Origin of the sequence: Pseudomonas sp. Root71 (genome assembly GCF_001429045.1) — a bacterium.
Taxonomy (GTDB): Bacteria; Pseudomonadota; Gammaproteobacteria; order Pseudomonadales; family Pseudomonadaceae; genus Aquipseudomonas; species Aquipseudomonas monachiensis.
Genome location: NZ_LMHY01000001.1, coordinates 619,291 through 705,000 on the forward strand (window position 1 = coordinate 619,291; position 85,710 = coordinate 705,000).

Below are 85,710 nucleotides of genomic sequence, written 5' to 3' on the forward strand. Positions count from 1 at the left end.
CCAGCGCATCCTGCCGCGTACCCGCACTCACGTCGTAACCATGCTGTCGGGCGCCAACAACCTGATGGACATGAAAGAAGAGAACTTCGACCTGGGCTACTAAGCCTTAACGAAGTACTTGAAAAAGCCGCTGCTCCTTCGGGAGCAGCGGCTTTTTTTGCTTTAAAGGTTGCCGGTGAAATGAATGGTTGGAACGGCCTTTGAAAAATACCTCAGTAATTCACTCAGCAACTCGGGCTTCCTGCCGTTACAGTGGTGGGCACATTGCCATCTATTGATTTGACGGGTCGGAGCTTTACCCTTGCCGCGCTCATCTGCTGTACGTTTCAGTCATTTCCTGCCGTCATTAGTGCTGTTACTGGCGGGGCTTGCGGCTGCTTACATCAAGGATCTGAACGTCTTCTTCACGTCGCTGTTCAACGTGTTGCCCACCCTGGTGTTGTTGCTCGGGGGCGCCTATTGCGCGGTGTACCGACGCCAGCGTGAACTGTTTCTGATGGTCACGGTGTACATCGCCTACTTCCTGCTCGACACCCAGACCGACTATTACCGCGACAACGGCAAGGTGCGTGACGATGCCGCCGTGGTCTTTCATTTGTGTTGCCTGCTGCTGCCGCTGTTGTTTGGCGTGTTCGCGGCGTGGCAGGAACGCACCCATCTGTTCCAGGACATGGTGGCGCGCTTCGCGGTCTTGCTCGCGGTCGGCAGCGTAGCGCTGGGGCTTGAGCAAAGTTATCCACACGCGCTACTGATCTGGCTCTCGGAGATACGCTGGCCTGCCTTGCATGGCGCCTGGATGAGCCTGATCCAGTTGTCCTATCCGGTGTTCATCGCTGCGTTCCTGCTGCTGGCCTGGCAATACTGGCGCAACCCGCGACCGCTGCATGCCGCGCAATGGGTGGGGCTGCTCGGGTTGTTCTGGATGTTGCCGAAAACCTTCATCCTGCCGTTCACGCTGAACATCATGTGTAGCCAGGTGATGCTGATGATCGCCGCCGCCGTTGCCCACGAAGCCTATCAAATGGCCTTCCGCGACGAACTGACCGGACTGCCGGGCCGTCGTGCGCTGAATGAACGCCTGCAACGGTTGGGGCGCAACTACGTGTTGGCCATGAGCGACGTCGACCACTTCAAGAAATTCAACGACACCCACGGCCACGACGTCGGTGACCAGGTGCTGCGGCTGGTGGCCAGCAAGCTGTCGAAAATCGGCGGTGGCGGTAAGGCGTATCGCTATGGCGGCGAGGAATTTGCCCTGGTGTTTGCAGGCAAGACCCTCGAAGAGTGCCTGCCGCACCTGGAGGTCATCCGCGAGTCCATCGCCACTTACAACATTCAGCTGCGCAATCAGGAAAATCGCCCGCAGGACGATAGTCAGGGGCGTCAGCGGCGTGCCGGTTCCGGTGCGTCGAGTGTGTCGGTGACGGTCAGTATCGGTGTTGCGGAGCGGATCGACCAACGCACCCCCGAAGAGGTACTCAAGTCCGCTGACCAGGCGCTCTACAGCGCCAAGGGCGCCGGGCGCAACTGCGTGATGGCGTTCGGGCAGAACCGCCGTGGCGCCGTGCGCATGGACACCGCTACGGTTGAGTGATGATGGCGCATTCAGCGAGCGCAAAATGATTGTGAGGCGTGGTCGGCAGCAGTAGGTTGGAGAAATCTGCCGACGGAGAATGACCATGCCCGAGTACAAAGCTCCCTTGCGCGACATGCGCTTTCTGATCGACCACGTCTTCGACTTTCACCGCAATTACGCCGCGCTGGGGGCCACCGATGCCAGCCCGGACATGGTCAATGCGATCCTCGAAGAAGGGGCGAAGTTCTGCGAAAACGTGCTGTCGCCGCTCAACCGCAGTGGTGATGAAGAAGGCTGCCATTTCGACAATGGCGTGGTCACCACCCCCGCGGGCTTCAAGCAGGCATTCGCCCAATATGTCGAGGGCGGCTGGCATGGCCTGGCGGCGGATCCGGTTTACGGCGGTCAAGGGTTGCCGATCTCCCTGGGCCTGGTGATCAGCGAGATGGTGGGTTCCAGCAACACCTCATGGGGCATGTACCCCGGCCTGACCCACGGTGCGATGTCGGCGATCCACGCCCATGGCACCGAGGCGCAGAAGCAGACCTATTTGAAGAAGCTTACCGCTGGCCAATGGACCGGCACCATGTGTCTGACCGAAGCCCATTGCGGCACTGACCTGGGCATCATCAAGACCCGCGCCGTACCTGCGGCCGATGGCAGCTACGCGATCTCCGGCAGCAAGATCTTTATCTCCGCCGGCGAGCACGACATGAGCGCCAACATCATTCACCTGGTGCTGGCCAAATTGCCGGACGCACCGGCCGGGACCAAGGGCATTTCGCTGTTCATCGTGCCCAAGTTCCTGCCCGATGCGACGGGCGAAGCGGGCGAGCGCAACGGCGTGTCCTGCGGCTCGATCGAACACAAAATGGGCATCAAGGCCTCGGCCACCTGCGTGCTGAACTTCGACGAGGCCAAGGGCTTCCTGATCGGCGAGCCGAACAAGGGACTCAACTGCATGTTTACCATGATGAACCACGCGCGGCTGGGCACTGGCATGCAAGGGCTTTGTCTGGGGGAGGCGAGCTTCCAGGGCGCGATAAAGTACGCCAACGAGCGTTTGCAGATGCGCTCGCTGACCGGCCCGAAAGCGCCGGAAAAAGCCGCCGACCCGATCATCGTGCACCCTGATGTGCGGCGGATGTTGCTGACCATGAAAGCCTTCAACGAAGGCAACCGCGCGCTGACCTATTTCACCGCGCAGTTGCTCGACGTTGCACACCTGTGCCCGGATGAAACGGCGCGCCAGGACGCCGAAGACCTGTTGGCGTTCCTCACGCCGATCTGCAAAGCCTTCATGACCGACACCGGGCTGGAAGTGACCAACCATGGCATGCAGGTGTTTGGCGGCCACGGGTTCATTCGCGAATGGGGCATGGAGCAACTGGTCCGTGACTGCCGGATCGCACCGATCTATGAAGGCACCAACGGCATTCAGGCGCTGGACTTGCTCGGGCGCAAGGTACTCGGCAGCCAGGGCAAGCTGCTGCGCGGCTTCACCAAAATCGTCCATAAGTTCTGCGCGGCGAACGCCGAGCATCCACAACTGGCCGGGTATGTGGCGCAGCTCAATCAACTGAACCAGCAGTGGGGTGAGTTGACCACCAGGGTCGGAATGGCGGCGATGAAAAACCCGGACGAAGTCGGTGCCGCGTCGGTGGATTACCTGATGTACAGCGGTTACATCATCCTTGGCTACCTGTGGTTGCGCATGGCGCTGGTGGCTCAGGCGCAACTCGATGCCGGCAGCGGCGATGGCGACTTCTGCCGGGGCAAACTGGCGACCAACGAGTTTTACTTCAAGCGTCTGCTGCCACGCACTGCCGCTCATCGGGCAGCCATAGAGGCGGGTAGCGATTGCCTGATGCAGTTGCCGGCGGAGTTGTTTGCGCTTTAGTCATAAAAGTCCGTTACAAAGAAGCTCGCCTTGCGCGGGCTTTTTTGTTGATGACTAAAAATAACAAAACAGTCATGAGTTGACCCTATGTGTCGCAAAAGTTGTTGGGTTACACTCGACCCAACGAAAACACTCTTCCTGTGAATCATCTGTATAGATCTTGCGAGGTTTGCCATGGCTGACTACAAAGCGCCCCTGCGCGATATGCGCTTCGTCCTCAATGAAGTTTTCGAGGTTGCCAAACTCTGGGCCGAACTGCCTGCACTGGCTGAAACCGTGGATGCAGAAACGGTCGAAGCCATTCTGGAAGAAGCCGGCAAAGTCACCAGCAAAAGCATCGCACCGCTGAGCCGTGCCGCTGACGAAGAAGGTTGCCATTGGGCCGACGGTGCCGTCACCACTCCGGCAGGCTTCCCACAGGCTTATCAGACCTACGCTGAAGGCGGTTGGGTCGGTGTCGGTGGCGATCCGACCTACGGTGGCATGGGCATGCCCAAGGCGGTTTCGGCGCAGGTCGAAGAAATGGTCAACTCCGCGAGCCTGTCGTTCGGCCTGTACCCGATGCTGACCGCCGGTGCTTGCCTGTCGATCAACGCCCACGCCAGCGAAGAGCTGAAAGCGGCGTACCTGCCAAACATGTACGCCGGTGTATGGGCCGGTTCCATGTGCCTGACCGAGCCGCACGCCGGTACTGACCTGGGGATCATCCGTACCAAGGCCGAGCCTCAGGCTGACGGTTCCTATAAAGTCAGCGGCACCAAAATCTTCATCACCGGCGGCGAACACGACCTGACCGAGAACATCATTCACCTGGTACTGGCCAAACTGCCGGACGCACCGGCGGGGCCGAAAGGTATTTCGCTGTTCCTGGTGCCGAAGTTCATGGTCAATGCCGATGGCAGCCTGGGCGCGCGCAACCCGGCGAATTGTGGTTCGATCGAACACAAGATGGGCATCCAGGCGTCCGCGACCTGCGTGATGAACTTCGACGAAGCCGTGGGTTACCTGGTCGGCGAGCCGAACAAGGGCTTGGCGGCGATGTTCACCATGATGAACTACGAGCGTCTGGGCGTCGGTATCCAGGGCCTGGCCACTGGCGAGCGCTCGTACCAGAACGCCGTGGAATACGCCCGCGACCGTCTGCAAAGCCGTTCGCCAACGGGCGCGCAGAACAAGGACAAAGTGGCTGACCCGATCATCGTCCACCCGGACGTGCGTCGCATGCTGCTGACCATGAAAGCCTCGAACGAAGGTGGCCGTGCGTTCTCCACCTACGTGGCGATGCAACTGGACACCGCCAAGTTCAGCGAAGACGCAACCACCCGCAAGCGTGCGGAAGACCTGGTGGCATTGCTGACCCCGGTGGCCAAGGCGTTCCTGACCGACCTCGGCCTGGAAACCACCGTACACGGCCAGCAGATCTTCGGCGGCCACGGTTACATCCGTGAGTGGGGCCAGGAGCAGCTGGTGCGTGACGTGCGCATCACCCAGATCTACGAAGGCACCAATGGCATTCAGGCGCTGGACCTGGTCGGACGCAAGATCGTGGGCAGCGGCGGGGCGTTCTACAATCTGTTCGCCGACGAGATTCGCCACTTCACGGCAACCGCCAGCGCGGACCTCGCCGAGTTCACCAAGCCACTGAACGACGCCGTAACCACCCTCGATGAACTGACCGCGTGGTTGCTTGACCGTGCGAAGAGCAATCCGAACGAAATCGGCGCGGCGTCGGTCGAGTATCTGCAGGTGTTCGGTTACGTGGCATACGCCTACATGTGGGCCCTGATGGCCAAGGCGGCTTTCGGCAAGGAAGCGCAAGACGATTTCTACGCCAGCAAATTGGGTACGGCTCGCTTCTATTTCGCCCGCCTGCTGCCGCGCATTCACTCGTTGAGCGCGTCGGTGAAGGCCGGTAGCGAATCGTTGTTTCTGCTGGATGCAGGACAATTCTGATGAAGTAACGTTATGTAAGCATTCTCTTACATAACGTGCTGCTGTTCTCCCATAGATGCAAATTGGATCCACAGCTAATCTACTTCTCATGGACGTAGCGCAGGAAGCGCAAAGCAACAACAGGGACACGTAGGATTCTGCCAGGACGGCGGAGTGAAATGGATGTCAGGGAAACAGTCTGCAAAGCCCCGCTTCGGCGGGGTTTTCTTTTGCCTGAAGAAAAGTTTTCAGCTTGTCCCATCCAGAGCCTGCGCGCTGTTCAAGCGCCCGTCCGGGCCGTTTATCACCTCTTCCAGCAATGTCCGCAGCAATGCCAGCGAGGCCTGCTGCCGTTGCACATCCCGACACACCAGACCGACCTTCAGCGGCACCCGGGGTTCGCTCAGGGGCTTCCACAACAGTTCGTGGTTGCCATGGGTCTTTTGCGAGCGACCGGGCAATACCGTCGCCAGGCGCGTGTGGGGCAGGCTGTCGAGGATGCCGGCCATGTTGTTCAGCTCGGCTTGCACCTGTGGGCGACGACCAAGGCTTGTCAGCTGTGCCTGCCAGATCTGCCTGATCTGAAATTCTTCGCCCAGCAGCAACATCGGCAGTTCGGCCGCCTGACTCATGGACACTTTCTTGAATTCACGCAGCGGATGCTCTGCCGGGATGACCAGGGTCAGTTCATCTTCGTACAGCATCACGCCATGCAAGCCAGGCTGGCGGGGCGGCAGGTAGCCGATGCCGATATCCAGAGAACCGTTGAGCAGTCGCCGCTCGATTTCCAGGCCGGTCAGTTCATAGATCTGCACCACCAGATGCGGCTGCGCCTTGCGCACCCGTTCGAGCATCTGCGGAACGAGGCTGGTGTGCACGGTCTGCAACACACCGATGGCCAGGGTGCGCAGGGCCTGCCCCTTAAAGTTGCCGAGCGCTTCCCGTGCCCGTTGCAGACCATCGAGCAAAGGCAGTGCGTGGTTGTACAGCGTGTGCGCCGCGAGGGTCGGCAACAGGCGTTTGCTGCTGCGCTCGAACAGGCTCACCTCGAGGTTTTGCTCGAGGTGGCGGATTTGCTGGGACAGCGCCGGCTGGGAGATGGACAGACGCTCGGCGGCCCGGCCCACGTGGCCTTCTTCGTAAACCGCGACGAAATAACGCAGTTGCTTGAAATCCATAAGTAATGCTTATCGAAAATGCTGGGAAATCGAAATGGCTGAACGCCTCGCCTGAGCCTAGTCTAACCGCATTCACAGGGCTTACAGGGCCACAGAGTGCGATGAATACCCTTTGCTTCGATGGTATTTACATAGGTAAGGCAAAAAACCTCATCAGAGGTTTTGTCAGATGAATCTGTTCAGTCTGCGCCGCAGTCCACCCAGTCTTGATGATCTGGTCATGGACGCCTTCCTGCCATCCCAAGGCGATAACCTTTCCAGCGAGTACTTGATGCCCAGTGTCGAGCGGCCGAAACAGATATTTGTGCGTGGCCAGGGTTCATGGTTGTGGGACAGCGATGACCGTGCGTACCTGGATTTTTCCCAGGGCGGCGGGGCCAACAGCCTTGGTCACAGCCCTTCGGTACTGGTCAATGCAATCACATCCCAGGCTCAGTTGCTGATCAATCCGGGTTTCGGCCTGCACAATCGCGGCATGCTCAGCCTCGCCGAACATCTGTGTGCCAGCACCGGCAGTGATCAGGCCTACCTGCTCAATACCGGCAGCGAAGCCTGTGAGGCGGCGATCAAACTGGCGCGCAAATGGGGTCAACAGCATCGCGGTGGTGCGTCGCGCATCATCGTGGCCAACAACGGTTGCCATGGCCGCAGCCTGGGGACGATTTCGGCGTCGGACAGTTCGACATTGGCCAACCGTTTCGAGCCGCAATTGCCAGGCTTCAGTCGTGTCCCGTTCAATGATCTGCCAGCGTTGCATGCGGCCGTGGATGAACGGACCGTAGCGATCATGCTCGAGCCGATCCAGAGCGAAGCCGGCGTGATCCCGGCCACCGCGCACTACCTCAAGGGCGTCGAACGCTTGTGCCGTGAACTCGGCATTTTGCTGATCCTTGACGAAGTGCAAACCGGCATCGGCCGTTGTGGCACCTTGCTCGCGGAACAGTCCTGTGGCGTCACGGCGGATATCGTCGTGCTTGGCAAAGGCTTGGGCGGCGGGGTGCCATTGGCCGCATTGCTGGCGAGGGGCAAGGCTTGCTGCTTCGACATTGGCGAGGTGACAGGCACTCATCACGGTAATGCGTTGATGACGGCGGCGGGACTTGCGGTGCTCGATACCGTGCAGGACAAGGTTTTCCTCAAACACATTGCAGAAGCCGGTCAACACCTGCGTGAAGGGTTGGAGCGTCTGGCCCATCGTTACGGTCACGGCGAGTTGCGCGGACAAGGGCTGCTTTGGGGGCTGACGCTGTCGGACGATTCCGCCGACGCGGTGGTCAAGGCCGCGCTGTATGAAGGCTTGTTGCTCAATGCACCACAACCCGACTGCCTGCGCTTTACCCCTGCGCTCAATGTCAGCAACGCCAACATCGATGAAATGCTCCTGCGCCTGGCGCGTGCCTTCTCCCGAGTACGCACCGCGCAATTGCAGTGCCGCAAAGGGATTGCCGTCTGATCCGGCGCGCCCTGCACACATTCCAGAACCGTCTCGCGGTAATACGCACGCCCTACGCCCGACACTTTTGGCGTGGGGCGTTTTTTTGTGGCCGGCCTTTTCCAAAGGCAATTTCGGCTTGAGCGGTTAGCACATCAATGGCTTTCTAGCGTGCATCGGCAGGGAGTGCCGGTGCCAGCGAAACTGTATTACCTTCGCGTTGGTTTTGATTTCTATACCACTGGGTGGTATGTTTTATGGAAGGGATGCCGATGTCACCAAGGTTGTTCAAGACAAAGCGCTTCGCAATGCAGGCCGCCAAGGCCTGGATCGGTGATGACGAACTCCGGGAGGCATTCACCGAAATGCTCAATGGTCAGGCTGACAATTTGGGTGGCGGGGTCTGGAAGAAGCGTTTGAATGCCAACCGCCATCGCTCGATTATCCTGGCCAAGGGCGGTGCTCATTGGGTCTATCAGTTCCTGTACGCAAAAAAAGATCAGAGCAATATCAGTCCCAGGCATCTGCTCGACTTGCGAGAGTTGGCCAAGACATATGGTGGACTGACCGAAATGCAAATTCAGCGTTTGCTGGATGCAAAGGAGTTTGTGGAGATACCAAATGAGTAAAAAATTCAAAAGTGAGCTATCGGAATCGATCCACGAATCGGCCAGTGCCTTGTATGCCATAGGTGCAATCAGCAAAGCGACCATGCGTGAATTCGATGAATCCTGCCTTGCAAGGGTGCCGGATGCGATTCCCGCGCAGGAGATCAAGGCATTGCGCGAGCGCAACAATGTCAGTCAACCTGTGTTTGCGCGCTACCTGAACACCAGTGCTTCCACGGTCAAGCAATGGGAAGCAGGGGATAAGCACCCCAGTGGCATGGCGCTGAAGTTGCTGAGTATCGTGCGCAAACACGGTCTGGAGATACTCGCCTGAGAAATCGGGCTGAACCCTGACAAACGGTACAGGTCGATTAGCTGTAGGGCTCGAACGAGTCCACCCCAATCAGGAGCTGCCCCATGGACTTCATTCGCATCATCATCGCCATCCTGTTGCCGCCACTGGGTGTGTTTCTGCAAGTAGGATTCGGCGGGGCGTTCTGGCTGAATATTCTGCTGACGTTGTGCGGTTACATTCCGGGGATCGTGCATGCGGTGTACATCATCGCCAAGCGCTGAGTAGAACGTCGGCAGGTAGACCGCCTTCGCGAGCAGGGCTCGCGATTGAGGCGCCACCGTTTCGGCAATGAGCGCAGGCTTCAGTTCACTGAGTCCATCACCCGCCGATAAAACAACCACTCCTGCTCCAGCGCATGGGCCTGGTTACCGGCCTTGCGAAAGCCATGGCGTTCATCGGCGTAGTAATGCGCTTCGACCAGGATACCGTTGTCTTGCAGCGCCGTGACCATGTCGCGGGTTTGTTGCGGGACGACCACGGCATCCAGTTCTCCTTGAAAGAAGATCATCGGCACGCGGATGTTGCCGGCATGCAGCAGCGGCGTGCGGGCGGCGTAGCGTTCGGCATCCAGTTGCGGATCGCCGATCAGCCAGTCCAGATAGTCGCTTTCGAATTTGTGGGTCGCGCGCCCCAGCGCCACCGGGTCGCTGACCCCATACAGGCTGGCGCCAGCGCGGAACACGTTGTGAAAAGCCAGGGCGCACAGGCTGGTATAGCCGCCAGCGCTGCCGCCGCGAATGAATGCCTTCTCGCCGTCGATCAAGCCACGGTCGTTGAGGTAACTCACCACGGCGCAAGCGTCTTGCACATCCACGTCGCCCCAACTCAGGTGCAGTGCCTGGCGATAGGCCCGGCCATAGCCGCTGCTGCCGCGGTAGTTGAGGTCGGCGACGGCGAAGCCCCGCTGTGCCCAGTACTGGATACGCGGATCGAGCATCGGGTAGCACGCCGAGGTCGGGCCGCCATGGACGAACACCACCAATGGCGGTTTCGCCGCGCCGGTCATCGCCGGGTAGAAGAAGCCGTGGGCTTCGCCTGAGCCACTTGGGTAGCGCAAGGTTTGCGGGCGGCTGATCTGTTCGGGAGCAAGCGGTGCGATGCCGCCGGCCAGTACTTGCACTTGCCGGCTCTGGCGGTCAATGGCGATGACGGCAGTTGAGCTGACGGGCGACGCCGCGATGCAATAGATGAACTGCTCATCCACGGCGAGATGGCGAAAGCGGCTGTAGTCGCCGGTGAAATCGGCGCTGGAATCGCCGCCTATGCCCAGTCGGCCAAAGCCACCCTCGGTCCAACTGGCCAGATAACTGTCGTCGCCCAGCGGCAACCAGGTGCTGCCGCCGAGTTGCCAAGGCGCGGGGCCGTGGTCGGCGGCCGCACTTGGCAATGGGCTCAAGCCTTTTTCAGTTTCTTTCCATGGCTGCCAGTAACCTGCGCGATCCGTCAGGCAATACAAGCGACCGTCGGCATCGAACCGCGGTTGTTGCACAGACTCTTGAACGCCGTCGCCGGCCACACAACGAGCCTCGGCAAAGCCACCGTTGGCGAGGCCTTCAGCAACCATCAAACGTGTCGCTGTCCATGGCTGATCCGGACGACTCCACTCGATCCAGGCCAGGCGCCGGGCATCAGGGCTCAGCGTCGGCGCCGAGTAGAAATCAGCACCTTCGGCCAGCAGGTGACGTGCGCCATCCAACAGATCGATTGCCACCAGCCGGTGTTGATCGCGATGCTCCTCGACCGCCAGCACTTGTCCGTTGGCGAACTGCAGATCGCCATATCGGCACGCACCGGAGGTCAGCCTTTCGGGCGCTTCGTCTTGCAGTGATTGCCGATACAACTGCTGGTCGGCCTCGTTGACGAAAACGATACCGTCGTCCGTCAGACAAAACGCGCCGCCGCCATATTCGTACACCCGACTGCGCGCGCTGAACCCCGGTGGCGTCAGGCATTTCGCTGCACCATCGCGCCAGTGCCAGATCCGGCACGCCGCGTCTTCGGGGCGGTACTCGTTCCAGAACAGGCCCTGCCGCCCGACCTGCAGTTCGGCAAAGTCGATACCGGCGGCCACGGCTTTGGCAGCGCTGAAAGGTTCAGCTTTTGGCGATGAGGCGTGAGTTTCGTTCATTGCGAAAGGCCAGTTGGTCGATGGTCTGAGTGGCGCTCTCGGCTTCTTCGCGGGCCTTGAGGATCACGCCGTGTTGTGGCGACTTGCTGCACACCGGGTCGGCGTTGCTGGCGTCCCCCGTGAGCATGAACGCCTGGCAGCGGCAGCCGCCGAAGTCTTTTTCTTTCTCGTCACAAGAGCGGCACGGCTCGGGCATCCAGTCGTAACCGCGAAAGCGGTTGAAGCCGAACGAGTCATACCAGATGTGCTGCATGCTGTGGTCGCGCACGTTGGGAAATTGCACCGGCATCTGTCGGGCACCGTGACAGGGCAGGGCGGTTCCGTCTGGCGTGACCGTCAGAAAAATACTGCCCCAGCCATTCATGCAGGCTTTCGGGCGTTCTTCGTAATAGTCCGGCGTGACGAAAATCAGCTTGCACGGATGCCCTTCGGCTTCCAGTTTGGCGCGGTATTCGTTGGTAATGCGTTCGGCGCGCACCAGTTGTTCTTTGGTCGGCAAAAGCCCAACGCGATTGAGTTGCGCCCAGCCGTAGAACTGGCATGTGGCGAGCTCGACGAAGTCCGCCTCCAGGGCGATGCACAGCTCGATGATGCGGTCGATCTGGTCGATGTTGTGCCGATGGGTGACGAAGTTCAGCACCATCGGATAGCCGTGGGCTTTCACCGCCCGGGCCATTTCCAGTTTCTGCGCGAAGGCCTTTTTCGAACCGGCCAGCAGATTGTTCACCTGCTCGTCGCTGGCCTGGAAACTGATCTGGATGTGATCGAGCCCGGCCTTCTTGAAGTCGCTGATTTTCTGCTCGGTGAGGCCGATGCCGGAGGTGATCAGGTTGGTGTAGAAACCCAGCTTTCGGGCCTCGGCAATCAACTCGGCGAGGTCCTGACGCACCAGCGGCTCGCCACCGGAAAAGCCCAGTTGCGCCGCGCCCATTTCCCGCGCTTCGCGAAACACCTTGAGCCACTGCTCGGTGCTCAGCTCTTTGCCTTGCTCGGCGAAATCCAGCGGGTTGGAGCAATACGGGCATTGCAGCGGGCAGCGATAGGTCAGCTCGGCCAGCAGCCACAGCGGCAGGCCGATTTCAGGTTTGGGCGGTACTTGCACCGATGAATCAGGCAAGTTCGATCCAGTGCTGCGCACGGGCAACCTCCATGAATTGCTCGATGTCGTCACCGAGCTCGGGCACGCCAGGGAACTGCTGATCGAGCTCATTGATGATGGCCGCGACATCCCGTTCACCGTCAATCAAACCGCCGATCAGCGCGGCACTTTCGTTGAGCTTGATCATGCCTTCCGGGTACAGCAGCACATGGCCTTTTTGCGCCGGTTCGTACTGGAAGCGATAGCCAGGGCGCCAGGTCGGGGTCTTGCTGCGATCGAAACTCATAAGGTGATTCCTTTGTGCCAGACCCGTTCCCCGGTCACGCTGTGGTACGGCGGGCGTTTCAGTTCGTAGGCCATGCTCATGGCATCGAGCATGCTCCAAAGAATGTCCAGTTTGAACTGGAGAATTTCCAGCATGCGCTCCTGGCCTTCACGGGTGGTGTAGTGCTGCAGCGTGATCGCCAGACCATGCTCGACATCACGCCGTGCCTGGCCCAGGCGCGTGCGGAAATACTCGTAGCCGGCCGGGTCGATCCACGGGTAATGCTGGGGCCAGCTGTCCAGGCGCGACTGGTGGATCTGCGGGGCGAACAGTTCGGTCAGCGAGCTGCTTGCGGCTTCCTGCCAACTGGCGCGGCGGGCGAAATTGACATAGGCGTCCACGGCGAAGCGCACGCCGGGCAACACCAGTTCCTGGGAGCGCAGTTGGTCCGGGTCGAGGCCCACGGCCTGGCCCAGGCGCAGCCAGGCTTCGATGCCGCCGTCTTCACCGGGCGCACCGTCGTGGTCGAGCAGGCGCTGAATCCATTCGCGGCGGATCTCGCGGTCAGGGCAGTTGGCGAGGATCGCCGCGTCCTTCAGGGGGATGTTCACCTGATAGTAGAAACGGTTGGCGACCCAGCCCTGGATCTGTTCGCGGGTGGCCCGGCCTTCATACATCGCCACGTGATAGGGGTGATGGATGTGGTAATAGGCGCCCTTGGCGCGCAGGGCCGCTTCGAATTCGGCGGGGGACATTGGGGTGTCGGTCATTGCGGTTCTCCGGTGTACAACCGTTGAAATCTTGGGTGTCTGGTCGGACGCTTTCGCGGCGGTGCGGCGATCCGAGAAGCCCGCTCCCACAGGGGTTGTGTACGCCACAGATCCAATGTGGGAGCGGGCTTGCCCGCGAAGGGGCCCTCCGCTACAACACAATACTCATGCCGTCATACGCCACTTCAACCTGGCGCCGATCCAGCTCCGCCCGTTCCGACGAATCCTCATCAAGAATCGGGTTGGTATTGTTGATGTGGATAAGTACTTTGCGCTGGTTGGGCAGTTGCTCAAGCACTTCAAGCATGCCACCGGGGCCGTTCTGCGCCAGATGGCCCATCTCGCGACCGGTGCGGGTGCCGACGCCGCGACGCTGCATTTCATCGTCATCCCACAGCGTGCCGTCGACCAGCAGGCAATCGCTGCCAGCCATGATTTCCAGAAGCTCTGCATCCACCTTGCCCAGGCCCGGTGCGTAGAACAGTTTGCCGCCGGTGTTGAGGTCTTCGATGATCAGGCCGATGTTGTCGCCCGGATGCGGGTCGAAGCGATGTGGCGAGTAGGGCGGCGCGGCACTGCGCAAAGGCAGCGGGGTGAAGCGCAAATTCGGGCAGGCCGGTACGCTGAAGCTTTGATCGAGTTCGATCCGGTTCCAGGTCAGCCCGCCATTCCAGTGGTTGAGCATGGTGAACAGCGGGAAACCGGTGCTCAGGTCTTCGTGGACCATGTCGGTGCACCAGACCTGATGCGGGCAGCCTTCGCGCAGCATGAGCAGGCCGGTGGTGTGGTCGATCTGGCTGTCCATCAGGATGATCGCGCCGATCCCGGTATCGCGCAGGGCGCGGCCCGGCTGCATCGGGGCGAAGCTCTGGAGTTGGGCGCGGATATCCGGGGAAGTGTTGCAAAGCACCCAGTTCACGCCGTCGTCGGAAATCGCGATGGACGATTGCGTCCGCGCCTTGGCCCGCAGGCTGCCGTTGCGAAATCCCGCGCAGTTCACGCAGTTGCAGTTCCACTGGGGGAAGCCGCCGCCAGCAGCGGAACCTAGAATCTGGACAAACATGGACGCTCCATCATTTCAACGCTGAAAATAAAACGCCTCGGATAACCGAGGCGTTGTGCTGCATCTCTGTCAAAGCTGAGATTAGCGGCTTGCGAAGTACATGGTGACTTCAAAGCCAATACGCAGGTCGGTGTAGGCAGGTTTGGTCCAGGCCATAAATTGAACTCCTCAGGTAGGGTGGGACAGCGCTATCTATAGGTATAGTCCACCTCAAGTCAGAGATGTTCCAGATAGTTAGGTTGCTATGTTACTCAAAATTTCAAAGAAATTGCCCGTGAAACTTTGAGAAAGCTCCTTGCAGCCCCGGTAATGATCATTTTGCCGCTTGCCATGGCGCGCCTGGCGAAGCGCTGTTGGCAAGGCACAGCCAGCCGCCTTCGGCCTGATTCAGGCGTTGGGCCGCAGCCAGTAGAGCGGTCCGGTCAATGCGCACTATGGCCTCGGGCAATTGCGTCAGATAATCCGACGAACGGCCGGCCAGCTTGCCCTGCCAAAGCAATTCGGCCGCTTGCGCCGTAGTGAGCGCAGCGCTGGAAAACTGATCCGCCAGGGCCTGGCGTTGAGCGTTGAAGCTAGTGTCGTCGAGTGCGTGGATCAGTTCCGGCAATCGATTCAGGAATTGCTCGGTGTGTTGCAGCAGCTCCACCGGCGCAACGCTTGGCGATTGCACGCCGAACAGCAACCCGGTTTGTCCGTGAATCTGCCGCAGGGCGCTGAACACCGCATAGCCGAGTTGCAGTTCCACCCGCAGGCGTTGGTAGAACGGCGTCTGACAGACATGCGCGAGCAAACGCCATGCAATTTCGTCGGCCAATTCCTGGGTGGCTGTCGGACAGAACAGCAGCAACGCGTGCTCGCTGGAGGCGGTATCGACATTGCTCCACAGGTGCTGTGCAAGGATAGAAGAGCGCGGCGTCAGTTGATTGTCCGGCGTGCCGGGTATGCGGCTCAAGGCCAGTCCCATGGCTGCCTGAGCCTGAGCCGATAACCCGATGGCCAGCCCATCCCAGCGCGCACTCGACCAGAGTGGCTGCACGTCGTCCGAGTTCGCGGTGTGCCCGAGGCAGTGATCGGGCAATGCCTTGAGCAGTTGTCGAATCGGAATCAACGCAACGCTGGTCGATTCGGCTTGTGAGACAGCGGCATCGGGTTTTGTCAGTTCTTTGAGCACATGCTCCAGGACGCTGGGCATCGGCTCCTGTAGCCCGTTCAGTTTGAGCAGCCATTCGTTGCCCGACGCACTGAAGGAAATATCCACACCAGCCTGGCGCGCGTCTTCGCGCAACGGTTGCAGGTGGTTTTCCAGCCGTGATTGAAGCTGGCTGCCGGGGGCCGGGTCCAGACGCCAGCGCAGATAAATCGCACCTTCAGCATCGTTGTCCGGCCATGCCTGACTGAACTGCATCGGCGAGCGTTCACGACGGCTGCGCGAGCGATCCTGGGCAAACGTGCGCAGGCCACGGTGGGCGCTGGTCTGGCCGCGAATCAATCCGGCGTTAGGTGTTGGTGCTTCGGCGCACAGGAACGGATTAGGTTCTGGCAATTGCCATGGGCCGTTGAAGTTATCCACAGCGCCGATTTGTTGAAGGATTTGCTTGAGGGCTGTTACACCCGGTTCGGATAACCCGACTTCGCGTTGTTCGCTGTCCAGGCGGGCCAGTTGCAAGGCACTGCTGATTTGCTGCTGGCGCTGGAGCAGGGTGGCGTACTCTTCGCGCAATCGGTTCCAGTCTTGCTCGGCAAAGAAACCGAGCCAGTCCAGCAGGCGTCCGCGGATGCCTGTTGCCGAGACTGTGGCAGGCAGGGTGAATTCGATATGAAGCAAGGCTTGCCCGGCGAACTGGTACAGCGGCTGGGCTTTCAGGTGATCGGCCAGCCCGCGCTCGCGCAGGTCCGCCAACAAGCCGCCGGGTTTTACCTGGTTCAGCCAATGGCACAGGAACGCCAACGCTTCGGCAGAGTTGTCAGGCAGTGTTTCGAGGGCAAACAGCAGGTCCAGACGTCGTTCGTCAGCCTGTTGATAACTTTTATCTGGCGCATCCATCAGCGGTATCGGCGCTTGCTGCGTGACTGTTTCGCCTTTGGCAATGACGCTGCCAAAGGCTTCTGCCATCGCTTTCAATTCATCGAGGCCCTGCGGTCCGGCCAGGCTCAGGGTCATTTGCCCGGTCTGGTAATAGCGCTGATAAAAACCCTGCAGCGCCTGCTGAAACTCCGGTTGTTGCAGTGGCAGACTGTCGCGATTGCCAGCATGAAAACCCCTTAGCGGATGAGCCTCGGCCAGTCCATTGAACAGCGCAAACTGCTGCTGCGCCTCGGCATCCTGCGACCAGGCGACAAACTCCGCCTGCAACACTTCCCGTTCCCGCTGCTGGTCGTCCGGATTCATACGCGGATGGGCGAGCATGTCTGACAAACGCTCAAGCCCACCGGCAAACGCCTGGGGCGGCAGTTCGAAAAAGTAGTCTGTGGTGCGTTCGCTGGTCCGCGCGTTTACCTGGCCGCCATGACTCTGGACGTAGGCCATCAACCCTTGCCCGGCAGGAAAACGCTCAGTCCCCAGAAACAGCAAATGCTCAAGAAAATGCGCCAGGCCAGGCCACGCCAGCGGCACATCATGGCTACCCGCGGCGACCCGTAACGCTGCTGCGCAACGCTTCAAATTCGGGGCATGACGCAGCGTCACCCGCAGGCCGTTGGCCAGGGTTTCAGTGTGGGGGCGAAGGGGATTCAACGCGGGCATGGGCACTTCCAGAACAGTGAAGTGCCAATGCTAGCGGATTAGGACTTGTTCAGCTCGCCGTAAAGCTCGGGACGACGATCGATCAGGTAGCGATTGGCGGCGCGGGAGTCGACCATCAACTGTCGATCCAGCTCGCCGACGATCAATGCTTCATCAAGGCCTGCCTGAGCGATGCGGCTGCCATCCGGCGCAGCGATGCTGCTTTGACCGCAATAGTGGATATCGCCTTCATGGCCGCAGTAGTTGGCGTAAGCCACATAACATTGGTTTTCGAAGGCGCGGGAACGCACGGTGACATCGGCGACGAAATCGAACGGAATCATGTTCGCGGTCGGCACCAGGATCAGTTCGGCACCGGCCAGGGCCAGGCGTCGGGCGTTTTCCGGAAACTCCAGGTCGTAGCAGATCAGGAAGCCGAGTTTCCAGCCGTTGAGTTCAACGACGGGAAACTCATCGGAACCTGCACTGAACATCGAGTGATCCAGATCGCCGAACAGATGGGTCTTGCGGTAATTGCAGATGCGCTCGCCGTTAGCGTCGATCAACTGCACGGCGTTGTAGATCTGCCCGTCCTCGGTGCGCTCGGGATAGCCATACAAAATGGCGATCCCGGCAGTCTTGGCAATGCGCGCAATCTGCTGTGCCGACTCACCGTTATGCACCTCCGCCAGCACGCTGACGGCATCGACGCCGATGTTGTAGCCGGTCAGGAACATCTCCGGCAGCACCAGCAGGTCGGCGCCTTTGGCTTCCAGCGCCAACTGATGCAGGCGTTGCAGGTTGCCAGCGACGTCCAGAGGCAGCGGCGGACATTGGTAAAGGGCTACGCGCATTTCGGATTCCTCTTACTCGGGCAGGGCGATCGGTCCGATCTCGTTGAATACATCTCCTGGACCCGGATTCTCGGCGTGAGTTGCACCGCCGAAGTGCTTCATGATGCCCCATACCGCGTTGAGCGAGGTCTGTACCGCGCCCTCAACCCAGGCAGGCGTCCACGAAACGTCGTCGCCGGCGATGAAAATCCCGCGCTGCTCGGCTGGCATGTCGTCCTGCATGAAGTGCGCGTACATGCGCTGGTTGTAGCGGTAGTGGCCGGGCAGGGCGCCTTTGAACGCGCCGAGGAAATGCGGGTCGGCTTCCCACGAAACGGTGATCGGATCGCCGATGATCCGTGCGGCGATATCGACCTTCGGGTAGATCTTCTTCAACGCATCCAAGGCCAGCTTCACGCGTTTTTCCACCGGCTGCGGGAGCATTTTCAGCGCATCGCTCATCCACGAGTACGACAGGCAGATCACCCCCGGCTTGTCGTCGCCGTTGTCGAACAGGTAGGTGCCACGGGTCAGGCGGTCGGTGAGGGTCATGCTCATCAGGTCGCGGCCGGTTTCCGGATCCTTGTCCTTCCAGAACGGGCGGTCGACCATCACGAAAGTTTTAGACGACTGCATGTAGCGGGTACGGTCCAAAGCCATCCACATTTTTTGCGAGAACAGGGTTTCGTCGCATTCGATCTGGGTGGTCAGCAGCCAGCTCTGGCAGGTGGTCAGCACGGCCGCGTATTCGCGGGTGTCGCCCCAGTTGTCGGTGACGGCGAAACGGCCGCCCGGCGCGTGGGCAATTTTCTTCACGCCGGTGCGCGGTGCGCCGTTGTGCAGCGAGCTGAGGCTGGTGCCCGCTGGCCAATGCGCGCAACGCTCCGGTACATGACGCCAGATGCCCTGGGGTACCTGTTCCACACCGCCAACCACCAGGTGCTGGTGATCGTCGCAGTTGGTCATCACCACGCGGAAGATTTCCAGCATCGAGTTGGGGAAGTCCGAATCCCAGCCACCGGTACCGAAACCGACCTGGCCGAACACTTCGCGGTGATGGAACGAGAGCTTGGCGAACGCCTTGGAGGTGGCGACGAAATCGTAGAAGGTGCGGTCGTCCCACAACGGAACCAGGGTGTTCCACAACTCTTTCAGACGTGGCACATCACGGTCGCGGATGGCTTGCTGGATATCGGAGAACTGCGAGCCGGCTTCCAGGGCATCGGCCCAGGCGTCAGCCACTTCCTGGAACAGTGCAGGAAGGTCCGACAGCTTCTGTGCGTAATGGGTCTGGCCTTCGAGGTCGATCACCGTGCTGCCCGACGCGGGTGTCAGCGGGTTAGGGAAAGGTTTGGTTTCCAGACCCAGTTTGTCGACGTAGTGATAGAACGCGGTGGACGACACCGGGAAGCGCATCCCGCCCAGCTCGGCAATGATGCCTTCGGCGCCATTGAACGCCTGGGAACGCAGACGGCCGCCCATTTTCGAAGCTTCGTAGACGACCGGTTTCAGGCCCAGCTTCATCAGCTCATACGCCGCCACCAGGCCGGCAATCCCGCCGCCGACAATCGCCACTTCGGCACCGTGATTATGCTCGGGAATACTGCCCAGCCCGGCCGGATGCTCAATCCAGTCGTCGAAGGCGAAAGGAAAATCCGGGCCGAAAATGGTGACTGGTTTCTTACCGTCTGCAGGATGGCGATTGTTCTTGTTCATGGCTGACCTTGCTGGCGACCCGACGCGGGATGCGCATCTGAGTATAGGAAAAGATGTCAGCCATTCTAGAGAGCGCAGAACACGTTATTAAGACGCAAAGTGTCGTCATTTTGATGTTTGTTTGATCAGTATGACGAACTATCAATGCGCACTGACCACTGTGGGAGCGAGCTTGCTCGCGATAGCGCCAGTTCAGTCACGGATGAACCCAGGCCTGAAAACTCAAACCGGCTGCCCCCGATCAATCTTGCTACTCAAGATGATCGACGTCGTGGTCTTCTCCACCCCATCCACACTGCCAATCTGATCCAGCAACTGATCGAGTTGCTCCGGCGAATCGGTGCGCAACCACGCCACATAATCAAATTCGCCACTCACCGCGCACAGCTGTTGCACCTGCGCCATTGCGCTCAGGCGTCGCAACACTTCCTTGCCGGAACGCGGTTGCACAGTGATCCCCACATACGCCTGCAACCCGCCATCCACCACGCGCTGGCCGAGGCGCACGCCGTAACCGGTGATCACCTTGGCCTTTTCCAGCCGCGCCAGGCGCGAAGTGACGGTGGTACGGGCGATGCCCAGTTGTCGGGCGAGCATGGCCACGCTCTCGCGGGCGTTGATCTGCAGGGCGGCAATCAATTGGCGGTCGATTTCATCGAGAACGGGCGTGCGAGTGTCAGGCAAGGGGTTATCTCCAGGGGCATGGATCAGTGCGCAAGCATGTTACAGGCAGTTCCTGCAGGACGCTCGCGACGGCGATTTGATCTAGCCTCAATACCGTTCATGACATTTTTGCCTGCGACAAATTGCCATAAGTAACTAGGTAGTACATTATTCCGTCCTTGTCACAAATGGGGAAAATTTCCGACATGAACAATTCTGGGGCTGCCGCCGGCAGCAAATGGTTGCTGGCGGGGCTGGGTGTGCTGATTGCACTGATCGGGCTCGGCCTGGCCGGTGGCGGTGGCTATCTGATCGCGCTGGGTGGCAGCTGGTATTTCCTGCTGATGGGGCTGGCAATGCTGGCGTCCGGGTTGATGATTGCCCGGCGCAAGCCGCTCGGCGCCTGGCTGTATGCTGTGGCATTGCTCCTCACTGCGATCTGGGCCGTTTGGGATGCGGGCCTCGAGTACTGGCCGCTGGTCTCGCGGGTACTGACCTTCGCCGTGATCGGTCTGGTGGTGGCGTTGATCTATCCGACCCTGGTCCGTGCTTCGGGCGCGACCGCTGGGCGTGGCGCCTACGGTCTGGCTGGCATTCTGGGCGTGGGCGTCGTTGCGACGATGGCCTACATGTTCGTGCCGACCCATGTGGTCAAAAACACCACCGTACCTGCGGTAACGCCGGTCACTCCGGGCACCGAGCAGAAAGACTGGGCCCACTGGGGCAACACCACCGCCGGCAACCGCTTTGCCGCGCTGGACCAGATCACCAAAGGCAACATCGACAAATTGCAGGTCGCCTGGACCTTCCGCACCGGTGACATCCCGCAAAGCACCGGTGCCGGCGCCGAAGACCAGAACACTCCGCTGCAAATCGGTGACACGGTCTACACCTGCACCGCCTACGGCAAAGTCTTCGCCCTGGATGCCGACACCGGCGCCCAGCGCTGGAAGTTCGACCCCCAAGGCACCGCGCCCAACTGGCAGCGTTGCCGTGGCCTGGGCTATTCCGAAACTCCGGCGTCTTCGGACAATCAGCCAACCGCCTGTACGAAACGTCTGTTTCTGCCGACCGGCGATGCGCGCCTGATCGCTATCAATGCCGACACCGGCAAGCCCTGCGAAGAGTTCGGTAACCACGGCACTGTCGATCTGACCACTGACATGGGCGAAGTGAAGCCCGGTTACTACCAGCAAACCTCGACCCCATTGGTCGCAGGAGACGTGGTGATCGTCGGCGGCCGCGTGGCCGATAACTATTCCACTGGCGAACCGCCGGGCGTGGTGCGTGCCTACGACGTGCGCAGCGGTGAGCTGATGTGGGCGTGGGATCCGGGCAACCCGAACACCACCAAACGCCCACCGACCGGTGAGACCTATACCCGTGGTACGCCGAATGTGTGGTCGGCCATGTCCTACGACGCCAAGCTCGGTCTGGTTTACTTGCCAACCGGCAACGCCACCCCGGACTTCTTCGGCGGTCAACGCACCGAGCTCGACGACAAGTGGAGTTCGTCCATCGTCGCCATCGATGTGAAAACCGGGCAGGTACGCTGGCACTACCAGACCACCCACCACGACTTGTGGGACTTCGACCTGCCGGCGCAGCCGCTGCTGTACGACGTGCCGGACGATAAGGGCGGCACCCAGCCAGCCCTGGCGCAAGTCACCAAGCAGGGCGAGATCTTCCTGCTCAACCGCGAAACCGGCGTGCCGATTGCCCGCGTCGAAGAGCGCCCGGTGCCGCAAGGCAAGGTGCCCGGTGAACGCTACTCGCCAACCCAGCCGTTCTCGGTGGACATGCCGTCAATCGGCAACAAGACCCTGACCGAATCCGACATGTGGGGCGCCACGCCGTTTGATCAGTTGATGTGCCGCATCCAGTTCAAAGGCATGCGCCACGAAGGCGTCTACACCCCACCGGGCATGGACCGCGCCCTGCAATTCCCGGGCTCGCTGGGCGGCATGAACTGGGGCAGCGTCTCGGTTGATCCGAACACCAATTACATGTTCGTCAACGACATGCGCCTGGGCCTGGCCAACTACATGATCCCGCGCGACAAGATCAAAGCCGGGGCCAGCGGTATCGAAATGGGCGTGGTACCCCAGGAAGGCACGCCGTTCGGCGCCATGCGCGAACGTTTCCTCTCGGCGGTCGGTATTCCGTGCCAGAAACCACCGTTCGGCACCATGTCCGCCATCGACCTCAAGACCCACAAACTGATGTGGCAAGTTCCGGTCGGCACCGTGCAGGACACCGGCCCGCTGGGCATCCGCATGCACTTGCCGATCCCGATCGGCATGCCGACCCTCGGCGCATCGCTGGCCACCCAGTCGGGCCTGCTGTTCTTCGCCGGCACCCAGGACTTCTACCTGCGCGCCTTCGACACCGGCAACGGCAACGAAATCTGGAAATCGCGCTTGCCGGTGGGCAGTCAGTCCGGGCCGATGACCTACGTTTCACCGAAAACCGGCAGGCAGTACATCCTGCTCACGGTGGGCGGTGCGCGTCAGTCGACGGATCGTGGGGATTATGTGATTGCCTACGCCTTGCCCAAATAAGGGCTGAAGCTTCAGTCAGGATAGCCGCGCCATTGCGCGGCTTTTTCTTGGGCGAAAGAGCCTGTGTGGAAATCGGCTAGGATTGAGGCAGTCGAGGGTGCGAGGCGAAGAACATGACAATGAAGCTACCTGCTGCTGTACGGGAACGTGCCTTGCAGATCGCCCATCACGAAATGGGGCACTACGTGGTGGCCCGCGCCCTGGGGTTTGAAACGGGCGGCGTGACCCTGACAGTGAGCAAGGATTTGCGGCACCAGGGAGGGGCCTCCATTACCTTGGTGCGCCCGATTTCGTCGATGGAAGCCATGAAGGAACATCTGGAAGCCCGGATGATGGTGCTCCTGGCTGGCTCACTGGCGCAGACCCTGCCTTCAAAACCTTCAGCCGCCAAACGCGTCGATAAGCCCAAGGCCACCGCCATCCTCAAAGGCAAGCAGGGGGCGGAACAGGATTACGCAAAAATCAGGGAGCTTCAGCATCTGCTGCGAAATATCGTCTACCCGAATACTGATCCTGCGTCGGGTGTGCGGATAGCGGCGGAGCTTAAAGAGATGACAGATCGGCTGTGGCTGCGGACGCAAAAAATCATAGAAGATCAGGCCGAGACGATTGCCGAATTGGCTGTGGCGCTGGTGGACGGCATGGTCATCGTGGAGCAGTGGGGACGGCCGGCGGATACGTATGAGGGCATGCTGACGGGGCAGGAGCTGGAGCGGCGGCTGGCCGTGCAGGCCATGCCTTCATGATGTGTTTGAACTGAATAGCCGAAGCATTTGGCTCTAATCAGTCCCAAAAAGGGAACGCTCGGTCCCTATTTGGGAACTTTGAGGCTCTGTGTGTTTTATTGATCTGCTTGTGCTCTCGTTTGAGCAGGTTTGCGCGTCAGTACCTTCACCACATCATCAATCACCGCTTTGCTCATCGTCGTCAGGTAATGCGCGGCCCAGGCGTGACGGTCGGAATCTTGGGCGTAGGCGGCGTCCACGGTGAGGGACTTGGCGAGGAACAGCAGGTCGGAGGCTTGGGCCAGAGCGTCGGCGATGGGGACGTCACGGCAGACGTGGAACAGTGGTTGATCCGAGAGATATAGGAAGGGGGTGAAGCCGATGGTTTTCAGTTCTGAAGGATCGTGCGAGATGGTTTTGCTCATGATGTAACTCCTTAATCCAAGAAGCCGCCACGTTCGTTTCCAAGCGAATGGGTGGCAGCTGTACGCAGGTTGGAAAACCGGGGATCAAGGAAACCGGCACGCCCGAAAGCGTCCCACGCACAGCTGCCATAACACAGTTTCGCAGTCGTAAAAAACGACTGGAGTAGTGGTAGATTCTGCTGCGATTTGATCCGACGGGTTTCCAAGCCCGATCGCTGAATGGTCAGCGACGACCGGAGACTATCCCGTCAAAGAAAAGCGCAACAAGGCGGCAAAGTGCCCAAAAGCAAGGTTCGGAGTTTGCCTACAAGGTTTACGGACGTCATCCGATATTGCGACACCCTCTGTAAACGAAGACTGGCGCGACGAGCGATTTTCCAGGCCGGTGCATCCTCTGAGTAGTTGAGCCAAGCGCTGGGTTCCCACGTTGTCATGAGGGCGCTGAAGCAATTGGCGAAACGGCAAACCTACTGCGAGTAACCATCGTTAACAATTGACAGAGGAGTCAGAGTGGTTGGGCACCTCTGAAGCTCATACATTTATTCCTTTGAGGTTATATTCCTTTGGTGGCATATTTGTATGAAATGGGACGTCGAATACACGGATGAATTTGAGGCCTGGTGGGATCACCTGAACGAGTTCGAACAGGACTCGGTTCAGGCCACAGTGATGTTGCTGGGCGAGGATGGCCCACACTTGGGTTTTCCACATACCAGCGATATCAAGGGTTCACGGCATGGCAACCTTCGTGAGTTAAGAGTGCAGCACGCTGGCAGGCCGTACCGTGTGCTGTACGCGTTTGATCCACGGCGCAGTGCGATTCTGCTGATTGGCGGTGATAAAACCGGCCAGGAGCGTTGGTATACGGAACACGTGCCACTGGCCGAACGTCTCTACGACGAGCACTTGGAAACATTGAAGAAAGAGGGCTATGAGAATGGCTAAAAAATTTGCTGATTTGGTGTCACGTCGCTCTCCAGAGTCTCAAGCGCGTGTTGAGGCCTTGCATCAGAAGCTACGAGCACAAATGCCGCTGCACGAGTTGCGCCAGGCGCAAGCGTTGAGTCAGGACACACTGGCCAGGACACTGCATGTCAACCAGGCGGCGATCTCCAAGATGGAGCGGCGAACGGACATGTACATCAGTACTTTGCGCAACTACATCCGCGCCATGGGTGGCGAGTTGGAAATCATCGCCACCTTCCCCGAGGGCCAGGTAAAGATCGAAAACTTTGCCAACTGAACGATTAAAAAATGGCTCTACTGTTTCGGGCTATTCAGATACGCAAAAGCCGCGCAATGCGCGGCTTTCTTGTTTGGTGGGCCCACACGGACTTGAACCGTGGACCAAAGGATTATGAGTCCTCTGCTCTAACCAACTGAGCTATAGGCCCTCAGTAGGTCGCGGATTATAGCGACGGTTTTGCGACTGTGCTATCCGAAAAAGCCTTTACTGTTGTACGAAGAAACGTCGCGGCGAATTCGTCGGGGGGCAGGGGCAGGCTGACGATGTAGCCCTGGATTTGTTCACAGCCCTCGGCGGCGAGGAATTGCTGTTGCGCCCGGGTCTCGACCCCTTCGGCAATCACGGTGAATTGCATGCTGCGGCCGAGGGCGATGATGGCGCGTACGATGGCGGCATCGTGGGGATCGTCCGGCAGGCCGCGGACGAAGGACTGGTCGATCTTGAGGATGTCCAGCGGCAGGCGCTTGAGGTAGCTCAAGGACGAGTAGCCGGTGCCGAAGTCGTCGATGGCCAGTTGCACGCCCAGTTGTTTGAGTTGATGCAGCACCGCCAGCGCTTCCTCGGCCTGGCTCATGATGAAGTTTTCGGTGATTTCCAGTTGCAGGAAACCGGGGTTGAGGCCGTTGTCCTTGAGCAACTGTTCGATGCGGCCCACCAGGTTGGGTTGGCGCAGTTGGGCGCCGGCCAGGTTGACCGACAGCGGACCGGGGCTTTCGTACAGCCTGTGCCATTCGGCCATCTGCCGGCAGGCGGTTTCCAGCACCCAGTCGCCGATTTGCAGGATCATGCCGTTTTCTTCGGCCAGCGGGATGAAGTGTTCCCGCGGTACGTCGCCAAAGGTCGGATGGTGCCAGCGGATCAGGGCTTCGGCGCCGACCAGGCTGTAGTCTTCGAGGCTGATTTTCGGTTGGTAGCACAGGTGCAATTCGTTGCGCTCGATGGCGCGGCGCAGTTCGTGTTCCAGCGCCACGCGTTCGCTGGCCTGGGCGGTGAGGTCGCGGGTGTAGCTTTCGACGCGGTTGCGGCCCTTGGCCTTGGAGCGGTACATCGCGGCGTCGGCGTTCTTGATCAGTGTGGCAACGTCGCAGCCATCTTTCGGATAGAGGCTGGTGCCGATGCTGGCGCTGATGAAAAACTCGTGTTCGCCGGCCTGGAATGGCGCGGCGAAACAGTTGAGCAGTTTATTGGCGATGTGGTCGGCGTCGCTGGATTGTTGCAGGCCCGGCAGCAGGATAATGAACTCGTCACCTCCCAGGCGCGCCACAGTGTCGATATCACGCAGTTGCTCCTTGAGGCGCACGGCGATGCCCTTGAGCAGCAGGTCGCCGACCGGGTGGCCGAGGCTGTCGTTGATGTGCTTGAAGCGGTCGAGGTCGAGGAACAGTACCGCGCCCTGGCCACCGTTTTCCTGCTGGCTGTTGAGCGCGGTCAGCAGGCGGCTTTCGAACAGTGTGCGGTTCGGCAAGCCGGTCAGCGGGTCGTGGTGCGCCTGGTAGTCGAGTTTGGCCTGGGCATGCTTGAGGCTGGAAATGTCGGCGAACACCGCGACAAAGTGGGTGATGAACTTCTCCCGGTTGCGCACGGCACTGATGGTCAGCCAGCTGGGGTACAGCTCGCCATTCTTGCGTCGGTTGGAAATTTCACCTTGCCAATGGCCTTCGGCGGTCAGTTGGTGCCACATGGCCGCGTAGAACGCGCTGTCATGCAGGCCCGAGGCGAGCAGGCGTGGCGTGTGGCCCAGGGCTTCGCTTTCGCTGTAACCGGTGATTTCGGTGAACGCACGGTTGACCGCGCTGATGTGCTGTTGGGTGTCGGTGATCAATACGCCTTCGGCGGTGCTTTCGAACACGGTGGCGGCCTGTTGCAGTTTTTCCTGCATCAGGTGCCGCTCGGTGATGTCCCGGGCGATGGTCAGCATGCAGTTTTCATCGCCAATCGGCAGCGGACGGCTGGACACTTCGCAGAGGCGGATCTGCCCGTCGCTGCGGCGGATATGGCAGCTGAAATCACGGACAAAACCGTCGCGGTGCAGCAGGTCGAGCATTTGCTTGCGCTCATTGAGATTGACCCAGATTCCCAGGTCCAGCGCCGAACGATCCACCGACATGGCGCTGTTGAAGCCGGTGATGCGGCTGAAACCGTCGTTGACCTCCAACAGCAAGCCATCGCTTTGCCGCGACAGCAGCAAGCCGTCGGGGGAGGCGTGGAAGGCCTTGGCGAACTTTTCTTCGGACGTTTGCAGCTGTTGCTGGGTTTCCTTGAGCTGGGTGATGTCCCGCACCACGACCACCAGCGCCGGTGTCATGTCGAGGTCGAACGGTTCGGCGGAGATCAGGCCGGTAAACACCTGGCCGTTGCTGCGACGGAAGGGCATTTCCAGGTTGCGGATGCTGCCGGCCTGCAAGCGTTGCAGAAGGCCCGGCCCGACACCGGGAATCCCCCAGATGTTCAGGTTGGTGGCGGTCTGGCCAATGACGTCCTCGGCCTTGAGGCCAATTTGCTCCTCGAACGCTTCGTTGACCTCCAGCAGACAACCGTCGCTCAGGCGCGCGATCACCAGAATGTCCGGGCATTGCTGGAACACAGAGGCGAATTTCTGTTCCGACAGGCGCAGTGCTTCTTCGGTGCGCTTGGCGTCGGTGATGTCGATCATCAGCCCACGCATCACCGGTTCATGCCCGTGCTCGATCAGGCTGACGATGTCGCGCACCCACAGGCAGCGGCCGTCGGCGGTGATTACCCGGTAATCGAGGCGATGGTCGCGCCCGGCCAGCACTTCGTGGTCGCAGAAGGTCTGGGCGCGGGTCAGGTCGGCGGGGTGAATGATGTTGCGCCAGAAGCCCGGGATCAGCCAATGGGACAGGGGATATCCGAGAAGGTCTTCGGCGTGGGGCGATACATAGCTGTAGGTGAAGTCGGTGACTTTTGCTTCCCAAGCGATGGCCGACAGGCTCTCCACCAAGCCGCGGTAGTGGTATTCGCTGCTGCGCAGTTCCTGTTCAAGGTCGACCCGGCGGGCGATTTCCGAGCTCAAACGGCGGTTGATGCGGATGACCACCGCCAGCACGACAGTCAGCAGCAGCAGTCCGGGCAGGCCATACACCAGCAGGTCGCTCCAGAACGTTCGATGATCGAGGACGTTGCCGACCCAATGCTCCTGAATGGCGCTGATTTCAGCGGGGCTCATGTCCGCCAGGACTTTGTCGAGAATGCCAACCAGCATCTTGTTGTTGCGGGGTACACCCATGGCCAGTTGATAGCGATAGGGCGTTTCACCGCTGACATACAACCCGTCGAGCTTGAGTTGGCGTAGGCTCCAGACGCTGGAAGCCAGATCGCCTACCACGGCGTCCACTTCGTCGGTGGCCAGTGCCTGTAGCGCCGAACTGACGTTGGGCATCGCTACCAGATTCAAGTCGGGATGGTGGGTGCGCAGCAGTTCGTGAGGGGCGTAGTTTTCCACTACGGCGATTTTCAGGCCGTACAGGTCTTTCAGGTTGTGTGGTTGGGGGCCCCCGACATGGGCCAGGATGACAATCGGAAAATCCAGGTAGGGGCGGGTGAACGACAGGTATTGCTGGCGTTCCGGGGTCGACATGATGCCCGGCAGCAGGTCTAGCTTGCCCTTCTTGGCCTGCTCCAGGACGGCGGTCCAGCTCACCGGCTCGATGGGCGTGAGTCGGGTTGCCAGCCTTTTGCGGATGACCTCGATGTAATCGGCGGCAAGGCCCTGGTAGCGGCCCTCATCGTCACGAAACTCGAAAGGCGGCCACGACGCATCGACACCCAGGCGCAATTCCGGGTGAGCCGCCAGCCAGCTACGTTCTTCGTCAGTGAGAGTCAGCGCGCCAGCCGTTGCGGTCCAGGTCATCAGCGACAGCAAAAAAAGCACGGTCGGCAGTCTGGGCATAACGGTCTCGTTATGGCTCGGGGGAATGTTTCGAGTGTAGACGGCTACAGGGCGGAGGGGGGAGGCGGGGGGATTTAATCTGTACAAAGCAAAACCCCCGGCCTGGGCCGGGGGTTTTGTGATCACTCGTCGAGGAAGGAGCGCAGATGCTCGCTTCTCGTCGGGTGGCGCAGCTTGCGCAGCGCCTTGGCTTCGATCTGACGAATCCGCTCACGGGTCACGTCGAACTGCTTACCAACCTCTTCGAGGGTGTGGTCGGTATTCATGTCGATACCGAAGCGCATGCGCAGTACCTTGGCTTCACGGGCAGTGAGGCCGGACAGCACTTCGCGAGTCGCTTCTTTAAGGCTCTCAACGGTTGCAACATCGATTGGCGACTGCATGGTCGAGTCTTCGATGAAGTCACCCAGATGGGAGTCTTCGTCATCACCGATCGGGGTTTCCATGGAGATCGGCTCTTTAGCGATCTTCAATACCTTGCGGATCTTGTCCTCAGGCATTTCCATGCGTTCGCCCAGCTCTTCCGGGGTCGGTTCGCGACCCATTTCCTGCAGCATCTGGCGGGAAATGCGGTTGAGCTTGTTGATCGTCTCGATCATGTGCACCGGAATACGGATGGTGCGGGCCTGGTCGGCGATCGAGCGAGTGATCGCCTGACGGATCCACCAGGTGGCATAAGTCGAGAACTTGTAGCCGCGACGGTATTCGAACTTGTCCACCGCTTTCATCAAGCCGATGTTGCCTTCCTGGATCAGATCGAGGAATTGCAGACCACGGTTGGTGTACTTCTTGGCGATCGAGATCACCAGACGCAAGTTGGCTTCAACCATCTCTTTCTTCGCGCGGCGGGCCTTGGCCTCACCGATCGACATGCGACGGTTGATGTCCTTGATTTCAGCGATGGTCAAGCCGGTTTCGGTTTCCAGCGCGGTCAGCTTCTGCTGGCAACGGATGATGTCCGGCTGCAGACGACCAATGGCTTCAGCGTATTTGCCTTTGCCTTTGGCCAGGGCGTCACTCCAGCTTTCGTCGACTTCGTTGCCCGGGAACTGGCGCAGGAAGTCGGCACGCGGCATGCGTGCATCACGAACGCAGAGCTGCATGATTGCGCGCTCTTGCTGACGCAGGCGATCCAGGGCACTGCGAACACGCTCGACCAGGCCTTCGAATTGCTTCGGAACCAGTTTGATCGGCATGAACAGCTCGGCCAGGGCCAACAGCTCGGCAATCGTTGCCTTGTTGTTGCGGCCGTGCTTTTTCAGCGCCTTGCGGGTGATTTCCATCTGATCGGCCACAGCACCGAAGCGCTGTGCAGCGATGATCGGATCCGGACCGCTTTCGGCTTCTTCCTCGTCATCGGAGGCTTCGGCGTCATCGTCCTCGGCGTCGTCATCCGCTTTAGCGGCTTTCGCGTCGATCGGCGGCGGCACTTCTGCCGCAGGCGGCGCGATGCCGTCGTCCGGGTCGATATAACCGCTCAGGACGTCGGACAGGCGGCCACCTTCGGTGGTGACGCGGGTGTACTCGGAGAGAATATGATCAACCGTGCCGGGGAAGTGCGCGATTGCGCTCATCACCTCACGGATGCCCTCTTCAATACGCTTGGCGATTTCGATTTCGCCTTCACGCGTGAGGAGCTCCACCGTACCCATTTCGCGCATGTACATGCGCACCGGGTCGGTAGTGCGACCAATGTCGGTCTCGACCGCAGCCAACGCTGCAGCGGCCTCTTCGGCTGCGGCTTCGTCGGTATCGGCGTCGGCCAGCATAAGGGAATCCTTATCTGGCGCAACCTCGAATACGTTGATCCCCATGTCATTGATCATGCGGATGATGTCTTCCACCTGTTCCGGATCTGAAATATCCTCCGGCAGGTGGTCGTTGACCTCCGCGTAAGTCAGGTAGCCCTGCTCACGACCAAGTGTGATCAACTCTTTGATACGAGACTGCTGTTGCGCTTTTCCGGACATAACACCCTATCCACTGAAGGTCTTGGCGGGCAAAAAACAAGCCGAGGATTATACCTGAGCTATGACCTCACGCGCCAGTTGAGGTCGGGTTTGATGCGGAAACATTGCGACTCAAGAGGTCGCGCAGTTGATTTTTCTCTTCGCTGGTCAATTCGCTTTGACGCGCTTTTCGCAGAAGTTGTTCCAGGTTTCGCTCGCGTTGGCGGGCTGACAAGCTAGTAATGGTGTCGAAAAACTGTTGTTCAAGGTTATCTCCATCAATCAGCCATTCCTTTTCCGCCAGGGCTTTGAGCAAGCGGCCTTGTTCTGTGCCGTGCCAACGCGCAATCAATTGAATTGAGTTTAGCTTGGGATTCTTCTGCACAGCTTCGAGCAGCGCCACCAGCAATTGCGTGTTGGTGTGATCCTCGGCGGCGAAGTGCCCGGCATCCTCGACTTTTTCGGCCAGTTGCGGGTGATGCAGCAACGTGCGCAAGGCGGCGAGGGTCGGCGGTTCTACGGCGGCGGGCACCCGTGGCGCGCGGGGTTGATCACGATCACCGCCCCGTTTGCCATTCTTGTCCCACGGTTTCTTGTCCCATTTCTTGCCTCCTGCACCGGGTTTCTTCGGCGTCCATTCCTGCTGCGGCACATACATTTCCTGTGCCTGCGGCTGATGATAGTCGCTGTAATCGGGCATCGCGTCGTAATCGATGCTCGGGTCGTAGGCGGGCGGTGCTTCTTGCGGGGCGCTTTGTGCCAACTGGCTCACCGCTTCACCGCTCAGGCCGGTGATTTCGCTCAGGCGTTGACGCATCAATATGCGCAGGTTGGCGCCCGGGACTTTGTCGATCAACGGCGCGGCGAGGGTGGCCATGTGAGCCTTGCCCTCAAGCGAACGCGGGTCGGCTTCTTCCGTCAGTTGCTGGAAGAAGTAATCGGCCAGTGGCTGCGCGTGCTGGTTGATGCGTGCGCGGAAGGCATCGGTGCCTTCGGAACGGACCAGGGTGTCCGGGTCCTCGCCTTCGGGCAGGAACAGAAAGCGTGCGCGACGACCGTCCTGCAGGCTAGAAAGTGTCGCCTCCAGCGCCCGCCATGCTGCATTGCGGCCGGCCTGGTCGCCGTCGAAGCAGAACAGCACGTTGGGCACGACGCGAAACAGCCGCTTGAGGTGTTCCTCGCTGGTGGCTGTGCCCAGGGTTGCGACGGCATTGCGCAGGCCTTGCTGGGCCAGGGCAATGACGTCCATGTAGCCCTCGACGACGATGATCTCGTCGAGGTTGCGGTTGGTCTTGCGCGCTTCGTACAGGCCGTAGAGTTCCTGGCCTTTATGGAAAACCGGGGTTTCCGGGGAGTTCAGGTACTTCGGCTTGTCGTCGCCCAATACCCGGCCGCCGAAGGCGATGACGCGCCCACGACTGTCGCGGATCGGAAACATCACGCGGTCGCGGAAGCGGTCGTAGCGTTTGCCGCTTTCGGCGTTTTCGATCAACAGGCCGGCATCGATCATGGCTTTTTGTTGCAGGGTATCGCTGCTCAAGTGCTTGAACAGGTTGTCCCAGCCGGGCGGAGCAAAGCCCAGGCCGAAGTCCCGGGCGATTTCGCCGGTCAGCCCGCGACCTTTCAGGTATTCCACGGCGGCTTTACGTGATGGGTGGCTTTTCAGGGCCTGGCGATAAAAATCGGCAGCGGCACTCAGTAGCGGATACAGCGGCGAATCGGTCGGCTGTCGCGGTTTGTGCGGTCGGCCGCTTTCTTCGCGGGGGATTTCCATGCCGGCGGCTTTGGCCAGTTCTTCGACGGCCTGGACGAAATCCAGGTTGTCGTGGTCCATGATGAAGCCGAGGGCGTTGCCGCCAGCGCCGCAGCCGAAGCAGTAATAGAACTGCTTGTCGGGGCTGACGCTGAACGACGGAGTCTTTTCCTTGTGGAACGGGCAGCAGGCGGTGTGGTTCTTGCCGGCCTTTTTCAATTGCAGGCGCGAGCTGACCACATCGACGATGTCGGTGCGGTTCAGAAGGTCGTCAATGAAGCTCTGGGGAATTAGCCCGGCCATGGCGTTCTCGTCATCTGCGCTGAAAGGATCCCGTAACGTACGGCGACCGAACGGCGGTCATTGTTTGAGGCGCGCAAAGTGTGCGGCTCGACCAGTGTCGTCTGCGTATTCGTTGTCGGGAAGTGTATCTGCCGAAAATCCACTGACGTTAATGCCAATCAGTATCCGACTGTTTGAATGTGTTGCGCTGAATCCGCTACGGCCAATCATAGGCCCCGGATAGCTCATCATCTGGCACGCAAGCAGGTGCCTTGGGCTGATCGTCGTGAGAGGAATCAGTGGGTGTGCTCGTCAGTAGCCTTGAAAGGCTCGTCAGAAAAGACGTGCACCGCTGGCAAAAGAGCCAGGTCTGACGCGGTGAAGCAGATTTGTCTCGGTCGCGTCTGCGGCTTTGACAGTGAGGCATCAAGCGTTTTACGCAAATGCCATAAGCCCGGCTGAGGGCCGGGCTTGGCAGAAGCTTGCTACGATCGTCTGTGTATTAGTACAGACGAACGGCGCGGCGCTGTTCGCGCTGAACTTTCTTGGCGTGACGCTTAACAGCGGCTGCTGCTTTGCGCTTACGCTCAGAAGTTGGCTTCTCGTAAAATTCGCGGCTACGAACTTCAGCCAGTACACCGGCTTTTTCGCAGGAGCGCTTGAAACGACGCAGAGCTACGTCGAAGGGTTCGTTCTCTTTTACTTTGACGGCTGGCATCCAGAGCTACCTTCATTCATTACCGGGGTCAACATCCTCGCGGCAAAAGAGCACTTGAAGACGTCGGTTTTTAAGGGTTGCGGATGTTAACCCCTCATCGCTCGGAATGCAAAGCCTCTGATCGAAAACCGCTGGTCGGGGCATCACGCGACGACTATTATGCGCGCCTTCGAATTCAGCCTAAACAAGGCGCAAACCCATGCTAGTACTGGGATTAGAAACCTCCTGCGACGAAACCGGTGTCGCATTATATGACAGTGAGCGCGGCCTGCTGGCCGACGCGCTGTTCAGTCAGATCGACCTGCATCGCGCCTATGGCGGCGTTGTGCCCGAGCTGGCTTCGCGCGATCACGTCAAACGCATGCTGCCCTTGATTCGTCAGGTGTTGGCCGAGGCCGGCTGCGTGCCGACCGAGATCGATGCGATCGCCTACACCGCGGGTCCTGGCCTGGTCGGTGCCCTGCTGGTAGGGGCTTCCTGCGCCCAGGCGCTGGCCTTTGCCTGGGGCATCCCGGCCCTCGGCGTGCATCACATGGAAGGCCATTTGCTGGCGCCGATGCTGGAGTCGCAACCGCCGGAATTTCCGTTCGTCGCTTTGTTGGTGTCGGGTGGTCATACGCAACTGGTTCAGGTCGACGGAATCGGTCAGTACACGCTCCTGGGCGAGACCCTGGATGATGCCGCCGGCGAAGCTTTCGACAAGACAGCCAAGATGATGGGCCTCAATTATCCGGGCGGGCCGGAGATCGCTCGCCTTGCAGGGCAGGGCGTTGCAGGACGTTTCGTGTTCCCGCGGCCTATGTGCGACCGCCCGGGCCTGGATTTCAGTTTCAGCGGCTTGAAAACCTTCGCCTTGAATACCTGGCAGCAGTGCGTCAGCGCCGGGGACGACAGCGAGCAAGCCCGTTGCGACATCTCGCTGGCGTTCCAGCAGGCCGTGGTGGAGACTTTGACCATCAAGTGCAAGCGTGCCCTCAAGCAGGCAGGAATGAAGCGCCTGGTGATAGCAGGGGGCGTCAGTGCCAACAAGGCGTTGCGCACTTCCCTGGAAAAAATGCTCGGCGACATGAAAGGCGATGTGTTTTATGCACGCCCTGAGTTCTGCACCGATAATGGCGCAATGATTGCGTTCGCCGGTTGCCAGCGCTTGCAGGCCGGTCAGCAGGAAAGCCTGGCTATCAGCGTGCAGGCACGCTGGCCGATGGAGCAGTTGACCGCATTGTGATGAACGGTGCTTATGTCCGGCCGCTAGAAGTGCCGTTCGCGCCCGGCAAACAGGTCGCGTAGATTGCCGCGATGGCGCCAGACGATCAGGCCTGTGAGTACGCTCATGGGCAACAGGGCGGCCGGTTCCTGCCAGGCCAGCAGCGGCAGGGTCAGTGGTGTGGCGATGAGGGCGGCCAGGGAGCTGGTGCGGGTCAGGTAGAACGTCAAGAGCCAGGCGCAGACCGCCAGAAAGGCTGCGGGCGGGTATAGTCCCAGCAACATGCCGGCTGCGGTGGCGACACCCTTGCCGCCACGAAAGCGGAAGTACAACGGAAACAGATGGCCGATCACGGCATAGACGCCGATCCAGGCCTGATCCTGTAGTGAAAGGCCCGCGATACCGGCGATCAGCACGGGCAGCAGGCCTTTGCAAAGGTCGCCGAGCAGGGTCAGGATGGCGAGTTTCTTGCCGGCCAGGCGCAACATGTTGGTGGCGCCGGCATTACCCGAGCCACTCATTCGCGGATCGGGGTTACCGGTCAGGCGGCTGAGCAAAATGGCAAAGGACAGAGAGCCGAGCAGGTAGGCGAGGATCGCCAATAACCAAAACATGCTAACTATTCCGGGCGAGGAAGCCCTGATTCTAACGGCGCATTGCGCCCTTGTCGTGTAGCGGAGAGAAGTGCTTGGACAGAGTGTTTATCGAGGGCCTGGAAGTCGACACGGTGATTGGTGCCTACGACTGGGAACGAGGCATCCGACAGTGCTTGCGTCTTGATCTGAGCTTCGCCTGGGATAATCGCCCGGCCGCAGCCGGTGATGACCTGACCCTGGCGCTCGACTACGCCAGTGTTTCCTCGCGTATCCAGGCGTTTGCCGAGCAGGCGCAATTCCAGCTGGTGGAAACCTTTGCCGAGCGGCTGGTTGAAGTACTGATGAGCGAATTCAAGATCACCTGGATGCGCCTGAAGCTGACCAAGCCCGGCGCTGTCCCGGCTGCCATCGGCGGTGTGGGCGTGGAGATCGAGCGCGGATGTCGCTGACACAGGTGTACCTCGGGCTCGGTAGCAATCTCGAGCGTGAAGCCCATTTGCGGGCGGGGCTCGATGCTTTGGCGGCGTTTCTTGTCGATATCCGCTGTTCGGCGGTGTTCGAAAGTCAGCCGGTGGGCATCAAGAGTGGGCCATTCTTCAATTTCGTGGTGTCGGCGTATACCGATCTGCCGCTTATTGAACTTGATCGTCGATTGAAATTCATCGAGGCGGATAACGGTCGTTACGCACCGGATCGCCGAGGTTTGCCACTGGATATCGACGTGTTGTTGTTCGGTGACCTGGTGGGCAACTTCGACGGCCTGATCTTGCCGCGGGCAGAAATTCTGAAGAATGCGTTTGTTCTGTGGCCGTTGTCGTTGATAGCACCGGATCGCGTGCACCCGGGCGCAGGCAAGAGCTTTGCGACCTTGTGGGCTGAAGCGCAGATTGATCAGGTGTTGGCGCCAGTGGCTTTCGAATGGCGTGGTGGGCAGCTGACACCCTCTGATTTACTGTAAAGCAAAAAGATCGCAGCCTTCGGCAGCTCCTACAAGGATTGATGCGTCCTGTAGGAGCTGCCGAAGGCTGCGATCTTTTATCCTGTTCAGGCTTTTTCTTTGTAGGCCTTCAGCGCCTTGAGTCGCTCACGCTTGATCGCCTCCCCCAGTTCCGGCCCCTTGAAGCCTTTCTCCAGCAGCGGCTGAACCGCCACGCTACGAGCCGCGGTTGCCGCGCCGCGCAAATAATCCGCCTGTGGATAACTTCTTTCTTCCAGCCCTTCGCGCCCACGCGCATCCATCTCACATGCCGCGATGAACTCCTCGAACCGCTGTGGCCGGCGGTAAATGTCGAAGCTTTGCAGCACCTCCAGCAACGTTGATGGCTTCAGCTCAAGGGCGCGATGCCCATGGGTGTGATACTCGCCCACCAGCAGTGCCAGTTCCTGGCAGTCCCTCGGTACCTTGAAGCGTTCATTGATCGCTTTGATCAGCTTCAGGCCTTTGAACTCGTGGGCAATGTGTCGCGGCCATTCTTCCTCGGGCGTCAGGCCCTTGCCCAGGTCGTGCAGCAGGCAGGCCCAGCGCACGGTCAACGGCTGTTTGTGCAGCGCCGCTTGCTGCAACACGCTCAGGGTATGTATGCCTGTATCGATTTCCGGGTGGTGGGCGGGTGGTTGCGGTACGCCAAACAGCGCGTCGACCTCGGGCATCAGGACCTGGAGTGCGCCGCATGCGCGCAAAACCTCCACAAACACCTGTGGCTGATCTTCCATCAGGGCGCGGGAAATTTCCTTCCAGCTGCGTTCCGGGGTCAGTGCTTCAAGTTCGCCTGACTCGCTGAGTTGGCGCATCAGTGCCAGGGTTTCCGGGGCAACGGTAAAACCCAGCGTCGCGTAGCGTGCCGCGAAGCGGGCAACACGCAGGACCCGGAGCGGATCTTCGGCAAATGCCGGGGAAACATGGCGAAGCAGGCGCGCTTCGAGATCGCGCTGGCCGTGGTACGGGTCGGTCAGGTTCTGCTGGTCGTCTTCGGCCATGGCATTGATGGTCAGGTCGCGACGGATCAAGTCTTCTTCGAGGGTGACTTCAGGGCTTGCGTGAAAAGTGAACCCGCCGTAACCGCGCCCGCTTTTGCGCTCGGTGCGGGCCAAGGCGTATTCCTCACCGCTTTTTGGGTGAAGAAACACCGGGAAGTCCGCACCCACCGGGCGAAAGCCCTTGGCGAGCATTTCTTCGGTGGTGGCGCCGACCACGACCCAGTCGATATCGGTTACCGGTTTGCCCAGCAGGCGATCGCGTACCGCGCCGCCGACTTTATAAATACGCATAAAAAACCTCCGTTAGCTCGACAGGATAACCGTTGCATCGAGCTTTCGGAGGCGCAAACCGGATCAAAGATGGATGACGGCCAGGTCCAGGCGGCCGTAATCACCTTCGCTGTGCTCGCTTCTGGGCGGCACATGGTGGGTTTTCATGACCTGATCGCCTTGCAGGGTTTCCAGGTGAATATCGAAGCCCCAGAGGCGGTGCAGGTGTTTGAGCACTTCTTCAGTCGAGTCCCCGAGTGGTTTGCGGTCGTGCTGCTGGTGACGCAGGGTCAGGGATCGGTCGCCACGCCGGTCGATGCTGTAGATCTGCACGTTGGGCTCGCGATTACCCAGGTTGTACTGTGCCGCGAGGGTTTCACGGATGATGCGGTAGCCTCCTTCGTCGTGAATGGCGGGCACCAGCAGGTCGTCCTTCTGGTCGTCATCAAGAATGCTGAACAGCTTCAGGTCGCGGATCACCTTGGGCGACAGGTACTGCAGGATGAAGCTCTCGTCCTTGAAGCTGCTCATGGCGAATTTGATGGCTGCCAGCCAGTCGGTACCGGCGATGTCCGGGAACCAGCGGTAATCTTCTTCCGTAGGTTCTTCGCACATGCGACGGATGTCGCGGTACATGGCAAACCCCAGGGCGTAGGGGTTGATGCCACTGTAGTAAGGGCTGTCGAAACCAGGCTGGAACACCACGCTGGTGTGGGACGTCAGGAACTCCATCATGAAGCCGTCGGTGACCAGGCCCTCGTCGTAGAGGTCGTTCATCAGGGTGTAGTGCCAGAACGTGGCCCAGCCCTCGTTCATCACCTGGGTCTGACGCTGTGGATAAAAATACTGGGCGATCTTGCGCACGATGCGCACGATTTCCCGTTGCCATGGCTCCAGCAGCGGCGCGTGTTTTTCGATGAAGTACAGGATATTTTCCTGAGGTTCGGCGGGGAAGCGCGCGTTGTCCTTGTCGCTGTACTTGTCCGCGCCCTTGGGAATGGTGCGCCACAGATCGTTGATCTGTTTCTGTAGATGTTCTTCCCGGTCCTTTTGCCGGCGACGTTCTTCCTCCGCGGAGATCGGATAAGGGCGTTTGTAGCGGTCGACACCATAGTTCATCAGGGCATGGCAGGAGTCGAGCAGGTCCTCGACCGCGTCGATGCCGTGGCGTTCTTCGCACTGCATGATGTACTGCTTGGCAAACACCAGGTAATCGATGATCGAGCTGGCGTCGGTCCAGGTGCGGAACAGGTAATTGCCTTTGAAAAAGCTGTTGTGCCCGTAGCAGGCATGGGCCACCACCAGCGCCTGCATGCAGATTGTGTTTTCTTCCATCAGGTAGGCGATGCATGGATCGGAGTTGATCACGATTTCGTAGGCCAGCCCCATCTGGCCGCGGGTATAGGACTTTTCGGTGCTGAGGAAGTGCTTGCCGTAGGACCAGTGGTGATAACCCAGCGGCATACCGACCGAGGCGTAGGCGTCCATCATCTGTTCGGCGGTGATCACTTCGATCTGGTTGGGATACGTATCGAGTGCGTAACCGGCCGCAATACGACTGATTTCGCGGTCGTAGGCCTGAATCAGCTCGAACGTCCATTCGGAGCCGGTGGAAATGGGTTGGCGTTTCTGCTCTTTGGCGGTCATGTCACTAACCTGCGCTGGAAGAGTTCACGGAAGACCGGATAGATATCCCCGGCCGAGACCAGTTGTTGCTGGGCAAATGTGTCGGAAAAGGCTTCGGCGATGCGCTCGTACTCGAACCACAGGGCCTGGTGTTCGCGCGGGGTGATCTCAACGTAAGTGTAGTACTGCACGAAAGGCATGATCTGGTTGATCAGGATGTCGCGGCAGATAGGGGAGTCGTCGTTCCAGTTGTCACCGTCGGAGGCCTGGGCGGCGTAGATGTTCCACTCGTTGCTCGGATAACGCTCGGCCATGATCTCCTGCATCAGTTTCAAGGCGCTGGAGACGATGGTGCCGCCGGTTTCACGGGAGTAGAAAAACTCCTCTTCATCCACTTCGCGGGCGCTGGTGTGGTGGCGGATGAACACGACGTCAATCTTGTCGTAGTTACGCTTGAGAAACAGGTACAGCAGGATAAAGAAGCGCTTGGCGATATCCTTGGTCGCCTGGGTCATCGAGCCGGATACGTCCATCAGGCAGAACATCACGGCCTTGGAACTGGGGTTGGGTTGCTTGATGAGCAGGTTGTACTTGAGGTCGAACGTGTCGAGGAACGGGATGCGATGAATGCGCGCACTGAGTTTTTCGATTTCTTCTTCGATTTTCTGAATATCGCCGAAGTTGTCCGGTTCTTCCTGCTTGAGTCGCAGAAGTTCTTCCTTGGCTTCGCGCAGCTTTGCCCGGCTGCTGCCGGACAGGGCGATACGCCGGGCGTGAGCCGAACGCAAGGTGCGGATGATGTTGATCCGCGAGGGGTTACCCTCGTTGCTGATCCCGGCGCGCACGGTCTTGAAGGTGTCGGTGCCGGTCAGGTTGCGCTTGACCAGATTGGGTAGTTCGAGGTCCTCGAACATGAACTCGAGGAACTCTTCCTGGGTGATCTGGAAGACGAATTCGTCCATTCCTTCGCCGGAATTGCCGGCCTTGCCGGGGCCACGGCCACCACCACCTCCCGGTGGGCGGGCGATATGTTCGCCGCTGGTGAATTCCTTGTTGCCCGGGTGCACGACCGTCTGCTTGCCACCGCGACCGTGATGAAGCACCGGCTCGTCGATGTCGCGGCCGGGAATGCTGATTTGTTCGCCGTGTTCCATATCGGTAATGGAGCGCCGGCTGACCGCCTCTTCGACAGCCTTCTTGATGTGATCACGGTAACGCCGCAGAAACCGCTGGCGGTTCACCGTGCTCTTGTTCTTGCCATTGAGACGTCGGTCGATCACATAGCTCATGACTGCTCCTTAGAAGCTGTCCTGAAAGGGGCGAGCGGTGATACAGCATCGAACCGAGAGCCGAGGGATGTTGAACGCTCCCCCAAGCGCTTTGGATGCTGCCTGAACTCGCTACCGACTTTCGAACACCTTCCAGAGGCCTGTGTAACAGAAAAAGCGCACACAGGTCTCTGGCTGACGACAACCGGTCTGACCGGCAGCGGGTTATTGTGATTTTCTGACCCGCAGGTACCACTCGGAGAGCAGTCGTACCTGTTTGTCGGTGTAGCCCCGCTCGACCATCCGTGTGACGAAGTCGTTGTGTTTCTGCTGGTCCTCTTTGCTGGCCTTGGCATTGAAGCTGATGACTGGCAGCAGGTCCTCGGTGTTGGAGAACATTTTCTTCTCGATGACCACCCGCAGTTTTTCGTAGCTGAGCCAGGTCGGGTTCTTGCCGTTGTTGTTGGCCCGGGCGCGCAGTACGAAGTTGACGATTTCGTTGCGGAAATCCTTCGGATTGCTGATGCCGGCCGGTTTTTCGATTTTCTCCAGTTCTTCGTTCAACGCTACGCGGTTGAGGATCTCGCCGGTTTCCGGGTCGCGATACTCCTGGTCCTGGATCCAGAAGTCGGCGTACAGCACATAACGATCGAAGATGTTCTGACCGTACTCGCTGTAAGACTCGAGGTAGGCGGTCTGGATCTCCTTGCCGATGAACTCGATGTAGCGCGGTGCCAGGTACTCCTTGAGGAAGCGCAGATAGCGTTCGCGGGTCTCGGCCTGGAACTGTTCCTGCTCGATCTGTTGTTCAAGCACGTAGAGCAGGTGTACCGGGTTGGCGGCGATTTCGTGCGGATCGAAGTTGAACACCTTAGACAGGATCTTGAATGCGAAGCGGGTCGAAAGACCGTTCATGCCTTCGTCGACGCCCGCATTGTCGCGGTATTCCTGGATCGATTTGGCTTTCGGATCGGTATCCTTGAGGTTCTCGCCGTCGTACACGCGCATCTTCGAGTAGATGTTGGAGTTTTCCGGCTCCTTGAGGCGCGAGAGCACGGTGAACTGGGCCAGCATCTTCAGGGTATCCGGCGCGCAATGCGCCTTGGCCAGCGAACTGTTGAACAGCAGCTTGTCGTAGATCTTGACTTCGTCACTGACCCGCAGGCAGTACGGCACTTTGACGATGTAGATCCGGTCGATGAAGGCTTCGTTGTTCTTGTTATTGCGGAAGGTATGCCACTCCGATTCGTTGGAGTGGGCCAACAGGATCCCGGTGAACGGAATCGCGCCGAGGCCTTCGGTACTGTTGTAGTTGCCCTCCTGGGTGGCGGTCAGCAGTGGGTGCAGCACCTTGATGGGTGCCTTGAACATTTCGACGAATTCCATCAGGCCCTGGTTGGCCCGGCACAGGGCGCCCGAGTAGCTGTAGGCGTCGGCGTCATTCTGCGGGAACTCCTCCAGTTTGCGGATATCGACCTTGCCCACTAGCGCCGAGATGTCCTGGTTGTTTTCGTCGCCAGGTTCGGTCTTGGCCACGGCGATCTGGTTGAGGATCGACGGGTAGAGTTTCACCACGCGGAACTGGCTGATGTCGCCGCCGAATTCGGCCAGGCGCTTGGTCGCCCATGGCGACATGATGGTGTTGAGGTAGCGCCGTGGAATGCCGAAGTCTTCTTCCAGGATCGCTCCATCTTCAGTGGAGTTGAACAGACCCAGGGGCGACTCGAAAACCGGCGAGCCCTTGATGGCATAGAAGGGCACTTTTTCCATCAGTTGCTTGAGCTTCTCGGCCAGGGACGATTTACCGCCACCGACTGGGCCGAGCAGGTAAAGGATCTGTTTCTTCTCTTCCAGGCCCTGCGCGGCATGGCGGAAATACGACACGATCTGGTCGATGCATTCTTCCATCCCGTGGAAGTCTTCAAAGGCCGGATAGCGACGGATGACCTTGTTGGAGAAGATGCGCGACAGTCTCGAGTTGGTCGAGGTGTCGAGCAGTTCCGGTTCACCGATGGCCAGCAGTAGACGCTCGGCGGCGGAAACGTAGGCGCTACGGTCTTTTTTGCACAGTTCCAGATACTCTTGCAGAGAGAGTTCTTCCTGGCGTGTGGACTCGAAGCGTTGTTGGAAGTGGCTAAAGATACTCATGACGTCACCTCGCTCGATACGTGGAGCCGACGCCGGATCACTCAGTCGATGCTGGCAGCAACCGAACAGGCGATTGCTGTTTACCCCCCAGAACTCTCCCGGAGCTGACTACTCCGAAAGCTACTCCCGATGACCCGTGCGCCGGTGTACCGGCTCTCCCCTGTTTTGGATGGCCTGGGCTTAAGGATAGTTGGGAATTCGGGAGGTAAAGGCGAGATACGTAATTAGTTGTGGCAGACCGTTCGTCTGCCACCGCGCCAGCCCGCGGGAGCCGGGGCCTGCAACGTTACAAAAAAATTATTCAGTGGTGCCTTGCGCCGTTTCCGCAGGATACGTCGTACGCCACAACTCAAATCCGCCATCCATGCTGTAGACGTCGGAGAAGCCCTGGCTGATCAGGTAGGCGGCTGCGCCCTGGCTGGAATTGCCGTGATAGCAGACCACCACGGTCGGTGCATCGAGGTCGGCACCCTGGATGAAAGCGTGCAGGGAATGGTTATCCAGGTGCTTGGAGCCTGCGATGTGCAGGGCGGCAAAAGTGGCCGGGTCGCGGACGTCGACCACCACTGCGCCTTGTTCGCGCAGGGCCTGGGCCTGTTCCGGGGGGATACGTTTGAATTCGCTCATGGCGGGCTCCTGTGGCTCGGCTGAATGGGCAGTCTAGCGCGGGGCGCTGGCTGGCGATGTTTGGGGAATGGATGAGGCGACTGGCGGCACGGCATGACCGTGTTCGTCGCATTTGCAGGACAGGCGCTCAAAGCTGTCGACGTTCATCAGGGTCAGGGCGCCGCCCCAGACACAGCCTGTATCGAGTGCCGAAATACCCGGCTCTTCGACGTTGCCTTCCAGCGCTGCCCAGTGACCGAAGATGATCTTCAGGTCCTTGGTCTTGCGTTCCTTGTGCTGGAACCAGGGCTTGTAGCCAGGCGGTGCGGTATCGAGGCCTTCCTTGCTCTTGAGGTCGAGTTTGCCTTCGGCGGTGCAAAAGCGCATGCGCGTGAAATAGTTGGTGATCAACCGCAGGCGCGTCACGCCTTTGAGGTCGTTGTCCCATTTCGCCGGATCGTTGCCGTACATGCCATCGAGGTAGGGCGGCAACAGGTTGTCGTCGCGCAAGGCGGTCTCGACCTCGGCGGCACACTTCAAGGCTTTGCGCAGCGACCACTGCGGTGGAATGCCGGCATGGACCAGTGCAAGGTTGCGCTGTTCGTCGTAGTGCATGAGCTTTTGCTGGCGCAGCCATTCCAGCAGTTCGGCGCTATCGGGCGCTTCAATGATCTCGCGCAGGGTATCGGCCTTTTTCAGTCGCTCGATATTGCGTCCGGCCGCCAGCAGGTGCAGGTCATGGTTGCCGAGCACGCACACCAGCGATTCGCGAATGCTGTAGAGGAAGCGCAAGGTTTCCAGCGACTGCGGGCCGCGGTTGACCAGGTCGCCCACCAGCCACAGGCGATCCCGTTGTGGGTCGAACGCCACTTGTTTGAGCAGGCATTGCAGGGCTTGAAGACAGCCTTGCAGGTCACCGACAGCGTACGTTGCCATCAGTGCAAGGCTCCGGGCACCGCCAGGCGGAAGGGCGCGATGATGGCATCGAAGTGTTTGCCGTCGTCGGACAACATCTGATAGGTGCCTTGCATGGTGCCGACCTTGGTGGTCATGACCGTGCCGCTGCTGTAGGTGTGGCTCTTGCCGGGGTCGATCAGCGGTTGCTGGCCGACGACGCCTGCGCCGCGCACTTCTTCGACATGCCCGTCACCATCGGTGATGACCCAGTGCCGTGAAAGCAGTTTGGCGGGCATTTCACCATTGTTTTGCACGGTGATGGTGTAGGCGAAGGCAAAGCGGTCGTGCTCGGGTTGCGATTGTTCTGCCAGATAGCGAGTGACGACGCTGACGTCGACCTGATAGCGAGGATCGGACATGCAAGGGGCCTTAAAAACGAAGCGGGACGCGGGGCGTAGCTGTTGGGTTCAGTCTAGGCCAAGTATCGGGTAGTAGACCAGAGTGGCGTCCTACCCGATAGCGCTCATCGCTTGTCAGTCTGCGGCAGGCTTTTGTTCGCTGAGCTTGTCAGCCAGGCGCACGAACGCGGCCAGGTCGAGTTGCTCGGGACGCAGGCTGCCATCGACACCGGCGGCTTCGATTTCAGCATTGCTCAGCAACAGCTTGAGGGTGTTGCGCAGGGTTTTGCGGCGCTGGTTGAACGCTTCGCGCACGACGCGTTCCAGCAGGCGGTGATCCTTGGCCGGGTGTGGCAGTACCGCGTGGGGCACCAGGCGCACGATGGCCGAGTCGACTTTCGGTGGCGGGTTGAACGCGCCAGGGCCGACGTTGAACAGGTGCTCGACCCTGCAGTGGTACTGAACCATGATCGACAAGCGACCCCAGTCACCACCACCAGGGCCGGCAGCCAGGCGCTCGACCACTTCCTTTTGCAGCATGAAGTGCATGTCGCGAATCAGGTGCGAGTTGTGCAGCAGGTGAAAAATCAGCGGGGTGGAGATGTTGTACGGCAGGTTGCCGACCACTCGCAGGCTGCCAGGCGCGGCATTCAGGCTGTTGAAGTCGAACTTCAGCGCATCGCCCTGATGCAGGTTGAAGTTGCTCTTGCCGGCAAACTGCTGGTTGAGGATCGGGATCAGGTCCTTGTCCAGTTCCACCACATCAAGTTGCGCGCCGCTGCTGAGCAGGCCTTGGGTCAGTGCACCCTGGCCCGGGCCGATTTCCAGCAGGCGGTCTTCTGCCTTGGCATGAATGGAGCGCAGGATGCGGTCGATAACGCCGGCATCGTGCAGGAAGTTCTGGCCAAAGCGTTTGCGCGCCTTGTGTTGGTAGTGCTCGGTCATAAACGGGTCTCGGCCATCTGGTAGGCGGTTTCCAGGGCGACTTGCAGGCTGCCGGTGTCGATCCTGCCGCTGCCGGCCAGGTCCAGGGCTGTGCCGTGGTCGACCGAGGTGCGGATGATCGGCAAGCCGAGGGTCACGTTGACTGCCGCGCCGAAGCCTTTGTACTTCAGCACCGGCAGGCCCTGGTCGTGGTACATCGCCAGCACCGCATCGCAGTGCTCCAGATATTTGGGGGTAAACAGAGTGTCGGCGGGCAGGGGGCCGCGAAGGTCCATGCCCTCGCCGCGCAGGCGCTCTAATGTGGGTTCGATGATATCGATTTCTTCATGGCCCAGGTGTCCGCCTTCGCCGGCATGGGGGTTGAGCCCGCAGACCAGGATGCGTGGCCGGGCGATGCCGAACTTGCTTTTCAGGTCGGCGTGCAGGATTCGCGTGACGCGTTCCAGACGCTCTGGCGTGATTGCATCGGCAATCTCGCGAAGGGGCAGGTGAGTGGTCACCAGGGCCACGCGCAAGCCGCGTGTAGCCAGCATCATCACCACTTGCGCGGTGTGGGTCAGGTCGGCGAGGAATTCCGTGTGCCCGGAAAAGGCGATGCCGGATTCGTTGATGACGCCTTTGTGCACCGGCGCGGTAATCATGCCGGCGAAATGTCCGTCCAGGCAGCCCTGGCCGGCGCGGGTCAGGGTTTCCAGTACGAAGGCAGCGTTGGCCTTGTCCAGTTGCCCGGCGACGACCTTGGCATTGAGCGGTGTATCCCAGACATACAGGCTGTTGGCTGGCGCGGGTGCATCCGGCCAGTTGTCCGGTGTGACCGGTAGCAAATCGACAGCCACACCCAGCTGCGCGGCCCGCTCAATGAGCAGGTCGCGGCTGGTAATGGCAATCAGGGGATGAGGCTGGGCTTGCGAGGCGAGCAGCAGGCACAGGTCGGGACCTATGCCGGCTGGTTCGCCGGGTGTCAGCGCGAAACGTTGGGGTTTCACTGCGCTGCCTGGTCGGCGCCAGGGAGTTTGATTTCCACGTACGCTTCGTCACGGATCTGACGCAGCCAGGTTTGCAGCTCTTCATCGTATTTGCGGTTACGCAAAACGGTCATTGCTTGCTGCTCGCGGGCCTGTGAGGTGCTGTCGGTGGCGCGACGGCCAAGGACTTCCAGGACGTGCCAGCCGTACTGAGTCTGGAACGGCCTGGACAGCTGACCTTGCGGGGTCTTGGCCATCACTTCGCGGAATTCCGGCACCAGTGCGTTCGGGTCGATCCAGTTCAGGTCGCCGCCGTTAAGGGCTGAACCCGGGTCTTCCGAGTAGCTTTTCGCCAGCTCGCCGAAGTCTTCGCCAGACTCGATACGGCTGTAGAGCGACTCAACCAGGGCCTTGGTTTTTGCTTCGTCGCGGATCGGGCTCGGTTTGACCAGGATGTGGCGCACATGCACTTCGTCGCGCATCTGGGTCTGGCCGCCACGCTTTTCGAGGACCTTCAGGATGATGAAGCCGCCCGGGGTGCGCATTGGCTGGGTGACATCACCCACCGGCATGGTGCTCAGCAGGCGATCGAACGGCGGAGGCAATTGAGCGGCTTTACGCCAGCCCATGTCACCACCCTCCAGTGCGGTTTCGCTGGCGGACTTGGCGATTGCCAACTGACCGAAGTCAGCGCCTTGCTTGAGCTGCTGGTAAATCGCATCGGCCTGCTTGGCTGCACTCTGAATCGCATCGGAGTTGGCGCTTTCCGGCGTAGGAATCAGGATGTTGGCCAGGTGGAACTCTTCAGACAGCTGCATTTTGCCCAGGTCGGACGCCAGGAAATTCTTCACTTCCTGCTCGGAGATCTGGATGCGTTCGGCGACCCGACGCTGGCGTACACGGCTGATGACCATTTCGCGGCGAATCTGCTCGCGTGCGTCGTCGTAGGACAGACCGTCGCGAGTCAGGGCGGTGCGGAACTGCTCGACCGACATGTTGTTGCGCTGGGCAATGGTGCCGACAGCCTGGTTCAACTCTTCGTCGGTAATGCGGATGCCGGAGCGCTCGCCGATCTGCAATTGCAGGTTTTCGACGATCAGGCGCTCAAGTACCTGCTGTTCCAGCACGCTGGCCGGCGGCACGGCAGAACCGCGCTTGGCAATGGTTTTTTGAACTTCATGAACCCGTTGGTCCAGTTGGCTCTGCATGACCACGTCGTTGTCGACGATGGCCACCACTTTATCGATGGACTGCACGGCGGCGCTGGCCGCCGTACTCAGGAACAGCGCGCCCAGCATCAGCGGGCGCAGACAATCAGAAAGCTTGGTCTTCACGTTCACGATAACCTTGAATGCCTTTGTCGAGGAAGCTCTCGGCCTTGGAGCCGGTAAGGCCGCCGAGTCCCTTCAGAACAATTTGGAGGAAGACGCCATGGTCGCCTTTTTCGTTTTGCGGTGCTTCCTGGCTGAACTCGTCGTAATCAACGAAGTAACGGTTGATCAGGCGCAGTTTCCAGCAGCAGTTGTCGTACTCGAAACCACCGAATGCATCCAGGGTACGGTTGCGGTTGTAGTCATACTGCCAACGGCTGATAACGCTCCATTGCGGCACGATTGGCCAGATCACCGAGAAGTCGTGCTGTTCGATCTTGTAGTAATCCTTCACGTAGCCAGGCTGGCCAGGGGTGCCGTAGTCACCGCCGCCCACAGTCCATTTACCGGTGTTCTGGTCGTAACGGACCTGGTCATTGCGATAGCGGTAGCCGAAGTTGACGATCTTGTTCGGATTGTCTTCAGGCTGGTAGTGGAACATCGCGCTGCCCGAGCGAGGGCTGCGGCTGTCCGGGTCCCAGTTGTAGTCGGCGGTGGTACGCCAGTCGCGGTTCCAGCGATATTCGTATTCCAGTGCGTACGGCGAAACGCTGGCTTGGGCATCGGCACGGGTTTTTGCATCGATACCCGGCAACTGAACTTCGCGGTCCTTGAAGTACAAGGCCTGGCCGACACTGATGCGCTGACGCTCGAAACCGTCGTCTTCGATCCAGCGGCTGGTCACGCCCAGGGACAGTTTGTTCTCGTCGCCGACACGGTCGGAGCCGGAGAAGCGGTTGTCACGGAACAGCGACGCATAGTTGAAGGTGTATTCGCTGGTGTCGAATACCGGGATGTCTTCCTGGTCGACCTCAGGCACGTACAGGTAGAACAGGCGCGGCTCGAGGGTCTGGCGGTAGTTCTTGCCGAAATACTGGGTATTGCGATCGAAGTACAGGCCGCTGTCGATGCTGGCGATTGGTACGCCGCGGTTCTGGTTGCTGTCGAACGTTCCCAGGAGCTTGTCCTGTTCTGCGGTCTGATTCGCAATCTGACCTTTGCCAGTGCTGTCCAGGTCCAGTTGGTACTGTGTGTACTGGTACTTGAGCTTCGGTGTCAGGAAGCCGTACGTCGTATTCATCGGCAAGCTGATGGCGGGCGCCAGGTTCAGGCGGTCGCCATTGGCACGAGCCAGGCCTTGAACGTTGTTATCGAGGCGGGGAGAGCCGACACCGTCTTCGTCAAAGTATGTTCCGCTCTGCAGATCCCGGTCAAACCGCACGAGTTCGGTGTTGTACGTGAAGTCCAGGCCTTCCGGATGATAAGGCAGCATGCCGTCGAGGGTGAGCTGCGGCAGGCGGTCGTACGGCGTAATGTTCGACACGCTCGCCAGTTCGTAGGCCTGGGCGTTCACGCGAGCGGAATAGCTGTCGCCACGATAGGTGACGGAGCCTTGCTGGTTCACGTAGTCGTTGCTTTTGATGCCAATCTGGTCGGTCTGCAGATCCTGGAAGTAATACGGATCGCTGATCTTGGTGTAGTCGACTTGCGTGAGCACTCGCGAGTCGAGACCGCCCTTGTGCTGCCAGTTGTACATGTAGCGGGTTTTTTCGGCGTCGCTCTGCTTGTCGCGTTCGTTGCTTTCGTCGTTGAGGTACGCCGCACCGAACTGGCCTTCGCTGGACTTGGTCAGGTAGCGGAATTCGCCTTCCATCAACAAGCCGTGCTTTTCCATGTAGCGCGGGTACAACGTGGCATCGTAGTTCGGCGCCAGGTTGAAGTAATACGGGGTGACCAGCATGAAGCCGGTATCGCTGCCGGTGCCGATGGTCGGCGGCAGGAAGCCGGACTGGCGACGGTCGTCGATCGGGAAATAGATGTACGGCGTATACAGGATCGGAATGTCCTTGACCCGCAGCGTCACGTTGGTCGCGGTACCGAAGCCGGTGGCCGGGTTCAGGGTGATGTTGTTGCCCTTGAGCTGCCAGGCGTTGCTGTTCGGTTCGCACGTGGTGTACGTACCATCCTTGAGGCGGATGATCGCGTTCTCGGCACGTTTGGCGTACAGCGCATTACCGCGGATGCGGGATTTGTGCATCACGTATTCGGCGTTGTCGACCTTGGCTTCGCCGGTGTCGAGCTGTACGTCGGCGTGGTCGCCGACGATCAGGGCGCCGTTGTCGCGAATGCGCACGTTGCCGTTCAGGTCGCCACGGCTCTCGGCCTGGTAAAGGTTGGCTTCGTCTGCTTCGACCTGCATGCTGCCCTGGCGCATGACAACGTCGCCGGCCAGGGTCGCGACTTGCTCATCCTGCTTATAGCGGGAGGCTTTTGCGCCGATAAAGGTTGGAGCGTCACTTTTATTGGTCTTGTCATCCATGCCAGGACGAATCGGTTCGATATAGGAACCAGAGCAATAAGGACCGGTTTCGGCCAATTGTGCGGCGGTGAGCTGCTCGCGGGGAACCCAGTCGAGGTGACTGTAGTCTGCGCTACGCGACTTCAGGCCACGGCCTTTGGATTCGGTGACCAGCACCGGCTTGGCGCCGGCGTCTTCGCTGGAACCGTTCTCGGCCGGAGCTTCGCCGGTGGCCGAAACTGCGCTGCCGTCATGGACGGGACGCGGTGGCAATGCAGCCGCCGGCGTCTTTGGCGCACAGTCCCAGGAACCCGAAGCAGAGACTGAGCAGTCATACTGTTCCGCGGCGACCACGTAGGAAGTGGCAAGGGGTTGCAGCGCCAGCAAACTGCCGGTAACCAACAACGGAAATTTTTTACGAAACGCGGGGGATTTCAATGCCATCTTATTAGTCCGGGCTTCCTGCGTGCCATCTGCCCGCGGTGTGGGCCGCACGCCTCTCGATGGTCTGAAAAAGATGCTGGATAATAAAGCATGACCCGCTTGACGGCTAGCGCCGTCGGAGACCCTTGCAATGCCTGATCAAGATGTACGCTTGCAACACCTGAAAGTTTGGCTCGATGAACAATTGGCGACCCTTTTTGCCGAGCAGGGCTGGGGCGTCGTACCCCCGGCCACGTTGACTGCGGCCAGCAGTGACGCGAGTTTCCGGCGGTATTTCCGTTGGCAAGGCGATGGCAAAAGTTTCATTGTGATGGACGCGCCGCCGCCCCAGGAAAACTGCAAACCCTTCGTGGATATCGCTTTTTTGCTGGCGAAATCCGGAATAAATGTGCCGAAAATTTATGCCGAAGACCTCGAGCGCGGTTTTCTTTTGCTCAATGACCTGGGCAACAAGACCTATCTGGACGTCATCGACAGCGAAAACGCCGACAATTTGTTCAAGGATGCCCTGCAGGCGTTGCTGGCTTTCCAGCAGTTGCCAATGGTTGCGCCTTTGCCGAGCTATGACGTGGCCTTGCTGCGTCGCGAGCTGGAACTGTTCCCCGAGTGGTACGTGAAGCGCGAACTGGGCATCGAATTTGACGCGGCACAACAAGTGCTCTGGCAGCAGGTCAGCGAACTGTTGATCGACAGCGCCCTGGCTCAACCGAAAGTCCTGGTGCATCGCGACTACATGCCGCGCAACCTGATGCTCAGCGAACCCAATCCCGGCGTGCTGGATTTCCAGGATGCGGTGTATGGCCCGGTGACCTACGACGTGACCTGCCTGTTCAAGGATGCATTCCTCAGCTGGCCCGAGGAGCGCGTGCACGGCTGGCTCGAAAGCTACTGGCAGCAGGCGGGCGCCCTCGGGATTGCGGTTCAGCCCGACTTCGAGGACTTCCTGCGTGCCAGCGACTTGATGGGCGTGCAACGTCACCTGAAAGTCATCGGCATTTTCGCGCGCATCTGTCATCGCGACGGTAAACCGCGTTATCTGGGGGACGTGCCACGTTTCTTTGCGTACATAGAAGCAGTGATCGCTCGTCGCCCTGAGCTGGCCGAACTGGATGTGCTGCTGGCCAGTCTGCGTGCCGGAGTGAAAGCATGAAGGCAATGATTCTGGCCGCGGGTAAAGGCGAGCGCATGCGCCCGCTGACCCTGACCACGCCAAAACCGCTGGTGCGTGCAGGCGGCGTGCCGCTGATCGAGTATCACCTGCGAGCGCTGGCAGCCGCCGGGTTCACCGACATCGTGATCAATCACGCCTGGCTCGGTCAGCAGATCGAAGACTATCTGGGCGATGGTTCGCGTTATGGCGTGAGCATTCAGTACTCGGCCGAAGGTGAGCCCCTGGAAACCGGCGGCGGGATTTTCCGCGCGTTGCCGTTGCTGGGGGATGAAGCGTTTGTCGTGGTCAATGGCGACATCTGGACCGATTACGATTTCAGCGTGCTGCATCAACCCATCAACGGCCTGGCGCACCTGGTGCTGGCCAGTAACCCGGCCCATCATCCGGCCGGGGACTTCAGCCTGGTCGAAACGCAGGTCCGCGACGGTCAGCCAGAGATTGGCACCCTGACCTACAGCGGTATCGCCGTGTTGCATCCGCAGTTGTTCGACGGTTGCACCGCCGAGGCCTTCAAGCTCGCGCCGCTGTTACGCAAAGCCATGGCTGACGGTCAGGTGACTGGCGAGCAGTTGAAGGGGGACTGGGTCGATGTCGGTACTCACGAGCGTCTGGCCGAAGTTGAAACATTAATAGAAGCGAGGCGCTGACATGTTGTGGCCAGGGACTCTGATCGGAGCCGGAGCAGGCTATGCCATAGCCAGTATTCCGGGGGCCATTCTCGGGGCGTTGTTGGGGCAGGCGCTGGACCGGCGCTTGCACCTGCAGAGCTGGGGGCACTTGCGGGAAAAACTGGGCGGTCGCCCAGTGCTGCGTAACGATGAATTGCTGTTTGTCCTGTTAGGGCGACTGGCCAAGTGTGACGGCCAGGTGATGGCCGGGCACATCGAACAGGCCCGGGCGGAAATGCGCTCGCTGGAGATGTCCGAGTCGGCCCAGCGTCGTGCGATTGCCGCGTTCAATCGCGGCAAGTCGGGCAACGACCGCCTGCGCGGTTATTTGCGTCGCCTGAGTGCCCAGCCCCATGCGGCGGAAGGTGTGTTGCGCGCCTGTTGGCGAATGGTCTGGGCCGATGGTCGTGCCGGCAGCAGTGAACGTCAATTGATCGGCCAATGGGGCAAGTGGTTGGGCTGGACATCCCATCAGGTGCAGGCGTTGGCCCACGATTATGAACCGCAGAAACGGCCCTTGGGCAAAAGTGTGCCCAGTTATCAGGACGCGCTGAGGCTTTTGGGGGTGTCGGCCACCACTGAGCCGGCGCAGATCAAACGTGCTTATCGGCGCCTGCTCAGTCGCCATCATCCGGACAAGATTGCCGGCACTGGCGCGACGGCCACGCAGGTGCGTGAGGCCACCGAACGAACGCGTGAACTGCATAACGCCTACACGCTGATTCGGGAGCGGCGGGATTTTCGCTAGCCAGTGATACCGCTATCGCGAGCAAGCTCGCTCCCACAGGTTTTGTGTCGTTCGCAATTTTCTGATCGGCAAAAAACCTGTGGGAGCGTGGCTTGCCCGCGATGATCGCGCCTCGGTCTGTCAGCCCGCCGGGTTCTGCGGATTCAACCAACCTCGCACCCGACGAAACAGCTGCTCCTGTTCGGCCTTGTTATCCGGCAACGCCTTGAGTGCGACCTGGCTGAATGCCGATGATTTCTGGCGTTTGCTGGCCTGCAGGCGCTCCAATGCTGCATCGCGATCCAGCGCTTTGTCCTTGTAGAAAATATCTGCGGTCGGCAGTTTCAGGGTCGGGGTCAGCTCGGCCAGCCCGGGCGTGGCCGCCACAGGTGTCCGGGCGGCAACCATCAGCAGTTTTTCGACCTGCGATGGCTGCTTTTCGCTCAGGTAGCGCGCGGCCCAATAGGCGCCCGAACCATGCCCCAACACCACGATGCTGCGGGCGCTTTGCTGTTCGGCGAAGGCGATCGCGGCATCGATTCGGGCAAAGATCCGCTCGGCATCTGCCTTGGACTGTTCCTCGGTGGTTTCGGCGAAGGGCTTGTCGGCCACATCGGCCTCGCCACCGGCGACCTGTTCGATAGGGGCCGCGGTGGTCGAGTCTTTACTGCCGGTTTCGGCGGGTTTGGGTGTCGGCGCTGCTTCGACGATTCGTGGCGCAATGGCATCGCTTTGCAGGTCCGGCAAGGTGATACTCAGGCTGCTCCACTCGGCATCCGGCAATTTGCGCCGCAAAGGGCCTACTGCTTGCGGCCAGTCAACGGTTTCGCCGGCGCCGGGGATGATAATCACCGCGCCTTTGGGTTCGGCGGTATTGGCCGGTTTCCACAAGGCCAGAAACGTGTCGGTGCCTGCTTGCAGTTGTTGCTGTTCCTGAGCCGGGATCTTTCGCTCAAGTGCAGTCGCTTCTTCCTGACTACGCTCAGGCAGCGGCTGACGTTCGAGTGGTTTTTCTTCGGCGGTTTTTTCCTCCGCGGCGGGCGTCGGGTCGGCCGCCTTGACGGAAAAAGCGCAAGGCAGGATCAGCGACAGGCACAATGCTGGCAGTGCCAGGCGGTAGACAGGGGGCATCGGATATTCCAGGCCAGAAGATGTTCCGGCAGCCTAATGGGTTGGTCTGTATTTGTCAGGGTGTGAGAGTTCAATGATGCGTTTTCGCTGCCTGTGGGTTATCGGCTGTTTGTGGTTTCCCTTGATGGGCTGGGCGGCCGCCGCGCCTCCGGCGCCCGTTGCCCAACTGTCCCCGAAACAGCAGCACTGGCTGGCGCAGCAGGGCGAGTTGCGGGTCGGCGTGGTGTTGCAGGCGCCCTATGCGCAATACGACCGCCGCTTGCAGCGCTTGTCCGGGGTGAACATCGAGTTGATGAAGTGGTTGGCTAAAAACCTCAATGTCGAACTGAGCTGGCGCAATTTTCCCGACCTTGAACAATTGGAAGCCGCGGCCCGCGAGGGCGAAATCGACATCGCTCCGGGCCTGACCCAGACCCCTGGCGGGCTGCGTCTCTGGCAGTTTTCCGACCCCTACATGCGGGTGCCGCAATTGGTGGTCAGCGACCAGAAAAGCGCTGGCGCGGTCGAGTTGGAAAAACTCGACAGCCAGACCCGCGTCGCCGTGCGCATGCCCAGTGCCATCGCCGATTACCTGCGTGGCAACTACCCGCACCTGAATCTGCAAGGCGTACCGATGGAGCGCCAGGCATTGCAATTACTGGTTGGCCAGCAGGCAACTTATGCGGTGATCGATGAGGCGCAACTGGGACGCTTGTCGGTCGAGACGGAGTTCGCCGGGTTGGTGGTGGTGGGGGATGTCGGCCTGCCGCAACTGCTGCGGGTGGCCACGCGGCGCGACAAGCCGGAACTGGCGGGCATCGTCGAAAGTGCATTGCGGGCGATCCCGGCCAAGGATCTGGAGCAACTGCACAATCAATGGCTGCAACCCAAGTATCCGCGGCTCACCGAGTCGCCGGGATTTTGGCAAAACCTCTGCCTTCTGCTGGCCGTGCTGGCATCCAGTTGCATGGCCATTGTGGTCTGGCAGCGTCGCCAGCAGCACCACCTGGAGCAGCGTCTGCTGGCCGCGCAGGAAGACATTGCCTTGCGCGCCGCCAGCGAAGAGGCCCTGCGGCTCACCCAGTTTTCCATCGACCAGAGCACCGTCGGTATCCTCTGGGTCAACTGGGACAGCCATGTGCGCTACGCCAACCGCGCGGCGGAAAGCATGCTGGGCTATCCGGCCGGCGGGATCATCGATCGGCCCCTGATCGATTTCGAGCCTGGCCTGCACATGGACCGTTGGCTGAACCTGTGGAAGCGCGCCAGGGCCAGTGAAGACGGCCCGCAAAGCTTTGAATCCAATTGCGTGCGGGCCGATGGCAGCATCCTGCCGGCCGATGTCTCGTTGAGTTTTCTGCGCTTTCGCGATGGCGAATACCTGGTGGTTTACCTCAACGATGTCACCGAGCGGCGTCGCGCCCTGGCGGCCTTGCAGGAAAGCGAGGCGCGCCTGCAAGGCATCGCCGCCAACGTTCCGGGGCTGGTTTTCCGCCTGGAGCGGGCGCCGGTGACCGGTCAGATCGACTTTGCCTACATCAGCGAAGGCAGCGAAAGCCTGGTGGGTTACTCGCCGGCCACGCTGGCGCATCGCGATAAAGGCCTGCGCAGCCTGGTGCATCCGGATGACAAGGCCAGCTATCACCAGACCCAGGATCATGCGCTGGATACCGACAGCGACTGGTCGTGGCAGGGGCGAATCCTCACGCGTCAGGGCGAGCAGCGCTGGGCGGAAATCAAGGCCATCACCCGCCGGCTGGATGACGGTGCCTATGTCTGGGACGGAATCGTCTGGGACATCAGCGAAAGCAAGCGCATCGAGCTTGAGCTGGCCAGCTCCCGGGAGCAGTTGCGTGAGTTGTCCGCACACCTGGAAAGCGTGCGCGAAGAAGAAAAGGCGCGCATTGCCCGGGAAGTTCACGACGAGTTGGGTCAGATGCTCACCGTGTTGAAGCTGGAAACGTCCATGTGCGAACTGGCTTACGCGCAGCTTGATCCGGGTCTGAACGAGCGCTTGAACAGCATGAAGCGCTTGATCGCTCAGTTGTTTCAGCTGGTTCGTGATGTGGCCACGGCATTGCGACCGCCGATTCTCGACGCGGGCATCGCCTCGGCCATTGAGTGGCAGGCCCGTCGATTCGAGGCGCGCACGCAGATCCCGTGTCTGGTGCAGGTGCCGGACAACTTGCCGGTGCTCAGCGATGCGAAGGCAATCGGTTTGTTCAGGATCCTTCAGGAAGCGCTGACCAATGTCATGCGGCACGCCCAGGCGCATACTGTTGAATTGACACTGGCGCTGGAAGGCGACGAGTTGTGTCTGACGGTCAGCGATGATGGCGTAGGATTTGTCGCCGCAGCTGGCAGGCCGACATCCTTTGGGGTGGTCGGCATGCGCGAGCGGGTGTTGATCATGGGCGGTGAGTTGTCGCTTGAGAGTGAGCCGGGTGAAGGCACGACTCTGAGTGTGCGAGTGCCGCTGGATGCAGCCTGATGTTTATCTATTGTTTGCTCTGACGTCATCGTCGGAACGCTCGCGATAGATCTTGACCCTGGAGAAGAACGTGATCCGTGTACTGGTAGCCGAAGACCACACCATTGTCCGCGAAGGCATCAAGCAGTTGATCGGCCTGGCCAAGGACTTGCTGGTAGTGGGGGAGGCGAGCAATGGTGAGCAGTTGCTCGACACCTTGCGTCATGTGCCCTGCGAAGTGGTGTTGCTGGATATCTCCATGCCGGGCGTCAACGGCCTGGAAGCGATTCCGCGGATTCGCGCCCTGAACAATCCACCCGCGATCCTGGTGCTGTCGATGCATGACGAAGCGCAAATGGCCGCCCGGGCGTTGAAGGTGGGCGCTGCGGGTTATGCGACCAAGGACAGCGACCCGGCGCTCTTGCTGACGGCCATTCGCAAAGTGGCGTCAGGCGGGCGTTATATCGACCCGGAACTGGCCGATCGCATGGTTTTCGAAGTCGGTCTTACCGACTCGCGTCCATTGCACTCGTTGCTCTCCGAGCGCGAATTCTCCGTGTTCGAACGCCTGGCCCAGGGCGCCAACGTCAATGACATCGCCCAGCAACTGGCGCTGAGCAGCAAGACCATCAGCACCCACAAGGCGCGGCTGATGCAGAAGCTCAACATCACCTCGCTGGCGGAACTGGTGAAGTACGCGATGGAACACAAGCTCCTCTAAAACACACCGAAATTCAGTGTGGTCCAGTGGTGGCATATCCATTTACGACAGCTCCAGATATCGCATGGGCTTATTCTTGTGGCTTATAGCTGACCCCTTGCCACTACATTTGCCCAAACGCGCCATCCTTGTAGGGCAATCCCTACCCCCAACCTTCCATCCGGCTGAGGCCAATCTCTCTTGCCCCCCGATTTGCGCGGTCCCCAGCGTCCACTAGGCTTAGTCCCACAGCAGTCATCAATAACAAAGGTGTGGGTATGAGCCAGGTCGATTCAAGCGCAGGGGCCAATGATGTTCTGGTCAGCTTTCGTGGAGTGCAGAAGAGCTACGACGGCGAGAACCTGATCGTCAAGGACCTCAACCTGGACATTCGCAAAGGCGAATTCCTCACATTGCTCGGGCCGTCCGGTTCCGGCAAGACCACCAGCCTGATGATGCTCGCCGGCTTCGAAACGCCGACCGCGGGCGAAATCCTGTTGGGCGGGCGCGCCATCAACAACGTGCCGCCGCACAAGCGCGACATCGGCATGGTGTTCCAGAACTACGCATTGTTCCCGCACATGACGGTGGCGGAGAACCTGGCGTTCCCGCTGACCGTACGCGGCATGAACAAGAGCGACGTCAGTGCCCGGGTCAAGCGCGTGCTGAGCATGGTCCAGCTCGATGCCTTCGCCCAGCGCTACCCGGCGCAGCTTTCCGGTGGTCAGCAACAGCGTGTGGCATTGGCCCGCGCGCTGGTGTTCGAGCCGCAACTGGTGCTGATGGACGAACCCCTCGGCGCACTCGATAAACAACTGCGTGAACACATGCAGATGGAGATCAAGCACCTGCACCAGCGCCTGGGCGTCACCGTGGTCTACGTGACCCACGATCAGGGCGAAGCCTTGACCATGTCCGACCGTGTGGCGGTGTTCCACCAGGGCGAAATCCAGCAGATCGCGCCGCCGCGCACCCTCTATGAAGAGCCGAAAAACACCTTCGTCGCCAACTTCATCGGCGAGAACAACCGCCTCAATGGCCGCCTGCACAGCCAGACCGGCGACCGTTGCATTGTCGAGCTCGGGCGGGGTGAGAAGGTAGAGGCCTTGGCGGTCAACGTCGGCCAGACCGGCGAGCCGGTGACCCTGTCCATTCGTCCGGAGCGAGTGAGCCTCAATGGCTCCAGCGACCAATGCGTCAACCGCTTCTCCGGGCGAGTCGAGGAATTCATCTATCTGGGCGACCACGTCCGGGTTCGCATGGAAGTCTGCGGCAAGACCGACTTCTTCGTGAAACAGCCGATTGCCGAGCTAGATCCCTCGCTCGCCGTCGGCGACGTGGTACCGCTTGGCTGGCAGGTCGAACACGTTCGCGCGCTCGATCCACTTCTAGAGGCGCATTGATCGCCCCGGCAACACCAACACCAACCCTGCACGTGGAGAGAACAATAAATGTTGAGATCCCTGAAATTCACCGCTTTGGCACTGGGCATGATGGGCGCGGCACACGCAATGGCGGCCGGCCCGGACCTGACCGTGGTGTCCTTTGGCGGCGCGAACAAGGCGGCTCAGGTCAAAGCCTTCTACGCACCGTGGGAAGCGGCAGGCAACGGCAAGATCGTGGCCGGCGAGTACAACGGCGAAATGGCCAAGGTCAAGGCCATGGTCGACACCAAGAGCGTGTCCTGGGATCTGGTAGAGGTTGAATCGCCGGAGCTGTCCCGTGGTTGCGACGAAGACATGTTCGAGCAGCTTGATCCGAAGTTGTTCGGCAAGACAGAAGACTACGTCAAGGGCGCCATCCAGCCTTGCGGCGTAGGTTTCTTCGTGTGGTCGACCGTGCTGGCGTACAACGCCGACAAGCTGAAAACCGCACCGACCAGTTGGGTGGATTTCTGGGACACCAAGCAGTTCCCGGGCAAGCGTGGCCTGCGTAAAGGCGCCAAGTACACCCTGGAATTCGCACTGATGGCCGACGGCGTTGCGCCCAAAGACGTCTACAAAGTGCTGGCCGGCAAGGACGGTCAGGACCGCGCGTTCAAGAAGCTCGATGAGCTCAAGCCAAACATCCAGTGGTGGGAAGCCGGCGCACAACCGCCGCAATACCTCGCTTCGGGTGACGTGGTGATGAGCTCGGCCTACAACGGCCGTATCGCTGCCGTGCAGAAAGAAAGCAACCTGAAAGTCGTGTGGAACGGCGGCATCTACGACTTCGACGCATGGGCCATTCCAAAAGGTCTGGATGCCAAGCGCGCTGAAGCGGCGAAGAAGTTCATCGCCTTCTCGGTAATGCCGCAGCAGCAGAAGACCTACTCGGAAAACATCGCCTACGGCCCGGCCAACACCCAGGCCGTACCGCTGCTGGCCAAGGATGTCCTGAAGGACATGCCGACCACCCCGGAAAACATCGCCAACCAGGTGCAGATCGACGTCAGTTTCTGGGCTGACAACGGCGAGCAACTGGAACAGCGCTTCAACGCCTGGGCTGCCAAGTAGGAGCTGCCGAAGGCTGCGATCTTTTGATCTTGCTCTTCAGCGGCCTTGAATACGCCAAAAGATCGCAGGCTGCGCCAGCTCCTACAGGGACTGGCGTGTTTCATGAGTGTTGATGTAATGCGGCATCACCGTGGGTGGTGCCGCCCATTCAAAGATTCCCGGAGTACGTCATGGCTATCGCCGTTCCCCTGAACGAGGGCACCAGCCCCACCTTGAAGCAGCGGCTCAAGCACGCCGAGCGGGTCAATCGCTGGAAGGCCCAGGCGTTGATCGCGCCACTGGTGCTGTTTCTGTTGCTGGTGTTCCTGGTGCCGATCGTGGCGCTGCTCTACAAAAGCGTTGGCAACCCGGAAGTGGTCGGCGGCATGCCCCGCACAGTGACCGCCATCGCCAGTTGGGACGGCCGCGGCCTGCCCGCTGAACCGGTTTACAAAGCAGCGGCCGAAGACCTCGCCGAGGCTCGCAAGAATCAGACCCTGGGTGATCTGTCCAAACGCCTGAACATGGAACTGGCCGGCTACCGCAGCCTGCTGACCAAAACCGCCCGCGCCTTGCCGCTCACAACCGAGCCGGCTTCTTATAAAGAAGCGCTGGAAGGTCTCGATGAGCGTTGGGGCGACCCGGCCTACTGGCAAGCGGTACGTCGCAACACCAGCAGCATCACCCCGTATTATCTGCTGGCGGCCGTCGATCACCGCATCGACGACCTCGGCGAAATCGCCCCGGCCACCCCGGATCAGGCGATCTACCTCGACATCTTCGCCCGTACCTTCTGGATGGGCCTGGTCATCACCGTGATCTGCCTGGTGCTGGCGTATCCACTGGCTTATCTGCTGGCGAACCTGCCGTCGCGTCAGAGCAACCTGCTGATGATCCTGGTGCTGCTGCCGTTCTGGACTTCGATCCTGGTACGGGTCGCGGCGTGGATCGTGTTGCTGCAATCGGGTGGCCTGATCAACAGCGGCCTGATGGCCATGGGCATTATCGATAAGCCGATCGAGCTGGTGTTCAACCGCGTCGGTGTCTACATCTCCATGGTGCACATCCTGCTGCCGTTCATGATCCTGCCGATCTACAGCGTGATGAAAGGGATCTCGCCGACCTACATGCGCGCCGCGATTTCCCTCGGCTGCCATCCGTTCGCCAGCTTCTGGCGGGTGTATTTCCCGCAGACCTATGCCGGTGTCGGCGCCGGTTGCCTGTTGGTGTTCATCCTCGCCATCGGCTACTACATCACCCCGGCATTGTTGGGCAGCCCGAACGACCAGATGGTCAGCTACTTCGTCGCCTTCTACACCAACACCAGCATCAACTGGGGCATGGCGACCGCACTCGGTGGGCTGCTGTTGCTCGCGACGGTCGTGCTTTATCTGATTTACAGCTGGCTGGTAGGCGCAAGCCGCCTGCGCCTGAGCTAAGGGGAGAACGAAATGCTGAGTCCTTATATGTCGCCCATCGAACGGGTGTGGTTCTACAGCTTGCGGATTCTCTGCGGCTTGATTCTGTTGTTCCTGATCCTGCCGGTGCTGGTGATCATTCCACTGTCGTTCAACTCCGGCAGCTTCCTGGTGTACCCGCTGCAGGGCTTCTCATTGCAGTGGTATCACGATTTCTTCGCCTCGGCGGAATGGATGCGCGCCCTGAAGAACAGCATCATCGTCGCCCCGGCAGCCACGGTGCTGGCCATGGTCTTCGGTACGCTGGCGGCGATCGGCCTGACCCGGGGCGACTTCCCCGGCAAGGCGCTGGTAATGGCTCTGGTGATTTCACCGATGGTGGTGCCGGTGGTGATCATCGGTGTGGCCAGTTACCTGTTCTTTGCTCCGTTGGGATTGGGTAACAGCTTCTTCTCGCTGATCGTGGTGCATGCGGTGTTGGGTGTGCCGTTCGTGATCATTACCGTGTCGGCGACCTTGCAGGGGTTCAACCATAACCTGGTGCGGGCCGCCGCGAGCCTGGGTGCTTCGCCGCTGACCACGTTCCGCCGGGTGACCTTGCCGCTGATTGCGCCGGGCGTGATCTCCGGGGCGCTGTTTGCCTTTGCGACGTCGTTCGATGAGGTGGTGGTGACGCTGTTCCTCGCCGGCCCCGAACAAGCGACCCTGCCACGGCAGATGTTCAGCGGCATCCGCGAGAACCTCAGCCCGACCATCGCCGCCGCCGCGACGCTGCTGATTGCTTTCTCGGTGATCCTGCTGCTGACCCTGGAATGGCTGCGAGGGCGTAGCGAGAAACTGCGTACTGCGCAGGTCTGACGAATCACCTCATTCCCTGTGGGAGCGAGCTTGCTCGCGATGACGGACTATCAGTCGACATCTTTATCGACTGGAACTACCTCATCGCGAGCAAGCTCGCTCCCACAGGGATTTTTGGCGTTTTCGAGGTCCTCGGTCATTCACGACCTGAATAGAAGACAACCTCTAATCCCCAGCTACTATTGTGCCCAGCTCCCCTACCTATAAGAGGCTGCGCACATGAGTCTTTCCTCTTTCAAAATCGCTCACAAATTGATCACCGGCGCAGGTGCCATCGAGCAACTGTCTGCCGAACTGGCGCGTCTGGACATAGACAACCCACTGATCGTTACTGATGCCGCTTTGGTGAAATCCGGCACGGTAGAACTGGCACTGGAGCAGCTGGGCGAACGCAGTTACGAGATTTTCGACCGGGTGCTGCCGGACCCGGAAATAGCCATCGTCGAAGATTGCATGCAGGCCTATCGTGACGGTGGGCATGACGGCTTGATCGGCCTCGGTGGCGGTAGTGCCATCGACATTGCCAAGAGCGTGGCGGCCTACGCCGGGTACCACGGTGCGCTGGCGGATCTGTTCGGCATCGATCAGGTCCCGCGCAAAGGCCCGCCGCTGATCGCCATCCCGACCACCGCCGGCACCGGCTCGGAGGTGACCAACGTCGCCATCCTTTCCGACAAGGTCGCGCAACTGAAGAAGGGCATTGTCAGCGACTTTCTGTTGCCGGATGTGGCGCTGGTCAGTCCGCAAATGACCCTGACCTGTCCGCGCAGCGTCACGGCGGCCAGCGGCGTCGATGCGCTGGTGCATGCCATCGAGTCCTATCTGTCGGTCAACGCCTCGCCGATTACCGATGCCCTGGCCATCGGCGCCATCAAGTTGATCGCCAAGGCTTTGCCCAAGGCGTATGCCAATCCGTCGAACCTGCAAGCCCGGGAAGACATGGCCACTGCCAGCCTGATGGCCGGCATGGCGTTCGGCAATGCCGGGGTTGGCGCGGTGCACGCGCTGGCGTATCCGCTGGGCGGGCGCTTCAACATTGCCCATGGGGTCAGTAATGCCTTGCTACTGCCCCATGTCATGACCTGGAACAAGATGGCCTGTATCGAACGCATGCAGGATATCGCCGAGGCCATGGGCGTGAAGACCGCTCGCTTGAGCATCAACGAAGCGGCTGACAAAGCCGTGCAAGCCATGACCGAACTGTGTGCCGCGGTGGAAATTCCCCAGGGCCTGCGTAGTTTCGGTGTGCCCGAGGACGCCATTCCTTCCATGGCCGTGGAAGCAGCGGGGATCGAGCGCTTGATGCGCAACAATCCGCGTAAGTTGAGTGCCGTCGATATCGAAAAGATCTATCGCGCGGCGTACTAGGACCCCAGCCGTCGATGGATGATGGCAAGGTCCAATCATCGCGCTCACGGTGCGCGCTTCAAAGCATGAGGTATACAATGCGCGCCATCGTGATTCTGCTCAGAAAAGGTGCGTCATGCAGCCCTTCGTAATTGCTCCGTCGATTCTCTCCGCCGACTTCGCCCGCCTGGGTGAAGAAGTGGACAACGTCCTGGCCGCCGGCGCCGACTTCGTGCACTTCGATGTCATGGACAATCATTACGTACCGAACCTGACCATCGGCCCGATGGTCTGCGCGGCACTGCGCAAGTATGGCGTGACCGCGCCGATCGACGCGCACCTGATGGTCAGCCCGGTGGACCGCATCGTGGGCGACTTCATCGAAGCCGGCGCGACCTACATCACCTTCCACCCGGAAGCGAGCCAGCACGTCGACCGCTCTCTGCAACTGATCCGCGAAGGCGGCTGCAAGTCGGGCCTGGTGTTCAACCCGGCGACCCCGCTGGACGTGCTCAAGTACGTGATGGACAAGGTCGACATGATCCTGCTGATGAGCGTCAACCCGGGCTTCGGCGGGCAGAAGTTCATCCCCGGCACCCTCGACAAACTGCGCGAAGCGCGGGCACTGATCGATGCGTCGGGCCGTGACATCCGCCTGGAAATCGACGGCGGCGTGAACGTGAACAACATTCGCGAAATCGCCGCGGCTGGCGCTGACACCTTCGTCGCCGGCTCGGCCATCTTCAATGCGCCGAACTATCAGGAAGTCATCGAGAAGATGCGTTCCGAACTGGCGCTGGCTCGCCCATGAGTGGATTTGAGCAGTTGTTCCCGGGGCAACTGCCGCGGCTGGTGATGTTCGATCTGGACGGTACCTTGATCGACTCGGTCCCGGACCTGGCAGTGGCTGTGGACAAGATGCTGCTCAAACTCGGTCGCAAGCCCGCCGGTCTGGAAGCGGTACGCGAATGGGTCGGCAACGGCGCGCCGGTACTGGTGCGTCGTGCGCTGGCTGGCGCTATCGATCATTCGGCGGTCGATGACCACGAAGCCGAACGGGCGCTGGAGCATTTCATGCAGGCTTATGGCGAGAGCCATGAGTTGACCGTGGTTTACCCCGGCGTGCGCGACACCCTCAAATGGCTGCAAAAGCAGGGCGTCGAGATGGCGCTGATCACCAACAAGCCGGAGCGTTTCGTCGCGCCGCTGCTGGATCAGATGAAAATCGGCCGTTATTTCCGCTGGATCATCGGCGGCGACACCCTGCCACAAAAAAAGCCCGATCCGGCCGCACTGTTTTTCGTGATGAAAATGGCCAACATTCCGGCTTCGCAGTCTTTGTTCGTCGGCGATTCGCGCAGCGATGTGCTGGCGGCGAAAGCGGCGGGGGTCAAGTGCGTGGCCCTGAGCTACGGCTATAACCACGGTCGGCCGATCGCGGAAGAATCGCCGGCACTGGTGATCGACGACCTGCGCAAGCTAATTCCCGGTTGCCTGGATCCGGCCGCTGAGATAACGTTGGCCGACGCTGTCAAACCCCCTTCTGGAAACGCCATCGTGGTGGTCACTCGCAAACTCTGGATGAAAGTCATGAAGGCCCTGGCCCGCTGGCGTTGGCGCGCCTGACTTGATCCTGGCCGGTTTCCGGCGCGTTTGCATACCTGACTGTTCGACCCTCAAGCCACGAGGCACCTCATGATCCGCGAAGAATTCCTGCGCTTGGCCGCTGCCGGCTACAACCGCATTCCGCTTGCCTGCGAAACCCTGGCCGACTTCGACACGCCGCTGTCGATCTACCTGAAGCTGGCCGACGAGCCCAATTCCTACTTGCTGGAGTCCGTACAGGGCGGCGAGAAATGGGGGCGTTACTCGATCATCGGCCTGCCGTGCCGAACCGTGCTGCGGGTTCATGATCATCACGTCAGCGTGACCGTCGATGGCGTCGAGACCGAAAGCCACGACGTGGAAGATCCGCTGGCCTTCGTCGAAGCCTTCAAGGCGCGCTACAACGTGCCGACCATTGCTGGCCTGCCGCGTTTCAACGGCGGCCTGGTGGGCTACTTCGGTTATGACTGCGTGCGTTATGTGGAGAAGCGCTTGGGCAAATGCCCGAACCCGGACCCGCTGGGCGTACCGGACATTCTGCTGATGGTGTCCGACGCCGTGGTGGTGTTCGACAACCTGGCCGGCAAGATGCACGCCATCGTCCTGGCCGACCCGGCGCAGGAAGACGCCTTTGAACAAGGTCGCGCGCGCCTGGAAGAGCTGCTGGAAAAACTCCGACAGCCGATCACCCCGCGCCGTGGCCTGGACTTCAGCAAGCAACAATCGGCTGACCCGGTGTTTCGCTCCAGCTTCACCCAGAACGATTACGAAAAAGCCGTCGACACCATCAAGGAATACATCCTGGCCGGTGACTGCATGCAGGTCGTGCCATCCCAGCGCATGTCGATCGACTTCAAGGCGGCCCCCATCGATCTGTATCGCGCACTGCGCTGCTTCAACCCGACGCCTTACATGTACTTCTTCAACTTCGGCGACTTCCACGTCGTTGGCAGTTCGCCGGAAGTACTGGTGCGGGTCGAAGACAACCTGATCACCGTGCGCCCGATTGCCGGCACCCGTCCGCGGGGCGCCAACGAAGAGGCTGACCTGGCGCTGGAAAAAGACCTGCTGTCGGACGACAAGGAAATCGCCGAGCATTTGATGCTGATCGACCTGGGGCGTAACGACACCGGTCGCGTTTCGGAAATCGGCTCGGTGAAACTGACTGAGAAGATGGTCATCGAGCGTTACTCCAACGTGATGCATATCGTGTCCAACGTCACCGGGCAACTGAAAGCCGGGCTGACGGCCATGGATGCACTGCGGGCGATTCTGCCGGCGGGCACCTTGTCCGGCGCACCGAAGATTCGCGCGATGGAAATCATCGACGAACTGGAGCCGGTCAAACGTGGCGTCTACGGCGGTGCGGTCGGTTACTTCGCCTGGAACGGCAACATGGACACCGCCATTGCGATCCGCACGGCGGTGATCAAGAACGGCGAGCTGCATGTGCAGGCCGGTGGCGGCATCGTTGCCGACTCGGTGCCGGCGCTGGAATGGGAAGAAACCCTGAACAAGCGCCGCGCGATGTTCCGCGCCGTTGCCCTGGCGGAACAAACACCGAACGCCTGAGTTTGCGAAAAAACCTGTGGGAGCGAGCTTGCTCGCGATGGGGCCATCACTGCCACATTGATGTTGTCTGACCCACCGCTATCGCGAGCAAGCTCGCTCCCACAATGATCTCATCGCCAAAAAAACGCGGCGCCTGTGAGGGCGCCGCGTTTTTTATTGGTTGCACATCAGAAGTCCAGCGCAACACCTACATTGATGCCCTGTTGGGTGAAGTCGTCGTCCTTGCGGATGTTGTAGCTGGCGCGCAGTGCCAGGTCCTTGGTGAGGTTGTGGCTCACCCCCAGGTTCACATGTTGCAAGTGACTTTGCGGGGTGTAGCCTTCCAGCGTGAACTGGTTGTTTGGCAGGCTGTTGAGGTTGATGTCCACGTCCTGGGTATCGTCGTTGTACTCACGCTCGATTGCCGCTTCGCCGAACACCTGGGTTTGCGGGGTGATCTGGTATTTGCCCTGCAGGCCAGCGCCCAGGCGCCGGGAAATACGCTCCTGATCGGCGAAGGTCAGCGCCGTGGAATTGTTTCCGTCCTCCGAGTAACCATCGACTTGTACCTTGGCGAAGTCGGCGCTGACAAACGGCGACAGGTGCCAAGGACTGCTGGCTTGTTGCGCAATGTCGTAGCCCACGCGTGCGCTGAAGGCTTCGACGTAGCCGCTGGTATCGCCTTTTTCGCCGCGTTCGTTGACGCCCAGCTGGAATTTGCGCTTGAGGCTGTCGTAATCCAGATGCCCGGCCGTCAGCGCCGCGTCGGCCCACACACGGTTTTGCTGGTACTGGGCGAATGCCGTGCCCAGGTAAGTGTTGAGCTTGTAGTCGGAGTCGTTGTTGCCGGCTTCGAGTTCCTGGTTATAGAAACCGGCCACCAGACCAACACGCCAGGCATCGTTGAGACGATAGCTGCCACCGATGTTCAGGTTGGCTCCGTTGCCGTCGGCGCTTGCAACGCTGTCCTGGCCGTCAAAGTCCTGATGCTGTCCGCCGGCGGAAACGATGGCTCGCCATTGGCCGACGCCTTGCCAGTTTTCCCAATCGGCCAGCCACTGGTTGCGCAACTCATCCTGATGCGCACGCACGGTGCCCTGGGCCATTTCCGGCAGCAGGGTCAGCTCCCATGGTGCGGCCAGCAGGGAATAGGCGTAATCGGCGATCAGGCGTTGCCCGGCTTCGGTGGGGTGCACCGAGTCGTTGTAGATCAGCTTGGTCGGGTCCGGCGTGGCGCTGTTGATGCCGTAGCGGGCATTCTCGGTACAACCGTTGCCGCTGAAGCAGGTGGTGATGAGGTTCTGGTCGGTGGCCAGGCCAAACTGTGCCGGGTTGGCGAACGTCTCTTTGAGCAGTACCGGAATGTTGAGCGGGATGACTTCGGCATTGATGTTTTGCAGTCGGCTTACCAGTTCAGTGTTGAACTGGGCGCTGAGTTGAGATGTGAACGCTTGCAGCGGCGTGCCGTTGAACGCTGGGGTAAAGCCGATATCGGGCAGCAACCAGACCATGACGTATCTGGCACCGGCGGTTTGCAGGGTCTGCACGCTGTCGGCCAGGCGGTCGGCGGCGGCACTGGCTTGGGGCAGGCTGGTGACGCGTCCTTGCAGGAAGTCGTTACCGCCGCCCGACAGGTAATACAGTGCGTTCGGGTCGGCACGGAAGTTATTGGATGGAAGATAGCCGGACCGGGTGCGTTCGCCGGTGGCGGAGATGCTGGTAATCGAATCAAGAATCTGGTCGGTACGGTAGCCGCCTACAGCCCAGTTGTTACCATCAGGCAGGCCTTCGTTGGCGCGAACTGCTGAAGTAGAAGATGCCGTCTGGTCCGGTGAAAACCCCAGTTTCCCACCCAGGATCTGTGTGGAGTTGAGCGAGCGGACTTCGCCGCTGCCATCCAGGTACACCGGTCCCGTCCGGTTGGTGAAGCGCTGTGTCGCTCCGGCAGGCCCGCCCGTGTCGGCAAAGGTCCCTGCATCGTTGAGACTGTCCCCGAAGACAACGAAATTTGTATAAGGATTGGGTGCGGCGTTCGCCTGGGCGCATGCGATCGCGAGCAAGCATCCTGCGAGCGGTACAAACAACGACTGTTTGATCATGAGCAAGTCCGTTTATTTATTGTTTTAGTGAACGAAACGACAGTACCAAAAACTTTCGGCCTTTTGCCATCTGTCGCGAAGCCTTTGATAGATTCGCGGACAGTGCCTCCGGCGATATTGCGCGCTCTGCCCAGCTAAGTTACTGTGCCGGGACGTACGAACGAGACCTTCCCCGTGTTGATCATCAGTAAACTCCTGGATCAAGTCATCAAGGCACACGCCCGCTGGCGTTGGCGCGCCTGAATTCTTTTGCCGGCTTCGCCGGACCTGTACCGCTTTGCCTTCTTTACCTGTTTGAAATGCCGCTTTGCTGGCGCTACGTCGGCACCTGACAAAGCGCAGCGCCCTGCGGGTAAAACATTCGAAGGCCATCTTTAAAGTCAGTGAGTTCAAGAGGTTCTATACGCCATGTTGCTGATGATCGATAACTACGACTCCTTTACCTACAACGTTGTGCAGTACCTGGGCGAGCTCGGCTCCCAGGTCAAGGTCGTGCGCAACGATGAACTGACCATCGCTGAAATCGAAGCCCTCAACCCTGAGCGCATCGTTGTGTCCCCCGGTCCTTGCACCCCGACCGAGGCCGGAATTTCGATTGAAGCGATCAAGCATTTCGCCGGCAAACTGCCGATTCTTGGCGTCTGCCTCGGCCACCAATCCATCGGCCAGGCCTTTGGCGGTGATGTGGTGCGCGCCCGTCAAGTGATGCACGGTAAGACTAGCCCGGTATTTCACGAGGACAAGGGTGTATTCGAAGGCCTGAATCGTCCGCTGACGGTGACCCGCTATCATTCTTTGATCGTCAAGCGCGAAACCCTGCCAGATTGCCTGGAGCTGACCGCCTGGACTCAGCTCGAAGACGGCTCGGTCGACGAGATCATGGGCCTGCGTCACAAGACTCTGAACATCGAAGGCGTGCAGTTCCACCCTGAGTCGATCCTCACCGAACAGGGCCATGAACTGTTCGCCAACTTCCTCAAACAAACCGGCGGCACGCGCTAAGGACTTTTCATGAACATCAAGACAGCCCTGAGCCGTATCGTCGATCACCTTGACCTCAGCACCGATGAAATGCGCGATGTGATGCGCGAAATCATGACCGGGCAATGCTCGGACGCACAGATTGGCGCGTTCATGATGGCCATGCGCATGAAGAGCGAAAGCATCGACGAAATCGTCGGTGCCGTGTCGGTGATGCGTGAACTGGCGGACAAGGTCGAACTCAAGACCCTCGACGGTGTGGTCGATGTAGTGGGCACCGGCGGCGACGGCGCCAATATCTTCAACGTGTCGACCGCTGCTGCGTTCGTGGTTTCCGCTGCTGGCTGCACCGTGGCCAAGCACGGCAACCGTGCAGTCTCGGGCAAGAGCGGCAGTGCCGATCTGCTGGAGGCGGCCGGTATCTACCTGAACCTGACACCCGTGCAAGTGGCGCGCTGCATTGACAACGTTGGTATTGGTTTCATGTTTGCCCAGACCCATCACTCTGCGATGAAATACGCTGCAAGCCCGCGCCGCGAACTGGGTCTGCGGACCTTGTTCAACATGCTCGGCCCGCTTACGAATCCGGCCGGCGTGAAGCATCAGGTAGTAGGCGTATTCACCCAGGCCTTGTGCCGGCCGCTGGCGGAAGTGTTGCAGCGTCTGGGCAGCAAGCATGTGCTGGTGGTGCATTCGAAGGATGGCCTGGACGAGTTCAGCCTGGCAGCACCGACCTTCGTGGCAGAGCTGAAAAACGACCAGATCACCGAGTATTGGGTCGAGCCGGAAGACCTGGGCATGAAGAGCCAGAGTCTGCATGGCCTGGCGGTGGAAAGCCCGGCGGCTTCACTTGAGCTGATTCGCGATGCCCTGGGCAAGCGCAAGACCGAGAACGGTCAGAAAGCGGCCGAGATGATCATGCTCAATGCCGGTGCCGCGCTGTACGCCGCCGATCATGCCAGCAGTTTGAAAGAGGGAGTTGCACTTGCGCACGATGCGCTGCACACCGGCCTCGCTCGGGAAAAGCTCGAGGAGCTGGGTGCGTTTACCGCGGTATTCAGAGTGGAGAATGAGGGATGAGTGTACCGACGGTTCTGGAAAAGATTCTGGCGCGCAAGGTCGAGGAAGTCGCCGAGCGTAGCGCTCGCGTCAGCCTCTGCGAGCTGGAAAGCCTGGCCAAGGCGGCCGATGCGCCCCGTGGCTTTGCCAGGGCCTTGCTGGCTCAGGCCAAGCTGAAGCAGCCGGCAGTCATTGCCGAAATCAAGAAAGCCTCGCCGAGCAAGGGCGTGATCCGCGAGAACTTCGTTCCCGCCGACATCGCCAGAAGCTATGAGAAGGGCGGCGCGACCTGCCTGTCGGTACTCACCGACATCGACTACTTCCAGGGCGCGGATGCGTACCTGCAGCAGGCCCGCGCGGCGTGCCAGCTGCCGGTGATCCGCAAGGACTTCATGATCGATCCATACCAGATCGTCGAAGCCCGTGCCTTGGGTGCCGACTGCGTGCTGTTGATCGTCTCCGCGCTGGATGACGTGAAAATGGCCGAACTGGCAGCCGTGGCCAAAAGCGTCAACCTCGATGTGCTGGTGGAAGTCCATGACGGCGATGAGCTGGAGCGAGCGTTGAAAACCCTCGATACTCCGCTGGTTGGCGTGAACAACCGCAACCTGCACACCTTCGATGTCAGCCTGGAAACCACCCTCGACCTGTTGCCGCGTATTCCGCGAGATCGTCTGGTCATCACCGAGAGTGGCATTCTCAATCGCGCCGATGTCGAACTGATGGAAATCAGCGACGTCTACGCATTCCTGGTCGGCGAGGCGTTCATGCGCGCCGAAAGCCCGGGTACCGAGTTGCAGCGTCTGTTCTTCCCTGAGCGCGGTATTCCCGTCAGCGGCTCGACCCTCGACTGAATACATCTTCACAGGCAATCCGCTTCCACTGTGGGAGCGGGCTTGCCCGCGAAGAGGCCCGCAAATCCCCTGAAGACCTCTGGTCTGTCGGAGCCTTCCATGTCGCTGCCAACCTCCCTCACCATCGAAGCCGGCCTGCAAGCCGAACAGGACTTGCTGGCATCGGTCTGTTCCGGCGACGCGGAGTTCGGCCTGCTGTTCTGGCAGCCGAGCGATCGGGCGCTGGTTATGCCACGCCGTTTGAGCCGCTTGTCGGGTTTCGAGGCTGCATGTGAAGTGTCGGCGGTGGCCGGTTGGCCAGTACTGTTGCGTGAAACCGGTGGCGAGCCGGTGCCGCAATCGGCCTCAACGATCAACATCGCGCTGGTTTACGCACCGCCGCGCAGCGAAGGGGATCTGAATCGCATCGAAACCGGTTACCACCGTTTGTGCGATCCCATTTGTCAGCTGCTGGATGAGTTGGGCGGCACGTCGTCCCTTGGCGAAATCGAGGGGGCGTTCTGTGATGGTCGCTTCAACGTCAACCTCGATGGTCGCAAGATGGTTGGCACCGCCCAGCGCTGGCGTCAGAGCCTGGGTGGGCAGCGTCCGGTAGGACTGGTGCACGGAGCGATGCTGATCGATAACGAGCGAGAGTCTATGGTCGCCGCGGTCAATCGTTTCAACGAGGCTTGCGGTCTGGAGCAACGAGTGCGCGCCGAAAGCCACATCGCGCTGCATGAGAAGTTCACGGCACCCAATGCACTGGCACGCCTCGACGAACTCTACCGGTTGATGCTCGTGCAGATGTTCAGCGGCTAGGTTTTCGAGCTTATCGCGTACCGAAGACCACCATGGTCTTGCCTTTGACGTCCACCAGGTTGCGTTCCTCCAGATCCTTGAGCACGCGACCGACCATCTCCCGTGAACAACCGACAATTCGACCGATTTCCTGACGGGTCACCTTGATTTGCATGCCATCGGGGTGCGTCATGGCGTCTGGCTGTTTGCACAGCTCCAGCAGGCAGCGGGCGACTCGGCCGGTTACATCAAAGAATGCCAGGTCACCGACCTTGCGCGTGGTGTTGCGCAGGCGCTGTGCGATTTGTCCGCTAAGGACGTAAAGAATGTCCGGGTCCTGCAGGGACAATTCGCGGAATTTCGCGTAGCTGATTTCCGCGACATCGCATTCAACCTTGGCCCGCACCCAGGCGCTGCGCTCCTGCTCCAGGCCGGCTTGCTCAAACAGACCCAGCTCGCCGAAAAAGTCCCCGGCGTTCAGGTAGGAAATGATCATTTCCCGGCCGTCATCATCTTCGATCAGGATGGTGACTGAGCCTTTGATGATGAAGAACAGCGTTTCCGAGCGGTCGCCGGCACAAATGATGTTGCTCTTGGCCTGATAACGGCGGCGCTGGCAATGCATCAACAGCTTGTCGAGGTTCTTGATCTTGGAGTTGGGGGCAATAGCAACCATGGTTGTATCCCGAAAAAACTGCACGGTATGTTTGGTTTTTATAAATAGTGAACGCTGGAGTAAGGCTGGCTGTGCGCCATAGAATTGGCGTCAGCTTAACAGACACTTCCTGCAATATTCGAGCATTTACCTACAAGGCAGTGGGATATGTCCCAGGACGCCGGGCGCTGTCAATCACGGGGCCTGTGCTAAGCTGGCGACCCTTTTTTATACAGTGGAGTCTTGGCGATGAAGGCACGCATCCAATGGGCTGGCGAAGCCATGTTTCTCGGCGAATCCGGTAGCGGTCATGTCGTGGTCATGGACGGTCCGCCCGATGCCGGCGGACGTAACCTGGGTGTCCGGCCGATGGAAATGCTGCTGCTGGGTGTTGGCGGTTGCAGCAATTTCGATGTGGTCAGCATCCTCAAGAAGTCCCGCCAGGCAGTGGAAAGCTGTGAAGCCTTCCTCGAAGCCGAGCGTGCGACCGAAGATCCAAAGGTGTTCACCAAGATCCACATGCACTTTGTGGTCAAGGGCCGCGGGCTGAAAGAAGCCCAGGTCAAACGTGCCATCGAACTGTCTGCCGAGAAGTATTGCTCGGCCTCGATCATGCTCGGCGCGGCTGGCGTGGCAATTACCCACGACTACGAGATCATCGAGCTCGGTTGAATCGACATTCAACTATCATAAAAGCAGTGCAGACTCTGGCGAACACAAGCTGACGTCTGCATAATGCGCCACTTTTTTCAGGGTAGTGGCCCGTCAGCCGACAGGCCTCAAACCCGAAACAGACAACCAAAATCGCCATCGCGAAGAGGTGTTAACCGTCCTACGCAGGTGCGTTGTTCGCATCTGACGGGCATGCTTGATCACGCGGCCGGGCCGCAAACACATAGAGAGTTTTTAACGGTGAAAAGCAAACTCAAGCTCCACGGGTTCAATAACCTGACAAAGACCTTGAGCTTCAACATCTATGACATCTGCTACGCGGAAACCCCGCAAGACCAGCAGGCTTACGTCGAGTACATCAATAAAGAGTACAACGCGAAACGCCTGACGCAGATCCTCACGGAAGTTGTCGATATCATTGGTGCCAACATCCTGAACATTGCCAGTCAGGACTATGAGCCGCAGGGCGCCAGCGTCACGATCCTGATCTCGGAGGAACCGGTAACCCCGACCGACAGTCAGATCGAAGAGTCCCCGGGCCCGCTGCCCGAAATCATTCTGGCCCACCTCGACAAGAGCCACATCACGGTGCACACCTACCCGGAAATCCATCCGGTCAGCGGTATTGCAACCTTCCGTGTGGACATCGACGTATCGACTTGCGGGGTCATTTCACCGCTTAAAGCGCTCAACTTCCTGATTCACCAGTTCGATTCGGACATTGTGACCGTGGATTACCGAGTGCGCGGCTTCACCCGTGACGTTGAAGGCAAAAAGCACTTCATCGACCACGAGATCAATTCGATCCAGAACTACCTCTCCGACGACACTTACGACGCGTACCAGATGACCGACGTGAACGTGTACCAGGAAAACCTGTTCCACACCAAGATGCTGCTGAAGAACTTCGAACTGGATAACTACCTGTTCGGCGACGCCACCAGCAACCTGTCCTCTGAGCAACGCGCCCAGGTGACCGAACGGGTGAAACACGAAATGCTCGAAATCTTCTACGCGCGCAATATGGCGTAAGATTTTCGAACACAAAAAGGCGACTCCCTCACGGCAGTCGCCTTTTTTTATTTTGGCGCTGGCTCCTACAAAAAAACGGAGTCAGATCCGATAAGTACTCTTTGTCATCACCTTGGCCATCAGACTCATCCCGAACTTCACCGGTGCCGGAAAGCGGAAGCCGCCAGCCTCCAGCGCGCTTTCGGCGTGCTGTTCTTCATCGATGCGCATCTGCTGAAGAATTGCCCGGGATTTTTCGTCCTCGGCCGGCAATTGTTCCAGATGCTCGTTCAGGTGTTTGCACACCTGGTCTTCCGTTGCCGCAACGAAACCGAGGCTGACTTTGTCGCTGATCAGGCCGGCCACTGCGCCAATCCCGAACGACATGCCATAGAACAGCGGATTGAGGATGCTGGTGTGGCTACCCAGTTGATGGATGCGTTGTTCGCACCAGACCAGGTGGTCGATTTCTTCTTCGGCGGCATGCTCCATCGCAGCGCGCACTTGCGGCAGCCTGGCGGTCAGCGCCTGCCCCTGGTACAGCGCCTGGGCGCAGACTTCGCCGGTATGGTTGATGCGCATCAGGCCGGCAACGTGGCGCGTATCTTCGTCGCTCATTTTCGCATCCGGCTGCACGATGGCAGGCGACGGACGGTACGGCTGGCCGCTGAAGGGCAGCAAGGTGCGCATCGCGGCATCGGCTTGCAGCAGCAGGCGGTCAATCGGCGAGTAGTGACGTTGGGTAGTCATGCTGACCTCCGGGGGGAATTTCGGCGGCCAGTTTAACCCAATCGGCCGGGGAAGGTTTGCGCTGGGTCATTGTGATGCAGGTGCTGTGACATTGTTGTGATGCCTTGTGTGGAGGCGGCGGTGCACCGCTTCCACAGGGTTTGGCGCAATCAGCCCGGCGGCCAGTGCATCTGGCGCTGACCCAGCACGTGCATATGAATGTGGTAGACGGTTTGCCCGCCTTCTTCATTGCAGTTCATGACGACGCGGAAACCCTTTTCACAGCCCAGTTCCAGTGCCAGGCGCTGGGCGGTGAACAGTATGTGCCCGGCCAATGTCTTGTCGTCCTCGGTCAGGTCGTTCAAGGTGCGAACCGGTTTTTTCGGGATCACCAGGAAATGTACTGGCGCCTGTGGGGCAATGTCGTGGAAGGCCAGTACCTGGTCGTCCTCGTAAATGATCTTCGCCGGGATTTCCCGGTTGATGATCTTGGTGAACAGAGTATCCACAGCTGTTTTCTCCGTTGTTTGGGCTGGCCTGAGTGTACTCATGGTGTATGCCAGCGCCCAGCCTTTTACCTGGGGTTGGATCAGCGCGGGCAGTAGGCCTTGTTGATCATGCCGGCGATTGTGCGAGTCAGCCACCGCGAGCCGAGTCGCGGCAGGAAGGCGAACCAGCGGTTGCGCCGCCCGGGAATGATGATCGCCTTGTTCTTTTCCAGTGCGCGCACGGTGTAGAGCGCCACTTCCTCAGGGCTCATCAGCAGTTTGCTGTTGGTCAGTTTTTCGCTGTCGAGTTGCGCGGTACGGAAAAATGCCGTTCGGGTCGGCCCGGGGCAGAGCACCGAAACCTTGATCGCACATTTTTTCAGCTCGACGCGCAATCCTTCGGAAAAGTGCAGCACATACGCCTTGCTGGCGTAATAGGTGCTCATCCACGGCCCGGGCTGAAACGCCGCCACCGAGGCCACATTCAGAATCTGTCCGCCGCCTTGCAGGGCCATGCTGTTGCCGATGGCATGGCACAGGCGGGTGAGGGCGAGGATGTTCACTTCGATCAGGTCTTGCTCGGTCATCCAGTCCTGGGCCAGAAACGGGCCGCATGTACCGATACCGGCACAATTGACCAGCAGATCGATCTGCCGGTCGCCTTCTTCCAGCTCCAGCAGGAACCCGGACAGGCGCAGCGGTTCGCCCAGGTCACAGGCACGGAACAACACCTCCACGCCGAACCTCTGGGTCAGTTCAATCGCAATACTTTCCAGCTGATCACGTTGTCGGGCCACCAGAATCAGGCTGCGGCCACGCCGGGCCAGCGCTTCGGCCATTGCCAGGCCGATGCCGCTGGAGGCGCCAGTGATCAGAGCGTAACGGGTCATGCAGTTCTCCATCGCAACAGCTCCGCGCCGCGACGCAGGTGTCACGGGCCAGGAGCGCTGTTCATTCTTTCGCAGAGTCTACAGGGGGCTGGGCCTCTTCGGCTGCATCGTCGGTGGAATTTGGCACCGGTTCGACCTCGACTTCGATTTCATCGGTGGTGACCGAACTGCTTTCGTAGCTGCTCTGGGCGGCGCTTTTGTATTCTTCCCGTATCGCCGTGAGACCACCGGCCAGCGAGCCGAACAGAACCAGCGCGATAACCACCAGCCACAGCGAAGACAATACCTTGACCGCAGTACTGTTCGGCGGAGGCGGCGGGCCGTAGCGGTTCGCGGTGTCGTTGCCCGGCACAACCATGATCACGAACGGAAAGAAACTGCCAACGAACGGCACCAGGTTCAGCAGCCACAACCAGCCGGACCAACCGACATCGTGCAAGCGTTGAACAGTGATCTGGATGCTGACGAATATAAAGCCGACGAACAGGATCAAGGCCAGCAAGCTGCCCAATATCAGGCCGCCGGTCGAATCCGCGCCGATGAGAGCCAGGGCGACCAAGGCAAGCACCCCGCAAACGGCCAAGAGCACAGTTGACAGCACCAGCGTCCAGGCGAGGTAACGCAAGCGGCCGATACGGCCATCGAAACTGAATGGCTTGAGCGTAGCGAATTCCGCCACGGCTTCGCCGACGGGCGCGCGAGGCGGCGCGTAAGGGGATTGCGGGTCTGCCAATGGCTCCTGGCTGTTGGCCGGAGCATGCTCATGCACGTCGGCGAGGTTCAGTTCGATCGGCGTTTCGGCTTCGATGCGGGCGTCGATACCGGTTTTGCTCAGCGCCTGGAGATAGGTATGGGCGTCGGCTTGCGACAGGTTGCGTTTGAGCGCTACCGGACGCCCGGCGAACAAGCGCTCGATGGCTGTGACATCGCTTTTGAACAAGTCGGCGAGATTGAGCTTTGCCGTGGTGATGTCGACACCGGGTAGCAAGGCGCCTTCGAATACGATCTTGAAACGATTTTCGCCCATGTGCGAGGCATCCTTGTCGCGAGAGGTTGAAAGAAGAAGCTTGTGCCCGGGTGAATGTAGGGCCAGCCGGGCAAGACTGGCCAAGATTTGCTGTCAGCGCGGCCAGCGTTTTGGCAACTGGGCGGCATGCTCCAGGGCCTGGCGGTACTCCGCGTCGAGACGTGCAATCAACTGCTCGACACTCGGCAAGTCTTCGATTTCTCCCACACCCTGGCCTGCAGACCAAACGGTCTTCCAGGCCTTGGCCTCATCGCTCACGGGTTTGAGCTTGGAACCGAAGTTGATCTCGCCCTTGCCTTGCAAGGCGGCCATGTCAAAACCGGCGGCCTCCAGGCTCTGGCGCATGAAACTCGCGGGTACACCTGACACGGCTGGAGTATGGATGATGTCTGCCGCTTTGGATGTCAGCAGCATTTCTTTGTAGGCGTCAGGCGCGTGACTTTCGGTCGTGCCGATAAATCGTGTGCCAAAGTAGGCCAAATCCGCGCCGAGCAATTGAGCGGCAAGAATTTCGTGGCCGTGGTTCAAGCAACCGGCCAGCAACAAGGTCTTGTCGAAGAACTGGCGGATTTCGGCAATCAGCGAGAACGGGCTCCAGGTCCCGGCGTGTCCACCGGCGCCGGCAGCCACGGCGATCAAGCCATCCACGCCGGCTTCGGCCGCTTTCTCGGCATGACGACGAGTTGTCACATCATGGAACACCAGGCCGCCGTAGCTGTGCACCGCGTCGACCAGTTCTTTCACGGCACCGAGACTGGTGATCACGATCGGCACTTTGTGTTCGACGCAGATCTCAAGATCCGCCTGTAAACGAGGATTGCTGTTATGGACGATCAGGTTCACGGCATAAGGCGCGGGGTTTTCCATTGTCGCCAGCCCGGCTTCGATTTCTTCCAGCCAGGCTTTGAAACCGCTGCTTTCGCGCTGGTTCAGCGCCGGGAAGCTGCCGACCACGCCCTGGCGACAGCAGGCGAGTACCAATTGCGGATTGGAAATCAGGAACATCGGCGCCGCCACCACGGGCAGACGCAAACGTTCTTCGAGCAGAGCGGGCAGCGACATTGGAAGTACCCCGGTAAGTTGTGCCTGGTGGATTTAGAACGGCCGAACGACGACCAGAATTACGATAGCCAGCAATATCAGAACCGGCACTTCATTGAACCAGCGATAAAAGACATGGCTGCGGGTGTTCTCGCCACGGGCAAAACGTTTTACCTGGGCGCCGCACATGTGGTGGTAGCCGATCAGCAATACGACCAGGGTCAGTTTGGCGTGTATCCAGCCACCCTGGCTGAAGATGCCTGGGTTGAGGTAGATGAGCCAGCCGCCGAAAATCAGCGTGGCGATCATCGCCGGGCCCATGATGCCCCGGTACAGCTTGCGCTCCATGATGCTGAAGCGTTCCTTGCTGATCGTGTCTTCACTTTGTGCGTGATAAACGAACAGCCGTGGCAGGTAGAACAGGCCGGCAAACCAGCACACGACGCTGACGATATGAAACGCTTTGAGCCACAGATAGAGCATTTTTAGTTATTCCCCAATTCACGGTAACCCGAATAGTAGAGAAAGAGTCCCGTCTCGGACATAACTGTTCAATTTTGACGGTGTCTTTTGTCGCCATACTGCGTTGCCGCTCCTCGCCATAGCGGGCTATGACTCGTCGCGGCGCCTTGTCTGGCAACAAAATCCACTCGCCAAAACTTGAACGTATGCCCGAGACGGGACTCGTGAGCGTCCGCACGTCACCTTGACGGTTGTCGCAGGGGCGCGCGGCCCCTATTATCGACGGCTTTCCAGTGGGTTCGTTGAGGGCAGGTTTATGGTCAAGGTCGGTATCGTCGGCGGCACGGGTTACACCGGTGTCGAACTGCTGCGTCTGTTGGCGCAACATCCGCAAGCTGAGGTGGTTGTCATCACTTCCCGATCCGAGGCTGGCCTGGCCGTGGCCGACATGTACCCGAACCTGCGAGGCCATTACGACGGCCTGGCGTTCAGCGTTCCGGACATCAAGACCCTGGGTGCCTGCGATGTGGTGTTCTTCGCCACGCCGCACGGTGTTGCCCATGCCTTGGCGGGTGAACTGCTGGCGGCCGGGACCAAGGTCATCGACCTGTCGGCCGACTTCCGTCTGCAAGACGCGGATGAATGGGCCAAGTGGTACGGCCAGCCGCACGGTGCACCGGAGTTGCTGGACGAGGCGGTCTACGGCTTGCCGGAAGTCAATCGCGAGCAGATCAAGAAGGCGCGCCTGATTGCCGTGCCGGGCTGCTACCCGACTGCAACGCAATTGGGTTTCCTGCCATTGCTCGAAGCCGGCCTGGCCGATGCCGCGCATCTGATTGCTGACTGCAAGTCCGGCGTCAGCGGTGCCGGTCGTGGTGCTTCCGTAGGCTCGCTGTACTCCGAAACGTCGGAAAGCATGAAGGCTTATGCGGTCAAGGGTCACCGCCACCTGCCGGAGATTCGCCAGGGGCTGCGTCGCGCAGCAGGCAAGGACGTCGGCCTGACCTTCGTTCCGCACCTGACCCCGATGATTCGTGGCATTCACTCCACGCTCTACGCAACCGTTGTTGATCGCTCGGTGGACCTGCAGGCGTTGTTTGAAAAGCGTTATGCCAACGAACCGTTCGTCGATGTGATGCCGGCCGGCAGCCATCCGGAGACTCGTAGCGTACGGGGTGCCAACGTCTGCCGTATCGCGGTGCATCGCCCGCAGGATGGCGATCTGGTGGTTGTGCTGTCGGTGATCGACAACCTGGTCAAAGGCGCTTCGGGTCAGGCGGTGCAGAACATGAACATTCTGTTCGGGCTGGATGAGCGTCTGGGCCTGTCCCACGCCGGCATGCTGCCATAAGCTTTATGGCGTACAGCAAAAGGCCCGTCAGACGGGCCTTTTTGCATTCCGGGCCGGCGATTGGATTGGTTGATATACCATAACAATAGTTGACCGCTTTTCTAGGAGAAGCGGATAATGCGCGTCATCACGCAATATGACGGCGTAACGCCGGGAGATAGTCAGCATGAGCGTCGAATCCTTCACCCCCACGGCTTTGCAATTCACCCACGGTGCCGCGCACAAGGTGAAGAGCCTGGTCGATGAAGAGGGGAATGATCGCTTGAAGCTGCGCGTATTCGTTACGGGCGGCGGTTGTTCAGGTTTTCAGTACGGCTTCACCTTCGATGAAGAAGTGGCCGATGACGACACCATCGTCGAGCGCGAAGGTGTGAGTCTGGTTGTCGATCCGATGAGTTTCCAGTACCTGGCAGGTGCCGAGGTGGACTACCAGGAAGGTCTGGAAGGTTCGCGTTTCGTCATCAAGAACCCGAATGCGACCACCACCTGTGGCTGCGGTTCTTCGTTCTCGATCTGATCAGCGCACCAGTTTCACAGAACGCCGCACGGCCTCAGGGCCTTGCGGCGTTTTGCTGTGTGGAGGATTTATGCGGGATAGATGGCACCCAGTACGCGCAAGCCGCGGGCACCGGTGACGCTCGGACGGTTGGCTGCGATGCCTTCGAGACAGCAATGAGCCAGCCATGCGAAGGCCATGGCTTCGACCCAGTCGGGGTCCACGCCGTAAGTGGCGGTGCTGCTGACGCTGGCGTTTGGCAGCAGGCTGGCCAGGCGCGTCATCAAAGTGGTGTTGTGAGCGCCTCCGCCGCAGACCAGCAGTTCTTGCGTGTCTTGCTGGGCGCTTTGCAGTGATTCGATGATGGTCAGCGCGGTCAGCTCAAGCAGCGTCGCCTGAACATCTTCGGTGGCGAAGGCTGGCAGTTGTGCCAGATGCCGTGTCAGCCATGGCAGGTTGAACACTTCCCGGCCGGTACTCTTCGGGCCTTTGGTCACAAAGAACGGATCGCTGAGCAGGGCATTCAATAGCACCGGTTCTACCTTGCCGCTGGCAGCCCATTGGCCGTCACGGTCAAAGTGGTCGCCGCGTTGTTGATGAATCCAGGCATCCAGCAGCACATTGCCCGGGCCACAGTCGAAACCGGCGACCGGCTTGCCGGGCTCGATAAGGCTGAGGTTGCTGAAGCCGCCAACGTTCAGCACTGCGCGATTGCCGGCCTGCTCTTCAAACAAGGCTTCGTGAAAAGCGGGAACCAGTGGTGCGCCTTGTCCGCCGGCGGCGACATCGCGGCTGCGAAAGTCGCTGACCACGGTGATACCGGTCAGCTCGGTCAGCAGGGCCGGGTTGCCGATCTGCACAGTGAAGCCGCGTGCCGGTTCATGGCGGATGGTCTGGCCATGACTGCCAATCGCACGAATGTCGTCAGGCTTCAGTTGCTCTTGGGCGAGTACGGCATGAATCCCTTGGGCTGCCAGTTTCACCCAGTTCTGCTGGGCGATGGCGGAACGAGCGATTTCGTCCGGGCCGCTGGCGCACAAACCGAGCAGCTCGGCGCGCAGGGAGTCGGGCATCGGGATGTAGTGGGAGGCGATCAGTCTGATCGCCGGGGCTTGCTCGATCAGTGCGATATCCAGGCCATCAAGGCTGGTTCCGGACATCACACCTATATAGAGCGCCATGGCCTAGCGCTTGCTCGAAGCCAGCAGAGTGGCTTTTTCCTGTTCCATGCGCGCCATCAGTGGCTGGCTTTGGGCGAGGAAGCGTGCGCGTTCAGCCTTGGCAATCGGATCGGCCATTGGCAGTTTCTGGCCCAGCGGATCGACGTGTACACCGTTGACCTGGAACTCGTAGTGCAGGTGTGGCCCGGTGGAGAGACCGGTGGTGCCGATATAGCCAATCACCTGGCCCTGTTTCACCGTGCCGCCAGTCTTCACGCCTTTGGCGAAGCCTTGCATGTGGCCGTAGAGCGTGGTGTAGGTGTTGCCGTGCTGGAGGACCACGGTATTGCCGTAGCCACCACGGCGGCCGGCCAGCAGGACCTTGCCATCACCGGCAGCTTTGATCGGGGTACCGCGCGGTGCTGCGTAGTCAACGCCTTTGTGGGCGCGGATCTTGTTCAGGATCGGGTGTTTGCGGCCCATGGAAAATTTCGAGCTGATGCGGGCGAAGTCCACCGGTGTGCGGATGAACGCCTTGCGCATGCTGTTACCGTCAGCGGTGTAGTAGCTGCTGTTGCCTTGTTTGTTGGTGTAGCGCACGGCGGTGTAGGTCTTGCCGCGGTTGGTGAAGCGCGCCGACAGGATCGGGCCAGTGCCGACGGCCTTGCCGTTGACGACTTTTTGTTCGTAGATCACGTCGAACTCGTCGCCCTGGCGAATATCCTGGGCGAAGTCCACGTCGTAGCCAAACACACTGGCCATGTCCATGGTCAGGCTGTGAGACAGGCCGGCCCGGGCTGCGGACTGCGACAGCGAGCTGTTGATCACGCCGTGTACATAGGCAGAGCGCACGGTCGGTTTCGCGGTAATGCGATTGAAGGTGTAGCCCTTGTCGTTCTTGGTCAGGCTGATGCTTTCGAGGTCGTTGAGCTTGCTGTGCAGGTTGGTCAACTGGCCGTCAGGGCTCAGTTCGAACTCGAGTTTTTGCCCGTGCTTGAGCTGGCTGAACTGCTTGGCCTGCTTGTCGCTGGCCAGCACGTCATGCACTGAAGTGGCCGGGAGGCCGACCTTCTCGAACAGTGTAGAGAGGGTGTCACCCTTGGTGACGATCACTTCCCTGTGGCTTGCCGGCTTCTTTTCTTCGACGACTGGTGCAGGTGCAGGTGCAGGTGCAGGTTCGGCCTGAGCGGTTTCCTGAGTGTCTTCGGCGCTGTTGTCGATCTGCGCGAAGGGGGAGGTTGCTGGTTCATTTGTGGCTTGAACGGCGTCAGCAGCGTCTTGATCTTGTGTCAGTTGTTCAGCAGGGCTTTCCAGTTCAAGACTCAGGGTTGTCTTTTTGGCTTCGACATCGCTGGAAGGGAATACCAGGAGCGCCAGACTGAGAAGGGCAGCGATGCCACTTGCGGCAAGCAAGTGGGTCTTCGGGTAAAGCGGCGGCGCTTTAGACGATTCTGTGGTCATAAGTGGTTTTGACTTTGAAAAAGATGAATTGGAAAAGATGAATGACATGATGAAGATGAAATAACTGTATAAAATATAACCAAATCATCTCTGAAGCAAGTCCGCAGACGTTCTGTCTATGGATTGGCTTCCGTGCGCCGGGCAAACCTTGTATTTGACGCGCGATCTTGTATGGTTGGTTCCCTTTGAATCTGAGCCTTGCGGGTCTGTTATGAAGTCGGTTGAAGAGCAGCTAGCGCTGATCAAACGTGGTGCGGAAGAACTGTTGGTCGAGTCCGAGCTGATTGAAAAGCTCAAGCGTGGCCAGCCGCTACGTATTAAGGCGGGCTTCGATCCAACGGCTCCGGACCTGCACCTGGGTCACACCGTGCTTATTAATAAGCTGCGCCAGTTCCAGGATCTGGGGCATCAGGTGATCTTCCTGATTGGTGACTTCACCGGGATGATCGGCGATCCGAGTGGCAAGAGTGCCACGCGCCCTCCGCTCACTCGCGAGCAGGTCCTAGAGAATGCCGAGACCTACAAGACTCAAGTGTTCAAGATTCTCGATCCGGCAAAAACCGAAGTGGCATTCAACTCCACCTGGATGGATCAGATGGGGCCGGCCGACTTCATTCGCCTGACTTCGCAGTACACCGTGGCTCGCATGCTCGAGCGCGATGACTTCGACAAGCGCTACACAACCAATCAGCCAATCGCCATCCATGAGTTCCTTTATCCGCTGGTTCAGGGGTACGACTCGGTAGCTCTGCGTGCGGACGTGGAGCTCGGCGGCACCGATCAGAAGTTCAACTTGCTGATGGGGCGTGAGCTGCAGCGTGGTTATGGTCAGGAAGCCCAGTGCATTTTGACCATGCCGCTGCTTGAAGGTCTGGATGGCGTGAAGAAGATGTCCAAGTCCCTGGGCAACTACGTCGGTATCCAGGAAGCGCCGGGAGTGATGTACGGCAAGCTGGTCTCCATTCCGGATGCGCTGATGTGGCGCTACTTCGAGTTGCTCAGCTTCCGCTCCATGGATGAGATCAATGCGTTCCGCGCTGATGTGGAGGCGGGTGCCAATCCGCGCGACATCAAGATCAAGCTGGCTGAAGAGATCGTTGCGCGCTTCCATGGTGAGGAGGCTGCGGCCAATGCCCACCGTGCCGCCGGTAACCGCATGAAGGATGGCGAGCTGCCGGATGATTTGCCGGAAATCGAATTGACTGCTGCCGAGGATATGCCGATCGCTGCCGTCCTTAATAAGGCGGGGCTGGTCAAGAACTCGGCTGTGGCTCGAGATCTGCTTGGTTCCGGTGGTGTACGTATAGATGGTGAGGTTGTCGATCGCACCTTTATATATGCACTGGGCGCGACCCATGTTTGTCAGGCAGGCAAGAAGGCATTTGCGCGTATTACGCTCAAATCCGAATAAAGCTGAAATAGGGGGTTGACGGCGAGTTTTAGAAGCCTATAATTCGCCCCACTTCCGGCGCAGTCGAAACGGAAAACTCCTTGGTAAACAATGAGTTACGCAGTTTTCGRCAGCRGGTTGCTTCAGTTCATCGAAGCCGAAAGGGAGTTGAAAAAGAGGTGT

76 protein-coding genes and 1 tRNA gene (1 of these 77 only partly in view) are annotated in these 85,710 nt (G+C 59.8%); 37 read left to right on the plus strand and 40 right to left on the minus strand.

The features are described 5' to 3' along the window. The 4 genes from ASD95_RS02890 to ASD95_RS02905 form a co-directional block, all read left to right on the plus strand. On the plus strand, positions 1–103 hold the 3' end of the coding sequence (locus ASD95_RS02890) for a phenylacyl-CoA dehydrogenase (RefSeq protein ID WP_056726614.1). The gene continues 1,703 nt to the left of window position 1, outside the view; only the last 103 of its 1,806 coding nucleotides appear in the window; the start codon falls outside the window, past its left edge; its stop codon occupies positions 101–103. A gap of 198 nt (positions 104–301) precedes the next feature. Further along, positions 302–1,594, plus strand: a complete 1,293-nt coding sequence (locus ASD95_RS02895) for a GGDEF domain-containing protein (protein WP_056726615.1) — start codon at positions 302–304, stop codon at positions 1,592–1,594. An 85-nt stretch (positions 1,595–1,679) separates the two neighbouring features. Next, positions 1,680–3,476 carry an acyl-CoA dehydrogenase C-terminal domain-containing protein gene (locus ASD95_RS02900; RefSeq protein ID WP_056726616.1) on the plus strand — a complete coding sequence of 599 codons (1,797 nt, stop codon included), beginning with the start codon at positions 1,680–1,682 and terminating at the stop codon, positions 3,474–3,476. A gap of 174 nt (positions 3,477–3,650) precedes the next feature. Next, positions 3,651–5,429 carry an acyl-CoA dehydrogenase C-terminal domain-containing protein gene (locus ASD95_RS02905; RefSeq protein ID WP_056726617.1) on the plus strand — a complete coding sequence of 593 codons (1,779 nt, stop codon included), beginning with the start codon at positions 3,651–3,653 and terminating at the stop codon, positions 5,427–5,429. A gap of 227 nt (positions 5,430–5,656) precedes the next feature. On the opposite strand, the gene ASD95_RS02910 is transcribed toward ASD95_RS02905, so the two are convergent. After that, positions 5,657–6,586 carry a LysR family transcriptional regulator gene (locus tag ASD95_RS02910; protein WP_056726618.1) on the minus strand — a complete coding sequence of 310 codons (930 nt, stop codon included), beginning with the start codon at positions 6,584–6,586 and terminating at the stop codon, positions 5,657–5,659. A 169-nt stretch (positions 6,587–6,755) separates the two neighbouring features. On the opposite strand from ASD95_RS02910, the gene ASD95_RS02915 reads away from it, so the two are divergent. The 4 genes from ASD95_RS02915 (at position 6,756) to ASD95_RS28260 (ending at position 9,202) form a co-directional block, all read left to right on the plus strand. Beyond that, on the plus strand, positions 6,756–8,039 hold the full coding sequence (locus ASD95_RS02915; protein ID WP_056726619.1) for an aspartate aminotransferase family protein: 1,284 nt from the start codon (positions 6,756–6,758) through the stop codon (positions 8,037–8,039). Positions 8,040–8,290: 251 nt separating this feature from the next. After that, positions 8,291–8,647, plus strand: coding sequence for a type II toxin-antitoxin system RelE/ParE family toxin (locus ASD95_RS02920; protein WP_056726620.1), 357 nt, complete (start codon positions 8,291–8,293; stop codon positions 8,645–8,647). Next, complete coding sequence (locus ASD95_RS02925; protein WP_046039442.1) at positions 8,640–8,960, plus strand: helix-turn-helix domain-containing protein; 321 nt, start codon at positions 8,640–8,642, stop codon at positions 8,958–8,960. The genes ASD95_RS02920 and ASD95_RS02925 overlap by 8 nt, the downstream gene beginning before the upstream one ends. A gap of 83 nt (positions 8,961–9,043) precedes the next feature. Then, the gene (locus ASD95_RS28260) at positions 9,044–9,202 is read left to right on the plus strand and encodes a YqaE/Pmp3 family membrane protein (protein WP_003228885.1); all 159 of its coding nucleotides are present in this window, start codon (positions 9,044–9,046) and stop codon (positions 9,200–9,202) included. Between the two features lie 80 nt (positions 9,203–9,282). On the opposite strand, the gene ASD95_RS02930 is transcribed toward ASD95_RS28260, so the two are convergent. The 10 genes from ASD95_RS02930 to ASD95_RS02970 form a co-directional block, all read right to left on the minus strand. Beyond that, on the minus strand, positions 9,283–11,109 hold the full coding sequence (locus ASD95_RS02930) for a S9 family peptidase (RefSeq protein ID WP_056726621.1): 1,827 nt from the start codon (positions 11,107–11,109) through the stop codon (positions 9,283–9,285). Then, positions 11,075–12,211 (minus strand): pyrroloquinoline quinone biosynthesis protein PqqE, encoded by a 1,137-nt coding sequence (gene pqqE, locus ASD95_RS02935; RefSeq protein ID WP_409078225.1) that lies wholly within the window; start codon positions 12,209–12,211, stop codon positions 11,075–11,077. The genes ASD95_RS02930 and pqqE overlap by 35 nt, the downstream gene beginning before the upstream one ends. 7 nt (positions 12,212–12,218) lie before the next feature. Next, positions 12,219–12,494 (minus strand): pyrroloquinoline quinone biosynthesis peptide chaperone PqqD, encoded by a 276-nt coding sequence (gene pqqD, locus ASD95_RS02940; protein WP_015097086.1) that lies wholly within the window; start codon positions 12,492–12,494, stop codon positions 12,219–12,221. Continuing rightward, positions 12,491–13,243, minus strand: coding sequence for a pyrroloquinoline-quinone synthase PqqC (gene pqqC, locus ASD95_RS02945; RefSeq protein ID WP_007993179.1), 753 nt, complete (start codon positions 13,241–13,243; stop codon positions 12,491–12,493). Before pqqC ends, pqqD begins: the two co-directional genes overlap by 4 nt. A gap of 151 nt (positions 13,244–13,394) precedes the next feature. Then, complete coding sequence (gene pqqB, locus ASD95_RS02950; protein ID WP_056726623.1) at positions 13,395–14,306, minus strand: pyrroloquinoline quinone biosynthesis protein PqqB; 912 nt, start codon at positions 14,304–14,306, stop codon at positions 13,395–13,397. A gap of 81 nt (positions 14,307–14,387) precedes the next feature. Further along, complete coding sequence (gene pqqA, locus ASD95_RS28265; RefSeq protein ID WP_003444522.1) at positions 14,388–14,462, minus strand: pyrroloquinoline quinone precursor peptide PqqA; 75 nt, start codon at positions 14,460–14,462, stop codon at positions 14,388–14,390. A 157-nt stretch (positions 14,463–14,619) separates the two neighbouring features. Continuing rightward, on the minus strand, positions 14,620–17,049 hold the full coding sequence (pqqF, locus tag ASD95_RS02955) for a pyrroloquinoline quinone biosynthesis protein PqqF (RefSeq protein WP_056726624.1): 2,430 nt from the start codon (positions 17,047–17,049) through the stop codon (positions 14,620–14,622). A gap of 38 nt (positions 17,050–17,087) precedes the next feature. Beyond that, the gene (locus tag ASD95_RS02960; protein WP_056726625.1) at positions 17,088–17,882 is read right to left on the minus strand and encodes a carbon-nitrogen hydrolase family protein; all 795 of its coding nucleotides are present in this window, start codon (positions 17,880–17,882) and stop codon (positions 17,088–17,090) included. A 12-nt stretch (positions 17,883–17,894) separates the two neighbouring features. Continuing rightward, the gene (locus tag ASD95_RS02965; RefSeq protein WP_056726626.1) at positions 17,895–19,577 is read right to left on the minus strand and encodes a flavin monoamine oxidase family protein; all 1,683 of its coding nucleotides are present in this window, start codon (positions 19,575–19,577) and stop codon (positions 17,895–17,897) included. A 222-nt stretch (positions 19,578–19,799) separates the two neighbouring features. Beyond that, positions 19,800–20,261: an Lrp/AsnC family transcriptional regulator gene (locus tag ASD95_RS02970; RefSeq protein WP_046039454.1), complete on the minus strand. Its 462-nt coding sequence runs from the start codon at positions 20,259–20,261 to the stop codon at positions 19,800–19,802. A gap of 185 nt (positions 20,262–20,446) precedes the next feature. On the opposite strand from ASD95_RS02970, the gene ASD95_RS02975 reads away from it, so the two are divergent. Both ASD95_RS02975 and ASD95_RS02980 read left to right on the plus strand, forming a co-directional pair. Beyond that, a complete protein-coding gene (locus ASD95_RS02975) occupies positions 20,447–22,801 on the plus strand; it encodes a glucose/quinate/shikimate family membrane-bound PQQ-dependent dehydrogenase (protein ID WP_056726627.1) in 2,355 nt (784 codons plus the stop codon). Positions 22,802–22,914: 113 nt separating this feature from the next. Beyond that, a complete protein-coding gene (locus ASD95_RS02980; protein ID WP_056726628.1) occupies positions 22,915–23,547 on the plus strand; it encodes a hypothetical protein in 633 nt (210 codons plus the stop codon). 95 nt (positions 23,548–23,642) lie between these two features. Here ASD95_RS02980 and ASD95_RS02985 read toward each other — a convergent pair whose 3' ends face one another. Beyond that, positions 23,643–23,951, minus strand: a complete 309-nt coding sequence (locus ASD95_RS02985) for a DUF3077 domain-containing protein (RefSeq protein WP_046039457.1) — start codon at positions 23,949–23,951, stop codon at positions 23,643–23,645. A 579-nt stretch (positions 23,952–24,530) separates the two neighbouring features. Between ASD95_RS02985 and ASD95_RS02990 the strand changes: the two genes are divergently transcribed. Then, a complete protein-coding gene (locus ASD95_RS02990) occupies positions 24,531–24,896 on the plus strand; it encodes a type II toxin-antitoxin system RelE/ParE family toxin (RefSeq protein ID WP_056726629.1) in 366 nt (121 codons plus the stop codon). Then, positions 24,889–25,194 (plus strand): XRE family transcriptional regulator, encoded by a 306-nt coding sequence (locus ASD95_RS02995; protein WP_056726630.1) that lies wholly within the window; start codon positions 24,889–24,891, stop codon positions 25,192–25,194. The genes ASD95_RS02990 and ASD95_RS02995 overlap by 8 nt, the downstream gene beginning before the upstream one ends. Before the next feature lie 74 nt (positions 25,195–25,268). On the opposite strand, the gene ASD95_RS03000 is transcribed toward ASD95_RS02995, so the two are convergent. The 5 genes from ASD95_RS03000 to rpsU all read right to left on the minus strand — a co-directional run bounded on the left by ASD95_RS03000 (position 25,269) and on the right by rpsU (position 33,809). Further along, positions 25,269–25,345, minus strand: a tRNA-Ile gene (locus tag ASD95_RS03000). Between the two features lie 15 nt (positions 25,346–25,360). After that, entirely contained in the window at positions 25,361–29,107 is a 3,747-nt protein-coding gene (locus tag ASD95_RS03005) for a bifunctional diguanylate cyclase/phosphodiesterase (RefSeq protein ID WP_056726631.1), read from the minus strand. 122 nt (positions 29,108–29,229) lie between these two features. Then, entirely contained in the window at positions 29,230–31,077 is a 1,848-nt protein-coding gene (rpoD, locus tag ASD95_RS03010; RefSeq protein ID WP_056726632.1) for an RNA polymerase sigma factor RpoD, read from the minus strand. A 67-nt stretch (positions 31,078–31,144) separates the two neighbouring features. Beyond that, positions 31,145–33,112, minus strand: coding sequence for a DNA primase (dnaG, locus tag ASD95_RS03015; RefSeq protein ID WP_056726633.1), 1,968 nt, complete (start codon positions 33,110–33,112; stop codon positions 31,145–31,147). Positions 33,113–33,593: 481 nt separating this feature from the next. Continuing rightward, complete coding sequence (gene rpsU / locus ASD95_RS28270) at positions 33,594–33,809, minus strand: 30S ribosomal protein S21 (RefSeq protein WP_002551877.1); 216 nt, start codon at positions 33,807–33,809, stop codon at positions 33,594–33,596. A 199-nt stretch (positions 33,810–34,008) separates the two neighbouring features. Between rpsU and tsaD the strand changes: the two genes are divergently transcribed. After that, positions 34,009–35,034: a tRNA (adenosine(37)-N6)-threonylcarbamoyltransferase complex transferase subunit TsaD gene (gene tsaD, locus ASD95_RS03025; RefSeq protein ID WP_056726635.1), complete on the plus strand. Its 1,026-nt coding sequence runs from the start codon at positions 34,009–34,011 to the stop codon at positions 35,032–35,034. A gap of 23 nt (positions 35,035–35,057) precedes the next feature. Here the strand turns inward: tsaD and plsY are convergent, their stop codons facing one another. Further along, the gene (plsY, locus tag ASD95_RS03030) at positions 35,058–35,627 is read right to left on the minus strand and encodes a glycerol-3-phosphate 1-O-acyltransferase PlsY (protein ID WP_056726636.1); all 570 of its coding nucleotides are present in this window, start codon (positions 35,625–35,627) and stop codon (positions 35,058–35,060) included. A gap of 74 nt (positions 35,628–35,701) precedes the next feature. Between plsY and folB the strand changes: the two genes are divergently transcribed. After that, positions 35,702–36,058, plus strand: coding sequence for a dihydroneopterin aldolase (folB, locus tag ASD95_RS03035; RefSeq protein WP_056726637.1), 357 nt, complete (start codon positions 35,702–35,704; stop codon positions 36,056–36,058). After that, the gene (folK, locus tag ASD95_RS03040) at positions 36,049–36,567 is read left to right on the plus strand and encodes a 2-amino-4-hydroxy-6-hydroxymethyldihydropteridine diphosphokinase (RefSeq protein WP_056726638.1); all 519 of its coding nucleotides are present in this window, start codon (positions 36,049–36,051) and stop codon (positions 36,565–36,567) included. The genes folB and folK overlap by 10 nt, the downstream gene beginning before the upstream one ends. An 86-nt stretch (positions 36,568–36,653) precedes the next feature. On the opposite strand, the gene ASD95_RS03045 is transcribed toward folK, so the two are convergent. The 11 genes from ASD95_RS03045 to ASD95_RS03095 all read right to left on the minus strand — a co-directional run bounded on the left by ASD95_RS03045 (position 36,654) and on the right by ASD95_RS03095 (position 50,822). Continuing rightward, positions 36,654–37,877 carry a multifunctional CCA addition/repair protein gene (locus ASD95_RS03045; protein ID WP_056726639.1) on the minus strand — a complete coding sequence of 408 codons (1,224 nt, stop codon included), beginning with the start codon at positions 37,875–37,877 and terminating at the stop codon, positions 36,654–36,656. A 63-nt stretch (positions 37,878–37,940) separates the two neighbouring features. After that, on the minus strand, positions 37,941–39,503 hold the full coding sequence (locus ASD95_RS03050; RefSeq protein WP_056726640.1) for a SpoVR family protein: 1,563 nt from the start codon (positions 39,501–39,503) through the stop codon (positions 37,941–37,943). Beyond that, positions 39,500–40,771, minus strand: coding sequence for a YeaH/YhbH family protein (locus ASD95_RS03055; RefSeq protein ID WP_056726641.1), 1,272 nt, complete (start codon positions 40,769–40,771; stop codon positions 39,500–39,502). Before ASD95_RS03055 ends, ASD95_RS03050 begins: the two co-directional genes overlap by 4 nt. Before the next feature lie 204 nt (positions 40,772–40,975). Beyond that, positions 40,976–42,898, minus strand: coding sequence for a PrkA family serine protein kinase (locus tag ASD95_RS03060; protein WP_007980217.1), 1,923 nt, complete (start codon positions 42,896–42,898; stop codon positions 40,976–40,978). Between the two features lie 297 nt (positions 42,899–43,195). Next, entirely contained in the window at positions 43,196–43,525 is a 330-nt protein-coding gene (gene glpE / locus ASD95_RS03065) for a thiosulfate sulfurtransferase GlpE (RefSeq protein WP_008051614.1), read from the minus strand. Between the two features lie 33 nt (positions 43,526–43,558). After that, complete coding sequence (locus ASD95_RS03070) at positions 43,559–44,440, minus strand: symmetrical bis(5'-nucleosyl)-tetraphosphatase (protein ID WP_056726642.1); 882 nt, start codon at positions 44,438–44,440, stop codon at positions 43,559–43,561. Further along, positions 44,440–44,820, minus strand: a complete 381-nt coding sequence (gene apaG / locus ASD95_RS03075) for a Co2+/Mg2+ efflux protein ApaG (protein WP_007980214.1) — start codon at positions 44,818–44,820, stop codon at positions 44,440–44,442. The genes ASD95_RS03070 and apaG overlap by 1 nt, the downstream gene beginning before the upstream one ends. Before the next feature lie 114 nt (positions 44,821–44,934). After that, positions 44,935–45,744: a 16S rRNA (adenine(1518)-N(6)/adenine(1519)-N(6))-dimethyltransferase RsmA gene (rsmA, locus tag ASD95_RS03080; RefSeq protein ID WP_046039480.1), complete on the minus strand. Its 810-nt coding sequence runs from the start codon at positions 45,742–45,744 to the stop codon at positions 44,935–44,937. Beyond that, the gene (pdxA, locus tag ASD95_RS03085; protein WP_056726643.1) at positions 45,741–46,730 is read right to left on the minus strand and encodes a 4-hydroxythreonine-4-phosphate dehydrogenase PdxA; all 990 of its coding nucleotides are present in this window, start codon (positions 46,728–46,730) and stop codon (positions 45,741–45,743) included. Before pdxA ends, rsmA begins: the two co-directional genes overlap by 4 nt. After that, positions 46,727–48,043, minus strand: a complete 1,317-nt coding sequence (surA, locus tag ASD95_RS03090) for a peptidylprolyl isomerase SurA (RefSeq protein WP_156385820.1) — start codon at positions 48,041–48,043, stop codon at positions 46,727–46,729. The genes pdxA and surA overlap by 4 nt, the downstream gene beginning before the upstream one ends. After that, positions 48,024–50,822 carry an LPS-assembly protein LptD gene (locus tag ASD95_RS03095; protein WP_056726645.1) on the minus strand — a complete coding sequence of 933 codons (2,799 nt, stop codon included), beginning with the start codon at positions 50,820–50,822 and terminating at the stop codon, positions 48,024–48,026. Before ASD95_RS03095 ends, surA begins: the two co-directional genes overlap by 20 nt. Before the next feature lie 130 nt (positions 50,823–50,952). Between ASD95_RS03095 and ASD95_RS03100 the strand changes: the two genes are divergently transcribed. The 3 genes from ASD95_RS03100 to ASD95_RS03110 are packed head-to-tail and all read left to right on the plus strand — an operon-like array spanning position 50,953 to position 53,409. Continuing rightward, on the plus strand, positions 50,953–51,972 hold the full coding sequence (locus ASD95_RS03100) for an aminoglycoside phosphotransferase family protein (protein WP_056726646.1): 1,020 nt from the start codon (positions 50,953–50,955) through the stop codon (positions 51,970–51,972). Continuing rightward, on the plus strand, positions 51,969–52,640 hold the full coding sequence (gene murU / locus ASD95_RS03105) for an N-acetylmuramate alpha-1-phosphate uridylyltransferase MurU (RefSeq protein WP_056726647.1): 672 nt from the start codon (positions 51,969–51,971) through the stop codon (positions 52,638–52,640). The genes ASD95_RS03100 and murU overlap by 4 nt, the downstream gene beginning before the upstream one ends. A gap of 1 nt (position 52,641) precedes the next feature. Continuing rightward, positions 52,642–53,409: a TerB family tellurite resistance protein gene (locus ASD95_RS03110; RefSeq protein ID WP_056726648.1), complete on the plus strand. Its 768-nt coding sequence runs from the start codon at positions 52,642–52,644 to the stop codon at positions 53,407–53,409. 120 nt (positions 53,410–53,529) lie between these two features. On the opposite strand, the gene ASD95_RS03115 is transcribed toward ASD95_RS03110, so the two are convergent. Next, on the minus strand, positions 53,530–54,519 hold the full coding sequence (locus ASD95_RS03115; protein WP_056726649.1) for an alpha/beta hydrolase family protein: 990 nt from the start codon (positions 54,517–54,519) through the stop codon (positions 53,530–53,532). Between the two features lie 73 nt (positions 54,520–54,592). Here ASD95_RS03115 and ASD95_RS03120 point away from each other — a divergent pair, with 73 nt between their 5' ends. From ASD95_RS03120 to trpE, 10 genes are all read left to right on the plus strand, one after another. Further along, positions 54,593–56,989, plus strand: a complete 2,397-nt coding sequence (locus tag ASD95_RS03120) for a PAS domain-containing sensor histidine kinase (RefSeq protein WP_056726650.1) — start codon at positions 54,593–54,595, stop codon at positions 56,987–56,989. A 70-nt stretch (positions 56,990–57,059) separates the two neighbouring features. Then, entirely contained in the window at positions 57,060–57,689 is a 630-nt protein-coding gene (locus tag ASD95_RS03125) for a response regulator (RefSeq protein WP_008051638.1), read from the plus strand. A 257-nt stretch (positions 57,690–57,946) separates the two neighbouring features. Beyond that, positions 57,947–59,071 (plus strand): ABC transporter ATP-binding protein, encoded by a 1,125-nt coding sequence (locus ASD95_RS03130; protein ID WP_056726651.1) that lies wholly within the window; start codon positions 57,947–57,949, stop codon positions 59,069–59,071. A gap of 48 nt (positions 59,072–59,119) precedes the next feature. Beyond that, on the plus strand, positions 59,120–60,163 hold the full coding sequence (locus ASD95_RS03135; protein WP_056726652.1) for an ABC transporter substrate-binding protein: 1,044 nt from the start codon (positions 59,120–59,122) through the stop codon (positions 60,161–60,163). A 170-nt stretch (positions 60,164–60,333) separates the two neighbouring features. Beyond that, the gene (locus ASD95_RS03140) at positions 60,334–61,581 is read left to right on the plus strand and encodes an ABC transporter permease (protein ID WP_056726653.1); all 1,248 of its coding nucleotides are present in this window, start codon (positions 60,334–60,336) and stop codon (positions 61,579–61,581) included. A 12-nt stretch (positions 61,582–61,593) separates the two neighbouring features. Beyond that, entirely contained in the window at positions 61,594–62,418 is an 825-nt protein-coding gene (locus ASD95_RS03145) for an ABC transporter permease (RefSeq protein WP_007980200.1), read from the plus strand. A 219-nt stretch (positions 62,419–62,637) separates the two neighbouring features. Then, positions 62,638–63,786, plus strand: a complete 1,149-nt coding sequence (locus ASD95_RS03150; RefSeq protein ID WP_056726654.1) for an iron-containing alcohol dehydrogenase — start codon at positions 62,638–62,640, stop codon at positions 63,784–63,786. A gap of 115 nt (positions 63,787–63,901) precedes the next feature. Then, a complete protein-coding gene (rpe, locus tag ASD95_RS03155; protein ID WP_008027088.1) occupies positions 63,902–64,576 on the plus strand; it encodes a ribulose-phosphate 3-epimerase in 675 nt (224 codons plus the stop codon). Further along, positions 64,573–65,391 carry a phosphoglycolate phosphatase gene (locus ASD95_RS03160; RefSeq protein ID WP_056726655.1) on the plus strand — a complete coding sequence of 273 codons (819 nt, stop codon included), beginning with the start codon at positions 64,573–64,575 and terminating at the stop codon, positions 65,389–65,391. The genes rpe and ASD95_RS03160 overlap by 4 nt, the downstream gene beginning before the upstream one ends. 69 nt (positions 65,392–65,460) lie before the next feature. Next, on the plus strand, positions 65,461–66,942 hold the full coding sequence (gene trpE, locus ASD95_RS03165; protein WP_056726656.1) for an anthranilate synthase component I: 1,482 nt from the start codon (positions 65,461–65,463) through the stop codon (positions 66,940–66,942). A gap of 167 nt (positions 66,943–67,109) precedes the next feature. On the opposite strand, the gene estP is transcribed toward trpE, so the two are convergent. Then, the gene (estP, locus tag ASD95_RS03170; protein WP_056726657.1) at positions 67,110–69,020 is read right to left on the minus strand and encodes an esterase EstP; all 1,911 of its coding nucleotides are present in this window, start codon (positions 69,018–69,020) and stop codon (positions 67,110–67,112) included. Between the two features lie 408 nt (positions 69,021–69,428). Here estP and ASD95_RS03175 point away from each other — a divergent pair, with 408 nt between their 5' ends. From ASD95_RS03175 to ASD95_RS03190, 4 genes are all read left to right on the plus strand, one after another. After that, on the plus strand, positions 69,429–70,022 hold the full coding sequence (locus tag ASD95_RS03175; RefSeq protein ID WP_007906885.1) for an aminodeoxychorismate/anthranilate synthase component II: 594 nt from the start codon (positions 69,429–69,431) through the stop codon (positions 70,020–70,022). Positions 70,023–70,031: 9 nt separating this feature from the next. Further along, positions 70,032–71,081, plus strand: coding sequence for an anthranilate phosphoribosyltransferase (gene trpD, locus ASD95_RS03180; protein WP_056726658.1), 1,050 nt, complete (start codon positions 70,032–70,034; stop codon positions 71,079–71,081). Next, on the plus strand, positions 71,078–71,914 hold the full coding sequence (trpC, locus tag ASD95_RS03185; protein ID WP_056726659.1) for an indole-3-glycerol phosphate synthase TrpC: 837 nt from the start codon (positions 71,078–71,080) through the stop codon (positions 71,912–71,914). Before trpD ends, trpC begins: the two co-directional genes overlap by 4 nt. A 99-nt stretch (positions 71,915–72,013) precedes the next feature. Then, positions 72,014–72,715 (plus strand): lipoate--protein ligase family protein, encoded by a 702-nt coding sequence (locus tag ASD95_RS03190; RefSeq protein WP_056726660.1) that lies wholly within the window; start codon positions 72,014–72,016, stop codon positions 72,713–72,715. Positions 72,716–72,725: 10 nt separating this feature from the next. On the opposite strand, the gene crp is transcribed toward ASD95_RS03190, so the two are convergent. Next, a complete protein-coding gene (gene crp, locus ASD95_RS03195) occupies positions 72,726–73,370 on the minus strand; it encodes a cAMP-activated global transcriptional regulator CRP (protein WP_056726661.1) in 645 nt (214 codons plus the stop codon). A 228-nt stretch (positions 73,371–73,598) separates the two neighbouring features. Between crp and ASD95_RS03200 the strand changes: the two genes are divergently transcribed. Both ASD95_RS03200 and speD read left to right on the plus strand, forming a co-directional pair. Further along, positions 73,599–74,021, plus strand: coding sequence for an OsmC family protein (locus ASD95_RS03200; RefSeq protein WP_007941657.1), 423 nt, complete (start codon positions 73,599–73,601; stop codon positions 74,019–74,021). A gap of 240 nt (positions 74,022–74,261) precedes the next feature. After that, complete coding sequence (gene speD, locus ASD95_RS03205) at positions 74,262–75,053, plus strand: adenosylmethionine decarboxylase (RefSeq protein ID WP_007986012.1); 792 nt, start codon at positions 74,262–74,264, stop codon at positions 75,051–75,053. A gap of 81 nt (positions 75,054–75,134) precedes the next feature. Here the strand turns inward: speD and coq7 are convergent, their stop codons facing one another. From coq7 to hemJ, 6 genes are all read right to left on the minus strand, one after another. Continuing rightward, positions 75,135–75,782, minus strand: a complete 648-nt coding sequence (coq7, locus tag ASD95_RS03210) for a 2-polyprenyl-3-methyl-6-methoxy-1,4-benzoquinone monooxygenase (RefSeq protein WP_056726662.1) — start codon at positions 75,780–75,782, stop codon at positions 75,135–75,137. A 149-nt stretch (positions 75,783–75,931) separates the two neighbouring features. Further along, on the minus strand, positions 75,932–76,270 hold the full coding sequence (locus ASD95_RS03215) for a histidine triad nucleotide-binding protein (protein ID WP_056726663.1): 339 nt from the start codon (positions 76,268–76,270) through the stop codon (positions 75,932–75,934). A gap of 80 nt (positions 76,271–76,350) precedes the next feature. Beyond that, positions 76,351–77,139 (minus strand): SDR family NAD(P)-dependent oxidoreductase, encoded by a 789-nt coding sequence (locus tag ASD95_RS03220; protein WP_056726664.1) that lies wholly within the window; start codon positions 77,137–77,139, stop codon positions 76,351–76,353. A gap of 61 nt (positions 77,140–77,200) precedes the next feature. Beyond that, positions 77,201–78,166: a DUF805 domain-containing protein gene (locus ASD95_RS03225; protein ID WP_056726665.1), complete on the minus strand. Its 966-nt coding sequence runs from the start codon at positions 78,164–78,166 to the stop codon at positions 77,201–77,203. A 93-nt stretch (positions 78,167–78,259) separates the two neighbouring features. Next, complete coding sequence (locus tag ASD95_RS03230) at positions 78,260–79,228, minus strand: NAD(P)H-dependent flavin oxidoreductase (protein WP_056726666.1); 969 nt, start codon at positions 79,226–79,228, stop codon at positions 78,260–78,262. A 33-nt stretch (positions 79,229–79,261) separates the two neighbouring features. Further along, on the minus strand, positions 79,262–79,690 hold the full coding sequence (gene hemJ, locus ASD95_RS03235) for a protoporphyrinogen oxidase HemJ (RefSeq protein ID WP_056726667.1): 429 nt from the start codon (positions 79,688–79,690) through the stop codon (positions 79,262–79,264). A gap of 295 nt (positions 79,691–79,985) precedes the next feature. Here hemJ and argC point away from each other — a divergent pair, with 295 nt between their 5' ends. Together argC and erpA are read left to right on the plus strand one after the other, a co-directional pair. Next, positions 79,986–81,020: an N-acetyl-gamma-glutamyl-phosphate reductase gene (argC, locus tag ASD95_RS03240; RefSeq protein WP_007980174.1), complete on the plus strand. Its 1,035-nt coding sequence runs from the start codon at positions 79,986–79,988 to the stop codon at positions 81,018–81,020. Positions 81,021–81,186: 166 nt separating this feature from the next. Beyond that, positions 81,187–81,537, plus strand: coding sequence for an iron-sulfur cluster insertion protein ErpA (gene erpA, locus ASD95_RS03245; protein WP_007906865.1), 351 nt, complete (start codon positions 81,187–81,189; stop codon positions 81,535–81,537). A 68-nt stretch (positions 81,538–81,605) separates the two neighbouring features. On the opposite strand, the gene ASD95_RS03250 is transcribed toward erpA, so the two are convergent. Further along, positions 81,606–82,697, minus strand: coding sequence for an anhydro-N-acetylmuramic acid kinase (locus tag ASD95_RS03250; RefSeq protein ID WP_056726668.1), 1,092 nt, complete (start codon positions 82,695–82,697; stop codon positions 81,606–81,608). A 3-nt stretch (positions 82,698–82,700) separates the two neighbouring features. Beyond that, positions 82,701–84,137, minus strand: coding sequence for a peptidoglycan DD-metalloendopeptidase family protein (locus tag ASD95_RS03255; protein ID WP_056726669.1), 1,437 nt, complete (start codon positions 84,135–84,137; stop codon positions 82,701–82,703). A gap of 211 nt (positions 84,138–84,348) precedes the next feature. Here ASD95_RS03255 and tyrS point away from each other — a divergent pair, with 211 nt between their 5' ends. After that, positions 84,349–85,548, plus strand: a complete 1,200-nt coding sequence (tyrS, locus tag ASD95_RS03260) for a tyrosine--tRNA ligase (protein ID WP_056726670.1) — start codon at positions 84,349–84,351, stop codon at positions 85,546–85,548. Positions 85,549–85,710: the final 162 nt, after the last annotated feature.

What these genes read in the sequence shown, in the direction of transcription:
- ASD95_RS02900 (WP_056726616.1), top strand. Translation starts at nt 1,680, where the DNA reads ATGCCCGAGTACAAAGCTCCCTTGCGCGACATGCGCTTTCTGATCGAC.
- ASD95_RS02905 (WP_056726617.1), top strand. Translation starts at nt 3,651, where the DNA reads ATGGCTGACTACAAAGCGCCCCTGCGCGATATGCGCTTCGTCCTCAAT.
- ASD95_RS02910 (WP_056726618.1), bottom strand. Translation starts at nt 6,586, where the DNA reads ATGGATTTCAAGCAACTGCGTTATTTCGTCGCGGTTTACGAAGAAGGC.
- ASD95_RS02915 (WP_056726619.1), top strand. Translation starts at nt 6,756, where the DNA reads ATGAATCTGTTCAGTCTGCGCCGCAGTCCACCCAGTCTTGATGATCTG.
- ASD95_RS02920 (WP_056726620.1), top strand. Translation starts at nt 8,291, where the DNA reads ATGTCACCAAGGTTGTTCAAGACAAAGCGCTTCGCAATGCAGGCCGCC.
- ASD95_RS02925 (WP_046039442.1), top strand. Translation starts at nt 8,640, where the DNA reads ATGAGTAAAAAATTCAAAAGTGAGCTATCGGAATCGATCCACGAATCG.
- ASD95_RS28260 (WP_003228885.1), top strand. Translation starts at nt 9,044, where the DNA reads ATGGACTTCATTCGCATCATCATCGCCATCCTGTTGCCGCCACTGGGT.
- ASD95_RS02930 (WP_056726621.1), bottom strand. Translation starts at nt 11,109, where the DNA reads ATGAACGAAACTCACGCCTCATCGCCAAAAGCTGAACCTTTCAGCGCT.
- pqqD (WP_015097086.1), bottom strand. Translation starts at nt 12,494, where the DNA reads ATGAGTTTCGATCGCAGCAAGACCCCGACCTGGCGCCCTGGCTATCGC.
- pqqC (WP_007993179.1), bottom strand. Translation starts at nt 13,243, where the DNA reads ATGACCGACACCCCAATGTCCCCCGCCGAATTCGAAGCGGCCCTGCGC.
- pqqB (WP_056726623.1), bottom strand. Translation starts at nt 14,306, where the DNA reads ATGTTTGTCCAGATTCTAGGTTCCGCTGCTGGCGGCGGCTTCCCCCAG.
- pqqF (WP_056726624.1), bottom strand. Translation starts at nt 17,049, where the DNA reads ATGCCCGCGTTGAATCCCCTTCGCCCCCACACTGAAACCCTGGCCAAC.
- ASD95_RS02960 (WP_056726625.1), bottom strand. Translation starts at nt 17,882, where the DNA reads ATGCGCGTAGCCCTTTACCAATGTCCGCCGCTGCCTCTGGACGTCGCT.
- ASD95_RS02965 (WP_056726626.1), bottom strand. Translation starts at nt 19,577, where the DNA reads ATGAACAAGAACAATCGCCATCCTGCAGACGGTAAGAAACCAGTCACC.
- ASD95_RS02975 (WP_056726627.1), top strand. Translation starts at nt 20,447, where the DNA reads ATGAACAATTCTGGGGCTGCCGCCGGCAGCAAATGGTTGCTGGCGGGG.
- ASD95_RS02980 (WP_056726628.1), top strand. Translation starts at nt 22,915, where the DNA reads ATGACAATGAAGCTACCTGCTGCTGTACGGGAACGTGCCTTGCAGATC.
- ASD95_RS02985 (WP_046039457.1), bottom strand. Translation starts at nt 23,951, where the DNA reads ATGAGCAAAACCATCTCGCACGATCCTTCAGAACTGAAAACCATCGGC.
- ASD95_RS02990 (WP_056726629.1), top strand. Translation starts at nt 24,531, where the DNA reads ATGAAATGGGACGTCGAATACACGGATGAATTTGAGGCCTGGTGGGAT.
- ASD95_RS02995 (WP_056726630.1), top strand. Translation starts at nt 24,889, where the DNA reads ATGGCTAAAAAATTTGCTGATTTGGTGTCACGTCGCTCTCCAGAGTCT.
- ASD95_RS03005 (WP_056726631.1), bottom strand. Translation starts at nt 29,107, where the DNA reads ATGCCCAGACTGCCGACCGTGCTTTTTTTGCTGTCGCTGATGACCTGG.
- rpoD (WP_056726632.1), bottom strand. Translation starts at nt 31,077, where the DNA reads ATGTCCGGAAAAGCGCAACAGCAGTCTCGTATCAAAGAGTTGATCACA.
- dnaG (WP_056726633.1), bottom strand. Translation starts at nt 33,112, where the DNA reads ATGGCCGGGCTAATTCCCCAGAGCTTCATTGACGACCTTCTGAACCGC.
- rpsU (WP_002551877.1), bottom strand. Translation starts at nt 33,809, where the DNA reads ATGCCAGCCGTCAAAGTAAAAGAGAACGAACCCTTCGACGTAGCTCTG.
- tsaD (WP_056726635.1), top strand. Translation starts at nt 34,009, where the DNA reads ATGCTAGTACTGGGATTAGAAACCTCCTGCGACGAAACCGGTGTCGCA.
- plsY (WP_056726636.1), bottom strand. Translation starts at nt 35,627, where the DNA reads ATGTTTTGGTTATTGGCGATCCTCGCCTACCTGCTCGGCTCTCTGTCC.
- folK (WP_056726638.1), top strand. Translation starts at nt 36,049, where the DNA reads ATGTCGCTGACACAGGTGTACCTCGGGCTCGGTAGCAATCTCGAGCGT.
- ASD95_RS03045 (WP_056726639.1), bottom strand. Translation starts at nt 37,877, where the DNA reads ATGCGTATTTATAAAGTCGGCGGCGCGGTACGCGATCGCCTGCTGGGC.
- ASD95_RS03050 (WP_056726640.1), bottom strand. Translation starts at nt 39,503, where the DNA reads ATGACCGCCAAAGAGCAGAAACGCCAACCCATTTCCACCGGCTCCGAA.
- ASD95_RS03055 (WP_056726641.1), bottom strand. Translation starts at nt 40,771, where the DNA reads ATGAGCTATGTGATCGACCGACGTCTCAATGGCAAGAACAAGAGCACG.
- ASD95_RS03060 (WP_007980217.1), bottom strand. Translation starts at nt 42,898, where the DNA reads ATGAGTATCTTTAGCCACTTCCAACAACGCTTCGAGTCCACACGCCAG.
- glpE (WP_008051614.1), bottom strand. Translation starts at nt 43,525, where the DNA reads ATGAGCGAATTCAAACGTATCCCCCCGGAACAGGCCCAGGCCCTGCGC.
- ASD95_RS03070 (WP_056726642.1), bottom strand. Translation starts at nt 44,440, where the DNA reads ATGGCAACGTACGCTGTCGGTGACCTGCAAGGCTGTCTTCAAGCCCTG.
- apaG (WP_007980214.1), bottom strand. Translation starts at nt 44,820, where the DNA reads ATGTCCGATCCTCGCTATCAGGTCGACGTCAGCGTCGTCACTCGCTAT.
- rsmA (WP_046039480.1), bottom strand. Translation starts at nt 45,744, where the DNA reads ATGACCGAGCACTACCAACACAAGGCGCGCAAACGCTTTGGCCAGAAC.
- ASD95_RS03095 (WP_056726645.1), bottom strand. Translation starts at nt 50,822, where the DNA reads ATGGCATTGAAATCCCCCGCGTTTCGTAAAAAATTTCCGTTGTTGGTT.
- ASD95_RS03100 (WP_056726646.1), top strand. Translation starts at nt 50,953, where the DNA reads ATGCCTGATCAAGATGTACGCTTGCAACACCTGAAAGTTTGGCTCGAT.
- murU (WP_056726647.1), top strand. Translation starts at nt 51,969, where the DNA reads ATGAAGGCAATGATTCTGGCCGCGGGTAAAGGCGAGCGCATGCGCCCG.
- ASD95_RS03110 (WP_056726648.1), top strand. Translation starts at nt 52,642, where the DNA reads ATGTTGTGGCCAGGGACTCTGATCGGAGCCGGAGCAGGCTATGCCATA.
- ASD95_RS03115 (WP_056726649.1), bottom strand. Translation starts at nt 54,519, where the DNA reads ATGCCCCCTGTCTACCGCCTGGCACTGCCAGCATTGTGCCTGTCGCTG.
- ASD95_RS03120 (WP_056726650.1), top strand. Translation starts at nt 54,593, where the DNA reads ATGATGCGTTTTCGCTGCCTGTGGGTTATCGGCTGTTTGTGGTTTCCC.
- ASD95_RS03130 (WP_056726651.1), top strand. Translation starts at nt 57,947, where the DNA reads ATGAGCCAGGTCGATTCAAGCGCAGGGGCCAATGATGTTCTGGTCAGC.
- ASD95_RS03135 (WP_056726652.1), top strand. Translation starts at nt 59,120, where the DNA reads ATGTTGAGATCCCTGAAATTCACCGCTTTGGCACTGGGCATGATGGGC.
- ASD95_RS03140 (WP_056726653.1), top strand. Translation starts at nt 60,334, where the DNA reads ATGGCTATCGCCGTTCCCCTGAACGAGGGCACCAGCCCCACCTTGAAG.
- ASD95_RS03145 (WP_007980200.1), top strand. Translation starts at nt 61,594, where the DNA reads ATGCTGAGTCCTTATATGTCGCCCATCGAACGGGTGTGGTTCTACAGC.
- ASD95_RS03150 (WP_056726654.1), top strand. Translation starts at nt 62,638, where the DNA reads ATGAGTCTTTCCTCTTTCAAAATCGCTCACAAATTGATCACCGGCGCA.
- rpe (WP_008027088.1), top strand. Translation starts at nt 63,902, where the DNA reads ATGCAGCCCTTCGTAATTGCTCCGTCGATTCTCTCCGCCGACTTCGCC.
- ASD95_RS03160 (WP_056726655.1), top strand. Translation starts at nt 64,573, where the DNA reads ATGAGTGGATTTGAGCAGTTGTTCCCGGGGCAACTGCCGCGGCTGGTG.
- trpE (WP_056726656.1), top strand. Translation starts at nt 65,461, where the DNA reads ATGATCCGCGAAGAATTCCTGCGCTTGGCCGCTGCCGGCTACAACCGC.
- estP (WP_056726657.1), bottom strand. Translation starts at nt 69,020, where the DNA reads ATGATCAAACAGTCGTTGTTTGTACCGCTCGCAGGATGCTTGCTCGCG.
- ASD95_RS03175 (WP_007906885.1), top strand. Translation starts at nt 69,429, where the DNA reads ATGTTGCTGATGATCGATAACTACGACTCCTTTACCTACAACGTTGTG.
- trpD (WP_056726658.1), top strand. Translation starts at nt 70,032, where the DNA reads ATGAACATCAAGACAGCCCTGAGCCGTATCGTCGATCACCTTGACCTC.
- trpC (WP_056726659.1), top strand. Translation starts at nt 71,078, where the DNA reads ATGAGTGTACCGACGGTTCTGGAAAAGATTCTGGCGCGCAAGGTCGAG.
- ASD95_RS03190 (WP_056726660.1), top strand. Translation starts at nt 72,014, where the DNA reads ATGTCGCTGCCAACCTCCCTCACCATCGAAGCCGGCCTGCAAGCCGAA.
- crp (WP_056726661.1), bottom strand. Translation starts at nt 73,370, where the DNA reads ATGGTTGCTATTGCCCCCAACTCCAAGATCAAGAACCTCGACAAGCTG.
- ASD95_RS03200 (WP_007941657.1), top strand. Translation starts at nt 73,599, where the DNA reads ATGAAGGCACGCATCCAATGGGCTGGCGAAGCCATGTTTCTCGGCGAA.
- coq7 (WP_056726662.1), bottom strand. Translation starts at nt 75,782, where the DNA reads ATGACTACCCAACGTCACTACTCGCCGATTGACCGCCTGCTGCTGCAA.
- ASD95_RS03220 (WP_056726664.1), bottom strand. Translation starts at nt 77,139, where the DNA reads ATGACCCGTTACGCTCTGATCACTGGCGCCTCCAGCGGCATCGGCCTG.
- ASD95_RS03225 (WP_056726665.1), bottom strand. Translation starts at nt 78,166, where the DNA reads ATGGGCGAAAATCGTTTCAAGATCGTATTCGAAGGCGCCTTGCTACCC.
- ASD95_RS03230 (WP_056726666.1), bottom strand. Translation starts at nt 79,228, where the DNA reads ATGTCGCTGCCCGCTCTGCTCGAAGAACGTTTGCGTCTGCCCGTGGTG.
- hemJ (WP_056726667.1), bottom strand. Translation starts at nt 79,690, where the DNA reads ATGCTCTATCTGTGGCTCAAAGCGTTTCATATCGTCAGCGTCGTGTGC.
- argC (WP_007980174.1), top strand. Translation starts at nt 79,986, where the DNA reads ATGGTCAAGGTCGGTATCGTCGGCGGCACGGGTTACACCGGTGTCGAA.
- erpA (WP_007906865.1), top strand. Translation starts at nt 81,187, where the DNA reads ATGAGCGTCGAATCCTTCACCCCCACGGCTTTGCAATTCACCCACGGT.
- ASD95_RS03250 (WP_056726668.1), bottom strand. Translation starts at nt 82,697, where the DNA reads ATGGCGCTCTATATAGGTGTGATGTCCGGAACCAGCCTTGATGGCCTG.
- ASD95_RS03255 (WP_056726669.1), bottom strand. Translation starts at nt 84,137, where the DNA reads ATGACCACAGAATCGTCTAAAGCGCCGCCGCTTTACCCGAAGACCCAC.
- tyrS (WP_056726670.1), top strand. Translation starts at nt 84,349, where the DNA reads ATGAAGTCGGTTGAAGAGCAGCTAGCGCTGATCAAACGTGGTGCGGAA.